This window comes from Streptomyces sp. NPDC050147, assembly GCF_040660195.1.
Classification (GTDB): domain Bacteria; phylum Actinomycetota; class Actinomycetes; order Streptomycetales; family Streptomycetaceae; genus Streptomyces.
Genome location: NZ_JBFALJ010000004.1, coordinates 171175 through 286517, shown reverse-complemented (window position 1 = coordinate 286517; position 115343 = coordinate 171175). Strand labels below are relative to the sequence as shown.

The following is a 115343-nucleotide window of genomic DNA, read 5'->3' as shown; positions in this document are numbered from 1 at the left end:
GCAGTTCGAGAAGCAGATCCTGCGCCATCGTCGACGTCCTCCTGTCGTCTGCTGCCGATTGCCCGCTCTGCGCCTGTCGGCGTCGCGACTCCCGGCTCACAGGGTCAGCACCTCGAACTCCGTGTCGCCGCCCGCCGCGTCGTCGTCGGCCATGACCACCACGCCCCTGGCGGCGAGCTGCACGCAGACCAGGCCGGCGACTTCCCCGGCCGTCGCGCCGCCGAGGATCCGGTCGAGGGGTACGTCGGCGCGCAGCTCCGTCTGCAACCACTCACGCAGCCGTACGGCCATCAGCGAGTCAAGGCCGGATTCGTTCAGCCGCGCCCCGTCGAAGGTCTGACGCAGGTCATCGCGTTCCTCCCCGGCCAGGCCGAGCAGACCGGCCGTGGCGGTGAACAGCTCGGCCAGCAGGGACCGCCGGGCCGCCGGCGGATCGTTCAGGGCAAGCCGGGCGACCTCCTCGGTGAACGCGGGGCCCACCTGCCCGAGCCCGGTCAGCGAACCGCCCCTGGCCCCGGTGGAGTCGCCCCGGCCGGAGCCCGTACGGCCACCGGCGGCCGGGCCCACGGGGTCCAGCCAGTAGCGCACGTGCTGGAACGGGTACGTGGGCAGGTCGACCGGCCGGGCTTCGGTGCCGTCGAACGCGGGCCGCCAGTCGACCGGGCCGTTGTGGACGTGAGCCTCCGCCACCAGACGGAGGAGAGCGAGCGGACGGGCGGCCCCTGCACGCAGGGCGACAGCCCGGTACGGGGCCGCGGCCGGGGGCGAGCCCAGGGCCTCGGCGAGCGCCGCGTCGGACCCCGCCCCCAGGCACAGGCCCACGCCTTGGTCGCGCAGCGCGTCACCGAGGGGCCGGGCGGGGTCCAGCGCCTGGGCCCAGTGGTCGGCGGAGAGAAGCTGCTCGTCGTCCGGCACCGTTCCCGTCCGGCCGGAGACGACCGGGACCGTCGGAGCGGCGAAGGCGGTCTTCCTTGCGGCCTCGGCCGGGTCCCCCTCCCCCAGATGCGCCGCCACCAGGGCGCAGGCGTCAGGGAGCGAAAGCACTCCGGCGGCGTGCGCGGCGGCGACCTCACCGACGCCGGTGCCGGCCACGTGGCCGGGGACCACCCCGAATGACTCAAGCAGGCGGAACAGGGCCACCTGCAGCGCGAATTGAGCGGCGTCGGCCCACTGTCCGCGACCGGCCGGTGCACCCGGGTCGTCGTCGCCGAGGGCCAGCGACCGCAGCGGCTTCCCGGCACGATGGCCTGCGTACGCGTCGAGTTCGGAGCACGCCTCGGTCAGCGCGTCGTCGAACACCCGGTGAGCGTCGGCCAGTTCGCGCCAGCCACCGAGCGGGAGGGAGCCCGAGCCCGCCCCGGACGGGCCGGGGAAGACCACGGCCGTTCCGCCGGTGAGGCGCGCACCGCTGATCAGGTGGTCGGAGCGCTCGCCCGCCATGACGGCGTCGAGCCCGGCCCTGAAGTCGTCGGTGCGCTCGCCGAGGAGGACGGCGCGGTGCCGGAAGACCGAGCGGGTGGTGGCAAGGGAGAGCCCCACGTCGGCCGGGGACAGTCCTGGTTCGGCATCGAGCAGCGCGGCCAGCTTCTGTGCCTGCTCCCGCAACGCCGCCGAGCCGCGGGCCGACAGCACCCATGGCAACGGCGTGCGGGCGTCGCGGGTGCCGTCCGGCGCGGAGGCCGCGGGCGGCTCGGCGAGGGGCGCCTGTTCGAGGATGACGTGCGCGTTGGTGCCGCTGGCACCGATCGCGGTGACTCCCGCCCGGCGGGGGCGGCCGGTGTCCGGCCACGGCATGGACTCGGTCAGCAGGGTGACCGCGCCCCCGGCCCAGTCCACGTGCGGTGTCGGCCGATCGACGTGCAGTGTCTTGGGCAGCCGGCCGTGGTGCATGGCCATCACCATCTTGATGGCGCCACCCACCCCGGCCGCGGCCGCGGCGTGGCCCACGTTGGACTTGTAGGAGCCCAGCAGCAGCGGTTCGGCGCGAGGCCGGTCCTGGCCGTAGGCGGCGATCAGCGCCTCGGCTTCCACCGGGTCCCCGAACAGCGACCCGCTGCCGTGCGCCTCGACGGCGTCCACCTGGTCAGGGGTCACCCGCGCGTCCGCCAACGCCCGTCGTATGACTTCCTGTTGGGCGAGACCGTTGGGCGCGGCCATGCCGTTGGTCGCGCCGTCCTGGCTGACCGCGGAGCCGCGCACGAGCGCCAGCACGCGGTGCCCGTTGCGGCGGGCGTCCGCCAGCCTCTCCACCAGCAGCACGCCCACGCCTTCGGCGAAACCCATGCCGTCGGCCGCCGCCGCGAAGGACTTGCACCGGCCGTCCCGGGCCAGGGCCTGCCGCCGGTGGAACTCGACGAAGACGGACGGGGTGGCCATGAAGGCCACTCCTCCGGCCAGTGCCAGTGTGCACTCGTCCTGTCGCAGCGCCTGGCACGCCAGATGCAGGGCGACGAGCGAGGAGGAGCAGGCGGTGTCGACGGTGAGCGCGGGGCCCTTCAGGTCAAGGACGTAGGACACCCGGCCGGATGCGGCATTGCTGACGCTGCCGGTCGGGAGGTAGTCCTCAAGGCCTTCCGGCGGGTCCTCGTACGCGCCGGGTGCGTACGGGCTGTGGGTGAGACCCAGGTAGACGCCGGTCCGGGTGCCGGCCAGGGTCGTCGGATCGATACGGGCGTGCTCGACGGCCTCCCACGACGACTCCAGGAGGAGCCGTTGCTGCGGGTCCATCGCCAGCGCCTCGCGAGGGCCGACACCGAAGAACGCGGCGTCGAATCCGGTGCCGTCGTGGAGGAATCCCCCTTGGCCCGGGGCGTCGCCCGCGAGCTCAGGACCGAGCGGGCCATCGGTGCGCCAGCCACGGTCGTCAGGAAATGCGGAGACCGCGTCGCGTTCTTCGATGACCAGACGCCACAGGTCGTCCGGCGACCGTATCTCTCCGGGGAATCGGCAGCTCATGCCGACGATCGCGATGGGATCGCGTTCGCGGGACTCCGCCTCCTCCAGCCGACGGCGGACGTCCTGCAATTCCGCCGTCGCCCTTCGCAGGTATCGACGCAGTATCTCCTCATCCGCCATCGGACGATCAACTCCTCATCCCCGCTGCTTGCGTTCCGCCCGGACGCCGTCGAAATCGGCGTCCGACGAAACCTGGTGATGTTCCGTCAGGTGTGCGGCCGTTATGTGAGCGCGCGGGCGACCGCCTCCGCCATCACCTGGTAACCGGCGTCATTGGGGTGCAGATGGTCACCGCTGTCGAGGGCGGGGGCGAGCCGGTCCTCGTCCCGGGGGTCAGCCATGACCTTGTCGAAATCGACCACGACGTCGTACTCGCCCGAGGTGCGGATCCACTTGTTCACCTCGTCCCGGATCAGCTCGCCCTCCTCCCGGAAGTAGGCCGCTCCCTCGTACGGCAGCAGGGTCCCCCCGGCCACGGTCAGCCCGTGGTTGCGTGCCTGCCGGATGATGGCGCGGTATCCCTCGATCAGGTCTTTCGCCGTGACGATCGGCGCCTCACCGATGCACGGGAGCGTGCCCCTGGAACCGATGTCGTTGATGCCTTCCTGCACCACCACGGCACGCAGTCCCGGCTTGGAGAGCACGTCCTGCGCGAACCGGTTCACCCCGCTCCGGCCGAGGCAGGGGCTGTCGCTCAGGAGCCGGTTGCCGCTGATCCCGAGGTTCAGCACACCCAGCCGCCTGCGCTTCTCGGCCAGTTCGTCGGGGTAACGGTTGTTGTGGCCGACCGTGGAGCCGTAACCATCCGTGATCGAGTCGCCGAACGCGGCCACCGCGCCCACATGCCGGGACTTCGGCAGGACGTCCACCCCGGCGAGGTAGTACCAGGAACGTGTGGTCTCACCGAAGGCGGCACCATCGACATCGGCGCGATGGTCACCCGCGGCGCGGTAGCTCGTCGCGCCCGCCCACGAGTGGTAGGTGGCCGGACCCGACTTCTCCGCCAGGTACGCCGTCACGGTCAGTGACTCCAGGGACTTCACGCGCAGCGGGACCGCGTCGCTCACCAGCTCCTCGCCGGGCGGCACGGTGACCGCGGTCGCCCCGTCGAACGTGAGGCGGCGCAGTGTGCCGGGGCGGATCTCCGCTCCCTCACCGCTGCGCGCGACCGTCACGCCGGTCAGCCTCAACGGCACCTTGCCGAAGGCGTTGGACAGCTGCAGCCTGACCGCTTCTCCGCCGGCACTGATGCGGACGACCTGGCGCAGCGTCTGGTCCTCGAATCCCTCTTCCGACCAGTTGGGCCCGAGCCCCGGGCTCGGCTGCGTGAGCGCCGTCGCCCAGGTGCCGACCCACCGCTGCGACGGATCGGCGGCCCCTGCCGGTGCCGCCGACGGCAACGCCAGCGCGACGCCGACCAGCCCTGCCAGCAAGAGGCGGACGCTCCGGCGGAATCCGGCACCGCGCGCCCCGCGACGTCGCGACACCACCGCCGACAACCTTTGAATGAAATCAACGGTAATTGTTCTTCTCCTCCGTCGGCTGTGCTGCCCGCGACCAGGCCATCAGCATTTTCTTGCACGCCATCGTGCGTCATACTCAGACAGCGCCGCAGCATGCTTCAACCCCTACCTGCCCCAACGCCGAACAGGGATTTCTTAGGGGCAGGCGGTTAGGGGTCAACTAGGGGCTGACGTCGACCTTGCGTGTCGTAGCATTCATGCTTCGAAAGGCTGCGCCATATCGGAAAGCGCGCCCGCGGCCCCAATTTTCCCTTGAATTCACGCCCTCGGCTCTTCCCTTTCTTCCGTCATGGAATCGATCGGAGTGGCACAGCAGATGAAGGCTGATTCCGGCCGGGTGGACCATCCCGGGCCCGTGGACTCCCATTCCGTTCCCATCGCCGTCGTGGGGACGGGGTGCCGCTTTCCCGGAGGTGTGCGCGACCTGGAGTCCCTCGGACGCCTGCTCACGTCGGGAAGCGACGCGGTCGGCGAGGTGCCACCGGACCGCTGGGGGCGCGAGTTCCACGACGCGGACTCCGGCGTGGGAACCGTGGTCAATCGCCGCGGGGCCTTCCTGGACGACATCGACCGCTTCGACGCGGCGTACTTCGGGATCTCGCCCCGTGAGGCGCGTTTCGTCGACCCTCAGCACCGCCTCCTGCTGGAGGTGGCCTGCGAGGCCATGTTCGACGTGGGGCTGCCCCGCGCGGAGTGGCGGGGTTCGCGCACCGCGGTCTTCATCGGGATGCTCACCACCGACTACAGCCTGCTGCACACCAAGACGCTGGGCACCAAGGGCATCGGCAACCACTACGCCGTCGGCATCGAACCGAGCTTCGCGGCCGGGCGTCTTGCGTACGCGTTCGATCTGCACGGCCCGACCGCCACGCTGCACGCCGCCTGTTCCTCCTCCCTCCTCGCCGTGCACCAGGCGTGCCAGAGCCTGCGGTCCGGGGACTGCGACGCGGCCGTCGTCGGCGGCGTGAACCTGCTCCTCGCCCCTGACATCAGTGTCTTCATGAGCAACATCGGGGCGATGTCGCAGTCCGGCCGGTGCCGTCCGTTCGACCGGGACGCCGATGGGTTCGTGCGCGGCGAGGGGTGCGGCGTGGTCGTCGTGAAGCGGCTCTCCGACGCCCTGGCCGCGGGTGACCGGGTCTACGGCGTGATCCGTGGTTCGGCGGTCAACAACAACGGCAGCAGCCTGGGCCTCACGTTCCCCAACGCCAGGGCTCAGGAAGATCTGCTGCACACGGCGTTGGACCGGGCGGGCCTTGGCGCGGACGAGGTGGACTACGTCGAGGCCCACGGCACCGCGACACAACTCGGCGACATGATCGAGTTGCAGACGCTGAGCGACGTGTACGGCGCCGGGCGCCGGAACGCTCCCGCGCTGAACGTCGGCTCCCACAAGGCGGTCTTCGGGCACATGGACGCGGCCGCGGGCATCGCGGGGCTGATGAAGACGCTCTGGATCGTCAACTCCGGCCGCGCTCCGGGCCAAGTGAACCTGGAGGTGCTCAACCCCACGGTGGACTGGCAGGACGGTGGCATCACCGTGACCACCACGGGGGCCGAACTGCCCGTGGGCGAAAGGCCGTTGAGGGCGGGCGTAAGCGCCTTCGGTCTGAGCGGGACGAACGTCCATGTGATCGTCGAGGCGCCGCAGCCGTCGCGGACACCGGACGCAGACGCGCCCCCCACCGAACCGTCCGTGCTGCTCGCCTCGGCCTTCCACCAGGAAGGGCTCGCCGAACAGGTGAGCCGCTACCGGGAGCGCGTGGCCGAGGCCGAGGACGGTGGCTACCTGAACGACCTGCTCTCCTCTGCGGCGGTCCGGCGTACCCATGAACGCCACCGCTACGCCGCCGTCGTCGGCAGCCCGCGGGAGCTGCCCGCGTCGCTCGGCGACCCCAGCGACCCGCCGGACGGCGCGTATGTGGGGACGGTGCCCGACCTCAGCAGCGTGCCGTCGCCGGTCTTCGTGTACTCGGGCGTGGGCAGCCAGTGGCCCGGCATGGCGACCGACCTCTACGCGTCCGATCCCGCGGTCAGGGACGCACTCGACGCGTGCGACGCGCTGATCCGGGCCGATGCTTCCTGGTCCCTCCTCGACGAGTTGCGCCGGCCCGCGGACGGCAGTCGGCTGCACCGCATCGAGATCCTGCAACCCGCGGTGTTCGCCGTGCAGGTGGCGCTCAGCCGCTGGCTCGACGCCCACGGCGTCACTCCCGCGGCGGTCGTGGGACACAGCCTCGGGGAGATCGCGGCCGCCCAAGTGGCGGGCTGCCTCTCGCTCCCGGACGCGGTACGGCTCGTGGTGCGGCGGGCGGCGTTCATCGCGGACACCTCGGGCACCGGCGGCATGTACGCCGTGGCCGCGGACCGGGTAACCGTCGAGCACGCGCTGGCCGCGCTGGGATCACCGGTGGGCATCGCCGCGGTGAACGGCCCCGGCTCCGTGGTGATCAGCGGGCTCACCACGGACGTCGAGGAGGCGGCACAGGCGCTGACGGCCGCCGGACACCGCTGCAAGCGGGTACGGGTCGACGTGCCTCTGCACAGCCCGGCGATGGCCCCGGGCGCTGCTCAACTGCGCGCGGCCATGGCTGACCTGGAGCCCGGTGCTCCCTCCGTGCGCCTTCTGTCCACCGTCGACGCCGAGCACGAGACTATGCCCCGGGACGCGGCCTACTGGGAGCGCAACCTCACCGACCCGGTTCTCCTGTGGCCCGCGATCGACCGGCTGCTGGCCGAGGACGACGCCGCCCTGGTGGAGGTCAGCCCGCACCCGTTGCTGCTCCCACCGCTGGGCGAGGCCATGCGTAGCCGCGAGCGGCGCGGCCCGGTGCTCGGCCTGCTGCGGCGCGACACCCCGGGGCCCGTGGCCGCGCACCGGGCGCTGGCCCAACTGCACGTCGCCGGTGTGGAAGTCGACTGGGAGAAGGTGACGGGGCGTCCGCGGCGGTATCGCTCCCTGCCGGTGCCGTCCTGGGGCGGCGGCCGGCACTGGCTCCCCGGGGTGAGCCGGGGGCAGCAGACGGGCGCCGACGGCCATGCCGCGCACCCGGCCGCGGCACCGCCCGCGAGCATCCGGCTCAGTCTGCTCGACTCGGACGGTCAGGTCACGGGCGAGATGGTCGCCCACCCCGCGGACGCGACGGCCCCGGCCGCAGTGGCGGGCGGCTCCACGGCGCCGACGGCCCCGACCGCCGTGACAGGCACGCCCACCATGCCGACGCCACCGCCAGGCGGCCCGGCGCCCTCACCCGCCGGACACGCCGCGGTCCCGGCCGCGCGGCGAGCGCCCACCGGGCTGCCGGGCGACATCGAGGCCCTGGTGCGGGACGTGCTCGGGCTGCCCGCCGACCAGCCGCTGGCCCGACGGCGCGGTCTGTTCGAGCAGGGAATGGACTCGGCGTCCGCGACGGAGTTGCGGGTCCGTCTGGAGTCCGAGTTCGGTGTGGAACTTCCCGCCACGATTGTGTTCGAACACCCGACGGTCGTCGCCCTGGCCGAGTACCTGGCAGCGGCCGTGCCCGCTCCCCCCGTTCCCCCTGCTCCGTCAGCTCCCTGCGCTGAAGTGCCCGCCCCGCGGGCGACCGGCGCCGACCGGGACGGGGAACCCGACGAGGGGCACGCCTTCGCCGACGCCTTCGCGGTCATCGGGATCTCCTGCAGGTTCCCACAGGCCTCGTCCGCCGAGGAGTTCTGGTCCCTGCTCCTGGACGGCCGCGACACGGTGACAAAGCCGCCGGCCGGCCGGCGCAGCGACCCCGTGTGGCACGAGGCTCCCCCGTCGTTCCCGGCCAACGGCTGCTACCTGGACGACATATCCGGCTTCGACGCCCCCTTCTTCCGCATCTCCCCCCGCGAGGCGAAGTCCCTCGACCCCCAGCAGCGGCTCTTCCTGGAGACGTGCTGGGAAGCGCTGGAGGACGCCGGCTGCCCCGCACACCGGTTGAAGGACCGGCCCGTGGGCGTCTACGCGGCCCTGACCGACGCGGACTACCGGCAGCTGCTGGCCCGCGATCTGGACAACGTGGACGTCTACTACGGGACGGGAACGTCCTTCTCGACCATGACAGGGCGCCTGTCGTACTTCCTGGGGCTCACCGGGCCGAGCCTGGTCGTGGACACGGCCTGCTCGTCTTCCCTGACCGCCGTGCACCTGGCCTGTCAGGCTCTCAGGTCCGGCGACTGCGAGATGGCCGTCGTGGGCAGCGCGAGCACCATCGCGGCACCGAATCCGCTGCTCTCCTCGATGGGTGTGGACGGAGGCCTCTCCTCGGACGGCCACAGCAGGGCGTTCGACGAGAACGGCGACGGGTTCGGATTCGGCGAAGGCACGGCGGCCGTGATCCTCAAGCCGCTGGCGGCAGCCATGCGGGACGGGGACCGCGTCTACGCCACCATCCGCGGCACCGCCCTCAACCAGGACGGCGCCAGCGGCGGACTCACGGTGCCCAACGGCGCTTCGCAGACCGCGGTGGTCCGCCAGGCACTCGACCGGGCCGGATGGGCGCCGCACGACGTGGACTACGTCGAGGCGCACGGCACCGGCACTCCGCTGGGCGATCCCATCGAGGCGCGCGCACTCGCACGATCGCTGGGCGACGGCCGTACGGAGCGGCAGCCGCTGCTCATCGGATCGGTGAAGGCCAACATCGGCCATCTCGGGGCCGCGGCGGGCATGGCCGGGCTGCTCAAGGTCATCCTCTCCCTGCGGCACCGCGAGTTGCCCCCGCACGTCGTCGAGCGTCCCTCGTCCCGCATCGACTGGGAGCGGCTGCCCCTCGCCCTGGTGAGGGAACGTCAGGACTGGCCGGACACCGGGCGCCCGGGACGGGCCGGCGTGAGCGCCTTCGGCTTCAGCGGTACCAACGCCCACGTACTCCTGGAGGAGTTCACACCACAGGCCGGCTCTCCCGCGCCGGAGCCGAGCGGACAGTCCTACGTCCTGCCGGTCTCCGCCGGTACGGCGACCGCGCTGCGGACGGTGGCCCGGCGTCTGGCGGGGGTGCTGCGCAGTCGGCCCGAGGAACTGGCCGACGTGGTCTTCACCGCGACCCATCGCCGCTCCTGGCTCGACCACAGGCTGGCCGTGGTGGGGCCCGACGCCGCCGAGTTGGCCGCGGCCCTGGAGGAGGCAGCCGAGGGCGGCACGCCCGCGAGGGCCCGCTTCGGGCGCCCCGCCGCCGACGAACGCCGGGCGTTGGCTTTCTGCTTCGGGGTCGAGCCGCCCTCCGCCGAGGTCAGGGAGCGCCTGGCAGCGGCCGGTCCGGCGTACGAAGAGGCCCTTGAGACCTGCGCCGTCGAGCTGTCCCGTCTCACGGACGTCCCGCTCGACCTGAGCGCTGCTCCACCGGCCGGCCGGGAGGCGGTGTTCACCTTCTGCCACCAGGTGGCGGCCACGAAGACCTGGGCCGCGGCCGGGATCGTGCCGCAGGCCGTCGTCGGCGAGGGCAGCGCCGAGGCCGCCGGATGGGCATCGGGCCGACTGACGCTCGCCGAAGCCCTGCACACCCTGCTGAACGGCACCACGGACACGGCCTGGGCGGACCGGCCCGGGGACATCCCGCTGCACCGCATGACCGGCGACTTGGCGCAGACCACGGCTCAACTCACCGAAGCCGGAGTGGATACGGCACTCGACGTCATGCTCGGCTCACAGCCCCTCGACGGCCGCCTCGCGATCACGGCTGACGCGGGGCAGGAGCCGCGCGACCTCCCCGACACCGTGGCCGCACTCTTCGTCACGGGCCACCAGCCCGTGGCCCCCGAGTCCTCACGACACCGGCCCACCGACCTGCCGGGCTATCCGTGGGAGCACCGGCCCTACTGGTACCGCACTTCCGCCGTGGCGAACGCCCTGCCGACCTGGTTGCTGTCGGGCGAGTCCGCGGGCGGCCTTCGGGACCAGGCCGAGCGCTTGCGGTCATGGATGTCGGACCAGCCGGACGCGGACGTCATGGAGGTGGCCCGGGGCCTGACCGGACGGACCGCGGCGCGCCACCGCCTGGCCGTCGTGGGCGCCGACCGCAAGCAACTGCTCGCCGGCCTGGAGGCGTTCGAAACAGGAAGGCCGGTCGCCGAGGTGGTGCGGGGGTCGGCCGGTGGTGGCGGTGGTGTGGTGTGGGTGTTTCCTGGTCAGGGGTGGCATTGGGTGGGGATGGGGCGGGAGCTGCTGGACGGTTCTGCGGTGTTTGCGCGGGTGGTGGGTGAGGTGTCGGCGTTGGTGGAGGGGGAGGCGGGGTGGTCGGTGCTTGATGTGTTGCGGGGGGTGGAGGGTGCTCCGCGGTGGGATCGGGTGGATGTGGTGCAGCCGGTGTGTTTCGCGGTGATGGTGGGGCTGGCGCGGATGTGGGAGTCGGTGGGGGTGTTGCCCGCTGCGGTGGTGGGTCATTCCCAGGGGGAGATCGCGGCGGCACATGTGGCCGGGGTGCTGTCCCTGCCCGACGCCGTACGCGTCGTGGTGGGACGCTCCACCGCGGTACGGCAGATCGCCGGTCAGGGCACAGCTCTGTCCGTCACCGCCGCCGTCGGTGAAGTGACCGAGTGGCTGAAGGAAGTGGGCGGCGGGCGGCTGACCGTGGCGGCGGTCAACGGACCGAGGGCCACCACGGTCACGGGAGACCCGCAGGCCGTCGACGCGTTGCTGGCCCACTGCCGGGAACAGCGCGTGCGGGCATGGCGACTCGAAGCGCAGTACGCAGGGCACGGCCCGCAGGTCGAACAGCTGCAGGACACGCTCCTGGACGGACTGCGCGGCCTGTCCCCCGCCGCCGGACGGTTCCCGCTGTGGTCCACCGTCACCGGGGCCCGGCTGGAGGACGGCCGGTCGCTCGACGCGGCCTACTGGTACGCCAACCTGCGCCGGCCCGTCCTGTTCGACCAGGCCGTACGCGACCTGCTCGACCAGGGCTTCGGCACCTTCGTCGAGGTCAGCGCCCACCCGGTACTGACCCCAGCCATCGAGGACCGCATCCAGGAGGCCGGGGTCGAGGCCCACACCGTCTCCACCCTCCTGCGCAACCACGGCAGTCCCAGGCGCTTCCACATCGCCTGTGCCCAGGCCTGGGCACACGGCGTGCCCGTCGACTGGTCACGCCTCCATCCCCCGGGCCCCGCGACAGAGCCACCCCTGGACGCCGCCACACCGCAGAGCGTCGAGGACGCGATGACGGGACGGTTCTGGGACGCCGTAGCGGGACAGGACGTCAACGAGGTGGCAGCCGCCCTGGAGATGGCGGGCGACGACCGGGCCAGGGCATCGCTGCGCGACGTGCTGCCGGCTCTCTCCGCCTGGCGTCGTCGGCAGCGGCAGAGTGCCGCCATGGCGAACTGGCGTTACGACGTCTCCTGGAAGCCCGTTGACGCCTCCCCTCCCCCGGCCCTTTCCGGCACCTGGCTGGTACTGACCCCCCGGACGCCCGCCCCTGACTCGCCGGTCCGGCGGGCCGCCGGTCTCGTGCTGCGCGCCCTCGCCGAACACGGCGCCGCCGCGCGGGAGATCGTCTGCGACATGGGCGGCGACCCCCCGGACCTTCCGGTCGACCGCGACCCCGCGGGGATCGTGTCACTGCTGGCCCTCGACGAGGCTCCGCACCCCGAACACCCCGACATACCCACGGGGTTGAGGGCGACCACCCAGCTCTTGCAGGACCTGCACGAGACCCGTCCCGACGTCCCCCTGTGGGTGGTGACCACGGGAGCCGTCACCACGGACACCTCGGCCGATCCCCTCTCCCATCCGCTCCAGGCCCTGACGACCGGACTGCTCCGCACCGCCCTGCTGGAGCAGCCGCACCCTGTCGTCCACCTCGATCTGCCGACCGGCCCGGAGGCCGGGGGCAGCACGGCCCGGCTCGCCACCGCGCTGGCCCACCATGCGGACGAGACACAGATCGCCGTCCGGCCCCACGGTGTCTTCGTGGCACGCCTGTCACGCTGCCCGGTCCCCGCCTCCGCGGGCGCCGTCTCCGCGTCGACATGGAAGCCCACCGGCACCACCCTCATCACCGGCGGCAGCGGCACGGTGGCCGCCCACACCGCTCGTTGGCTGGCCCGGCGGGGCGCACCCCACCTGATGCTGCTCTCCCGCTCCGGTCCCGACGCGCCGAACGCCGACGCCCTCAGCGCCGAACTCGAAGAACTCGGCACGCGTGTCACGGTCGCCAGGTGCGACATCACCGACGACGAGGAGATCGCCGCCGCCCTCACCCTCGTCCCGGCCGACCAGCCCCTCACCGCGGTGTTCCACACCGCCTGCGTCATCGACGACGGTCTGCTGAGCGGTATGCCTCCCGAGCAGATGGCGCGCGTGCTCGGCCCGAAGGTGCGCGGCACCCTGAACCTGCACCACGCCACGCGGAGTCTCGACCTGTCGGCGTTCGTACTCTTCTCCTCCGGGGCGAACCTGCTGCCCAACATCGGCCAGGGCAGCTATGCCGCCTCCAACGCCTACCTGGACGCCTTCGCCCACCATCGCCGCGCCGCCGACCTGCCCGCCACCTCCATCGCCTGGGGTGCCTGGGGCGGCGGCGGTGGGGCGAAGACGGACGACCCCGGCACCTGGCTGAACCGCAACGGCATCCAGCCCATGAGCCCCGAGTCCGCGATCGCGGTGATGGAACAGGCGCTGGTCCAGGACGAGACCTTCGTCATGGTGGCGGACGTCGACTGGGCACAGTTCATCGAGGCGTCCAGCACCGACCGGCTGAACCCGCTGGTCGCCGACATCTCCGAGGTGGCCGCCCACCGCGGCACCGCGAGCACCGCCTCCCCCGGCACCGACGCACCGGAGTCCGCGGTGCTGCGACAGCTGCGGGCCCTGCCCGAAGAGCGCAGGGACGCCGAACTCCTCGACCTGGTGTGCTCCCACGCGGCCAAGGTGCTCGGCCACCCGGACGCCACGGGCATCACCCCCGACAAGCCGTTCCGCGACCTGGGCTTCGACTCCGTCACCGGCCTGGAATTCCGGAACCACCTCGCCACCCTGTTCGGCGTACGCCTACCTCCGACCCTGGTCTTCGACTACCCCACCCCCAGCCAACTTGTGAAGAAGCTCATGACGCGGCTGGGCACACCGGTCACCGCCGGGGCCGGTGAGGAGCAGCGCAGCAGCCTCGACGCCATGGGCGTCGAGGAGTTGCTGCAGATCGCCCGCAGTCAGAGTTCGTGATCCGACTTATCGGAAGTGGGAAGAATACGGTGAGTGCTGCATCGAACGAGGAGATCGTCGAGGCCCTGCGGGCGTCCTTGAAGGAGAACGAACGACTGCAGCGGACCAACAAGGAGCTGACGGCCTCGGCCCGCGAGCCGGTGGCGATCGTCTCCATGGCGTGCCGTTACCCGGGCGGGGTGGGTTCCCCCCAGGATCTGTGGGATCTGGTGGCGTCCGGAGGCGACGCGATCAGTGCGTTCCCCGGGGACCGCGGCTGGGACGAGGACCTGTACGACCCGGATCCGGAGCGTCCGGGCAAGACCCATGTGCGGGGCGGCGGCTTCCTCGATGACATCGCCGGGTTCGACGCCGAGCTGTTCGGCATCTCCCCTCGCGAGGCGCTGGGCATGGACCCTCAGCAGAGGCTGGTGCTCGAGGTCTGCTGGGAGGTCCTGGAGAGGGCGGGGTTCAATCCGCACTCCCTGCGCGGCAGCGCCACCGGGGCGTACATCGGCGCGACCAACTCCGGTTATGTGTCGGACCTTTCGAAGCCCCCGGAGCAGATCGACGGTCACGCGGTGGTGGGCAACCTGACCAGCGTGGTGTCGGGCCGCGCGGCGTACTCCTTCGGCTGGGAGGGGCCGGCGGTGAGCGTCGACACGGCCTGCTCGTCGTCGCTGGTGGCCGTCCATCTGGCGGTGCGGGCCCTGCGACAGCGGGAGTGCTCACTTGCCGTGGCCGGCGGCGTCATGCTGATGTCGAATCCGGCCCTGTTCGTCGAGTTCTCCAAGCAGCGCGCGCTGTCACCGGACGGCCGGTGCAAGGCGTTCTCGGCCGACGCCGACGGCTTCGGTGCCGCCGAGGGTGTGGGGCTGCTGCTCCTGGAACGCCTGTCGGACGCCCGGCGCAACGGCCACCCCGTCCTGGCCGTGATCCGGGGTTCGGCCGTCAACCAGGACGGTGCGAGCAACGGCCTGACGGCACCGAACGGTCCCTCGCAGCAGCGGGTGATCCGGCAGGCGCTGGCCGACGCGGGGCTGCGCCCGGACGACGTGGACGTGGTGGAGGCGCACGGGACGGGGACCCGGCTCGGGGACCCGATCGAGGTGCAGGCGCTGCAGGAGGTCTACGGCCAAGGCCGCCCCCGGCCGCTGTGGCTGGGGACGGTCAAGTCGAACATCGGTCACACCCAGGCGGCCGCGGGTGCCGCGGGCATCATCAAGACGGTCATGGCGATGCGACACGACTCGCTGCCGCGGACGTTGCATGTCCACAAGCCGTCGCCCCTGGTGGACTGGTCGACGGGGAACATGGCGCTGCTGGCCGAGCCGGCACCGTGGCGGCCGGACGTGGAACGGACGCGGCGGGCCGGTGTGTCCTCCTTCGGGATCAGCGGGACCAACGCGCACATCATCCTGGAGGAGGCCCCTGCGGAAGCCGCCGCACCGGAGAAGGAGCCGCCGGACCGAGCCCTCACCGAGGACTCCGTGACGGCTGCCCCCGACGTGCTGCCGTGGGTGGTGTCGGGGGGAAGCGCACAGGGCATGCGGGGCCAGGCGGAGCGCCTGCGCGCGTTCCTGGCGCAGACGCCCGGGGCCGACGCGCCCCGGGTGGCCCGCGGGCTGGCCCGCCAGGCCCTGCTCCCCCACCGCCTCGTGCTCACCGGGTCCGGCCGAGAGGAGTTGTCGGCCGGGCTGGAGAAGTTCCTCGCGGATGAGCGCCCCGACGCGGGGTCTCCCGGCTGGCACGTGGCGCGCGGCAGCGTGCGCTCCCGCTCCAAGGTGGCCTACCTGCTACCGGGCCAGGGGGCTCAACGCCTCGGTATGGGGCGGGAGTTAGCCGACGCCTTCCCGGTCTTCGCGCGGGCGCTCGACGCCGTGTACGAGCACATGGACGGGCATCTGGAACGGCCCTTGCGGGACGTGATGTTCGCGGACGCCGCAACGGACGGTGGGGCCGGGGGCGCGGGCTCCGCACTGCTCGACCAGACGCTGTACGCCCAGCCTTCGCTGTTCGCACTCGAAGTCGCCCTGTACGAACTGCTCGGTTCCTGGGGCGTGACACCGGACTTCCTCATCGGCCACTCGGTCGGTGAGCTGGCCGCCGCGCACATGTCCGGCGTACTGAGCCTGCCCGACGCCTGTGCGCTGGTGACCGCGCGCGGCCGGCTCATGCAGGCGGTCCCGTCGGGCGGTGCCATGGTGTCCGTGCGGGCATCGCGGGACGAGGTGCTGCCGACGCTGCGGCCGTACGGAGGGCTTGCCGACATCGCCGCGGTGAACGGCCCCGCCGCCACGGTGATCTCCGGCGACGAGAAGGTCGTGGGCGAGCTCGCCGAACACTGGGCGGCCCAGGGCCGCTCGGTGAAGCGGCTGCGGGTGTCGCACGCCTTCCACTCGGCACACATGGACGCCGTGCTGGAGGAGTTCCGCGGGGTGGCGGAGGGCATCACGTTCCATGCCCCGCGCATTCCGATCGTCTCCAACGTGACCGGGGAACTCCTCACCGCCGAGCAGGCGGTCTCACCGGCGTACTGGGCCAAGCACATCCGGCAGCCGGTCGAATTCCTGGCGGGCATGGAGCATTTGGCCCGGGCGGGCGTGAACACCTTCGTGGAGCTCGGTCCCACCGGCAGCCTCACCGCGACGGCGGCGGAGTGCCTGGCCCCCGCCGGGGACACGGCAGCGCACCGGACCGGCGAGGACGGTGTGGTCCAGGTGTGCGCACTGCACCCCGAGCGGCCCGAGGCACAGTCCGTCATCGCCGCCGCGGGGCAGATCTGGGCGCGCGGTGTCCCGGTGGACTGGTGCCGGATCACCGGTGAGGGCCCGGGGGCGGAGCTGCCGACGTACGCCTTCGACCACCAGCGGTTCTGGCTGAAGGAGCGTACGCGTGGCGGGGACGCCTCGCGCACGGGCATGAAGTCGGTGGCACACGCGGTTCTGGCAGCGTCCGTGGAGGTGGCGGGAGACGGGCCCGTGGTGCTGTCGGGACGGCTGTCGCTGGCCGCGCAGGAGTGGCTCGCCGATCACCGGATCGCGGGCCAGGTGCTGCTCGCGGGGACGGCGTTCCTGGAGATGGTGCTGCGGGCCGGCGACGAGGTGGGGTGCAGCCGGGTCGAGGAGCTGGTGGTACAGGCGCCCCTGGTCGTGCCGGAGAACGAGACGGTGCAGGTCCAGGTCGTGATCGAGACCCCGGACGAGGACGGCCGCCGCCAGGTCGGTGTCTTCTCCCGCGCGGCGGGCGGTGCGGGGGTGTGGACGCGGCACGCCCACGCCGTGGTGAACGCCGACGACGCTCCCGTCTCCTCGGCACACGGCGACGCTTTCGACGGCTTCGCGGTGTGGCCGCCCGAGGGCGCGGTGGCGCTGCCGATGGAGGGGTGGTACGAGGATCTGGCGGGGAAGGGTTACGTGTTCGGGCCCTCCTTCCGCGGTCTTGGCGCGGTCTGGCGCCGGGAGGGAGAACTCTTCGTCGAGGTCGAGTTGCCGCCGACGTCTCGGGACGACGTGGCGCGGTTCGGCATCCACCCCGGTCTGCTCGACATGCCGCATCACGCGATGTCCCTCGGCGGCTTCTTCACCGGCGAGGGAATCTTCCTGCCGTTCGCCTGGCGCGGTGTCTCGCTCCTGGCCACCGGCGCCATGCGCGCGAGGGTACGCATCACATCGGCGGGTGAGAACGCGGTACGCCTTGCCATCGCCGACGCGGCCGGGCAGCCCATCGCGTTGGTCGACTCGCTGACCGTCCGCCCGGTGGACCCCGCGCAGATCGCCTCCGTGGGAAGCAAACCGGCCACGGGCGAGGAAGCGGGGCTGTACCGCCTGGACTGGGTGCCCGCCGAACCGCCCGCCACCGGCCACGACGCGGCTCCCCTGCCGCAGCTCCTGCTCGCGGGCGAGGACGCGTTGGGCCTGGAGGCCCAACTGGCGGAGTCCGGCGTCACGGTGCGCCCGTGCGCCGACATCGATCGTCTTGCCGCCCTTGTCGCCGACGAGACAGCCGGCCGGCACGGTGGTCCGGAGCGGGCCCCGGTGGTGCTGCTGCCGCTCAGGGGAGCGTCCGGATCGGACGGCCCGGAGGTCGCCGGCGCCGCGCACACGGTGGCCGAGGAACTGCTGCGGGTCCTCCAGGCGTGGGCGGCCGACGAACGTCTGACCGCCGCGCACCTGGTGGTGGTCACCCGAGGAGCGGTCGCCGCCCACGCGGCCGGCCCGGCCCATGATGTGACCGATCTGGCCGCATCGACGGCCTGGGGCATGGTCCGCTCGGCCCAGGCCGAGCATCCCGGACAGTTCACCCTCCTCGACCTCGACCCCGCGCCGGAACCCTCCGGATCCGGCGAAGCCACCATGGACCTGCCGGAGACGCTGACGGCCGTGACCCGGGGCGTCGACCCGCAGTGGGTGGTACGCGGCGGCCAGTTGCTGGTGGCCAGGCTGCACCGCGCGGACGATCAGCCGTTGCGGGTGCGGGGACTGGCGACGGGCAGTACGTGGCGGCTGGCTCCGCTCGGCTCCGGCGAGCTCGACGCGGTGGGCGTGGTGCCCTGCCCGGAGGTGCTCGAGCCGCTGGAGCCGTGGCAGGTGCGGGTGCGGGTGCGGGCGGCCGGTGTCAACTTCCACGACGTGGTGGTGGGCCTCGGCATGCTCCCTGCCGATGACGGCTTCGGCACGGAGGGCGCCGGCGAGGTGCTGGAAGTCGGGGAGGCGGTGGACCAGTTGCGCGCGGGTGACCGCGTGATGGGCATGTTCGAGGGGTCGTTCGGCCCCACCGCGGTCGCCGATCACAGGACCCTGGTCCGGATGCCCGACGAGTGGTCCTTCGAACAGGCCGCGTCGGCACCCACGGTGTTCCTGACCGCGTACTACGCGCTGTCCGACATCGCCGCCGTACGGCCAGGACAGCGCGTGCTGATCCATGCCGCCACCGGCGGCGTGGGGCAAGCCGCACTGCAACTGGCGCGTCACTGGGGGGCCGAGGTCTTCACCACCGCCTCCCCGGCCAAGCAGCAGACCCTGCGTCAACTCGGCGTCCCCGCCGACCACATCGCCGGATCCCGTACCACGGGCTTCGTCGACCAGTTCCTCTCCCACACCGATGGCGCGGGCATGGACATCACGCTGGGCTCTCTGGCCGGGGAGATGGTCGACGCCACCCTGCGCGTGCTGCCCCGCGGCGGCCACTACCTGGAGATGGGCAGGACCGACATCCGCGACCCCGAGCGGGTCGGCGCGGACCACCCCGGGGTGACCTATCGGACCGTCCTCCCCTCGGACGCCGGTCCGGAGCGCATCGGAGAGATCCTCACCGACATCCTGGATCTCTTCCGGCAGGGCCATCTGCACCCGCTCCCGCTGACGGTGTGGGATCTGGCCGACGCACGGCAGGCGTTGCGGCACATGAGCCAGGCCCGTCACCTGGGGAAGAACGTGCTCCGCGTTCCCGCCCCCGTCGACCCCGAGGGCACGGTCCTCATCACGGGCGGGACCGGGACCCTGGGCGGGCTCGTCGCCCGTGACCTGGCAGCCGACGGCCATGCCAAGCACTTCCTCCTGCTCTCCCGGTCGGGCGCGGACGCCCCGGAGGCGGAGCAGTTGCGTGCCGACATCGAACGTCACGGCGCCACCTGCACCATCACCGCGTGCGACGTCAGTGAGCGCGCCGCCCTGGCCGCCGCGATCGACGGCATTCCGGCCGCTCACCCCCTCACCGCCGTCGTGCACGCGGCGGGCATCGTCCGTGACGCGACCCTGGCCGCCCAGACGTCCGAGGACCTGCATCCGGTGCTCGCCACGAAGATCGACGCCGCGCTCCATCTCCAGGACCTCACCGCGGGCCATCAGCTCGGGGCCTTCGTCCTCTTCTCCGCGGGCAGTGGCCTCTTCGGCGGCCCCGGGCAGGCCAACTACGCCGCGGCCAACAGCTTCCTCGATGCTCTGGCCGCTCACCGAAGCGGCCGGCATCTGCCCTCCACGGGCATCGCCTGGGGCATGTGGGCCGAGGCCAGCGGCATGACGGCGCATCTCTCGCAGGCGCAGCTCGCCCGGGTGAACCGCCAGGGCGTCACCGCACTCGCCACACCGGAGGCCCTCCGGCTGCTGCGCGACGCGACGCGCCTCCCCCACCCGCTGCATCACGCCGCCCGGATCAGCCCTCCCGGTACCGCGGCCAGTCCCGTGTGGAGCCACCTCGTCGCGGCACCCCTGCGCCGCACGGCCGCCGACGTCCCCCACGCCGACGACTTCCGGCACCGCCTCGTCGCCCAGTCCCCCGCACAGCAACGCCAGGCGCTGCTCGAACTCGTCCGCGGCCACACCGCCACGGTGCTGTCCGCGTCCCCCGACGCCGTCGACCCGCACCGCGGTTTCACGGACCTCGGTCTGGACTCCCTCACCGCCATCGAGCTGCGCAACCGCCTGGCCGCCGCGACCGGTCTGCGTCTCCCACCGACCGCCACCTTCGACCATCCCAGCCCTCATCACCTGGCCGCGCATCTGCACGGCTCGCTCTTCCCGGACCACACCGAAGGAGCCGAGGACGGCTCGACGCTGCTGGCGGAGCTGGACAGGCTGGACGGTCTGCTGACCTCCGCCGAACTGGACGACGTCACACGCTCGGGCGTACGAGGCCGGCTCTACGCCCTCTTCTCCCGCCTGAGCGGAGCGGATGCCGTGGCGGAGGAGACACCGCTCGAGGCCCGCCTCGAGTCGGCGACCACGGACGAGATGTTCGACCTGATCGACCGCGAACTGGGCTAGCGCGGGGCGGCGCCCCGGAACGTGGGGCGCCACGCCCGCACACCCTGCCCCCGCGGCGACCTACCCACCGGATGGCGCGTGCCACGGCGCGCGGAAGGAGCCAGGCATGACGGAGGAAGCAGGCACGCGGCGCCGCGGCGGGGCGACGGCGGCGGGGCACACCAGACGCCACGCGCTCGCGCTCATGGGCACCACGGCGGCCGCGGGCCTGACCGCGGCCGCGTCGGCGCGGGCCGCCGACGCGCAGGGCGGCCGGCGGTGGGTGACCACGTGGTCGACGGCGATGACGCCGCCCAGCCTGGGCATGGGTACCAACTGGTCCCAGGAGGGCTTCGCCGGCCACAGTGTCCGGCAGCTGGCCCGCGTCAGCCTCGGCGGCCGGACGTTCCGTGCGCGCCTGTCCCACCACTTCGGCACGCGACCGCTGCGGCTGGCCGGGGCCACCGTGGCGCTCAGCGCGGGCGGCGCCGAGCTGCGCCCCGAAACCGTACGCAGGCTGACCTTCGACGGCGCCTCCTCGGTGACGGTGGCGCCCGGTGGCACCCTCGCGAGCGACGCGGTGCACCTGAAGGTCGCGGCGCACGAACGAGTCGCCGTGACGCTGTACTTCGAGCATCCGACCGGGCCCGTCACGTTCCATCCGTGGGCCGGGGGCACCTCCCACCGGGCGTCGGGCGACCACCGCGACGACACGGGCGGCGCCGCGTTCACCGAGACCACCGGGTCCACGTACTGCCTCGCGGCCATCGACGTCGCCGCCCCGGCACGGCAGTACACCGTGATGTGCTTCGGTGACTCACTCACCGACGGATACGGCTCCGCCCCGGACCGCGACGAGCGCTACCCCGACACTCTCTCCGAACTCCTGGCCGCACAGGGCACCCCGCATGCCGTGGCCAACACCGGCATCAGCGGCAACCGCCTCCTCAACGACACCTTCTGCCTCGGTGACAAGGCCACCAGGCGCTTCCGCCGCGACGCGCTGACCCAGCCCGGCGTACGCAAGCTCGTCGTCCAGCTGGGCGGCAACGACATCACGGTCCACAGCAACCACCCCTGCTTCGGCGATACCCCTGAGGTCACCCCCGAGGAGCTGGCAGCGGGGCACCGTGAACTGCTGCGCCAGGCCGAGGAGTTCGGCCTGCCCGTCATCGGCATCACGAAGCCGCCGTACGGCTCGGCCCCGAACTACAAGGAACACCACGACAAGATCCGCATGGGACTCAACGCGTGGATGAGGCAGGAGAGCCGCTACGCCGCGGTGATCGACTCCGACCGCCTCCTCGGCGACCCCACCGACCCCGTCCGCCTGGACCCGCGCTTCGACAGCGGGGACGGTGTACATCCCAACGGCGCCGGTTACGCCGTCATGGCCGCTGCCGTGGCCCGGCATCTGCGGTGACCTAGTCGCTCCCGCTGCTTGTCGGCTGACCTCGTCGGCTCCGGTCGACCGGGGCCGGCGGGGGTGCCGCCTCGTCGGCTGGGCACGGGGCGCGCTCCACGGCCAGACGCAGCAGCGGGGGCGCCATCACCGAGGTCACGATCGCGACGAGAACGATGATGGTGTACGAGTCCTCGCTCAGCACTCCGAGGCGCAGGCCCACCATCGCGACGATCACTTCGATGACACCCCGGGCGTTCATCCCGGCGCCGATGCCGACGGCCTCCCAGCGGTTCAGCCCACCGGTGATGGCACCGATGAACGCGCCGGCGAATTTCCCCACCACGGCGATGAGCAGCACCGCGAGCGCCGCCAGCAGCAGTCGGGGTTCGGCCAGTGCGGTCAGGTCCATGCGCAGCCCGGCGGTGGCGAAGAAGACCGGGGCGAGGACGGACAGGACCACGGTGCGCAGTGGAGCCAGGGACGCCGAGTCCAGCACGCCGCACGAGCGGATGAGGATTCCGCACACGAACGCCCCGAAGACCGCCTCCAGGCCCAGTGCGTGGGTCGCGGCAGAGCCGAAGAACAGGATCGCCACTACCGCGGCGAGGCTCGCGGAGGGCTCCCCGGTCCGTCCCGCGAGCTTGAGCACGCGGCCCACCACCGACCGGCCGAGCACGACCGCGAAGAGGATGACCAGGACCAGCGAGCCGATCGTCAGGGCCATGCCGCCCGTCCGGAGTCCGGTGGTCGCCATGGCGGAGACGACCGACAGCATGATCCAGCCGGCGAGGTCGTCGACGACCCCCGCCGTCAGGACCAGCTGACCGATCTTGCTGCGCAGCAGTCCCATGTCGAACAGGGTCTTGGCGATGACCGGGACGGCACTGACGCTCATCGCCACACCCATGAAGAGTGCGAACGCCGTCGCGTCGGCGCTGTGGGGTTTCAGCTCGCCCGAGAGCGCGTACCCGGCGCCGATGCCGAGGCCAAGAGGTATCAGGAACCCGGCCACGCTGATCTGCACGGCCGCCCGCCCGCTGCGCCGCACCCTGGCGATGTCCAGCTCCATACCGGTGAGCCCGACCAGGAGCAGCAGGCCCAACTGGCCGACGGCGTCCAGCAGATGGGCCTGGGCCGCTTCGGCCGGGAAGAGCCAGCCGGAGAAGCCGGGGAGCAGGTGTTGCAGCACCGAGGGGCCGACCAGCAGCCCGGAGCACAGCTCACCGACGATCGCGGGCATGCCGAGCCGCCGGGCGAGGCGCCCGAGAGCCACGGCGAGGAGGAGCAACAGGCCGACCTGCAGCAGGAATATCAGCAGTGGGTGGGACGACAACGGCGCGACAAGGCCAGGATCGGCCAACGTCATGGGATCTCTCCTAGGGCCCTCACAGCCGCGGAGGGCCGGCCCTCGTCCGAGGGCCGGCCCTGGTCAGATGGTGGGGGCGCCTGCGTGGAGGCTTCCCAGATAGGGATGCCAGAGGTGGTTGGGGTCGTCCTCCACGGTGGCGACGAAGTCCCGCATCTCCTGCAGCACCCGCGGGTCCGCGTCCCACATGTCGCCCTGCAGCAGCTTGAGGACGTCGAGCCGGTAGCGGGGGTCCTGCACGAACGCGGCGAAGAGGATGTTGAGCCGGTAGTAGATGGAGATGAAGTCGTACCAGTTCCTGGCACCGCGGCGCTGCGCCTGCTCGTAGTTGCGGAACCGCTCGTGCGAGAAGTCGTTGGCCTCACAGGCGGCGATGATGTCGTACGACGCCAGGCGTGCCGTGTTGAGCGCGATGCTCACACCGCTGGAGAAGATCGGGTCCACGAACCTCGCGGCATCACCGATCATCACGAAGCGGTCGCCGCAGATCTGCCGCATGGAGTAGCTGTAGTCGCCCTCCGCCTTGTACTCGCGGACGCGTGTGCTTTTCTGCAGTTCCTTGTACAGGTCGGGCCGTGTCTGGACCAGCTGCCAGAAGAACTTCTCGCGGTCGACGTTCGCCTCGCGGAACCGGCTCTTCTGCGTCACCACACCGATGCTGGTGATCGTGTCCGTGATGGGTATCTGCCAGACCCAGGTGTCATTGACCGGCAGGAAGTGGACGAAGATGTGGTCGATCTCATCCGGGTTGCCGGCCAGCGCCTTCCGGTCCAGGTCCTCGAACCAGGTGTGCACCGCGTACTGATCGAAGACGGGGTCCGGGTCCTTGAACTTGAGCTGCCGGCCGAGCAGGGTCTGGCGGCCCGACGCGTCGACCAGCATGCGCCCGGTCACCTGGGTCTCCGTGCCTCCCATCCGGCAGGTCAGGCTCACGCCCTCGGGCCGGTCGAAGTCCGCGTTGGTGACCCGGATGCCCTGGAACACCTTGGCTCCGAGGCTCTCCGCATGCTTCAGCAGGATGAGATCGAACTTCCCCCGGTCGACGTGGTACGTGTACTCACGGTCGACGCCGGGCTGTGCCCGCTCGCCGAACTTGACCTGGGCGGTCCAGTCGTACGACATCCCGGCGAACCCGTTGTGGGGGACCTCCCGCTCCTCGGCGGTCGTCCAGGCCGCACCGTACTTGCGCGGGAAGCCGGCTCGTTCGACCTCTGCCATGGCTCCCGTGTCGAGCAGCACCGGCGTGGTGGCCGGGACGAGCGACTCCCCCACGTGCGGCCGGGGGAAGTTCTCGCCCTCGAAGACAGCTACCGAGAGACCTGCCTTGGCAAGGTAGGCGGCGGCGGTGGAACCCGCGGGTCCACCGCCGACGATCAGGACATCGAAATCCACTTTCATGAACCCTGCTTCCAATCCTCGTCAGGAGGCGCCGGCGTCTGCGGCTCCGCAAACCAGTGCAGTAATGGAGCGAATGTCCTTGAAGTTCTCCGCATTGATCTCCCGGGGTGGTACCGCGAAACCGAGTTCATCGCGTATGAAGCCGATCAGCAATATCGTGTTCAGGGAATCGAGAATGCCCAGCTCGATGACCGGAGTCAACTCGGTCAGGTCTTCACCGTCCTGACCCAAATATTTCTCCTGGATGAAAGCGGTAATACGGGCCGAGACCTCCTGGCTGGTCACTCTGTTCTCCCTCTCCGTCGGCTTTCGCGTCACGAGTGGGCCGCTGCAGCCCGTGAACGATCAATAGCCTATTGAGGAGATCTCATCGCGTCAGCCCCTAAGGCCCGCGCATCCCCCCTAAAGTCTCCGAACGCGACGATAGGGGGACGGCAGGGGGTGTAGAGGACGGGGTCACCGGATACCGCGTGATTACCTGAAGGAGGGCGGATTCGACCTGGGAAAACCGTAAGCGAAATCAGAAATTCCGCCTACGGCATAGCTACCGGACAGGCCTCCGTCGACGCCCCGTGACATCGATGCCAGGGTTCCATTAGTGAGGCTCAAATGCTACTGTCTCCCACTAAGTGCACAGCAGCGCGGCGTCGGAGACTACTCCCGCCACCGCTGACCAGCTGTAGCCAGACACCGACGCCAGGTCATATCGCGTCGGGCAAATCGGGGGAATGGTCGCTGATGATGGGGCAATTCACGCAGCACGATGATCTGCAGCAAGCCCACGACCAGTGCTCCGCATGGCTCACCACGAAGCATGCACCATTCGCCTCAAGGCGCACCAAAAGGTTCTCACTGGCCGCTTGTGGACAAACAGGACCCATGGAGCACATCTATGGAGCAGATCAGGCACACCCCAGGGCGTACTGAACGCGCCGCCGCATTCAAGCAGCTCGACCAAGCGCTAAGAAGAAGCAACGTAGGGCAGTTCTCGGTAGCCGTGGTCAGCGGGCCCTTGGCCAGCGGCAAATCCGGTCTCTTGCACTCCTTCTCCGAGTACGCCACGGCGGCCGGCGCCAAACTGCTGAGCGCCTACGCCTCACACTCCGAGCAAGCCTTTCCCCTCGGAGTCCTTGAACAGGTCTTTCAGAACTGCGACGTGTGTTTGCCACACATCAAGAGCGCCATAAGGTCCTGGGTGGACGGGCAGTTCGCCGGCTCGACAAAGTTTGCTGAATTCGATCACGCGCAACGGCTGGCCGTCACGTTGGGGCGGACCATGATTGAGGCTCTGCACGACCTGGCCGATCAGCAGCCGATCGTCATCGTCATCGACGACGCGCAGGATTCGGATCCGCTTTCCCTGCAATGCCTGCTCCACGTCATGCGACGGCTGAAAACCGCCCGGGTGCTGCTCATTCTGGTCGAGGGCGACCATCTCACCCGGCTTCCCCGGACGTTCCGTGCCGAGATCCTCCGGCATCCCAACTGCCAGCGGATCAACGTCGAGTTGTTGTCACCGGACACCGTCTTCGCCACGCTCGCGGCCGTCTTCTCCCCGGCGACGGCACAGCGGCTCTCGGGCACCTTTCACCAGATCAGCGGCGGAAATCCGCTGCTGCTGCAAGCACTCATCGGCGACGCCCGGACAGACCCGCTCCTCGAGGAAAGTGCTCTCGGCAGCGGGGCCACCTATCAGCGTGCCGTTCTCGATCTCCTCTACCGCGGTTCGTATCCACTTCTCGAGGAGGTCGCGAAGGCGGCGGCGATACTCGGCCGCTCCGCCTCCCTTCCGTTGCTGTGCCAGCTCATCGGCATGGATCGCGGGACCACGTCCCAGGCTGTCGCCGCGCTGTCCTCCGCGGGCATCCTGGAGAACGCCCAGTTCCGTCACCGGGCGGCACGCTCCGCCGTGCTCGACAGCATGAGCACCGAGGAGAGCAGGAAACTGCACTCTCAGGCGGCCCACCTGCTGAACGACTCCGGCGAGGCCGCGGCAGTCGTGGCCCCGCACATCGTCGCCTGCGAGGAGACTCAGCCCTGGGGCATCGCCACTCTCCGGAAGGCGGCCGAGGAGGCGTTGGCCGAGGGCGAGTCGAAGACCGCCATCCGTTACTTACGCCGCGCCCACGAGGCGTGTACCGACGAGCAGCAACGTGCCACACTCACCGCCCTCCTGATCAACATCGAATGGCGCTCGGATCCGGCGGAAGCCGCCAAGCGCCTGCCCCAGCTCGTCTCCGCCGTGCGCGGGGGTCTCCTGTCCGAGACCTCTGCCGTCCAGACCTCCCGGTATCTGCTCTGGAACGGCCAGGTCATCGACGCCGTCGGCGTCCTGCGGTCCATCCAGCAGAGCGGCGAGACCGTGTCCAGCCGGACCGAGGACATGCGCGCGGCCGACGGAGTCCGCCTCTGGCTGCCCTACTTCTTCCCCGGTCTGTCCGCGCAGGCCGCCCTGGGCAGCACCACGCCGCCTTCGACGGGCCGGCCGAGCGCGTCGGTGTGGGCTCCTCAGTACCAGGCCGCCACCGTGCTCGACGGCATGCTGCGCAACGGCTCTTCGGAGGAGCTGCTCAACAAGGCCGAACAGATCCTGCTGGGCACCCGGCTGGACGAGAAGACACTGCTGCCGCTCACCATCGCGCTCAACACCATGGTGTACTGCGACGACCTCGACAAGGCCGAGTCCTGGTGCGGGTCCCTCTTCAAGGCCGCCCCCTCCGACCAGACGCCGATGTGGCACGCCCTGTTCGCCATCACCCAGGCCAACATCCACTTGCGCCGCGGCAAGCTGGCCGAGGCCGAACGTCTCGCCCAGAGTTCGCTGAGCCTGGCCTCCTCGGAGGGGTGGGGCGTCGCCATCGGCCTGCCGGTGTCCGTGCTCCTTCTCACCGCGGTCGCGATGGGGAAGTACGAGAAGGCCGCCACCTACCTCTCCACACCCCTCCCCGAAGCGATCGACCAGACCCTCTTCGGTGCCCAGTACCTGTACGCGCGGGGTCATTACCACGTGGCCACGGGCGAGTTCGAGGCAGCGGTCCGTGACTTCCACGCCGCCGGCGACCTGGTCACCGAGTGGCAGTTCGACAACCCCACCATCCTGCCCTGGCGCAGCAGCGCCGCGCACGCCCACCTGTGCCTCGGTGAACTGGAGCAGGCGAGAGCACTCGTCCGTGCGCAGGCGGCCCTTGTCCTGCCGGAGCAGCACCGGGCCGCCGGGGTCACCCTGCGCGCCCAGGCCGCGACCGAGCCGAAGCAGAGCGCCGTGCCCCTGCTGGAGCGGGCAGCCGGCCTGTTCGACAGCCTCGGCGACCGGCTGGAGTTGGCGCAGACACTGGTCGACCTGAGCCACGCACATCACTCGCTCGATCAGCAGGACATCGCCGAGGCCGTCGCCGGAAGGGCACTCAAGCTGGCCGACGAATGCGGCGCCGATCCGCTGAAGGCGATCCTCATCCCCATGACCGGGGACGAGGAAAGCACCCCGCGGTTCACGTTGCACTCCTCGGACTCACTGGGGGCGCTGAGCCGAGCCGAGAAGAGGGTCGCCGCTCTGGCGGCCCAAGGTCACACCAACCGCCAGATCTCCAACGCCCTGCACATCACCGTCAGCACCGTGGAGCAGCACCTGACACGGATATACCGGAAACTGTCGGTCAAGCAGCGTGCCGACATCGGGTCACGTCTGCAGCTGGTCAGTTCCTGCGCCGACTAGAGCCGACGTCCGTCTGGGACGGGGGAGACCCGGACGGACGTCGACTCACGGTCCCCTCGCGGGTCCGGTGTACAGCCGCGCGGCTGCGAGAAACACCGAACGGAGAACGGATGGCCTTTTGGGCACCGCATCCGATCGGTCGGCCCGGGTCTCGGCTCCACCAGCCTGGCACGCGCAGTCAGCGGCACATACCCCTAACATCCCCTAACACCGCGCTGTGGCGAGCCCTGGCAGCCGGCCGTCATTGCGGCTGGTTGCCATGTTTCCGGCTCGGCAGTGCCACGCTCTTGGGCCGGAGCATGACGAGCGCGCGGATCAGCCTCTCCCGCGTCTCGGCCGGGTCGATGACATCGTCCACCAGCCCGCGTTCCGCGGAGCAGTAGGCGTGCAGCAACTCAGCGCGGTATTCCGCGGTCCTCCTCTTCCGCGTCAGCGCGGGGTCGTCGGAATCAGCTATCTCCTGTCGGAACACGATTTCGGCGGCGCCGAACGCCTTCCGCAGAATCACCAATCCGGGTACGTCCACGAGCGTGACCAGCGGAACATTGAAGGCATCGCAAGCCTGCACAAAACGAGCCGCCTTCTCGGCGGCCGCCATGTCCAGCGCGCCGGCCAGCACGGCAGGCTGGTTGGCGACGAGACCGACAACGTGTCCGCCGAGCCGCGAGAAAGCGCACACCACGTTTCTCGCCCAGCCCTCGTGGACCTCGAAGTACTCACCGTCGTCGACGATTTCCCCGAAGACGCGATACATGTCGTACGGCCGCTTCGGATCGGCCGACACGATGTCAAGGAGCGCATCCGAACGCCGGTCCCGGGGGTCCGAACAGATCTCCTGCGGGGGAAGTTCACCGTTGTTCGAGGGAAGAAGAGAAAGGAGAAAGCGCACGTCCTCCAGGCAGCTCTCCTCGTCGTCGTGGACGAAGTGCACGACTCCGGAGGAACTGGCATGGACGTCAGCCCCGCCCAATCCCTCAGGGCTCACCTGCTCGCCGGTCATCGCTTCCACCACGCCGGGTCCGCTGGCGTACAGCTGCGAAACACCTCGGACCGCGAAGACGAAGTCGGTCAGGGCCGGTGCATACGCGGCGCCACCCGCACAGGGCCCCAGGACCACGCTGATCTGCGGGATGACACCGGAGTTGCGTACGTGGCGCTCGAATATCCCGCCGTATCCGAAGCGCCGTCACACCCTCCTGGATCCTTGCGCCGACGCTGTCACACAGTCCCACGAGGGGAGCGCCCGCTGATTCCGCCAGGTCCATGATCTTGTGAATCTTCGCGGCGTGCGCCTCTCCCAAGGAGCCCTCGAAGAATGTCCCCGCATCGAACAACAAGTCGACGCGCTCACGAACGGTCAGCTTCTCGTGAGCGGATTCCCGTGGACAGTCGCCATCCTGCGCCGTATTCATCCGGAAAAAGCCCCTTCGAATTCCGGGCGTTAGGACACGACGTTCAGGTCGCCCACCGTATGAGGCCGGACCACGACGTCCAACCCCTATCGGGGACAGATAGGGGCTTACCGAAAAACTAGGATGCCGGTGGACCTGCCCCCTACTCGCAGGGAGGCAGGCCAACTCTGTCGCCCCGGGCGCAGCACAAGTCGCAAGCACCACACGCCGCAAGCGGCACAAACGGTGCGCTCCGCGACTCCCGAGGGCGCTTACCCGGCGACGGCCAAGTAGCTTCACGCACTCTACTGCCGCCGTACGAAAGGTAGTTGTCGCTAATGTTTGAAAGTCGGTCAACTGCGCGGTACGTTTGCCGCCGAGGCTCGCCAGTCCGCGACTACACGGTCGAACAACCCTCCGGGCACTACGCGTCAACACACGCCTGCCGGACCGTGCACCGCGACGGCCCGGGGGTGGTGAGTGCATCCCCCACTCCGCCGATGTCGCCCCGAAGCGGTGAAGAGGAAGGATCACAGTCATGGCGTCACAGGAGACTTCACGGCCAAAGCCAGGGCTGCGCGAACGCAAGAAGGCGAAGACCCGGGCCAAGATCAGAGAGCATGCCATTCGCCTGTTCCTGGAACAGGGGTATCACGCCACCACTGTCGATCAGATTTCAGAGACGGCAGAAATCTCGCATACGACCTTCTTCAGGTACTTCCCCAGCAAGGAAGACGTCGTCCTTCATGACGATCTGGCGCCGCTGTTCATCCACTCCCTGCAGAGCCAACCGGTGGAGCGGGACGCGATAAGCGCTCTCCGCGTCGCCATCCGCGCCTTGTACGAAGGCGGCCAGGACAGTGAGGAGCATCAGCAGGATTACTCCGGCACGCTGACGCTGGAACGCGAGCGGCACGCACTCATCCTCTCCGTTCCCGAACTGCGCGCACGGACACTTGACGACTTCGCCGAGGTGTTCGGCGCGATCACCGAGATCCTTGCCGAGCGCGTCGGCCGCGAGAAGGACGACATCGCCGTACGCACTCTGGTGGGTGCGGTCCTGGGTCTGGTGACATGTACGTATCTCACCGTGACCGACGACCCACGCAACGACTTCCCGGTCATGCTGGACTCCTCGCTGGCCGTACTCGAGGCCAACAGCCACTTCGACCTGTAGCGGGGCCAGGGGCGGCGGCCCGGACACCGGCTCGCCACGACGACGCCAGAGGGAGAGCGGTGAGCGGACGCCGGACGGCCGTCATGCCCGGGAGCGAGGAGCGATGACGTACGGCAAAGGCGTGCTCAAGGAGTTGCTGCCCCCGGCCGTGGCCGCCGAAGAGGCCTTCGAGGATCCTCCCGGACCACCGTCCGACCACCTGCTCCCGCCCGAGGCCGACGTGATCAGCCGCGCGATCCCCCGTCGGCAACGCGAGTTCGCCACGGTCCGGCTCTGCGCACGGCGGGCGATGAGCACCCTGGGCGTAGGGCCGGTGCCGTTGCTGCCCGACCGGCATCGCGCCCCGCAGTGGCCGCACGGCCTTGTCGGCTCCATGACTCACTGCGACGGTTACCGCGCCGCCGCTGTGGCCCCGAGCGGCCAGGTCGCGGGTATCGGCATCGACGCCGAGCCCAACCTGCCGCTGCCGGCCGGAGTCCTGAACGCCATAGCCCTGGGGCCCGAACGCGCGCAGGTGGAGGCTCTCCTGCTTCGCGTCCCCGAGGTCCGCTGGGACCGCATGCTGTTCAGCGCCAAGGAAACGGTGTTCAAGGTCTGGCATCCGCTGACCCGCCGTCAGTTGGGTTTCGACCAGGCCCTGATCGAACTGGAGCCGGAGACCGGCACGTTCACGGCACGCCTGCTCATCCCCGTACCGGACGTCGAGGGCGCGCGTCTGCACCGCCTGGCCGGGCGCTGGGGTTGCCGCAAGAACCTCGTCGTCACGGCCATCACGCTGCTCCGGACGCCCACGGAGCGGATGTCGCGCCCGGCAGCCGGCAAAGAAGCCACGGGGATTTGATCGACGCGATGCCCACCCACAGCCGATTGCCCACTGCGCGGGCCGCCACGCAGGGGGCAGCGCACTCATGGAGTGACGACGGGACAGCACCTGTCCGAGCCGGTGACGACCGCGAAGACGCGGGAAAGAGGCCCGGTCGCCGTCCCTCATTACGCCCGTGAGCCCGTGAGCCCGTGCGGCCTGGAAGTGGTCCAGAGCCCTCGACGCAAGCTCTTCCGTCTGATCACATCGACTGTCGGCCGGCCGGATGGCTGCCGGGTTCGTCTGCCAGGACGATCGACGTCCTGATGCGCTTGCCGACCGGCTCGCGGTGCACCTCGAAGCTCTGGCACACCGCCATCACGATCTCCAGCCCGTGCTGGCCGACCCGGCCGGCATCCGGGGGCAGGAGCAGGGGCAGCGTCGTACTGCTGTCCCATACGGTCACCTCGACGGTTCCTCCGTCGGCACCCAACGTCAGCAGGCACGGTCCCGGAGCGTATTTACGGGCGTTGGTCACCAGTTCGCTCACCACCAACTGCCCCATGTCGAGCACCCGCCTCGACACCGGAGGCCCCTGCGCGTTCTGCAACGAGACAAGGAAGTCACGGGTCATGTCGCGGGCATCCGCGATCTCCTCGCTGCCTTCGAAGGCAGCGCAAACCGTTGGCGGAGTCTCCGCGAACAGGCGCTGGCCCTCGTGGCGCCCAACCAGGTCCATGCAGTCCGCCTCACTGCCGAAGCGCAGGTGTCTGCTCACCCGTATGCCCCCGTTGAGCCACCGCACTCCCACTCGACTTTTCCGAGCAGGGGGCAGCGGGGAGGGTTCTCGGCTCCCTCCCGCAGGAGCCGAGAACCGCCACGGAGTGCTTCAGGACCCTTCTCGCCCGGACACCGCGTCGGCCAGCGCCGCCCGCAGAGCCATGAGCGCGGGTAGGTCCGCGTCCACCACGAACCGGTCCAGCAGGAGGCTGACCCGCCAGTGCTCACCCTCACGCACCGCCTGCACGATCTCCGCGATGGTCGCGTCCTGCACAGCAGGGTCCTTCACAGATCACTCTCGGATTCACGCAGGACCTCAACAGGCTCTGCTGGTCTTACTCCCTTTACCTGCCAGAGCCGCGCATGGTGCGGCGGTCACTCTTCGGATCGGACCGTGTCATCACCGGTACTGCGAGCGTGGACAACGGACCTCCGAACGGCGGCATCGAGAACCGGCGCGCGCCCAACGCGGCGCGGTTGTTCCGCTCTTGCGGAGTCGCGGGCTCAAGGGGTCCTCCCCACGGAGGACATCGCCGGCCTGCACCCGCGCATTGCCCCATCACCATAGGGCGATTGTTGCCTTCTGGCAACATTTCCACGGAAACCCAGAGCTCCCCCGTACCCACTCAGACGCGAGAATCGCGGCCGAACCAGTCGAGGCACACGACCAGCGCGTCGTCGACAGCATCGGCGTCGAGGTACAGGGCGAGTTCCCGCAGGATCGCCCGGGGAACCGCAGCGGCAGGCAGAAGGCCCGCCGCCTGGATCGCGAGCGCCAGTTTCCGCTCGCCGTACGCCTCTCCCACCTCGGTGGCGGCGCTGTAGACACCGTCGCTGACAAAGATCAACCGGTCCCCCGGGAGGACACCGAACTCCTGCGCGACGTACTCGGTCTCCTCGAACATCCCCAAGGGAAACTGCGCCTCGAAGTCCACGCGCTCCACACTCTTGTCGCGCTGACGCCACAATTGGGGCGAGCCGGCGTCCACCACCTGCACGCGCCCTGTGGCCAGTTCGAAGCAGAGCAGCAAGGTCGAGACGTACTCATCACCCCGATGCTGCGCGTACAGCGCCTGGTCGGCCAGAGCCGCCTGGTCCTCGATGCCGATGCCGGCCCTTCGGGCGTTACGCAGGGCGTTGACCGTCAAGTTGGTGAGGAGAGACGCCTGGATGCCTTCGCCCATACCGTTGGTGACGCTGAGGGTGAGCGTCTCGGACGTCGCGGCCCAGTCGAAGTTGTCGCCGTGGATGGCGTACGCCGGCTCCAACTGCGCACCGATCGCGTACTCCTGGCGGGTGCACGCGCGTCCCGGCAGCAACTGCCACTGCATCTCGGCGGCCAGTGTGAGGCGGCCGGCCCGGCGGGCCTGGAGGTACAGATCGGTGTCCCGCTCGGCAACGACGATCTCGTGCCCGAGGAGTTCGGCAACCGCCGTCAGCTCCTCCACAGCCTCGGGCGTGCACCGGGCTTCGGGGATGCGCGCGGAGAGGATGCCGAGCCTGTCGCCGCGGACCGTCACGGGCAGGTGCAGGTCCACGACGCCCTCACGGCTCACGAGCCGCCCATAGGGCTCCTGGCTGCCGAACGCGCGGCCCTCGGGGCTGGCGTACACGGACAAGGGCTCGGCGGTGTGGGGCAGCGCCGTGACCTGCTGGAGAACGGTGAGGCTGTAATCGGCCATGAGCAGATCGACCTCGGTGGCCTCATAGTGCTCGACCAGGGCCGCTCGCACCGTGCCGAGGAGGTTGTGCGGTGCCGCCGTCCGTACGGCGCGTTCCACAGCCAGGAAATTCGTCACAGTGAGGCCTTCTTCGTCTTCATCGGTGGGTCGGGGCTACTGAGCGACTGATGGGAACGCAGGCATCGGCCATCAGGTCGCTCACTGCCCGGGAAGAACGCTCCTGGCGGTGTACGCCCTTCACCAATCTGACCTTGACCGCGGTGCCCCGCACAGCGCGGTCTGCTGGGACCGAGCGAGACTTCATGGAGCCGCGAATATTGCTGCGCGGCAACTGTTCATCCTACCGCTCGGTGGAGCCGGAAAAGGCGGCCGTTCCGGCCTGGCTCCGTCAGAAGCCCCTGCCGCTGCCCGCCTGCTCCGGCCCTCCAACTCCCCGGTGCCGCAAGGCCCTCAGGGATACTTTGAGCCGAGCGGGCAGAAGACCAGGACGTGGCACGACGTCCGTGGTCCACGAGGGTGCACATCAGTTCATGGGGAGTGACGGCCGTATGGACCGCGAGAGGTTGGGCGAGCCCCCGTACGAGCTGACCGAGGAGACGTCTGCCGCTGTGGAGACGCTGGTGTCTCTGTGGGCGCGGGCATCCCGGGCCGTCTCCCCGCGGCTTTCGGGCTTACAACTGGAAGCACTGCTCATCACGCGGCGCAGCCCCGGCATCAATCTCACCGGACTGGCCGTAGAGGTCGGGGCCGCGCTGCCCGCCGTCAGCCGACTGTGCGATCGACTGGAGGCCGCTGGACTTCTGTGTCGCGAACCGGCGCCCACGAGCCGGCGAGAGATCGGCCTGACGCTGACGCAGCAAGGAACGGACATCATCGACGCTTTGCTGTCCCGGCGTTCCCAGCTGTTCGGTGACGTGCTGAGCCGTATGCCGACTGCCGCTCGGCGACATCTCCTGGCGAGTTTGCAGGAGTTCTCAGCTGCCGCGAGAGAACGTCACCTCAACAGCAGCGAACAGGCCTGACTCCTGGTCGCGGCGCTCCCTCGGGTACAGGTACAGACGGAGGCTGAGCGCACCGCGAGAGCGGCCTGGGCCACTGTCTAGGCGATAGCCGTAGCGGGCCCGTCGTCCGCATTCGCCTCGCCACGCAAACCGATGTGCTCGCCGGCGGCAGCCTGGAAGAGGGCCAACCCCTCGGCCAGTGTCGCCAAATGATCCGGCGGCATTGCCTCCAGTACGGCTTCGACCTCACGCACCCGCAACGTACGGAACTTCTCGAGGACGGCGGCCCCGCGCCGGCTCAGGCACAGATCGACTTCACGGCGACTGGTGGTGCTGGGAAGCCGCTCGATGAGACCGGCGGCCTCCAAGCGGTCGCACAACCGGCTCACTGCTGACGGCCGCGATCCGAGCGCTTCACCAAGGGTCCGCTGGTTGACCTTCTTCTGCTCCTCTATCACCGTCAACGCCCGGAACTGCGAAGGCGGAAGGGGACCCGCGGGGGAGGCTTCCTGGCCGCGCCCCCACAGCACCTCCAGCAGATCCGACACACTGCACGCGGCGTGTGCCACCCGCTCAGGGCTGTGGGAAGGACGGCTTCGGGGCATCCGAACACTCTCTCACTAGACAGCGGGCTTGTCAGCCGAGGAACTCATCGTCCACGCAAACTGGACGTATGTGAACATGTCGAGGCGAGATCGCGGTCCTACGAGTCGTCTTGGCAACGTCATGCGTGGCGAGCGAGTTTGACCGCGGGAGCGAGCAGGATCAGCGCCAGTGCGGGGATGAGCACCGCGTCCGGGAAGACTCCGAGCAGCACGCCATCAGGATCGACCGGGCGAGGACGTGAGCGGCCCGGGTACCGCAGACCCCGGAACGAAAGGTGGTCCCACGGTTCCCTGCCTTCTGCCCGTGTGGCTCAGCCGGCCAGTACCGCACGCACCGTCTTGCCGTGGCGTGCGCCGACGACCTCGAAGCTCTCGGCCAGGTGCCGAACAATGGCAAGGCCGCGGCCACTCTCAGCACCGGCTTCCGGTGATCCCATGCGTGGCCGAGCGGGATTGTCGTCGTGAACCTCGACGGTCACTCGATGATCAGATATCGCCAGCCGCAGCCGGCAGCCGCTTCCCCCGTGCCGGGTGGCATTGGTGACCAGTTCGGACACGACCAGCGTGGCCTCGTCCACCCGCTCCATGTCCAGCGCTGCCGAGTGGCGATGAGGCCGGGTGAGGAAAGCGGTCGTCAATTTCCGGGCTCGACCGGCTGAAGTGGCCTCGTGCGGCAGCGCGTACTCAACACGTGTGGTGCGCCCATGGGCGCGCCGGGACGCACGCATAACAACTCACTTCCCCTCCTAGGACGACCGGCGTCTCTACGGGCACCCCGTACGCCGGGACCGCGGCATCCATTGCGCGGCCCGTCCTGCTCCCCTGCTCCTCCTCTCTACCCTGCCCATGCGGCGTACAACCTGACGCGGCCCGTTACACGGCGTACGCCCGCGCGGTACTCGGCCCGGCGGGCACGATGTTGCGCCCGTCAACACCGGCGGTAGGCCGACAAGCCGCGAGGTGATACAGGAGCGGACGTTGCCCAGGCTCCTTCACGACTATCCGTGCATCGGGGCCCGCGGCTACTGGGCCGCGGAGGAGAAGGATGCCGGGGCCTTCCTCGGCTGGTTCGAGTTCCGCCCCCTGGACGATCACAGCCCCGCCGTGGTCGAACTCGGCTACCGGCTGAACAAGGCCGCCTGGGGCAGCGGATATGCCACGGAGGGAGCACGGGCCCTGATCCGCAAGGGGTTCACGGATCTCGGGGTGGAGCGGGTGACCGCGAACACCATGACGGTCAACGCGGGCTCCCGGCGTGTGATGGAGAAGGCCGGCTTGTCGTTCATCCGGACCTTCACCGGGGACTGGCCCGAGGCGATCGCGGGCTCCGAGCACGGCGAGGTCGAGTACGAACTCACCCGAACCGAGTGGGAGCAACACCCGTAGGCGCCAGTTGGCGAGGTGGAGGTCCGGCGGCTCCGCTCGCACGGGCAGCGTTGCCCTCACGCGCTCCGAGCGTCCGCACCGAACGCCTTGCACGCTCGCGCACATGGGCGACGAAAGGGGCGTCGGCGACCGGCAAGACGTCCCCCGGGACGACCGGATACAGTGCGCGCGTCGACAATCGGGTTACCGAGAGGGGAAGCGTGAGCGCCACCAGCGAGGCTCGATCCGCGGATGGGGCAGAGGATGGTGCAGCGCATGCCGCCCAGCAGAGCCGACTGCGCCGCCTGATGCGTTACATCCCTTTGATCGCCCCCGTTCTGCTGTGGACCGTGCCCTGCTGGGTGCTGCTGCACGCCGGCCAGCACTGGCCGCTCCCCGTGGCGCTGGGCGGCACCGCCCTGTTCGTCCTCGGTCTGATCGCCATGCCGCTCGCGATGGCGCGCGGCCACGGCCGGCGGCAGCAGGACTGGGCGGCGATCGTCGGGGACACCCTCCTTGGAGCCGGCTGGGTCCTGTTCACCTGGTCCGTCCTGCTGGGCGTCCTGTTGCGCCTCGCCCTGACCGTGGCCGGCGTGGGCGACGGCCAGAGCCGGGCCCGGATCGTCACTTGGGCGGTCCTCGGCGTAGCCGCGGTGCTGCTCGCATGGGGGTACGCCGAGGCCCGCCGGGTACCACGGGTGCGCCGGCTCGACGTACAACTCCCGCGCCTGGGAGCCGGGTTGGACGGCACCCGCGTCGTCCTCATCACCGACACGCACTACGGCCCGCTCGATCGCGCCCGCTGGTCCGCGCGGGTCTGCGCGAAGGTCAACACACTGGAGGCCGACCTGGTCTGCCACACCGGCGACATCGCCGACGGCACGGCCGAGCGTCGCCGCGCCCAGGCCGCACCGCTCGGCACCGTGCGAGCCACCAGGGCCCGGGTCTACGTCACCGGAAACCACGAGTACTACAGCGAGGCCCAGGGCTGGGTCGACCTGATGGACGAGCTGGGCTGGGAGCCGCTGCGCAACCGCCATCTGCTGATCGAACGCGGCGGCGACACCCTTGTGGTCGCCGGCGTGGATGACGTCACCGCCGAATCCTCCGGCCTGACCGGCCACCGCGCCCACCTCGCCGGAGCCCTGAGCGGCGCCGACCCCGGCCTGCCCGTCCTGCTCCTGGCCCACCAGCCCAAGTTCGTCGACCGGGCGGCAGACGCGGGCATCGACCTGCAACTCTCCGGCCACACCCATGGCGGCCAGATCTGGCCCTTCCACCACCTCGTCCGCATCGACCAGCCCGCCCTCGCCGGCCTCAGCCGCCACGGCGCCCGCACCCTCCTCTACACGAGTCGCGGCACCGGCTTCTGGGGCCCGCCGTTCCGCGTCTTCGCCCCCAGCGAGATCACCCTGCTCACGCTCCGCTCCCCACAGCGAGCGCCCTCGCCGTAGCTGTCGAAGGACCGGACGGCCGAGAGCGACGCGGAGGCTCGGCCGAGAGCTGGGCGGGAGCGGACGCGCACAGCTCCCGAGAGCTGGGCGGGACCGGACGCGCCCGTACGGCAGCAGGGCCCGGTCCGCGCGTGCGGTCCGGGCCCTGCCCCATGCGGTGCCGCCCTGCGGCGGCGACGCGTCAGCTCTGCGCGGTGTCGTCGCTCGTCTGCCCGGCGACCTCGGGTGCCCCTACCTTCTCGCGCATCTTGCGCACCAGCTCCGCCTTCTGGTCGGCGGCACCCTGGCGGTCGAGGTTGCGGTGAGGACCGTTGTTCTGCCGCTCGGCGCGGGACAGCTTCTTGCGCTTGCCGCCGCCCATGCCCACGGGGTTGTTGATGTTCTTGCTCACGGGTTCTCCCGGAATGATGTGAAGTGATCTACGGATTCATCGGTGGGGGACGGGCGCGGTGACGCCGGAGGACGTCAGCAGGGGCCCATCACGCTCTCACTCGTAAATCAGCGCCTGGAAGAACATGCCCTAGACGTTACCCGGTTCCGTCGCCCCTGCACACCAAGTTTTCCGCCGTCCCGGCAAGCGGCCGGGACTTCGGCGAGCGCCGGGGGCCGACCGTTCCCCTCCAGTCGGCCGACGGACCATACCCCCTCACCTCAGGAAAGCCCCGCCGGATGAAGGCGAGCCGGCAGGGGGTCCGCGGCGCCGTTGCGCACCGCTCTACGCTGACGGCGGAGCTGAAGCGTGAGCATGAGGGTGTCGAAACTCTCCTCGAGGACAGGTGTTCTCCGCCGCGGGATTGCGCGACCCACATGCGAGCCGACAGTCCTGAACCACCGCCCCGAAAGGACCCAGCAATGAGTGCGACCCTGCCCCACCTCGACGCCGAGGCGCTCACCCGGCTCGTCCCGATGTCCGCGGCGATCGAGGCCGTGGAGGCCGTCCTCAAGGCAGGGCTGGACCCGGAGGCGGAACCTCCGCGGGGGGTGGTGGACGTACCGGGCGGCCAGCTCCTCCTGATGCCGTCGTCGACGAGGTCGTACACGGGGGTGAAGATCGCCACGGTCACTCCCGGGAACGCGGCCCGCGACCTCCCCCGCGTCCAGGGCCTTTACCTCCTCCTGGACGGCACGACCCACACACCCCTGGCCCTCCTAGACGGCATCGCGCTGACCTCGCTGCGTACGCCCGCGGTGTCGGGCGTGGCCATCAAGCACCTGGCCGTCCCGGAGACCCGCCGCCTCCTGGTCTTCGGCACCGGCCCCCAGGCCTGGGGCCATGTGGAGGCGGTACGCGCGGTGCGCCCGACGCTGGCCCACGTGGACGTGGTGGCACGCGACCCCGGGCGGGTGGCGGCCTTCGTCGACCGGTGCCGCGACGCGGGCCTGTCGGCGGCACCCGCGACTCCGGCGGACGTGGCGACCGCCGACGTGGTCTGCTGCTGCACGACGGCCCGCGAACCGCTCTTCGACAGCGCACTGCTCCCGCCCCACGCGACGGTCGCGGCGGTGGGCTCACACGAACCGGACGCACGCGAGGTGGACGAGGGACTGCTGAGCCGCGCCGTGGTGGTGGCGGAGTCCCACGAGGTCGCGCTACGGGAGTGCGGCGACATCATCCTGGCAACGGCCGCGGGCGCCTTCGACCCAGGCCACCTGCGAACGCTGGCCGAGTTGGTCCGGGGCGAAGTGGAGACCCCCGACGAGCAGCCCCGCCTGTTCAAGTCCGCGGGGATGGCGTGGGAGGACCTGGGGGTGGGGGCGGCTGCCTACGAGCGGTGGACGAGCCTCGGCTGACGTCGCCCCCCCGGGTCGGCCCCCGCCCCTCACACCACCCTCACCGCATGCCGCACCACCGCGTCGAACAGGTAGCCCTGCGTGTTGTGTGCCGTTGTCTCCGGCTGGGTGTGGCCTGTGGTGTCTGTCGCTCGGGCCAGGAGCGTGGCCGGGCCGGGGGTCTTGGGGTGCCAGGGTGTGGTCCAGCGGGTCCAGCCGGAGCGGTGGGGGGTGTCCTTGAGGTGCACCGCGCGCCAGGTCCGGCCCTCGTCCGTGCTGATGTCCACGCGGGTGATCGCGCCCGTCGCCGACCAGGAGCGGCCGGTGAGGTGGTGGGTCCTGGACGCCCGGAGGCTTGCGTTCCAGGGGAGTTCGAAGGCGGACTTCAGGGTTTGGTGCGTCAGCGGAGCGCTGCCCTGCGAGGGGTACGCCTCGCCGAACAGGCGGTAGAACTCCGTGTTCCAGGGTGAGTAGAGGGGTGTGGACGAGACCTCGATGTCACCCACCCATTTGATCGACGCGATGCCCACCCACGCCGGGACCAGGACCCGCACCGGGTAGCCGTGGTCGGCGGGGAGCGGGGCGCCGTTCATCTCGTACGCCAGGAGCACGTCGTCCATCGCCTTGGCGAGCGGCAGCGGGCGGCGGACCCTGCCCAGGTTCGTGCCGTCGTCCGTGACGTACTGCGCGTCCAGGCCCCTCGGCAGCACGTCCACCGCGTGGCGGGAGACACCCGCCCGGCGGAGCACTTCGGAGAGGCGTACGCCGCGCCAGTGCGCGTTGCCGATCGCTCCCAGGGTCCAGGCCGTGCCTGGGACCGGTCGGCCCTGCTGGGTGGTGAAGAAGCTTCTGCCGTTGCCCGCGCATTCGACGAAGGCGGTGCGGGACGTCGACGGGAGGCGTTTGAGGTCCGCGAGGGTGAACTCCTGGGCCTCACCGCTCTCCAGACCGTCGCCCCAGATCCTCAGGCTCCAGGTCTTCGCGTCCAGGACTGGCGTCGCCGTGTGGTTGCGTACGAAGAAGTGGGAGGCGGGGGTGTGGAATCCCGTCTCCGCCAGCGCCTCGAACTTCGTTTCCGCGTTCGTGCCGCGGATCGTGAAGCGGTCCGCGGGGAGCGGCTTCACGATGCCGGCGGCGGCATCTGCGGCCGCCGCCCGTGCTCGGGGCGCTCCCAGCGACACCGGCAGCGTCACCGCGGCTCCCGCCGCCGCGAGCAGCCGCAGCATGTCCCTGCGCGCCACCCCGTCCGCGCGCGCCTCCCCCGCGAGCCACTGGGCGCGCCGACGTCTGTCGTACTCCTCTTCGGATGCCGCTTCGGACGTCTCTCTGAAGATCATGGGCGCCATCGTACGAGCCGTGGCTCGGGCAACTCGCCGGTGAAACACGCCAGTTACGGGGTTGTCGTAGACACTACATAGACCATCGGATGCTCCGAGTTGACGCGGTTCACCACCACGTCGAGGGTCGGCACCGGGTCCTTCTGCACATGGGTCAGGCCGAGCCAGGGGCCCGGGTCCGTGAACTCCCAGCCGACCACCTTGCGGTCGCGCTTGCTGATGGTGATGTCGTTCTTCTTCAGCGCCTTCGTGTTCGTGCCGATCTGCTTGAGGAACGTGTCCAGGCCCTTGTTGGACGTCAGGAACTGGGCGTACAGACGGCTGGTGCGCCAGTTGTTCGTCTCGTAGTAGGCGACTTCCCTGGAGTAATGGGGAATCGGCACGTCGTAGAGGCGGCGCTGGACCTTCGACGGCCAGCCCGCGGTGAGGCCGGTCGCGGAGTACTTGGCCTCCTTGTCGCGGCCGCTGTTGCGGCTCTGGTTCGCGGAGATCACCAGATAGCCGGCCGGCACGCCGATCAGGAGCACGATGATCGTGGCCGTCAGCCAGCGGCGGCGGATCATGTGGCGGCGGTCCTCGCGGGGGCGGCCACCCTCGTCGGCGGGGTCCGGGGAGCCCGCGGAGTCCGGGGACGAGGGCTGGCGGGGGACGGTCATCTGTTTACTGGGTTCCCTGAGAGGTGCGGTCGTTGGTGCGGCGCGCTTCCACGTACCGCTCGTAACGTTCATGCCGCTCCACCCGGCGGCGATTCGCCCGGCGGAACCGGCGGGCCACCAGACGGGCCAGGTCGGCCGCGCCCACCATGCCCGCCTCGGGGCCCAGCTGGGCGCGGGCGATGCGGGCCTCGGGGCGGTAGCCGCGGCCCGTCAGCTGGCGGCGGAACGCGTCGCGGGCCGGGCCGATCAGCAGGTCGTCGGCGGCCGATACGCCGCCGCCGATCACGAAGCAGGACGGGTCGAGCGCCGCCGCGAGGTTCGCGATGCCGACGCCGAGCCACTGGCCGATGTCCTGGAGGAGCTCGACGCACATCGCGTCGCCGTCGCGGGCCAGCTCCGTGATCAGGGGGCCCGTGATGTCGGGGATGTTGCCCTTGACCCGCTCGATGATCCCGTACGCGACCGGGGAGTCGGCCGCGGCGAGCTCGCGGGCCTCCCTGACCAGTGCGTTGCCGGAGCTGTACTGCTCCCAGCAGCCGCGGTTGCCGCACGGGCAGCGGTGGCCGCCGGGGACGACCTGCATGTGGCCGAACTCCCCGGCGACGCCGAACTTGCCGCGCTTGACCTGGCCGTCCTCCAGAATCGCGCCGCCGATGCCGGTGCCGAGCGTGATCATGACCAGGTGGTCCTCGCCGCGGGCCGCGCCGAAGCGCCACTCCGCCCACGCGGCGGTGTTCGCGTCGTTGTCGACGAGCACGGGGACCGCGAGGCGGCCCGAGATGCGGTCACGGAGGGGTTCGTTGCGCCACGACAGGTGCGGGGCGAACAGAACGCGGTTGCGGTCGGCGTCGACCCAGCCCGCCGCGCCGATGCCGACCGCGTGCACGTCGTGCCGGTCGGAGAGGTCGAGGACGAGTTCGACGATGGTGTCCTCGACGACCCTGGGGCTCTTGGACTTGTCCGGGGTCTCCGTGCGGAGCGTCTCCAGGATGTTGCCGTCGGCGTCGACGACGCCCGCCATCACCTTCGTGCCGCCGATGTCGATGCCGACGGTGGGCACACGGGGCGCCGTCAGATGTGATCGGCGCTCACGCGTGCCCACGGTCCGCAGGACGGTGGCTCGGGCGGAGCCGCGGTGCGCGAGATCGCGGTAGGTGCTCATTGCGGCGATTCTGCCTCACACTCGCGGGGGCGCGCACAACGGACCCCTGGTGCCCCGTAGCCAGGGGCGGGCCCCGTAGGGGCGCGGGGAACTGCGCGACAAGCCACGAACAAGCCGCAGTCGCGTCTGCTCGGCCACCCGGCAGACGCGACTGCGGCTTTTCACTGGCTGAGCGCGCCCCGCGGCGGAGCCGCAAATGTCACAGCCCCGCGCCCCTACGGGGCGCTGCTCAGCGCTTTTCCAGTTCGTGACGGAGGTCGTCCAGCTCGGAGCCGCCCGCCATCTGGCGGGTCAGTTCGTCCAGGGTGACCTCGTCGCGTCCGTAGCTGCCGAACATCGTGCCGCGCTTCAGGAGGACGAAGCGGTTGCCGACGAGGTACGCGTGGTGCGGGTTGTGGGTGATCAGGACCACTCCGAGGCCCGCGTCCCGCGCGGCGGCGACGTACTTCAGGACGACGCCCGACTGCTTGACGCCGAGCGCCGCCGTCGGCTCGTCGAGGACCAGCACCTTGGCGCCGAAGTAGACGGCGCGCGCGATCGCCACGCACTGGCGCTCACCGCCCGACAGGGTGCCGATGGGCTGGTCGACGTCGCGCAGGTCGATGCCCATGCGGAGCAGCTCCGCGCGGGTCGTCTCGCGCATGAGGTCGACGTCCAGGCGCTTGAAGGGGCCCACCCCCTTCGTCGGCTCCGAGCCGAGGAAGAAGTTGCGCCAGACCGGCATCAGCGGGACCACGGCGAGGTCCTGGTAGACCGTGGCGATACCGCGGTCCAGGGCCTCGCGCGGCGAGCCGAGCTTCGCGTCCTCGCCCTCGATGCGGAAGGTTCCCGCGTCGTGCCGGTGCAGACCCGCGATGATCTTGATGAGGGTCGACTTGCCCGCGCCGTTGTCTCCGAGCACGCAGGAGATCTCGCCCGCGTGGACCTCCAGGGAGACGCCTTCGAGGGCGCGGATGTTGCCGTAGTACTTACTGACGTCGTCGAGCTCGACGAGCGGGCTGCGGTACGGCTCCGGCACCGCGTCGGTGACGTCGGTCGTGTCGGTGGTCACTTCGTCGCCTCCGCGCGCTTGCGGACCCAGTGGTTGAGCAGGGTCGCCAGGAGCAGCATCACTCCGAGGAAGAACTTGAACCAGTCCGGGTTCCACTCGGCGAACACGATGCCCTTGCTGACCATGCCGAAGATGAGGGCGCCGACGGCCGCGCCGACCGCCGAGCCGTATCCGCCGGTGATCAGACAGCCGCCGATGACGGCGGCGATGATGTAGATCAGTTCGTTGCCGACGCCCTCGCCGGACTGGACGACGTCGTACGAGAAGAGCAGGTGCTGGCCGGAGACCCAGGCGCCGAAGGCGACGCCCATGTACAGGCCGATCTTGGTCGCGGCGACCGGGACGCCGACCGCGCGGGCCGCGTCCTCGCCGCCCCCGACCGCGAAGATCCAGTTGCCGACGCGGGTACGGAGCAGGACCCAGGTGGCCACCGCGATCAGACCGAGCCACCAGAGAATCGTGATCTTGAAGTCGACGCCGCCGATGGTGATCGTCGAGGCGAAGACGTCCTTGGCGGAGGCGAAACCCTCCATGTCGGCGATCGACTTCGTGGAGACGGTGCCGCTGATCAGCTTGGTGAAGCCGAGGTTCATGCCGGTCAGCATCAGGAACGTACCGAGCGTGATGATGAAGCTCGGCGGGTCGGTGCGCGTCAGCATCACGCCGTTGAAGACGCCGATGGCGAGGGTGACGACGAGTGAGACGAGCACGCCGACCCAGACGTTCGCCGTCATCTGGTAGCTGAACATCGACGAGATCAGCGCGGAGGTCGTCACCATGACACCCGCCGACAGGTCGAACTCGCCGCCGATCATCAAGAGCGCCACCGGAACCGCCATGATGCCGAGCGTCGACGCCGCGTACAGCACGGTGGCGAGACTGGTGGCCTGCAGGAAGCTGTCCGCGGCGACCGAGAAGAAGACGAAGACGGCGATGGCGCCGACGACGGAGCCGAGCTCGGGGCGGCCCATCAGCTTCTTCAGCGGTGAGGCCTTCAGGAGGCGTTCGTCCGTCTTCGTGTCCGGAGCGCCGGGAGAAGGTGCGGGCGCCGGGGCTGTGGCTGTCATCGGGTCCCTCGCTTCGCGTATTCCTCCAGCTTGGCGGCCTGGTCCTTGGTGACGATCTGCGGGCCGGTGAGGACCGGCTTGCCGCCGCCGAGCACGTCGTCGTTGTACTTGTAGAGCCAGAGCAGGTCCACGGCCTCGTAACCCTGGAGGTAGGGCTGCTGGTCGACGGCGAAGCCGAGCGAGCCGTCCTTCAGGCCCGCGGCGACCTTCTCGTTCAGGTCGAAGGTGTCGACCTCGGCCTTGCTGCCCGCGCTGTCCGCGGCCTTCACCGCGGTGTCGGCGAAGGGCGCGCCGAGCGTGACGACCGCGTCGATGCTCTTGTCGGACTGGAGCCTGGCCTCGATGGAGGACTGTACGTCGGGCATGTTCGTGCCGGTCACGTACAGGTTCTGCATCTTGCCGTCGAAGGTCTTCTCGGCGCCCTCGCAGCGCTGCTCGTGGCCGACGTTGCCCTGCTCGTGCAGGATGCAGAGCGCCTTCTTCTTGCCGCGCTTGTTGAGCTCCTCGCCGACGGCCTCGCCCGCGATCGTCTCGTCCTGGCCGATGTGGGTGAGCGCGCCGAACGCCTTGGACTCCGCGGAGCCGGAGTTCACGGTGATCACCGGGATGCCGGCCTTCTCGGCGCGCGCCAGGGCGCCCTTCATCGCGTCGGGCTTGGCGAGGGTGACGATGATGCCGTCGACCTTCTTGTCGATGTACGAGTCCACGAGCTGGGCCTGCTGCTGGGCCTCGGCATTGTGGGCGTACAGGAACTTGATGTTGTCCTTGACGGCGGCCTGCTTGGCGCCTTCCTGGACGATGTCCCAGAACGTGTCGCCGTCACCCGAGTGGGTCACCATTCCGAACGTCCAGTTCGGCGTGTTCACCGCTGCCTTGCCCTGTGCCGTTGCCGCCTTGCGTGCGTCCTCGGCGCGCTTGCCGCCGGTGCTGCTGCACCCCGCGAGGGATACCCCGAGCACCGCGACCAGCACGGCGCCCACCGCACGTACCCCTGTCTGAACCCTTGCCACGACGCCGTGCCCTTCTAGCTCTGCTCCTCGGTGAGGCCGGTCCGGATCCCCGGCCCCAGCCGCCCAAGTATCGACCACGCGGATCACGCATGTGTTCATCGGGTGCCGCGGGCGGTGTACTTCTCCAGCTTCGGCACGTCCTTCTCGGTGACGATCGCGGGTCCGGTGAGGACGGGCTTGCCACCGCCGAGGACGTTCGCGTTGGTCTTGTAGAGCCACAGCTCGTCGATGGCGAGGTACCCCTGGAGGTAGGGCTGCTGGTCGACGGCGAAACCGACCTCCTTGGCCTTCAGGCGCTTGACCACCTCGGCGTTCAGGTCGAAGGTGTCGACCTCCGCCTCGCTCTTGGAGTCCTCCTTGGCCTTCACCGAAATGGCCGCGATCGGCGCGCCGAGGGTGACGACCGCGTCGATGTCCTTGGTCGCCTGGAGTTTGGCGCTGATGGAGGACTGGGCGCCGGGCGCGTTGGTGCCCTCGACGTTGAGGTTGTCGACCGAGCCCTTGAAGGTCTTCTTCACGCCCGCGCAGCGCTGCTCCAGGGAGACGTTTCCCTGTTCGTGGATGACGCAGAGCGCCCTCTTCTTGCCCCGCTTGGTGAGCTCGTCCCCGACGGCCTCACCCGCCACGGACTCGTCCTGGCCGATGTGACTCAGCGCGCCGAAGCCGGCGGAGAACTCGCCGCCGGAGTTGATCGTGACGACCGGTATCCCGGCGGCTTCGGCCTTGCCGAGGACCGCCTTCATCGCCTCGGGCTTGGCCAGGGTCACGACGATGCCGTCGACCTTCTTGTCGATCGCCGACTGGACGAGCTCCGCCTGCCCCTTGGCCTCCTTGTCGTTGGAGTAGAGGAACTCGACGTTGTCCTTGCGGGCCGCCTGCTTGGCGCCGCTCTGGACGATGTCCCAGAAGGTGTCGCCCTCGCCGGAGTGCGTGACCATCGCGATCTTGAGGCGGGGGGTGTTGACGCCCTTGCCGCCTCCCCCGCCGTCGCCCGACTTGTCCTCGTCGTCCTTGCCGCCGGAGCCGCTGCACCCGGCCGCGAGCGCGATCACCGCTATGAGAGCTGCTGCCGTGCGGGCTGTACGCATGGTGGGACCACCTCTTCTCCCGGCCGCCCTAGTGCGGCTGGGGGAGTTCTAGCGGCGGGCGCGCGGCAGCGTCAATGGATTTGTCAGAACATTCTGACGACTTCTCCGATCCGAAGTCCTTGTGTGTGGGCGGCGGCCAGTCGGGTACACGGGCCGTCGCCGAAGGAAGTTTCGAACTGAACAAGGAGCGAAACGCATGATCACCGCGGCGCAGGAGCAGACGCAGGAGCCGACCATCAAGGCCGGGGAAGACCTCGTTGAACGCGCGTACACGGACCCCTCCTCCATCGCGCCGAGGGACGCGCGGGAGGTCGGCAAGCGTTTCTTCGACCGCCTCGCCCACCTCGAGGAAGGCACGCACGAGTACCAGTACGTGCGCAACGTCCTGATCGAGATGAACCTGTCCCTCGTGCACTACGCGGCCTCCCGGTTCAAGCACCGCGGCCAGCAGGAGATGGAAGACATCATCCAGGTCGGCACCATCGGTCTGATCAAGGCCATCGACCGGTTCGAGCTGACGCGCGAAGTCGAGTTCACCTCCTTCGCCGTCCCTTACATCACCGGCGAGATCAAGCGGTTCTTCCGTGACACCTCCTGGGCCGTGCACGTGCCGCGCCGCCTGCAGGAAGCACGCCTGGAACTGTCGAAGGCCACCGAGGAGTTGCGCACCCGCCTGGGCCGTCTGCCCTCCACGGCCGAGCTGGCGGAGCTCATGCAGCTGGAGCCCTCCGAGGTCGCGGAGGCGCAGAAGGCGTCCAACGGCTACAACGCCGTCTCGCTGAACGCGGCGGTCAACGGTGCCGACGACGAGTCCGACACGATGCTCGCGGACTTCATCGGAGTCGACGAGCATTCCTTCGAACTCGTCGAGAACTTCCACTCCCTCGCCCCGCTGATCGCGGACCTCGACGAGCGGGACCGCACGCTCATCCATCTGCGCTTCGTCGAGGAGCGGACCCAGCAGCAGATCGCCGATGAGCTCGGCTACTCGCAGATGCACGTCTCCCGGCTGATCACCCGTGTCGTGGGCAAGCTCCGCGCCGGCCTGATGGCCAACGACTAGCCCCTCACCGGGTCCGGCCGGGCAGCGGCGCGTGTAGCGGCGACCCACGGGGGCACCAGAACATAACGAACCCGCACAAATGCACCCGCACACAGGCTCGTACACCGACTCGTACACCGACGTGTGCGGACGCATACGAGACAGGAGGCAATCCGTTGACTTCCGAGGCCACCCCCAAGTACACCGTCCCTGGCATCACGGTGCGGGAGGCCGGCACGGTCATCGAGCTGCTGCAGCAGCGTCTGCACGCGCTCAACGATCTCCACCTCACGTTGAAGCATGTGCACTGGAACGTGGTCGGCCCGCACTTCATCGCCGTGCACCAGATGCTCGACCCGCAGGTCGACCGGGTACGCGACATGGCCGACGACGCGGCCGAGCGCCTGGCCGCTCTGGGCGGCGTCGCGCACGGCACCCCTGGCTCCCTGGTCAAGGAGCGCACGTGGGAGGAGTACAGCGTGGGCCGCGCCGATGCCATCGCCCACCTCGGCGCCCTCGACCTCGTCTACACCGGCGTCATCCAGGACGTCCGCGCCGCCATCAAGAAGGTGGGAGACATCGACCCCGCCACCGAGGATCTGCTGATCGAACAGCTGCGGGACCTGGAGCAGTTCCAGTGGTTCGTCCGGGCCCACCTGGAGACGGCGGGCGGCACGCTCACCACGGCCGGTGCCACCACCGAGACCGAGGCGGCCGAGAAGTCCTCGGGCGCGTGATTCCCCTCGCGGCGGGGCCGCGGTGCTCCGGCACCGCGGCCCCGCCGACGTGTCTGCCCGTACGGCTCCAGGGCCCTAGGGGCGTACGAGGAGCTGGAACTCGAAGGAGTAGCGCGAGGCCCGGTAGATGTGCGAGCCGAACTCGACCGCGCGGCCGGTGTCGTCGAAGGTCGTGCGCCGCATCGTGAGCAGCGGGGCCCCCACGGGCTCGCCGAGCCGCGCACCCTCGTCGGCGGTGGCGGCGCGGGCGCCCACGGACTGGCGGGCGCTGTGCAGGGTGATGCCCGCGGCGCGCATCAGGCGGTAGAGGCCGGTGGCTTCGAGGGGTGCGGTGTCGAGGGCCAGCAGCCCGGACGGGATGTGGTTGCGCAGGCACGCCATGGGCTCACCGTGGGCCAGGCGGAGCCGCTCGACCAGGTGCACTTCGTCGCCTTCCGCGACGCCGAGCGAGGCGGCGACCTCGGCGGACGCGGGCTCGACGGTGTTGCGCAGGACGCGGGTCTCGGGGCGCTGGCCGGCCGCCTCCAGGTCGTCGTAGAGGCTGCTGAGTTCAAGGGGTCGCTTGACCTGGCTGTGCACCACCTGGGTGCCCACGCCCCTGCGGCGCACGAGCAGCCCTTTGTCGACGAGGGACTGGATGGCCTGACGGACGGTCGGCCGGGAGAGGCCGATGCGGCCGGCCAGCTCGATCTCGTTGCCGAGCAGGGTGCCCGGCGTCAGGGCCCCGCGCTCGATCGCCGCCTCCAACTGCTGGGACAGCTGAAAGTACAGCGGGACCGGGCTGCTGCGGTCGACGCCGAGCTGGAGCGAGACGGTCGGGTCCACGGCTGGTTTGTCGGCAGATTTGGGCACGTGGCGAGCGTAGTCGCAGGGAATGATGACGGGAAGTTCTGAAGTTCTGTTGTCCGGACATATTCCGAGCGGTCGTAGATCGGGGTTCGCCGTGGGTGACGTCACGGTACCCGTGCCACGCCAACCCAGCCGGCCCGTATGGTCAGCGAGCCCGGCATGGCCGCGTCCGGCTTCCACTTCGGCCAGGGAACGAACCCGGGATCGACGAGATCAAGGCCATCGAAGAGGGAGATCGTCTGCTCCGGGCTGCGCAGGATGTAGGGGATCGCGCCGGAGTTGTTGTACTCCTCCTGCACACTGCGGTGCAGTTCGTCGTCGGCATCGGAGTGCGTCAGTGAGGCATAGCTGCCCGACGGGAGACCCGATACCAGACCACGTACCAAGGTCAGAACGTCTTCCCACGGGGAGATGTGACCCAGTACGTCATTGATCACGAGACCGATGGGCCGGGTCATGTCCAATGTTTTCGCGGCGCTTTGAAGGATCGTCTCGGTGTCGCGCATGTCTGCCAGCACGTAGTCCGTGGCGCCTTCAGGTGTGCTCCTGAGGAGCGTGTCGACGTGCATCAGGACGATCGGGTCGTGATCCACGTAGACCACCCGGCTGTCCGGTGCGATGCGTTGAGCAATCTCGTGGGTGTTGTTGGCTGTGGGTAACCCGGCACCCACATCGAGGAACTGTTTGACGCCTTCCCGCGCCATCCAGGTCACCGAGCGACGCAGTACATCGCGAGACTCCTGGGCCATCGGGACGATCAGGGGGAACTTCTCCTTATAGGCATCGCCTGCCACTTGGTCAGATGCGTAGTGGTCCTTGCCGCCCAGCCAGTAGTTCCAGACGCGTGCGCTGTGCGGCAGGGACGTGTCTATCCGATGGATGTCTGCTGGTTCGCTGCTCATGACAGTGCTTCTCTCGATAGATCAGGGCGCGTGGCGAGGACAGCGGAACGATCCAGCGTTTCCAGTTCGTCGGGAGCAGGGCCCGCCGCCACCGCTTCGGCCGAACAACACAGTGGTACACCGTAGTTCGGCATCGCGATCATGTCGCTGACATCAGAGAAGAAGTAGTCCGGACGCTGTCCTTGATCGCGGAAACGAGCTCCACCATCTCTGAAGTTCTGTTGTCCGGACAAAGGATTGACAGGATCGCGGCGCGTCGCGAGGGTTGGTCCATGCGCATCGGATTGATCGGAACGGGACGTATCGGCACATTCCACTCCACGGCCCTCCAGCGGCATCCCGAGGTGGACGCGCTGGTCGTCGCCGACGCCGACGCCGGGCGCGCGGCCGGGCTCGCGGCACGGATCGGCGCGGCCTCGGCCCCTTCGGTGGACGAAGTCTTCACGGGCAGCAGCCGGACACGTGCCGTCGACGCGGTGGTGATCACGGCGGCGACCTCCGCGCACGCCGAGCTGATCGGCAAGGCGGCGCGTGCGGGGCTGCCGGTCTTCTGCGAGAAGCCCATCGCCCTGGACCTGTCCGGCACGCTCGCCGCACTCCGGGAGGTCGAGGCCGCGGGCACGGTGCTCCAGCTCGGCTTCCAGCGGCGGTTCGACGCGGGGTACACGGCGGCGCGCGAGGCCGTGCGGTCGGGGCGCCTTGGACGGTTGCACACGGTCCGGGCGATCACCTCCGACCCGGCGCCGCCGCCGGCCGCGTACCTCCCGCTCTCCGGCGGGCTCTACCGCGACTGCCTGGTCCATGACTTCGACATGCTGCGGTGGGTCACGGGCCGCGAGGTGACGCAGGTGTACGCGACCGGGTCGGACGCCGGGCCCTCGATGTTCCGCGACGCGGGAGACGTCGACACGGCGGCGGCGGTCCTCACCCTGGACGACGGCACGCTCGCCACGGCGACGGCCACGCGGTGCAACGGCGCGGGCTACGACGTACGGATGGAACTGGCGGGAGAGGACGACCAGATCGCGGTCGGCTTCGACGACCGCACGCCCCTGTCGTCCGTGGAACCGTCGGGTCCGCCACCGCCCGAGAAGCCGTGGCCCGGCTTCCTCGAACGGTTCACCCCCGCGTACGAGGCGGAGCTCGCGGCGTTCGTCGACGTGGTCCGCGGCGAACGGAACAACCCGTGTGACGGCCGGGAGGCGCTGCAGGCACTACGCATCGCCGAGGCGTGCGAACTGTCCCGGAGGGAAGGGCGGTTGGTGCGGCTGACGGAAATCCCCGGAGGCGAAAGCTGACGGCCCGGCTCCAGGGCCTGACCTCACGAAACTCCTGAACGCCAGACCCCCTGACCTCCTGGCCTCCTGACCTCCTGACCCCCTGGCCTCCTGGCCTCCTGACCTCCTCGGCAGGGCTTACTCCGCCCCGTCGAGCAGCCCGGCGTCATGTGCCAACAGCGCGATCTGCACGCGGTTGTTGAGGTCCAGCTTTGTCAGGATGCGGGACACGTGGGCCTTGACGGTGGCCACGCTCAGGAAGAGTTCCGATGCGATGTCCGCGTTCGACGCGCCCCGGCCCACCGCGACCGCCACCTCCCTCTCCCGCTCCCCCAGCAGCGCGAGGCGGCTCAACGCACGCTCGCGGCGGCCCTGTTGGGGGTCCACCTCCGTCACCTGGGTGATCAGCTGCTGCGTCACCGTGGGGGAGAGCACCGGCTCTCCCGCCGCGACCGCCCGTACCGCCGTGACGATCTCGGCGGGCGGGGTGTCCTTGAGGACGAATCCCGCCGCCCCCGCCCGCAGGGCCCGCAGCACCTGTTCGTCGGCGTGGAAGGTGGTGAGGACGATGACCTCAGGGGCGCCGGGGCGCTTGCGCAGGGCCTCCGTCGCCGCGAGGCCGTCCATCGTGGGCATGCGGATGTCCATCAGTACGACGTCGGGGCGGAGCTCGCCGACCAGCGCCGCGACCTGGGAGCCGTCCGCCGCCTCACCGACGATCTCGATGTCGTCCGCGCCGCCCATCATGAAGGACAGACCGGCACGGACCAGCGGGTCGTCGTCGACGAGGAGCACGCGGATCGGGTTCATGGCCCCACAGTAACGAGATCTCCGGGCGGTCGATCACCGCTGCCGTACGGGTGCGCCGGGCTCGCGATAGGGGCCGGAACGAGCACCCCCCGAACACCCCCCTAGAAGTGTCCGTACTCCTGGAGAGCCGCCGGGGCCGACGTCTAGGCTCGCGGCGAACGCGGGTCGGCTCGGCTGAGCAGCCCGAGGCATGGAGGTATGCGCCATGGTCGACAGCAAGCAGCTCTCCGCACGCGCCAGGGCGCGGCAGGCGCCCCCGAAAGACTCCTTCCGGCTGGGCGAGCAGCTGTGCGCACACCCGGACGACGGGGCCGCCGCCGACGAGCGGGCCCCTTGGGACATCGGCAGAGTGCAGCCCGCCGTCATCGAGTGGGACCGCGAGGGCACCATCCGCGGTGACGTACTCGACGCGGGCTGCGGCTTCGGCGAGAACGCCGCGTTCCTCGCCTCGCGAGGGCACCGGGTCACCGGCGTCGACTCCTCACCCGAGGCGATCGACAGGGCGCGGGAACTCATGCGGGAGCGCGGTCTGGACGTCACGTTCACCATCGCCGACCTCACCGAACTCAGCGGCTGTGACGGCCGGTTCGAGACCGTCGTCGACAGCGCCCTGTTCCACTGCCTGGACCAGGAGGAACGCTCCCGCTATCTGCGCGCACTGCACCGGGCCACCGCGCCCGGCGCCCATCTGCACCTGCTGTGCTTCTCGGACGCCCTGCCGCGCGGGAACCCGGAGCTCTTCCGCATCGGTGCCCGGGAGCTGCGCGACTCCCTGAAGGCGGAGGGCTGGGAGAGCTGTGAGCTGCGCCGGGGCACGCTGCTCGGGTGCGTGCCGTCCGACGAACTGCGGGAGATCTACCTCCGCCGCTTCAGCCCCGACGGCGGCGCCGACGCCTACGGAGTGGTGCACAGCCCGGCCTGGTGGGCGCGGGCCCGCCGGGTGTGAGCCTCGCGGACCGGCAGCGGGCGTAGGCGGTGTGTCTGACGCCCCCGGCGCTCAGTCCGCCGCCCCGCAGCCCTTCTCGCGCCCCACGGGCGGCGCCGCGTCAAGGACCCAGCGGTCGTCGCTGCGGACGGCGGACCACGCGGTGCACACGGCGCCCTTGGTCCCGGCGTCCGCGGTGACGGTGACCACCGGGTCGCCGTCGCCCTCGGCCACGGTGGCGCGGACGCGTCGCGGGTCCGCCTCGTCGAGACGGGCCACGTAGTTCTTGGCGTAGTCCTCGCCCGCGCTGTCGGAGTCGACGAGCCGGCCGAACTCGTCGTCGTCCCGGTCGGTCAGGGCCTGTTGCACGGCGGATCGCAGCCCGTCCAACGTGGCCTCGCCGTCCGGCTCCTCACGCACGATCGAGACGATGACCGTCCCCATCCAGGCGGCCAGCAGAGCCGCGCCGATCAGCAGGACCAGGGAGGACGGCCGCTTCAGCCAAGGCTGCCGCTGCTCGGTCATATACGTCCCTTTTCCACACTCAAGAGGGCCATTTGCACCGCGACAGTACCATCGGCGGCTTCACGCCTGAGGGTGCTACGGACGCGATCCGGACGCCGTACGCGGAGCATGGAACGGCGCCTTCCGTCCGGTCGGAGGGAACCGGACGGAAGGCGCCTTCGGCACGCCGGCCGCGGGGGGTGCGGCCGGTCAACTGCCCCGCAATTTCTCGATGATGGGAGCGAACGTCTCGATGTAGGGCTGGTGGACCGTGATGTACGAGAAGCCGTACTTCTCGCGGTTGGCCACCAGCTGTTCGGCGATCTCGTCGACGGTGCCGATGAGCAGGTACGGCGTCTGAAGTGCGTCCTCCACGCTGATGCCCATGCCGAGCTGCGTCAGCAGCTTCTCCGCCGTGGCCCGCCGGTCGTTGGTCACCTCGACGGCGTGCGCCAGCATGTGCCACTCCAGGTCGGGGAGCCGGTCCCCCGCGTGTTCCCGGACGAAGCGCACCCGGTCGGCGGCCTCGGCCGCCGAGCCCAGACGGCACGCTCCGGCGGGCTTGCCCGGCATCTGGTGGACACCGGAGATGCTGACGATGTCGGCGTGTTCGGCGGCGATGCGCAGCACCCGGTCGCCGACCCCGCCGATGAGCAGCGGCGGACCCGTGCGGTGGAACCCGCGCCGCTGCACGGCACGCGACTCGCCCCGCGCCTCGGGCGGGGCGCCGACCTCGGTCGTGAAGTGGCGTTCCAGCTCGGTGACGGTGGTTTCCAGACGCTCGGCGCGGACGCCGATCGGGTCCCAGGGGATGCCGGCCTCCTCGAACTGCCAGCGCATGTGGCTGGCGCCGAGCCCCACTTCCAGGCGGCCTCCGGTGAGGAGGTCGGTGCTGAGGATCTCGCGGGAGAGCAGCGCCGGGTTCCAGAACGAGGTGTTCAGGACCAGCGTGCCGACACGCATCCGTTCGGTGGCGTCCGCCGCGGCGACCAGAGCGGGAAAAGGCGCCAGCATTCCCAGGTGATCGGCCGCCAGAACTACGTCATAGCCGTACTCCTCACTCTCCCGGCACTTCTGGGCGAAGGCTTCTCGGGAATCCGCTTGGCAGATGTTGAAGGAAAACCGGAATCCGCGCATGGCGTTGAGGCTGACAGGGCGGGACCAGCCTGGCTACCCCAGTCGACGCCCCTTCCGGATAGGGGCATCCCCTTGTTCAACATAGGGGTTTCGGCCTTTGAGCGGGGTCTCTAGCGTCACTGATCGTCCTGCCTCAATCGACTTGGAGGCTCAACCGATGACAACCCAGCAATTGATCGATATACCCCTGGACGAATTCGATCTGGATATCCGGGTCGACGTTCCGGAGGCCGGAGCGGAGGACACCGACCCGATGGCCTGGTGGTGCACCCACCGCTACAGCTGCCGCTGGACCAAGTGCTGCTCCGGTGAGCTCATGCAGAACATGCCCACCGAGTACTGGAACTAGCAGCAGCGCCCGCGGCCGCACCACCAGCCGTACCAGCGGCCGCGTCGGGAGTGACCGCTTGCTCCCACCGGTATGACTCCGCTCGACGGAGGCCGGCGGCTGGGACGTGCCGCGGTCCATGAACGGCTCGTCCCAGCTCTGGCACCGACCGCACGTAAGGACGCCCATGCCATCGCCGTCGCGCGCACCCGCCCCTACGGACCAGCAGAGCACCGACGCCACCGGCACGCCGGCCGGCCCCTCGTGGCGGCCCGCACTGTCCGGAGCCCTCCAGGAGCGTGCCGTGGCGTGTGCGAGGGCCGTCGGCCTGCGGCTCGCCGATCCGGAGCGGGTGCTAGCCGCGGCGGCCGAAGCCGCCCGCGGCTCCCACCGGTTCGAGTTCGCGGGGACCTCCCTGGCCTGCGGTTTTCCGAGCATCGCCCTGGCACTCCTGCACCTCACGCGCGCTTGGCCGGGCGAGGGCTGGGAGCAGCGCCTGCACGCCACCCTCGGGCTCTGCGCCCGCTCGACCGCGCGGAGCCCGCTGCACGGCCCGGGGCTGTACGGCGGCACGGGCGGCCTGGCCCTGGTGCTCGCCGGGGCGGCCGAGACGGAGCCGCGGTACGCGCCGACGGCGCTCAAGGTGCGGGCCGCGCTGCTGGGCCAAGTGGCCTCGGGGCCCTGGCAGTCGAAGCCGCCCGCGGATCCGGGTACGTACACGAAGGACCACCTGTACGACGTCGTCACCGGAGCCTCCGGCGTCCTGGGCGCCCTCCTGGCCACCGGCGTCGACGACGCGGCGGGCGAGGAGGCCGCCGGGCTCCTGATCCGCTACCTGAGCGGTGTCGCCGAGGGGGACGGCGCGGGGCGGCTGCTCTCCCCCGCCGACTCCGTGGATCCCGCGCTCCTGGAGGAGTGCCCGCAGGGCTACCTCGACCTCGGGACGGCCCACGGCGCCGGGGGGCCGCTGGCCGCTCTCTCGCTCGCCTGCCGGGCGGGCCACCGGCTCCCCGGCCAGCTCCAGGCCGTGCGCGCGCTGTCGGACTGGGTCGTGGAGCACCGCGTACAGGACCCGTGGGGCGTCAACTGGCCCAACCACGTGGGCCGTCACGACCCGCCGGGGCGGGGCGCCGCCGCCGGCGGACCGCCGTCACGCGCGGGCTGGTGCTACGGCGCCCCGGGCATCGCCATGGCGCTGTGGCACGCGGGACACGCCCTGGACGCGCCGGAGCTGAGGCGGCTCGCCGTCGAGGCCGTTCAGAGCGCGCTGCGCCGCCCGGTGTCCGAGCGGCACATCCCCTCGCCCTCCCTCTGCCACGGGGTGGCGGGCCTCCTGATGGTGTGCCTGCGCCTGGCCCAGGACGATCCCGACTCCCCTCTCCAGGACCACGTTTCCTCCCTGACCGAGCAGATCCTCGGCCTCTTCGACCCCGCCGCGCCCCTGTGTTTCCGCGACGAGGAACAGCCCGGCGTGTTCGTCGACGACCCGGGGTTCCTCACCGGCGCGGCAGGCGTGGCGCTGGCCCTGCTCGCCGCGGCCACCCCGGTCGCACCCTCCTGGGACCGGGCGCTGCTGATGTCGTGACCGGGCGGCGCGGCGGACCCACGTAGACCGAAAGGCAGGAATCACGTACCCATGAGCCGGCACGACAAGGGCACACCTCCTCCCCCGTCCACCTCCGGGTACGACGCCACCTACGAACCCGCGGGCTTCTTCCTGCTGCGCGCGCCCGCCCTGCCCTTGGGCTCCTTCCACCGGCTCACGGCCCCCGCCGACGACGTACCCGAGGGGCCGCACGACGGGGAGCTGGAGACCGCCCTGCACGACGCGGGCCACAGGACCCGGGCGCTGCTGCGCAAGTACGCGGCCGACGCCGAGGTCAGGCAGGCGCTCGCGGTCGCCAGCCCGCCGCTGCTCGCCGCGGTGGACTCCCTCGACACGGGCGGCACCTCGCAGCGGCGGACCGAGCGCACCTACCGCAGCCTGTTGCGCTATCTGACGCGGATGAGCACGCGCGCCACGCCCTTCGGCCTCTTCGCCGGTGTCGCCGCGGGGCGGTTCACGGGCCCCGCCAGGGAGGGGGCCGGCGCGGGCGGTGACACGCTGCTTCTGGGCCTGCCCGCGACCGGGGCGGTGCGCACCAGGCCCGACATGAACTGGCTGATGGCGCTCGTGGAACAGGTCGAGCGCGACGAGGCCGCGCCGGACCACCTCGGCGTCGTCGCCAACCCGACGGCCCACGTCGCCGGTGACCGTCTCGTCCTGCCGGTCGCCGACATCTACGGCACGCGCGACACACGCTCCATCACGCTGCGCGCCACCGCGGTCGTCCTGGAGGTGCTTCGCCGGGCCGGGCGCCCGCTGCCGTACGCCGATCTCCGTGCCGGCCTGGTCCGCGACCTGCCGCAGGCGAGCGAGCAGCAGATCGACGCGCTGCTGCGGAAGTTGTGGGCCAACCGGTTCCTGATGAGCGACCTGCGGCCCGCGCTGAGCGACTCACGGGCCGCCGAGACCTTCGCCGCCCGGCTGCCGGACGGGCCCCGTACAGCGCCGTTGCGTGCCGCGCTCGGCACGGCCCTCGACCTCGCGGGACGCACGCAGGCGGCGGAGCCCGCCGACCGCGAGCACCTCTTCGCCGAGCTGCACCGTCACCAGACGGGCCTTCACGAGTCGAGCGCTCCGCCCTTCCAGGTCGACATGGCCCTGAACACCGTGGGCGACCGTCTGCCGCGCGCCGTCGGGGACGCCGCCGCGGACGCCGCCGACGTACTCCTGCGCCTCGGGCTCTTCCCCTCCGGCTTCCAGCATCTGCGCGGCTACCACGACGACTTCGCGCAACGCTACGGCGAGGACGCGCAGGTCCCGCTGCTCGAACTCCTCAGCGCCGAGTCGGGCCTCGGGCCGCCCGCGACCTACACCGAGCCGCTCCCCGACCCGCCCCGCCAGGCGCCGCCCGCTCCCCTGAACCCGCACCGTGACGTCGCCCTGTGCGGCCTGGTGTCCGAGGCGCTGCGCAGCGGCGCCCAGGAGGTCGAGCTCACCGACGGCCTCCTGGACACGCTCTCCAACTGGCGCCCGGAGACCGGACCACGGGCTCCCGAAGTCCTCGACGTGTACCTGCAGTTGCAGGCCGCCGACGCCGCCGCTCTGGAGGGTGAGGACTGGCGGGCGGTGCTGTGCCCGACGCCGCTCGCGGACGGCGGCCGTACGTTCGGCAGGTTCACCGATGTGCTGCCGGCCGAGGTGACCGGGGCGCTGCGGCACTGCGCGCGCCGCGAGGAGGCCGCGCGGCCGGACGCCGTCTTCGCCGAGCTGAGCTACCTGCCGCTGGTGCGAAGGGCCGCCAACGTCGTCGTCCACCCCGAACTGCGCGACCACGAGATCGTGGTCAACGCCTCCGCCTCGGTCCCCGACGACCGCACCATCACCCTCTCCGACCTGATGGTGGGCGTGCACGACGGCCACTTCTACGTCTGCTCGCGGCGCCTGGGCAAGGAGGTCGTGGTCGGGCAGAGCCATCTCCTGACCGACCTCCAGGCACCCAACGTGTGCCGCTTCCTCCTGGAGATCGGCCAGGACCGCCACCCGTTGCTCGCGGCCTTCCACTGGGGTCCGTACAAGAGCGCGCCGTTCCTGCCGCGCCTGGTGCGGGGCAAGGTCGTCATCAGCCCGGCGCAGTGGATCCTCCAGCACGGCTCGGTCACGCCCACGGGCCGCGGGGACGACAGCACGCGCTGGTACCGGGGCGTCCAGGAGTGGCGTGCGCGCTGGCGGGTGCCGCGCTGGGTCCACCTGGTCGAGTTCGACAACCGGCTGCTGCTCGATCTGCGGCACCCCATGTGCGTGAGCGAGCTGCTCACCGCGCTGCGCAAGACCAAGGCGCCCGGCCGCCTGGCCGTGCAGGAGGTGCTGCCGGGCCACGACCAGCACTGGCTGCGGGACACCGAGGGCAGGTCGTACACGTCGGAGGTCGTGGTACCGGTGACGCGGCGCGCGCGGGCCGAGGCGCCGCCGAAGCCCGGTGCGGACGAGCCGCTGCCGGTGCGGCTCGCGCGCCACCCGGAGCGTCCGCCGGCCGCCGACGAGCTGCGCGTGCTGCCCGGCGACGGCTGGGTGTACCTCAAGCTCTACACGTCGGCCAGACGCCAGGACGAGGCCGTCGCGGGCCCGCTCGCGCCGTTCGTCGCCTCGCTGCGGGCCGAGGGGCTGCTCGCCGACTGGTTCTTCATGCGCTTCGCCGACCCGGAACCGCACCTGCGCATACGGCTGTTGGCCGGCGAGGCACGGCGCGGCGGGGAGCTCCTCGCACGGACCGCGGCATGGGCGGGTGACGTGGTGCGCTCCGGGCTCGCCTGGAAGTTCGGCTTCGACACGTACTTCCCGGAGGTGTGGCGGTACGGCGGTCCCGTGGCCATGACCGCGGTGGAGCGGGCCTTCGGCACCGACAGTGAGGTCACTCAGGCCGTGCTCGCCGCGCGGCAGGCGGGCGCACTGCGCCTGGACCCCGCCGTGACGGCCGCGTTCTGCCTGGACCGTCTCGCCGAGGCCTGGGGGCTCGGCTTCGAGGAACGGCTGGCCTTCATCCGGGCCCGGTCCGACAAGGACGAGTTCAGCGACGCCTTCAAGCAGCACCGCACCGAACTCTGCGAACTGCTTCGCCCCTGGCGGCGGCCCGCCGACGACCCGCGGCGCCACGTCCTGCTCGCCATGACCGAGCCCTATGTCCAACTGAGCGAGACAGCAGCGGACTTGAGGGAGCTGCACCACGAGGGCGCGCTCTGGCAGGACCCGCGGGAGATCCTCGCCAGCCTGGTCCACATGCACGTCAACCGGGTGTGCGGCATCGGCCCCAGCCGCGAGCGGAAGATCTACGCGTTCTGGCGCAAGGCGCTGGACGCGCTGGAACAGCGTCCCGACCGCACGGAGGTGACATCACGATGAGCGACACCGAACTGGCCGACCGCGTACGGGCGTTCCGCGAGGACGGCTATGTGGTCCTGCCCGGCGTCTTCGGCAAGGACGAGGTCGCCGCGTTCCGGCGTCTTTACGACGAGGGTGCGGACGACTGGCAGTTCGTGCACGGCCGCGAGGACCCCCCGCTGATCGTCGGCCACCTCGTCGAGCGGGCCCCGCGGGTGGCGCTCGGCGCGGTCACCCGCCCGGCGCTCCTCGATCTCGCGGAGGCCGTGATGGGCCCGGCCGTCCAACTGGACAGCACCGTCCTGTTCAGCGCCGACGCCGAGGACCCGGAGGCGAAGGGGCGGCCCGTGCACTGGCACCGGGACCGGTTCGGGTACTTCCCGAACGGCTCGTACATGAAGCCGCTGCTCGTCATCTGCTTCGCGTATCTCCAGGAGATGACCATCGAGTACGGCCCGCTGCGGGTCATCCCCGGCTCCCACCGCACTCCCGTGAGCATCCCCGAGGACCGCCTCGAGGAGCCGCACGAGGACGAGGTGCTGCTGCACACCACGCCGGGGGACGTCGTCCTCATCCACCACAACCTGCTGCACTCCGGCACGCACAGCGTGAGCGAGGGGCGGCGGCAGTTCCTCGGCATCGGCTACAACACCTCGGCCATGCGCCACGACGAGTCCTACGCCGGACCCAATGTCCGGGCGATCGTCGCGACGGCGCGCAGGACGCGGGACCGGCGGACGCTGCGCCTCTTCGGCGAGGACGAGATGTTCGACCGGCGGCAGAACGCGGGCTTCACCACGCCCGAGCAAACGGCGTGGGAGACGTGGCGGCGTGCCGACGAGGAGCACGCAGGCGAATCCACCGAAGCACGTGCCCGGGTGACACAGGCGCGCAAGAGGTTCTCGTAATGAAGGAGGTTCCCGACATGACGCACGACCAGCAAGGGCCCGACACCCAGCAGTACCTGACGAAGGAACAGATCGACTTCTTCCACACGTTCGGCTATCTCGTCCTGCCGCAGCTCCTCGACGAGGACGAGATGACCCGGCTCGCCGACGAGGTCGAGCGGTGTCACGCCGACGCCTTCGGCTATCTTGCGGGCGCACGGCCCGAGGGCCAGGGCCTGCCCTCGTACCTGCTGCCGATGATGAGCACGGAACGCACCCCGCTGAGCCTCCAGCTCATGGAGGACAAGCGGTTCTACGGCGTCGCCAACGATCTGGTCGGCGCCCGCGCGCTGCCCACCTTCGCCGAGAGCATCCTGCTGTTCACGCAGACGCCGCTGCACCGCGACTGCATGCCGGGCATGCACGGTGTCACCTTCGCCGTCTACCTGGAGCCGCTCACCGCGGACACCGGCGCCCTGCGCTTTCTGCCCGGATCGCACCACGCCGACTTCTCCGCCGCCTCCGACGCGTGGAAGAAGACGTACGGCATCTGGGCGGACGAGTGGGGCGAGAAGGCCGTGCGCAAGCAGGTGTCGGAGCTGCCGCTCGACGTGGCGGAGACCCGGCGGGGCGATGTCATCGTCTTCGACTGGCAGGTGTGGCACGCCAGCATCAACGGCGTCGACCGCCTCCAGTGGTCGGTGAGTTACGCCGACGAACCGACGACCGAGGAGGAGGAGACGGCGTTCAGCCGCTTCTTCCACAGCGCGGGCTCGGTCGACCCGGACGCGGCCTACGACACGACGGCGTACCCCCGCTACGACGAGCGGTGGGTGGAGAAGGCCGTACGCGACCCGAAGATGGCCCCGGTCATCGCCAGGATGCGGGAGCTGTCCATGATCGGCAGCCCCGACGACGACGTGCACGGGGTCTCCGGCGGCCCGGTGTCCGGGGCGAGCGCCCCGCAGGCACCCGCGTGAGGCTCCTGGTGCTCGGCGGCACGGGGTTCCTCGGCCGCCACATCGTCGAGCGCGCCGTGCTCGGCGGCTGGCACGTCACCACGTTCAACCGGGGGCTGACCGGAGCCGACCACCCGGCGGCCGAGGCGCTGCGCGGCGACCGGGAAGCCGAGGGCGGCCTGACGGCGCTCGCGTCCGGCCGCTGGGACGCCGTGATCGACACCAGCGGCCACGTCCCCGCGTCGGTGGCCCGGTCGGCGCGGCTCCTCGCCGACCGGGCGGGCACCTGTCTGTACGTCTCGTCGCTCGCCGCGCTGCCCTGGCCCGCGAAGCCCGCCTCCGACGAACTGGCGCCCCGCGTATGCCCGTTGGACGCGGGTCTGGAGGACACGGGATACGGAACGCTGAAGGCGGGCTGCGAGCGGGCGGTCCGCGAGGCCTTCGGCGACCGGGCCCTGATCGTGCGCCCCGGCGTCATCACCGGACCGCGCGACGACGCGGGGCCGGTGCGCGGCTGGCTGCTGCGGGCCGCCCGCGGCGGCCGGTTCCTGCCGGGCGGCGCCCCCGGCGATCCGGTCCAGCTCCTCGACTGCCGGGACGTGGCGTCGTGGCTGCTCGCCTGTGCGCGGGAAGGCAGGGCCGGCAGCATCAACGCCGCGGGACCGGTGGGGCGTACGACGCGGGGCGGGCTCGTGGACGCCTGCGTCGCCGTCACCGGGGCGGGCGCCGAGCCGGTCTGGGCCGACGACCGGTTCCTGACCGCCGCCGGGGTGCGCCCCTGGCTCGACCTGCCGCTGTGGACGCCGCACGACACCCCGGGCTACGGCCACCTCTGGACGGTGGACGCCGCCGCCGCGTACGCCACGGGCCTTTCGTGCCGGCCGCTGTACGAGACGGTCGAGGACACCTGGGCCGAGCTGCGCGACGCCCCGGCGGGCGAGGCGGAGACCGGCCCCTTCCCCGCCGAGCGGGAGAGAGCGCTCATCGAGGACTGGCTCGGCCGACGCGCGTCAGCGCCGTAGAGAGGAAGGGAGAAGCATGCGGATCAGGCCGTCACGCCGCTCCGAGGGGAGCGGACGGAACGCCGGACAGCAGGACGCGCCGGACGCCGCCGCGCCCAGCACCCCCGAACTCGCCAAGGAACCCTGGGAGATGAACGAGGCGAACCTCTTCTCCGCGGGCTTCTGGGCCATGGCGAGCGGCCTGCCCACGCTGATCGGCCATGTCCTGCGGCTCGCCTGGCGGACCAGCCGGTTCGACACATCGGCGGCCATCGCTCTCAACGCCGTGTCGGGCGGCTTCCTCTCGCTCGGCCTCCTTGCCACCACCTCGGTGATGCAGTCCCTGTTCACCGGGGGACCCACGCCGGACCGGGTGCGCGACGCGCTTCCCTCGCTGCTGCTCGTGGCGCTCGCCCTCGCGCTGCGGTCCGGGTTCCAGGCGGCGGCCGCGTGGGCTCAGGCGCGCCTCATCCCCCGTATCGAGCGGGCCGTCGAGCTGCGGCTCATCGAACTGACCACGCAGGTGGACCTGGCGTCGTACGACGACGCGCGGTTCCACGACAGCCTGCAGCGGGCCCGCGAGCGCGGGACGGCGAACGCGCCCGTCACCGCCCGCGCCACCCTTGAGGTGTTCAGCAATCTGGTGGGGCTCGCCGCGGTGGCCGTGACGCTGGGCGTGCTGCACCCGGTGCTGCTCCCGCTGCTGCTCGTCACGGCCGCGCCCGACTGGTGGGCGGCGGTGCGCTCGGCCCGGATGCGCTATCGCGCCCTGTGGGACCTGATCGCGAGCCGCCGCCGCAAATGGATCATGTTCGAGCTGATGACGGACCGCAGGTCGGCCGCGGACGTGCGGTCCTTCACGATGCGGGGCTTCCTGCTGCGGCAGTACGACCGGGTGGCCACGGTCGAGCGTGACGTGCAGATCGACCTGGCGCGCAAGGAGACCGGGGTGCGTCTGGCCGGGGACGCCATGAGCGGGGTCGCCACCGCGGCAACGTATGTGGCGCTCGGCCTGCTGCTCGGCGCCGGGGCGATCCCGCTCGAGGTCGCGGGCGCCGCGGTGCTCGCCATCCGCAGCGGCAAGGAGTCCCTGCACCTGCTGGTGCAGGAGATGAACAGGCTTTACACCGAAGGCCTCTACTTCTGCGACTACCTCGACTTCTGCACCGAGGCCGAGCGCGTCCTCACCCTGACGGAGAAGCGCGCCGCGCCCTCGTCGTTCGAGCGGATCACCGTACGGGACGTGACGTTCAGCTATCCCGGGGCCTCGCCCCCCGCCCTCTCGCATACGTCGATCGAGATCGCCAGGGGTGAAGTCATCGCCCTCGTCGGGGAGAACGGCTCCGGCAAGACCACGCTGGCCAAGATGCTCGCGGGCCTGTACACACCGGACAGCGGGGCCGTGCTCTGGGACGACACGTCACTCGCCGACGCCGACCGCTCCCAACTGTGGGAGCACATCGCGGTCGTGGCGCAGAACCCCACCAACTGGCCGCTCACGGCGCGCGAGAACATCTCGATGGGCGACGGCGGCGAGGAGTCGCGGATGCGCGGCGCGGCGGCCGAGTCGGGCGCCGACCAGTTCATCGACCGGCTGCCGCAGGCCTACGACACGCTCCTGGACAAGCGGTTCGAGAACGGCCGTGAGCTCTCCGGCGGGCAGTGGCAGCGGCTGGCCGCCGCGCGCGGCTTCTACCGCGACGCGCGGCTGCTGATCTGTGACGAGCCGAGCGCGGCTCTCGACGCGCGGGCCGAGCACGACCTCTTCCGGGCGATCGGCGGTCACGCCGAGGACCGCACCGTCGTCCTGATCACCCACCGCCTCGCCAACGTGCGGTACGCGGACCGCATCTACGTACTCGCCGACGGCCGGGTCACCGCGAGCGGCACGCACGAGGAACTGATGGCGGCCGAGGGTCTGTACTCGGATCTCTACAACCTCCAGGCCGAGGCCTACCGCACGGACCAGCCCAGCGGCCACCCGCTCGCACTGCCGCGCTCCACCAGCCCCGCCCGTTAGCCACGTCGTCCAGCCACCGTCTAGCCACAGGAGACCGATCCCGTCATGACAAGGCCGACAAGCCCGGCCGCCCTGGTGCCCTGGGTCGCCCTCTGGGAGGGCGAGTCCCGGCTGGAACCGGTGCGCGTCGATCCGGTCAGCGGTGCCGTCCACTACGAGCGTGAGGAGCCGGAGGACCGTGACGAGCACGGCGTCCTGTGGATGCGCCACCTCGGGCCACGCGGCGAGGGCCGCCCGCTCTTCTCCCAGACGCACGCCCGCCGCCAGCGGGAGTGCATGCGCCGCATGCTCTGCCAGGTCTGCGGGGAGCCGATCGCCCCGCGGGACGACTGCCTGCCGTGGCTGCTGCCCGCGGGTGAGTACGGCAGCCGCCGCAAACGCCTGCACACCACCGGGACGCCCCCGACCTGCCGCTCCTGCTGGGCGCTCGCCGCCGAGCACTGCCCGCATCTGCGGGAGGAGGGCGCCACGGCCCTGGAGGTTGGGCACGTCGCACCGTGGGGCGTGGCCGGGCTCCACCATCCGCCCGGCGGCGGCGAGGCGCGGTGGACCGGGTGCGGTTACGAGGGCACGGCACCGGCGGCCCTCGCCGGGATGCTGGCCGAGACACAACTGGTCGTCCTGAGCGACCTGCGGGAAGTCCCGCTGACCGGAGAAGGCGGTGTGCTGTGAGCAAGGGACCGGCAAACGACTGGATACGGCGCTTCAAGCCGGCGGAGCAGGCACCGTGCCGGCTGATCTGCTTCCCGCACGCGGGAGGTTCGGCCAGCTACTTCTACGGCCTCACGCAGCGCCTGGCCCCGGCCGTCGACGTCCTGTCGGTGCAGTACCCCGGCCGCCAGGACCGCAGCGCGGAGCCGTCCCTGGAGAGCGTCACCGACCTCGCCGACCTCGCGTACGGGGCGCTGAAGCCGTGGACCGACAAGCCGTTGGCGCTCTTCGGCCACAGCATGGGCGCGGTCGTGGCCTTCGAGGTGGCGCTGCGGCTCGCGGCCGACGGCACCGTCCCGCTGCGGCTCTTCCCTTCGGGACGCCGGGCCCCCTCGCGCTTCCGGGAGGAGAACGTGCACCTGCGGGACGACGACGCTCTGCTGCGGGAGGTGGCGAGCCTCGCGGGCACCGACAGCGCGCTCCTGGCCGACCCGGACGTGCGCCGGATGATCCTGCCGTCGCTGCGCGCCGACTACCGCGCCATCGAGACCTACCGGCACACCGGCGGCAAGCGCCTCGACTGTCCGGTGCTCGCGCTGGCCGGCGCGGACGACCCCAAGGCGCCGCTCGACGACGTACGGGCCTGGGGCGGGCACACCACCCAGGGGTTCGAGCTGAGGGTCTTCTCCGGGGGCCACTTCTATCTCAACGACGAGACGGCGGCCGTGGCCGCCCTGCTGCGTTCAGAGCTCGCCGCCGCGACCGGAGGGTGAGTCCCACGGCAGCCAGGCGTCGACGCGGAACCCGCCGTCCTTCGCGGGCCCGTGCTCGATGCGGCCGCCCGCCAGCGTGGCCCGTTCCGTGAGGCCGATCAGTCCCTGGCCGGAACCGGGGACGTTCGGCACCTCGCCGGGCGGCGGCGGGTTGCGTACCGACAGGGTGAGGCCTTCGCCCGGGGCGCCGGACACCGAGACGGTCACCTCGGCTCCCGGGGCGTGCTTGCGGGCGTTGGTCAGGCCCTCCTGGGCGATGCGGTAGGCGGTGCGGCCCACGGCGGCGGGCACGGCGGCCGGGGTGGTGACGCGGTGGTCGAGTGCGACCTTCATGCCCGCGTCGCGTACCTCGGCGACCAGGGTCTCCAGGGCGGTGAGGGTGGGCTGCGGCCGGCCGGACGCCTCGCCGTCGCTGCCGCCGCGCAGGACGCCGATCACCTCGCGCAGGTCCTGCAGGGCTTCGTGCGCGCTCTCCCGGATGACACCGGCGGCGCGGACGATCTCCTGGCGGGGGGCGTCCGGGCGGAACTCCAGGGCGCCGGCGTGCACGCTGAGCAGGGTGAGCCGGTGGGCCAGCACGTCGTGCATCTCGCGGGCGATGGACTCGCGGGCCAGGCGCTGGGCCTGTTCGGCGCGGAGGGTGGCCTCGTTCTCGGCGCGGATCGCGCGGTCGCGCAGGCTCAGCAGGAGCTGGCGGCGCGAGCGGACGAACATGCCCCAGCCGATGACGGAGGCGTTGATCAGCATGCCGATGAGGACGGCGGCCAACCAGGGCAGTTCGGCGTCGGGCCGCAGCCAGTAGATGAACGGCATCAGGCAGATGGAGACCCCGCCGATCCAGCCGACGTACCGGAAGGGCCGGTGCACGGCGAGGCTGAACAGCGCCACGGCGCCCGCACCGGCCGCGGTGTCCGAGGCCAGGCTGACCACGACCAGGGCGGCGGCGAGGCCGACCGGCCAGCGTCTGCGCAGCCAGACGGCGGCGCAGGCCAGGGCGCCGATCAACTGGTCGGCCTCGGCCGCACCGTGCGAGACGTTCGGGTTGCTGCTGACCGCGTCCGCGCCCACCATGCCGATGACGACGGCCGCGGCGAAGCAGGCGAAGTCGACCAGCCAGTCCCGCGCGGTCCGCCGGGGCCCGCGCTTGCCCTTGTGCGCCGTCTGGTCCGGGTCGAACTCGGCGGCGACGGCCGAGGGCAGCGCCCATGGACGTCTCGCCATGGAGGCCGAGGGGTCCGACGGAGGCTGTTTGCCGCTCATGGTCGACAAATCTACGCACCGCCGGTGACATGCGGCGCCCCCCGGACGGGATCGTCTACCAAAGTCGCGTACGCGCAGACTTTGGGAGGGTGCCGGGGGAAGAAGCCTCGCCCCGTGGCCGATGTGCGTGGGGGGTCCACGGGGCGAGGCTCTTCGGCATGAAGCGGGTACTTGAGGTCTTCGGCGTCCTTCTCCTGATCCAGGGCATGGTCGCCCTGGTGCACGAGCTGACCGGCCGGCTGCGCGGCTGGGGGCTCGTGCGGCGGATCGGGTTCCTCGACGGATACGAGATCTACGCGGGCGTCACGCTGATCGTGCTGGCGCTCGCGCTGTTCGCGGTCGCGGAGAGCCAAAAGGCCCGTCGGTGAGTACCGCGCCGGGTCAGGGCGTGCTCAGCAGGCGTAGTCGACCAGGTCGAAGGACTCGTAGTGGTCGGCGGTGTAGTAGTCCTCCCGGTTCTCCTCACCGGTCACGACGCGGCGGGCGCCGCGATCCGGTGAGCCCGGGGTGACCACGGTGTACTCGTGGTAGTAGCCGGAGCCCTGGGAGGGCAGGATGCCTTCCCTGTTCTGGAAGACGGTGCCGTCCTGCGGATACGGGTAGGGGCCGCCCGCCTCGATCAGGTCCAGGGTGTCGTGCGCCTGGGCGGGCAGCGCGGAGTAGCAGATGTCGCCGACGGCGGTGAGGGAGTACGCCGTCGACACGGGGGCGTGGTGGTCCCAGGCCGCGCTCGCGGAGGCGGCGACGGGGCCGCCGACGAGCAGGGCGGCGGCGAGGGCTGTGACGCTCACGATTCGTGGGGGGATTCGCATGCGACCAGTGTGACGCGCGTAGAGGTTGGCGTGTCAACGTCAAGTACGGTGAATTTTCCGGGAGTTAACCGAGCGCCTCCGGTTCGCCGCCCTCACTTCTTCCTGGAAGCGTCCTTCGCGGTGGCGACAGCGGAGGCAGCGGAGGCAGCGGCGATGCGGTGCTCCGCCATGTACTCACGCATCCGCAGACTGGTGGACCCGCTGCTGTAAAGCACCGCGCCCACCACGGAGAGCGGCACCGAGAGCCCCAGCCAGCCCAGCATCTCGGGCCACCGGCGCTGGGCGCGGCACTCCTCCCGCGTGGAGTCGTGCCACGTCGGCGCGTCCCCCTCGTAGAAGAGCACCGACTGGCACTCGCGGCTGCTGGAGGAGCCGTCGTCCCCGTCGCTGAACGGCACCGTCAACTGCCACGCGAGGACGGCCCAGATGACACTCGCGGCGAAGAACAGCACCCCGCCCCAGATACGGCGCCTCTGCGCACCCGCGGCGAATTCCTGCTCGACGTACGCGTTCATGGGCTCCCCTGTGTGATCGGCCCCGGAAGGTATCACCGCACCCCGCGGCCCCAACTGGTGCCCACCAGAACCAGCACACCCCCCACCAGACCCACCGCACCCAGCCGCTCCCCGCCCAGCGCGATCCCCACGGCGGCCGCCCACAACGGTTCCGTGCCGAGCAGCAGGCTCACCCGCGACGGAGACGTCCTGCGCACCGCCCACATCTGCACGAAGAAGGCGAAGAACGTGCAGAACACGGAGAGGAAGAGCAGCCCGGCCCACTCACGCGCACCGAAGTCCGCCGCCACGGCCCAGGGCGAGGCACCGGTTCCCGCGGCGGCGAGCACCGCGAACACGCCCACTGCGGTGCCCAGTTGGACGGTGGTGAGGGAGAGTGAGGCCGAGTCGTCGGCGTCCCGGAGGGCCTTGATCCGGGACATCGCCATGACGTGCACCGTGCGCGCGAGCGCCGCGAGGAAGATCAGGCCGTCACCCACCGAGGGCCGCGTGAAGCCGCCGCCCTGGGTCAGCAGGACCACGCCGAGCAGAGAGAGCGAGGCCGCCGCGAGGAAGGCGCGCGGCGGCCTCTTCCGTGTCACCACCGCCTCGGCGAGCGGCGTGAAGATCATGGTGAGGCTGATGATGAGGCCCGCGTTGGTCGCCGAGGTGTGGACGACGCCGTACGTCTCCAGGAGGAAGATCCCGCTCAGGACGAGGCCGAGCGCTGCCGCACCGCGCCACTGCGGCGCCGTCAGGGCGCGCAGACCGCGCCATCCGGCCACCACGAGCGCGGGCAGCACGACGGCGAACCGCAGGACGAGCACGGCGACGACCGTGTGCGTCGTCGTGATGCCCTTCGCCGCCAGATAGCTGGCGCCCCAGACCACGGCCACGAGCAGGACGGGCAGATCGGTGAGCCAGGCACGGCGCGCTGCGGGCGCGGCGGGAGCGGCGAGCGTCGACACGGGGCGCGGTCTCCAACGGATGCGGCGGTGTGGAGACTTCGGCGGCTCTCACGTGGGTCGATCACCGTATCCGGCGGAGATCACGCCGGGAAGGCCGTGTCCATTTCCCGCCAGCCTCGCGGCGCGCCGCCCGCTTTCATTGAACCCGCAAGCACTTCTCACGCATAGCGCAACCACCTTCTCCATCTACGCAAATGAGGCTTCGACATGTCTTCTCTGACCGGCAAGACCGCTCTCGTCACCGGCGGCAGCCGCGGCATGGGCGCGGCGATCGCGCTGCGGTTCGCGCAGGAGGGTGCCGATGTGGCGATCACGTACGTCAACGGCGAGGCCGCCGCTCGTGACGTCGTCACCAAGATCGAGGCGGCGGGGCAGCGCGGCTTCGCCATCCGGGCCGACGCGGCCGACCCCGGGGACGCCGCGGGCGCGGTGGAGCGCGCGGCGGACGATCTGGGCCGCCTGGACATCCTGGTGAACAACGCGGGCATCGGAGTCCTCGGCCCCATCGGGGACCTGACGCTCTCCGACATCGACCGGGTGCTCGCCGTCAACGTACGTTCGGTCTTCCTGGCCTCGCAGGCGGCGGCCGGGCGGCTGGCCGACGGGGGCCGGATCATCTCCACCGGGTCGGGGCTCGCACGGTTCGCGGGCGGTCCGGGCGCGACGCTGTACGCGCTGAGCAAGGCGGCGCTCGTCGGCATGACCAAGCCGCTGGCCCGTGAGCTCGCCGGGCGCCGGATCACCGTGAACGTCGTACACCCGGGCTCGATCGACACGGACATGAACCCGGCGGACGGCCCGTTCGCCGAGCCGCAGAAGGCGGCGACGGCGCTGGCCCGCTTCGGCTCCGCCGACGAGGTGGCGTCGCTCGTCGCCTATCTGGCCGGGGACGACGCCGCGTTCATCACCGGCACGGAGCTGGTCGTGGACGGCGGCTACGGCGCCTGAGACCCGCGCGCGGGCATGGTGAGGGGGCGCACCGGGGCTGTCCACCCGGTGCGCCCCACGTCTCTCAGGGGAGCTTCAGCGGGCGCGGATCAGCCGCCGAGCTCCTGGTGACGCGCCGCCAGGCGGCTCGCGCCCGCCTCGGTGAGCGAACCGAAGAGGTGCAGCCGTGAGATGCCGCCGTCCGGGAAGATGTCGACGCGCACATGGGTGCCGACGACCGGAGCGTCCAGGACGAAGCGGTGGTTGGTGTCGGGCTGCAGGCGGGTGCGGGGCAGCGCCTCGACCCATTCGCCTTCCTCGCCGCCGTCCCGTACGGAGAGCGACGCCCAGCCGGCCGAGTTGCCCTTGAGGTACGCCGTGTCGATCTCGACGGAGCGGATCTCGGACTGGGCCACCAGCTGGTAGCGGATCCAGTCGTTGCCGTTGTCGCGGCGGCGGCGCGTCTCCCAGCCGTCGTCCATCTTGCGGGAGCGGCCCGGCTGGATGGTGTTGGTGGCCGGGGAATAGAAGCGGTCGGACGCGTCCTCGACCTGGCCGCCGTTCTCCAGGGCGACGACGTCGAACGTGCCGAGCGCCGCGAGCCACTTGGGGTCGGCGACGACCTCCCCGTAGACACGGAGACGGGCGATGCCTCCGTCCGGGTGCTGGTTGACGCGCAGGTGCGTGAAGCGCTGCTCGACGTCGACGGCGAAGCCGTTGGCCGCGTGGCCGCCGACCGCCGTGCGGGGTACGAGGGTCGTCCACTTCACGTCGTCCGCGAGGAGCTCCTCGGGGGTCGGCGAACCGTCGACGCTCGTGCCCTCCACGGACACGGCCTGCGGGTAGTTGCCGCGGAAGTGCGCGGTGTCGATGACGAGGCCGCGTACGACGCCGGGGGCGCCGAGGCGCACGAGCGCCCAGTCGTGGTCGTCGGCGGTGGGCCACGGCTGCTCGCCGGAGACACCACGGCGGCGGCGGGTCTCCCAGCCGTCCATGACCTTGCCCTTGTGCCCGAAGTGCTCGGGGTCGAAGACGGCGGGGTGCGCGAGGAGCAGGTTCTCGCGCATGGCGAAGAACTCGTCGTTGGCGGCGATCACACCGGCGCCCAGCTGCCGGTCGGCGAGGTTGGCGTACTGCGTGAAGGGGAAGTCAGCGGTGCGGTAGTCCGCGTAGGGGTCGCCGCCGCCGTAGGGGCTGGCGTCGCCGGTGAAGGTAGGTATCGCCGTCACTGTTTCAGTTGTTCCTTTCCAGAAGTCGGCCTGCGGGTTCGCTGAACTCGCCGCCGTGCAAGATGCGTTCGCCGCGCAGCCAGGTGGACTTCACGACGCCGCTGAGGGTCTTGCCCGCGTACGCCGTGACTCGGTTCCGGTGCTGCAGCTGAGCGGGGTCCACGGTGAAGGTCTCGTCGGGCGCGAGGACCGCGAAGTCGGCGTCGCGGCCGGCCTCGATGGCGCCCTTCTGGTCGAGTCCGACCAGTTCGGAGGTGCGCGTCGACATCCAGCGCACCACGTCCTCGAGGCTGTGGCCGCGCTTGCGTGCCTCGGTCCAGATCGCGGGGAGGCTGAGCTGGAGCCCGGAGATGCCGCCCCAGGCGGTCGCGAAGTCGTCGGTCTTGAGGTCGGCGGTGGACGGCGAGTGGTCCGTCACGATGCAGTCGATGGTGCCGTCGGCGAGCGCGTCCCAGAGCAGGTCCTGGTTGGCGGCCTCGCGGATGGGCGGGCAGCACTTGAACTCGCTCGCGCCGTCCGGGACTTCCTCCGCGGTGAGCGTGAGGTAGTGCGGGCAGGTCTCGACGGTGAGCCTGACGCCCTCGCGCTTGGCGGCGGCGATCAGGGGCAGCGCGTCGGACGACGACAGGTGCAGTACGTGCACGCGGGCGCCGAGCCGCTTGGCGAGCCCGATGAGGCCCTCGATCGCGACGTCCTCGGAGACGCGCGGCCGGGTCTGAAGATAGTCCGTGTACTTGGGGCCGCTCTTGTGCGGGGCCGCGTCCAGCTCGTGCGGGTCCTCGGCGTGCACGATGAGCAGACCGCCGAAGCCGGCGATCTCCGCCATGGAGGTGGCGAGGCGGTCCTGGTCCAGGTGCGGGAACTCGTCCACACCCGACGGCGAGAGGAAGCACTTGAAGCCGTAGACACCGGCGTCGTGCAGGGGCTTGAGGTCGCCGACGTTGTCCGGCAGTGCGCCGCCCCAGAAGCCGACGTCGATGTGCGCCTTGGTGCGGGCGACGTCCTGCTTCGTGCGCAGGTTGTCGACGGTGGTGGTCGGCGGCAGGGAGTTGAGCGGCATGTCGACGAGGGTGGTGATGCCCCCGGCGGCCGCGGCACGGGTGGCGGTCCAGAAGCCCTCCCACTCCGTGCGGCCCGGGTCGTTCACGTGGACGTGCGTGTCGACGATTCCGGGCAGCAGGACGTCGTCACCGAAATCCTCGACCCTGGCCCCCGCCGGTACGTCGGCGTCGTACGCCAGCACGGCCGCGATCTTCCCCCCGGAGACCGTGACCGAGGCGGCGCGGGTTCCCTGCGGGGTGATCACGCGGGTCGAGCGCAGCACCAGTTCTACGTCCACGTCCTCAACGCCCTCTCTTCGGTTCGTTCTTTTCCGCTACACAGACCATTCGTTTCCGCTAAACGGAATTCAACGTTCTGTTGAATGAGTCTTCACGGCCGACCCGGAACCGTCAAGGGGTCACCTGGAGCACTCTGGACGTTTCCACAAAGTGGAATTAGAATTCCGCAGACCAGAACGTAGCTACGCACAACCGGGCCGTCAAACGATCACGAGGCGTGACGACGGAGAAGCGGACAAAGGCTCCCCGACCGGTCCCCGAGCGGCCCTGAGCGGCCTTGACCGGCGCTGACGCCAGGGGCCGCGAAAGGACCCCGAGAGGAACCGCCCGGTAGGCTGCTGCCTTGCCCGTCAGCCCCGAAAGGACTGCGCCGTGCCGACGTCAAGCGCCAGCGACGCCTTTACCGAAGTCGCCGCCTCCAAGCCGCCCGCTGCCAGCGGTGGTGTCCAGTCCCTCGAGCGCGCCTTCGACCTCCTCGAACGGATGGCGGACGCCGGCGGCGAGGTCGGCCTGAGCGAGCTCTCCGCCAGCAGCGGCCTCCCGCTGCCCACGATCCACCGCCTGATGCGCACCCTGGTCGCCTGCGGATACGTACGCCAGCAGCCCAACCGCCGCTATTCGCTGGGCCCGCGCCTGATCCGCCTCGGCGAATCGGCCTCGCGCCTCCTCGGCACCTGGGCGCGCCCCTACCTCGCGCGCCTGGTCGAGGAGACCGGCGAGACGGCGAACATGGCGCTGCTCGACGGCGACGAGATCGTGTACGTCGCCCAGGTGCCGTCCAAGCACTCCATGCGGATGTTCACCGAGGTGGGCCGCCGGGTCCTGCCCCACTCCACGGGCGTGGGCAAGGCCCTCCTGGCCCACACCCCACCGGAGGAGGTGCGCGCGCTCCTCGCCCGCACCGGGATGCCCGCCGCCACGGAGAAGACGATCACCACGCCGGAGGGCTTCCTCGACGCGCTCGAAGTGGTCCGCGGCGCGGGCTACGCGGTCGATGACAACGAACAGGAGATCGGGGTGCGCTGCCTGGCGGTGTCGGTCCCCAACTCCCCCACCGCGGCCGCCATCTCGATCTCCGGTCCGGCGGGCCGCGTGACCGAGGCCGCGGTGGAGAAGATCGTGCCGGTGCTGCAGGAGGTGGCGGTGGAACTGTCCGCCGCGCTGGCCAGTTCGGGGCCCGCGGCCTAGGAGAGACCAAAGCGTCGCCCGCGAGGCCCGGCGCGGGCGGCGCGGCGCAGCTACCGAGACCAGAACCGGACCTTGGCCGCCTCCCGTCCGGCCCGCTCATGAGTGAGCGCGCTCTGTAACGCCTCGACGCCCCGGGTGAGCACTCCCCGAGCGGACGTCCGAGCAGCGCCGTGCGCCCCATCGTGGCCCGGCCCGCAGTAATTTCCGGTAAGCCGAAGCACATTATTTCGAAGATCCCGGTAATCCGGGCAGGTGTGATCTCACCCCGGCGTTCCGCATTATCAGCGGGGTGTCGCAGTTGATGATTTTTTACTTCTTGTTGAATCAATGAAGAATTGTGCTTTACTTTCACACGGGCGCCACCGGACAAGGGTTCGAAGGCTCCGGACGCCCAACTCCCTTATGAGTAAGGGAGGTTGAGCGGGTTCCGCTTGCGGCTCCCGGGTGCTCGGTCAGGGCGGCCGGTGCGGCACGACCACCGCGCGCGGCACCTCGAGAATGCGGCGAAAGTGAATTAAGCACGGGGGAGATATCACGATGTTGAAGATCAAGTTACTCGGACCCCTTCAGGTGCTCGACGGCGAACGGCTGGCCACCCCGTCCGCCCCCAAGGTCCGCCAAGTACTCACGCTGCTCGCGGTGCGGAACAACAGCACAGTGCCGCAACGGCAGCTCATCGAGGAGGTGTGGGGCGAGTCCCCGCCCCCCAGCGCCACCACCACGCTGCAGACGTACATCCACCATCTGCGCAAGCTCCCGGGACTCGGCTCCGGAGGGAGTACGAGCTCCGGCGGCGAGACACCCGCGCTGCTCACCGTCCCGGGCGGCTACCACATGGCGATGCCGCACGGGCGCGTGGACGTCCAGGAGTTCGAGGAGCTGGCCTCCGTCGGGCGGCACGCCATGGAGGAGGGCGAGGTCCCCGAGGCCGCGGACGCCCTGCACCGCGCGCTGGCCCTGACCCGCGGCCCGGTCTTCAGCGACGTCGTCTGCGGTCCGGTGCTCAGCGTCAACGCGGCCCACCTGGAGGAGCGGAGGTACGAGGTCCTGGAGGAGCGGATCGACGCCGACCTGCTGCTCGGCCGGAACCACAAGCTCGTCAGCGAGCTGTCCGGCCTCGCCGCCGACAACCCCACGCGCGAGGGCCTGCACGGCAAGCTGATGATCGCGCTGTGCCGTGCCGGGCGGCGCCCCGAGGCGCTGGACGTCTTCCGCAGGCTGCGTCGTGTCCTCGCCGACGAGCTGGGCGTGGAGCCGGGTCAGGAACTGCAGGCCCTGCACCGCCAACTCCTCGACGGAGACCCGGCCTTGAGCCAGGTGGGCTCGCGCGGCCACCTGGTGCGGCATCTGGCGCCGCGCTCCTCGGCCGCGACGGCCACGCTGCCCGCGCCCGGCGAGCTGATCGGCCGCGACCGGGACAGCGCGCTGATCTCGGGCATGCTGACGGAGGGCAGCCCGCTGGAGGCACCGCGCCGGGTCGCGGTCGCGGGCCCTCCCGGCTCCGGTGTGACCAGCCTCGGTCTGCACGTCGCGCACAGCGTCGCCGGGGCGTATCCGAACGGCTGTTTCTACGCCTCCTTCGGCGACCCCGCTGCCCCCCGCCCGCTCCGCGAGGTCCTCGGCAACCTCTTCGACAGCGCGGGCTTCCGCCCCGCCGCCGTGCCCGACGGCGCCTCGGAGCGCGTCCGGCTGCTCCGGTCCTGGACCAGGGAGCGGCGGGTGCTGCTCGTCCTTGACGACGTGGAGAGCGCCGAGCAGGTGGCCGATCTGCTTCCGACGGACTGTGGTTCGGCGCTGCTCATCCTGGCCCACCGGCGACTGCGCGGCCTGTCGTTCGCGCAGCGGATGGACGTGGAGCCGCTGGACGCCCGGTCCTCGCTGGAACTGGTGCGCTACGCCCTGGGCCAGCGTGGCCTCGCCGACCCGGCCGATCTGCGCGAACTGCTCGTACTCACGGGCGGATTGCCGGGCCCCATGCTGGCCGCCGTCGACCTCCTCACGCTGCGCCCGCACTGGTCCGTGCGGCAGCTCACCGGCTGGACCGAGCAGCGCCTCACGCGTGAGTCGGATCCACCGCGGCACCAGCCGCTGCACAGCGTCCTGCGCCGGGTCGCGGGCCTCGAGGAGGGAGCCCGCACCGCGCTCGTCCGGCTGGCCGCGCTGCCGGAGAAGGTCATCACCGTGGAGATGCTGCGCCCCCTCCTCGGCCTGCACGCGGACGACACGGTGGAGCTGCTCGAAGGCCTGGTCGAGTGCTTCATGCTCGACGCGGAACCCGCGATCAGCGGCACCACCTCCTGGTTCTTTCAGTACTGGATGCCCCGTCCGGTGCGCAGTGCGATGCGCTCGCTGCCCGAAGACCATCTGCTCAAGTTCCCTTCGCGCGACTGGTCTCCACGAACCGGCTGACCCCGTCGAGGACCCGCTGCAGGCCGAACTGGAAGTCGGTGCGCTGCTCCGTGGGGCCCAGCGCCTCCCACATCGCGGTGAGCGCCGGATAGCGCTCGAAGTCGACGAACTCCTCCAGGAGTGGGTCGTACCGCTCCCACCACTGCGCGGCGCTGAGGCCCGTGCGCCGCTCCAGGTGGGCCACGCCGGTCAGTGAGGTGGCCGCGCCGTGCACGTAGTCGTCGACGAGGTTGATGACGGCGAGCTGGTCCTCGAAGGACAAGCCGAGCCCGCCGACGGTGCTGAGCCGGGCTTCGAGGCCGGCCAGCACGTTGGGGCCCAGCGGCGGGCGCCCCAAGCTGACCTCGAGGACCCAGGGGTGACGGTGGTAGATCTGCCAGCTCGTCCTCGCGTGCCGCTCCAGGCCGGCCCGCCAGTCCTCCCCCGGCGGGCCGGGCGCGGCGGACGGCTCGGCGACCCGGTCCACCATGAGGTCGACCAGCTCGTCCTTGCTCGGCACATAGGAGTAGAGGGACATGGCGGTGACGCCGAACGACTCGGCGACCCGCCGCATCGTCAGAGACTCCAGGCCGTGCTCGTCGGCGAGTTCCACCGCCCGGCTCACCACAAGCTGCACGCTCAGCCCGCGTTTCGGGCCCCGCCTGGGCCGCGGCTCGGCCCCCCAGAGCAGTTCGAGCGTCCGCCGGGCGTCCGCGCTGCCCCCTGTGTGCTGTGCGGTCATCCTTCTCCTCCGATGCGGCGGTCCGGCTCCTCGATACGGCGACCCGGTGAAAACACTATACGTGCTAAGGTGTTTAAAACTCGATACAACGTAAGCAGTTTGGAGGCGCAATGATCACCGCCAGCGGACTGAGTCGCACCTTCAAGGTCAAGGACGGCGCGGTACACGCCGTCCGGAGCCTCGATCTCGAGGTGGCGGAAGGGGAGTTCGTCGCGTTCCTCGGCCCCAACGGCGCCGGGAAGAGCACGTCGTTACGGATGCTGACCACGCTCCTGCCGCCCACCTCCGGCCGGGCGAGTGTCGTCGGCCGCGACATCCGCACCGACGCCGTGGAGATCCGCAAGAACATCGGTTACATCGGCCAGGGCAACGGCTCCGGCAACGAGATCCGGGTCGTGGACGAGCTCACCTCGCACGCCCGGTACTACGGCATGAACCGCCGTACCGCCCGCGCCCGCGCGCACGAACTGATCGAGGCCATGGGCCTCAAGGGCATGGAGAAGCGGGTCGCGGAGCGCCTGTCCGGCGGCCAGCGGCGCCGCGTGGACATCGCGCTCGGCCTGATGCACTCGCCCCGGCTGCTGTTCCTGGACGAACCGTCCTCCGGCCTCGACCCTCACAACCGCGCCATGGTGTGGGAGCACATCCGCGGGCTGCACCGCGACGGCATGACGATGTTCCTCACCACTCACTATCTGGACGAGGCCGATCAGCTCGCCGACCGCGTCATCGTCGTCGACCAGGGGCGCGTCATCGCCGACGACACCCCCGAGCGGCTGAAGGCCGACCAGGCGGGCGACCTCATCACCTTCACCACCCACGACGACGCCGACGCCGTGCTCGTCGCGCACCACGCCGAGCGCGTCACGACCCGCGAGCGCGTCACCGTCGACGGCAACCGCGTCCGTGTCCGGGTCGCGCACGGCGACGAGCTGATCCCGGGTTTCCTGCGCCACCTCGACGCGCTGGAGATCAAGGTGCGCGGCGTCACCCTCGACCAGCCCACCCTCGACGACGTGTTCCTGTCCATCACCGGCCGCAGCCTGGAGGAGGCGGACGCCCGATGAAGGTCCTCAACGACTCGCTCGCCACGTTCGAGCGCGAGATCCAGCCGGTGCTGCGCGAGCCCGTCGCGCTCGCCTTCGCCATGCTCCAACCACTGCTGTTCCTCGTGCTGTTCGGGCCGCTCCTCGACACCATGCCGGGGATGGAGGGCTCGGCCTGGGACTGGTTCGTACCCGGTGTCATCGTGATGCTCGCGCTCTTCGGCACCTCGCCCTCCGGCGCCAACCTGCTCTCCGAGATCCACACCGGCAGCTATGAACGCACCCTCGTCTCCCCGGCGGGACGCAGTGCCCTCCTGATCGGGCGGACCGCCAAGGAAGCCGCCATCCTGCTCGGGCAGGCCGTGCTGATCACCCTGGCCGCGCTGCTGTTCATCGACGTCGACTTCGACCTGCTCGGCATCCTCGCCGGACTCGTCCTGCTGATGCTGTTCGGGATCGGCGTGGGCGCGCTGTCCAACGCTCTCGCACTCGCGGTCAACCGCCGCGACTACCTGTTCATCGTCGTCCAGCAGACCCTGTTGTTCCCGCTCCTGCTGCTCTCCGGGATGCTGCTGCCGATGGAGCGCGGCCCCGACTGGCTCAAGCTGCTCGCCGACATCAACCCCGTCACGTACATCGTGGACGCCGAACGCGCTCTGTTCGTAGGGGACTTCGCCAGTTCATCGGTGGGCTGGGGCCTTCTCTCCGGCATCGGCATCGCCGCCGTCGGCCTCGCCCTCGGCATGCGCGGCATGCGGCGCGCCGGCGTCTGACGAGGGGACACACTCATGGCTCGAGCCCGGACCCATCAGACCGGCACGGTCAGTACGCCGACGATGCGGGCACGCCCGCTCGCGGTCGACGGTGCCTTCGAGTTCACGCCCCGCTCGTTCCCCGATGAGCGTGGCCGGTTCCTCTCCCCCTTCCAGGAACCGGCGTTCGCCGAGGCGACCGGACATCGCGGTTTCCCGGTCGCCCAGACCAATCACAGCCACTCCCGCCAAGGGGTGCTGCGCGGCGTCCACTTCACCGCCACGCCGCCCGGCCAGGCCAAGTACGTCTACTGCCCGTACGGCAGGTCGCTCGACATCGTCGTCGACCTGCGCACCGGCTCCCCGACGTTCGGCCGCTGCGACACCGTGCTCCTGGAGCCCCGGTACTTCCGTGCCGTCTACCTCCCGGTCGGTGTGGGGCACGCCTTCGTCGCCCTGGCCGAACACACGCTGATGACGTACCTCGTCACCAGCAGCTACGCCCCCGATCTCGAACTCGCCCTCGACCCCATGGACCCCGAGTTGGCGCTGCCGCTGCCCGAGGGACCCGAGCTGCTCATGTCCGAGCGCGACCGTGCCGCCCCCACCCTCGCCGAGGCCCATGACCAGGGCATCCTGCCGCGCTACGCCGACTGCCTGGCCCTCGCCGAGGAGTTGCACGCATGACCGGCCGCGGCACGGCGGACAGCGGCACGGTGGGCTCCGGACCGCGCACCGTCGTCGTGCTCGGCGCCTCCGGGTTTCTGGGCTCCGCGGTCACCGAGGTGCTCGCCCGGCGGCCGGTACGGCTGCGCGCCGTCGGCCGGCACGCCGAGCCGCGCGGGCCGGGGCGCGGCGCGGCGCGGTTCGAGGCCCGCAGCGCCGACCTGTCCGCGCCCGGGGAGCTGGCCGGTCTTGTCGCGGACGCCGACGTGGTGGTCCACCTCGTCGCGCACACCGACGGCGGCTGGCGCAGCGCCGAGCGGGCCGAGTCGGCGGCCGCGGCGGAGCGCGTCAACGTCGGCCTCGCCGAGGACCTCGTCGCCGTGTTCGGGAGGGAGCGCCGCCCGGGGCCGCCGCCCGTGGTGCTGTTCGCCGGGACGACGAGCCAGAGCGGCCCCACGTACGGAAGACCCGTCGACGGCACGGAGCGGGACCGTCCACTGAGCGCGTACTGCGCCCAGAAGCTGCGCGCCGAGCAGGTGCTCAAGCAAGCCACGAGGGACGGCCTGGTGCGGGCCGTCTCGCTGCGGCTTCCCACCCTCTACGGTCTGGCGCTCAGACCCGGCAGTGAGCGCGGTGTCGTGGCCGCCATGACCCGGCGCGCGCTCGCCCGGCAGCCCCTGACGCTGTGGAACGACGGCACCGTGCACCGGGACCTGCTGCACGTGAAGGACGCCGCGGCCGCGTTCGCCGCCGCCCTCGACCACGCCGACGCGCTCGCGGGCCGGCACTGGCCGGTGGGCACCGGTGAGAGCGTCGCGCTCGCCGAACTGTTCACGCTGATCTCGTGGACCGTCGCCGAGCACACCGGCGAGCACTCGGTGCCCGTACGCACCGAGGCGCCGCCGGACGGGGCGGTGGGCGCCGACCAGGAGAGCGTGCGGGTCGACCCGTCGGCTTTCCACGACATGACCGGCTGGCGGCACGCGATGCGCCCGCGTCCGGGCGTCCGACGCACCGTCGAAGCCCTCGTCGCGCGGGAGGCCCCCACCTCAAGCCTCCCTTGAGCCGCGCTGACCCGCCCTCAAGCCGCCGTGAAGGCCGTGACCCGACGATGGTCGGGACCAACAGGACCGAACGGCGAAAGGTAACCCATGAGGGTGCTCGTCACGGGGGGCGCGGGGTTCATCGGCTCCTGCTTCGTGCGCACCGTCCTGAAGGACGGCGGGCCGGACACCGGCCCCGACGGGGCCGGGGCGACGGGCGACTCCGTCACCGTCCTCGACAAACTCACCTACGCGGGCAGGCGTGCCAACCTGCCCGCGCACCACCCGCGGCTCGACTTCCACCACGGCGACATCCGCGACCGTGCCCTGCTGCGCGAGCTGCTCCCCGGCTGTGACGCCGTCGTGCACTTCGCAGCCGAGTCGCACGTGGACCGCTCGCTGCACAGAGCGGACGCGTTCACCGAGACCAATGTGCTCGGTTCCCAGGTGCTCTTCGACGCCTGCCTGGAGGCGGGGGTGGAACGGATCGTGCACGTCTCCACGGACGAGGTGTACGGCTCCGTCACGGCCGGCGCCTCCAAGGAGGACGACCCGCTGCTGCCCAACTCGCCCTACGCGGCCTCCAAGGCGGCCTCCGACCTGGTGGCCCGCGCCTACCACCGCTCGCACGGACTTCCGGTCATGGTGACCCGCTGCGCCAACAACTACGGCCCCCGGCAGGACCCCGAGAAGGTCATCCCGCACTTCGTGACCAGGCTGCTCGACGGGCAGGACGTCCCGCTCTACGGCGACGGCTCCCACGTACGCCAGTGGCTGCACGTCAGCGACCACTGCCGGGCGCTGCGCCTGGTCCTGGAGAAGGGCGAGCCCGGCGAGATCTACAACATCGGCGGCGGCACCGCGCTCACCAACCGGGAACTGACCCTCCGGCTGCTGCGGCTGTGCGGGGCCGATACCGGCCGGATCCGGCACGTCACGGACCGCAAGGCCCACGACCTGCGCTATGCGGTCGACGACTCCAAGCTCGCCGCCCTGGGCCACCGGCCCCTGGTGCCCTTCGACGAAGGGCTCGCGCGCACCGTCGATTGGTACCGCACCCATCGAGATCATCAAGAAGGGAACGTCGCTTGACTACCAACGTATGGAGCTACCTCCCCGAGTTCGAGCAGGAGCGGGACGACATCCTGGACGCGGTGCAGACCGTCTTCAGCTCCGGCACGCTCATCCTCGGCGAGAGCGTGCGCGGCTTCGAGGAGGAGTTCGCGGCTTACCACGAACTGCCGCACTGCGTCGGCGTGGACAATGGCACCAACGCCGTCAATCTGGGGCTGCAGGCCCTCGGCGTGGGCCGAGGCGACGAGGTGATCACCGTCTCCAACACGGCGGCGCCCACCGTCGTCGCGATCGCCTCCACCGGCGCCACCCCCGTCTTCGTGGACATCCGCGAGGACGACTACCTGATGGACACCGAGCAGGTCGAGGCGGCCGTCACCCCGCGCACCAAGGTGCTGCTGCCCGTCCACCTCTACGGCCAGTGCGTGGACATGGCGCCGCTGGAGCGGCTGGCCGAGCGGCACGGGCTGACGATCCTGGAGGACTGCGCGCAGGCGCACGGCGCCACGCACCACGGCCGCCGTTCGGGCGCGATGGGCCACGCGGCGGCGTTCTCCTTCTACCCGACCAAGGTGCTGGGCGCGTACGGGGACGGCGGGGCCGTCGTCACCTCCGACGCCGAGGTGCACGCCGACCTGCTGCGGCTGCGCTACTACGGCATGCGGGACCGCTACTACGTGGTGCAGACGCCCGGCCACAACGCCCGCCTCGACGAGGTGCAGGCCGAGATCCTGCGCCGCAAGCTGCGCCGCCTGGACGACTACGTGCGCGCTCGCGGCCGGGTCGCCGACCGCTACGCCGAGGCGCTGGCGGGGACGGGCCTCGTACTGCCCGCGACGGCCGACGGCAACACCCACGTCCATTACGTGTACGTGGTGCGGCACCCGCGCAGGGACGCCGTCATCGAGGCGATGCGGGCCCACGACGTCAACCTGAACATCAGCTATCCCTGGCCGGTGCACACGATGAGCGGTTTCGCGTACCTGGGCTACGCACGCGGCTCGCTGCCGGTCACCGAGCGGCTCGCGGGCGAGATCTTCTCGCTGCCGATGTACCCCTCGCTCCCGGAGGCCGAGCAGGACGCCGTGATCGAGGCGCTGCACAAAGTGCTGCGCGACGTGTGAGTGTCAGGTCCGTGCGCCCCGGACGAACTCCTCAAACTCCGTGTAGTCGTAGAGGTAGTCGTCCGGGTCGTACGGCGCCGAGGCGAGCACCAGGCAGATCGCGTCGGCCGAGAAATCGGTGAACTCCGTCCACAGGTGCGGCTCGATGTGCAGGGCCCGCCCCGGCCGGTCCAGGGGCACCCGGGCCCGCGACGTGCCGTCGTCCACGGTCACCACGAAGGAGCCGGAGACGGCGACGATGAACTCGTTCAACTCCCGGTGCGCGTGCAGCCCCCTGGCCACGTGCGACGGCACCCCGTGGACGTAGAAGACCCGCTCGACCCGGAAGCCGAGCTGCCGGCCGCCCTCGATCACCGTGAGGGAGCCGCGCGGATCGGTGTGTTCGGGCAGGTCGACGAGCCGGCAGCCGCGCACCTCGGACAGGGGCGCCAGCGGGGACCGCGCCTGGGGCGTGTCCGGCTTCAGCGGCGTGTCCGGTGTGTGATCAGCGGCCATGGAACCCTCCCGGGTGTACAGACGGTGCGGACAACAGGCTGTGCAGGCACGCGATCAGGCTGCGGGCCTGGACGTTGACGTAGTGGCTGTGCTGGAGCAGGGCGGCGAGCTGGTGCGGCGTCACCCAGCGGAACAGGTCCTGGTGGTCACCTGCCAGGGCCTGAGGGTCCCGGTCGGTGGCGACCACCAGATAGCGGTTCCTGGCGTGGTAGAAGCGTCCGCCCTCCTCGGAGAGCGTGGCGTCGAACAGGATCCGGGCCCGCGGTGCCGCGAGGATCTCCGCGAGCAGCGGCGGCCGGGCGGACGGCGGCAGGTGCGCGTAATTGCCGGGCGTGCACTGGACGGTGGGGCCCAGCTCGGCCACGTCGGCGTATCCGGGCTCGCGGTGCACCCGCGTCAGCACGTGCGGGGTGCCGTCGAACCAGCGCAGCAGGAAGGCGATCACACCGCCCTCGCGCGGACGTAGCATGGGCTGCTGCCAGCTCGTGACCTCGCGGTGTGCCGACTCCGCGTGCACACCGATCACATCGAAGTAGCGCTCGTGCTCGTGCGCGACGCGCTCCGGTGTCCGGACCCAGCCGGTGACCGCCCGCAGCGGCACGCGCCGGACCCGCAGCGGTTCCTCGCAGCGGTGCGCGGTGAGCCAGCTCAGCAGTTCGCCCTCGCTGTGCCGGGGCGTGCCGGGTGCGCCGGGCGGCGGCAGATGGGACAGGACGCTCCGCGCGTCCATGTTGACGTAGTCCCCGGCGGCCAGCAGCCGGTGCAGTTCGGTGCGGGTCGTCCAACGGAACCCGTCGGCGAGTGCGACGTCCTCCGTCACCTCGACGATCATGTTCCGGTTGCGTTTGCGCAGGAACCAGGCGCCCTGTTCCGACTGCCGCACATCGGCGAGGACGCGGTGCCGCCGGGGGTCCTGGAAGTAGCTGAGGTACGGCACCGACCGGCCGCGGTGCACCCGGGTGTAGTTGCTGCGGGTGGCCTGCACCGTGGGGGAGAGCTGATGCTCGTTGTGGTTGCCCGGCTCGGCCTTGGCCTGCACCAGGAAGTGCCGTACGCCGCCGATCTCTTTGGCGAGCAGGCCGAGTACGCCCACCTCGGGCTGGTCGATGATCGGCTGACTCCAGCCCGTGCCGGGGCCGGTGCCGCGCGCGTCGGCGTCCTGCCGCTGGACCCTCAGCCCGGCGACGGTGAAGAAGCGGCCGCTGCGGTGCCGGATGTCACCGGTCTCCGGGTCCGTCTCCCAGCCTTCGAGCTCGTCCAGCGGCATACGGCGCACCCGCATCGCGGAACGGCGGCCGACGTCGCGCAGCCAGGCGACGGACGGTTCGGCCGCACCCGCGTCGGTCTCGCCCGCCGCCGCCTCGCTCACCTCGGTCTCGTTCACCGGGCGCCCGCCCCGGCAAGCGCGGACAGTGGCATCTCCACCCTGCGGTCGATCTTGTCCTCGGCCCAGGTCCGCAGGTCGATCAGCCACCACCGGTCGACGGTGACGCGGTAGAGCCGGTGCACGCCGGGCGGCCCGAACGCGTCCAGGGGCAGCGCCCACTCGGCGCGCACCTCAGGGTCGGGGAAGACCGCCTCGAAGAAGCGGCGGTGCGCCTCCTGGAGTCCGTCGTCCGGCACCTCGGCGCAGACGCCGGTGAATTGGGCGCCCTCGACGGGTGCGATGGCGACGTCGGTGGTCGTACCGGTGACGAACAGGGAGCCTGCCACCTGGGCGTTCGAGGCGATGTCGGCGCCGTGCCGGGTCTGGTGGGACGAGCAGAACAGGAGCCGCAGCGGGTCCGGCTGCCACTCGTAGTGCAGCGCGGCGGACCACGGTTCGCCCTGGGGCGAGGACGTGGCCAGCGTCAGATAGCGGGTGGCGCCCAGCAGGCGCAGGGTGCGCGCGGCCAGCTCCTCGGATGCTGCTCCGGGTTCGACGGAGGTCAAGAGGACTCCTCACAGGGCCAGACTGAGCAGGTACTTGCCGTAGGCGGAGCCGGACCGCGCGGCGCCGAGGCGATGGCACTGTTCGATGTCGATGAACCCCATCCGCAGCGCCACCTCCTCCAGGCACGCGATGCGCACGCCCTGTCGGTCCTCCAGCGCCCGGATGTACAGGTCTGCCTGGAGGAAGCTCTCCGGGGTGCCGGTGTCCATCCACGCGAAGCCCCGCCCGAGGTCGATCAGGCGGGCCCGGCCCCGGTCCGCGTAGTGGCGGTTGACGTCGGTGATCTCCAGCTCGTCGCGGGCGGAGGGCCGCAGGTTCTTCGCGATGTCCACGGCTTCGTGGTCGTAGACGTACAGGCCCGTCACCGCCCGGTTGGAGCGTGGGTGCCGGGGCTTCTCCTCCAGGGAGACGACGCGTCCGTCGGCGTCCGTCTCGCAGACTCCGTAGCGCTCCGGGTCCGGCACGGGATAGCCGAAGAGGACGCAGCCGCGCGGATCGCGCGTCGCCTCCTGGAGGGTGCCGGAGAAGCGATGGCCGTGGAAGATGTTGTCGCCGAGAATGAGCGCCACCGGGTCGCCCGCCACATGGTCGGCGCCGATGAGCAGCGCGTCGGCGATGCCACGGGGCTCGGCCTGCTCGGCGTACGAGACACTGATTCCCAGCTGCGTCCCGTCGCCGAAAAGCTCCTGAAAGCGCGGGATTTCGGTGGGGCGGCCAATGACGAGGATGTCCCGTATTCCGGCGAGGAGCAGCACCGACATCGGGTAATAGATCATCGGTTTGTTGCCCACCGGCAGCAGCTGTTTCGATACGGCCACCGTCGTGGGATAAAGCCGACTGCCGGTTCCGCCGGCGAGGATGATTCCCTTCATTTCCGCGAATGCCTCCTGGACGTCAGGACCCGCGCCACGGAATCCGGGCCCGGACTCGTCAGCGCTGATCGGGAGAGACGGGCGGCCGCGGCCGGGACCGAGGGGTCCTCGAGCAGCCGGAGCAGTTCCCGGCGCAGCCGTTCGGGGGTGAGCCGGTCCGGTGTGACGAGCGCCCCGGCGCCAAGGTCGGCCAACCGCTCGCCGAGCAGCCGGGGGTCCCACACGGCGTCCGGCACGATCAGTTGCGGCACGCCGTGCGCCACGGCGCTGTGCAGCGTGCCCGCCCCGCCGTGGTGCACGATGGCGGCGCAGCTCGGCAGCAGCGCGGTGAGCGGCACGAAATCCACCGCGCGGACGTTGGACGGCAGTGCATGGCGCGCCTCGTCGTCGGGCGGCAGGGTGGTCACGACGTCCACGTCGAGGTCGGCCACCGCCGCCAGCAGGTCGCCGACGGAAAGCCCGGCGGCATCCCACATCTCCCGCAGCGACAGGCCGAGGGTCAGACAGATCCGGGGCCGCCCCGAGGGCGGCTCGCGCAGCCAGCGGGGCACCTGGGACGGGCCGTTGTACGGCGTCTGCCGCATGGCGATCCGGGGCAGGCCCGCGGGCAGGCCGGAGTCCAGGGCGAGCGGCGGCGGCATCGGGTCGACCGTCCAGTCGCCCGTCGCGTCGGCCTCCGTGAACGCGCTGCCGTGCCGCCGCAGATGCACGTCGAGCCACTCCGCGAGCACGTCGTCCCGCGCCTCGGGCGGCAGGCCCCGGCGCTGCTCCTGGAAGCGGTGGCGCATCCGGGCCAGCAGATCGAGGCCGAACAACAGCCGGGCGTGGTCGGCACCGCAGGCGCGGGCCGCGACCGGGCCCGCGTAGCTGAGCGCGTCCCACACCACGAGCCCCGGCCGCCAGGCGCGGGCCGCGTCGACGAGGTCGTCCACGAACGTCTCGTCGTTCACGTTCTGCAGGAACACGGTGGTGTACCAGGTGAGGATCCCGAGGGTGCGCTCGGCGTCCAGCGTCGCCGGATCCTCGGAGATGTCGAACCCGAGCCCGGCGATCACCGACTCGCGCTCCATGAACGCCCCCATGTCCAGGGGGCGGCCCACCGCCAGGGGCTGGAGGCCGGTGCCGGCCACGGTGGCCGTCGCCTCGGGGCGCACGGCGAATCGCACGTCGTGTCCGGCCGACTGCATCGCCCAGGCCAGCGGCACCATATTCAGAATGTGCGAGGTAACGGGTATGGAGGTGAAGAGGACACGCACGTCGTTCCGCCGCTCTGTCGCTCTGCCGTTCATGGATTTCCGGATCGCCCGAGCGACGCTATCAACGCCTTCCTTGGGTGGCCGTCGAGGCTTCTTGAGGGGATCTTGAGCAGTCCTTGAGAAGGGAATTCGAAGGCTCTAAGGAGAATGTGGTCGCGGCTGCTGAAATTAACCTTTCCCGCACTCATTTCGAGCGCTGCCGAAAGGAAATGCCATGGCCCCGACCGCACTGTCCGCGAGCCCCGCCCTCGACCCCCGGCGGTACGGGGACGCCGAACTCGCCCGGCATCTGCTCACCCTGCGCGGCGAGCAGTGGATCGGCGGGGAGGCGACCGGTGACCCCTACGCCCTGCTGCTGCGCGGCCGTGAACCCGCCTCGGTGTTCCCACGGTTGTGGGAACTGCCCGACGTGCACCGCAGCACCACGGGCGCGTGGGTGACGGCCCGGCACGCGACCGCGTCGGCCGCGCTCGCGGACCCCCGCCTTGCTCCGGGGCCGGCCGGGCAGGCCCTCGTGGTCGTACCCGGCCTGCTCGACCAGGACGCGCCACCGCCCGTGCCCGAGCCTGATGCGGCGTGGGTCGGCCGCCGCTGCCAGGACCTGGTGGAGGCCGTGGGCGACGGCGAGACCGACGTGGTCTCCGAGCTGGCGCGCCCCCTGGCACGGGACTGCGTACGCGAACTGCTCGGCCTCACACCGCGGGAGGCGGAGTCCGCCCCCGAGGGTCTTGTCGACGCACAGCTCTGCCCGCCCCCGCTGCGTACGGCCCGCGCACTGGTGCACGCGGCCGACGCGCTGCGCCACCGGCTGACCGGCCCCGGAGAACTGGCGCTGTGGGCGCTCGGCACCGACACGGCGGTACGGGTGATGGCGCACGCCGTGGCGCTCCGACTGGAGGCGGGCGGGACCCGGTCCGGCTCCGCCACCGCGAGTGAGCTGCCGTCGGCCCACGCCGCCGCCGTCGACGAGGCCCTGCGTCTCGAACCCCCCGTCCGCTTCGAGCCCCGCGTCGCCCGGGCGTCGCTGACCCTGGGCGGCGTCGGCATCGAGTCGGGCGAACAGGTCGTGATCGCCGTGCAGGCGGCGGGGCGTGATCCCCGCGTACACGTCGAGGCCGACGCCTTCCGGCCCGGGCGGCAGACACGGGGAAACGCGCCGCGGCCGCCCTGGGGGCCGGCCGTCGACGCGTATGTCCCGATGGCCCGGCTGCTCGCCGCCACGTTGCTCGCCGAGCTGGACCACCGCTTCCCGCGGGCCCGCCTCGTGGAGCCGCTCGTGCGCCGCTGCCGGGCCCCGGTGACCGGCGGACCGGTCAGGCTGCGCGCGGTGCTGTCCCGATGAACAGACCGCGCGGCGCGTGCTCGTCACCGCGTACGTACTCGACGGCACAGCCCGCCCGCCGGATGGCGTTCTCGTAGTCCTCGCGGCCGAACAGCCGCGCGCGGTGCACGTCGGAGAAGTGCGTGATGCCCTCCCCGGCGGAGGCCACCAGGTAGTGCACTTCCATGTGGCTGCTGTCGCCGTCGCGCACGGTGTGCGACATCCGCGCGTAGCTGCGGCCCTTCCACTGGAAGGAGTCGGTGGCCACATAGCCGTCCAGGAAGTCCTCGGGCAGCCACCACGGCTCGATCACGATGACGCCGCCGGGAGTCAGATGGCGGGCGAAAGAGGCCAGCGTGGCGTCGAGTTCGTCGGTCGAGGCGGAGTAGGCGACGACGTTGAACATGCTCACCACCGCGTCGAAGCTCCGGCCGAGCGCGAAGTCCCGCATGTCCCCCTGGGTGACCCGGACGCCGGTGCCGCGCTCCTCGTTCTTGCGGACCATGTCCGCGCTGAGGTCGAGGCCCTCGGCGTGCCCGAAGTGCTCGGCGAAGCACTGGAGGTGGCTGCCGGCGCCGCAGCCGACGTCCAGCAGCGAGTCGGCCTTCGGCAGCCGCTCGCGCACCAGGGACGTCACGAGCGCCGACTCGGCGGCATAGTCCTTGCCGCGGCTCATGTAGATGGCCTCGTAGATGTCGCCGTGGTCGTAGATGCTGGTGCCGCTGTCCGTCGTCGTCATGCGTGGGGGCTCCTCAGTTCGGCCGTCAGTCGTTCCAGGACCGGCACCGCCTCGCTGGGTGCCGGGTGCGCGAGGGTCGCGCGGCGCATCGCCGCAGCGCCGCTCGCCCAGGCGGGCTCGGTCAGCAGCCTGGTCAGCGCCGCCCGCAGCGCGTCCGGTGTCAGGCCGGCGCGCGGTCCGGGACCGCCCCGCGCGCCGGGCTCGGCCGCGCCCACGGTCAGCCCGGCACCGAACCCCTCGACGGCCGCGGCGAGTTCACGTTCGTCCCAGGTCTCCGAGGGCACGATGAGCTGTGGCACCCGCGCCCACACCGCGGCCATCAGCGTGCTCGCGCCGCCGTGGTGAAGGACCGCGGCGCAGGTGGGCAGCAGCGCGTTCATCGGTACGAAGTCGACCAGGCGGACGTTGTCCGGGACGGGCGTGCCCGGCGGGAGCTGCTCCTGAGTGAGCGTCGCGATCACCTCGGCGTCCAGGCCGTCGACGGCGGTGAGCAGGTCAAGGACGCTGAGCCCGTAGTTGTCGTTGCCCCGCACGTCCCGGACCGACCGGCCCAGGGTGAGGCACACACGGGGCGGGTCGGTAGCCGCCCGCTTGCCGGTCAGCCAGTCGGGCAGCGCCTCCAGGTGCGTGAAGGGCAATTGGCGTACGGACAGGCAGGCGAGGCCCGACGGAGCGGGGACGGCCTCGGGCAGCGGGTTGACGGTCCAGTCGCCGACCAGGACCGCCTCGTCGAACGTGGCGCCGTAGCGGTCGAGCCGGTCGGCGAGCAGCCCGGCGACCGCGTCCTCCTCGGCCGCCGCGCCCTCCCGGGAGAGGAACACCCGGCGCATCCGGGTCACATGGTCGACGCCGACGAGGGAGCGGGCGCTCGCGGCCCCGGCGGCGCGGGCCGCGACGGAGCCGTGGAAGGCGACGTTGTCCCACACCACCAGGTCCGGCTCCCACGCCCTGGCCAGCGCGACCAGCTCGTCCATCGTGGGCTCAAGGAGGTCCACCGCGCAGTACGCGGCGATCGCGCCGAGCACCTGGTCGCGGATCTGCCCGTCGCGGTACGAGCCGTCGGTGTCGAGCCCCGCGAGCCGTTCCCACTCCGGGGCCTCGTCCTCGGGCATCGCCTCCTCCGAGTCGCCCAGGTCGACGTCCACACCGAAGGGCACCGCCATCAGTCCCGTACGCAGCACGGTGTCCACATGGTTGGGCGGCACCGCGAACCGCACCTCGTGCCCGGCGGTCTGGAGCGCCCACGCCAGCGGCACCATCAGGGTGATGTGCGAGGGGGCGGCGAGCGGGACGAACAGGACGCGCATCGTCATCGGGGGCTCCCGGGCGTCTCGGTGGGCCGTGCGGCATGGGCGCGGGCGGTGGCGTCGGGCGCCGGGTGGCGGATGTAGCCCGAGGCGAAGAAGTACGCCAAGTACCGGTCGAGGAGCGCGTCGTCCACCGGCGGGCAGTCCAGGCCGCTGCCCGCGAGGGCGCGCTCCACATTGGTCCGCGCGAGCCGGGGGAAGGTGCCGTCGAAGTACATCTCCTTCACGGACATGTCCGCGCCCCGGCTGCGGTCCACGCACAGGGCGACGAACGGCGCCGTGGCGCTCGCCGGGTGCTCCGCGACGTACCGCACCAGTTCCCGCACCCACTGCCGGTACGGCAGGGTCCGTATCTCGCAGCCCGCCGCCCGCATCCGGCGCAGCACGTCGTCGAAGGCCGCGGGGCGGGGGTTGGTGAGGTGGTAGACCCGCCGCCCCGGCTCGTCCGTGGTGGCGATGTGGGCGATGGCGGCGGCCGCGTGGTCGACGGGCACGAAGTCCAGCGGCAGCGGGATGTCCGGCGCGACGCCCGTCTCCGCGACGGTCTTGAACAGCGAACAGATCGCCGTCTCGACGTTGCAGACGCCCCCGGCCCGCTCGCCGGTGATCTCGTACGGCCGGAACACGGAGACCGGCAGGCCGCGCGCGCCTGCGTCGAGCACCAGCTTCTCGGCCGCCCACTTGCTCTCCGCGTAGCCGAGGGTGAGGTGGTCGCCGTGGTCGAGCGGTGTGTCCTCGCTGACGTGGCGCACGCCCGCGGTGCCGAACCCGGCGAGGGTCGCGACGGTGGAGATGAAGTGCACGGGCACTCGGCGGGGCGCCGCGAGCCGCAGCACCTCCCGGGTGCCGCTCACGTTCACGGCCCGCAACTCGGAGTACGGATAGAGGAAGTTGACCTGCGCCCCGGAGTGCAACACCAGGTCGAGGCAGCCGCTCAGCTCCGCGGCCGCACGGTCGGTCAGGCCGAGGCGGGGCCGCGCGAGGTCGGCGGGCAGGGACACCACGCGCCCCGGATCCACGATCTGGTCGAGCGGCGGAAGGCCGTACTTGGCGCGGGCCGCCGCAACCCTGCGCCCGGCGTGCTCCGCGTCCCGCGCGCGCACCGGGAGATGGACGCGGGCCCGTGTCGTACGCAGCAGCCGGTCGAGCAGGAAGGTGCCGAGGAAGCCGGTCGCACCGGTCAGCAGCACATGCTCCGGGTCCTGCCAGCGCGGCTCCGGCCCGCGGCGCGGGGGGAGCGTGAAGCCCAGCCGGGCGTCCTTGAGCAGCGTGGCCATGGAGGGCGACCGGTGACCGCCGTCCCCGTCGCGGGCCACGGCGACGGTGCGCGTCCAGCCCTCCAGCGTCGGGTCCCGCAGCAGCCCTGCGACCAGCGCGCTGCCGAGGGACGCGTCCAGGCCGAGCACGGTGAGCGTGCGGCTGACCGTCTCCGAGGCGAGCAGCGAGTCGCCGCCCAGGGCGAAGAAGTCGTCGCGGGGGCCCGGGTCGACGGCGAGCGTGGTGTGCCACACCTCGGCCAGCGTGTCCCGCAGCCCGGCCACCTCGGGCGCCTGCCCGGCGGGCGCGGCACCGTCGCCGTGCCGGTCGGCGAGCGCGGCGAGCCGCCGCTGGTCGACCTTGCCGTTGAGCTGCACCGGGAGCTGGTCGAGGCGCAGCAGCCGGGCCGGGACCGCCTGGTCGGGCAGCCACTGGCGCAGGGCGGCCAGGATGTCGCCCGCGTCGCGCTCGGCGCCGGGCGCGGGCGTGTAGAAGCCGGTGAGGAACGCCTCGCCCGAGTCCCGTTCCGCGACGAGCACGGCGGCCTCCGCCACGCCGTCCTGCGCGCGCAGCCGCGCCTCCACCTCGTCGATCTCGATGCGGTGGCCGCGCAGCTTGATCTGCCGGTCCTGGCGGCCCACGAACTCCAGCTCCCCGTCCGGCCGCAGCCGTACCCGGTCACCGGTGCGGTACAGCGGCCGCTCCGGCTCCGACGGGTCGGGCACGAAACGCTCCGCGGTGAGACCGGGGTCGCCCAGGTAGCCGAGCGCGAGACCGTCCCCGCCGACCAGCAGCTCACCCTCGTCGCCGGGCGCGGCAGCGCCCCCGTCCGGACGGCGCACCAGGCAGGTGGAGTTGGCGATCGGGCGGCCTATCGGGACCCGGTCTGTGTCTTCGAGGGCCTCGGGGACCTCACTCACCACGTACGCGGTGGAGACGACCGAGTTCTCCGTGGGGCCGTAGAAGTTGACGAGCGTGGTGGCCGGGCAGGCGGCGAGCACCGCGCGGGCCAGGGCCGGGGACATCGCCTCGCCCCCGGCCGAGACGTGCCGGAGACCGGACAGGGCCTCGGGGCGGCTGCGCGCGATGAGGTGGAGGACGCTGGTGGTCAGATAGGCCACGGTCACCGACTCCGCGCGCAGCAGCTTCTCGAGGGCGGGCGGCGAGAGCAGGTCCGGCTGGTCGACGAGGACCAGGCAGGCGCCATTGACCAGCGCCGCCCAGATCTCGATGGTCGAGGCGTCGGACGAGAGGCCGCAGGAGTGCAGAACGCGGTCCCGCGGCCCGGGGTCCGACAGCGCGGGCTCGGACGTCACGAGCCGGACCACCCCCCGGTGCGGTATGACCACGGGTTTGGGCCGCCCGGTCGAGCCGGAGGTGAACATGACGTAGGCGGGTCCGGCGGCGGCGTCCGGCTGCGCCGGTTCAGCGCCCGCGAGCATGAACTTCGCGCCCGCGAGTGCGGGCTCCGTTCCCGGGAGCGTCGGCTCCGCGTCCGGCAGCGCCGGACCGTCACCGTCCCGCGCCGCCGACACCCCGAGCAGCGTCCAGCTTCCGCGCGGCAGCCTTCGTACGGTGTCGAGTGCCACGATCACGCGCAGTCCCGTGTCCTCGGCCATCGCGCGCAGCCGCTCGGGCGGCAGCCCGTCGTCCAACGGGACGTACGCGGCGCCGGACTTGAGCACGCCGAGCAGCGCCACGAGGGCGTCCAGCGAGCGGCTGCCGCACACGCCCACGAAGTGGCCGGGTCCCGCCCCGGACTCCCGCAGCCGGGCGGCCAACAGGTCGGACCGGGAACGGAGTTCGCCGTAGGTGAGCAGCTCCTGGCCGTGCACGGCCGCGGGGGCGTCCGGACGTAAGGCGGCCTGTTCGTCGAAAAGCTGGTCCAGGGTGCTGCCGCTGGGATAGGGGCGCGCGGCGCCGGACCACAGCACGGGTCGGGTGGTGTTCATGGGCGGATCACCTTCCGGAAGGGACGCGGGCGTCGCCGGGACGGGGCACGCAGAAGGCGCGCGGAGCGCGGGGAGGGGCGACGGGTCAGGAGACCTTCACGTCGGGCACATAGGTGATCCACCGTCCGCCCGACGCGCGGAACCCGGTCTCCTTGGCCATGATTTCCTCGGCGTGGTTCCAGGCGAACAGCAGCGCGTAATCGGGGTACGCGGGCGACGCGAACGCCTCGTGCGGACGCACCGGGATGTGCGAGCCGGGCGTCAGCCGGCCCTGTTTCTCCGGCGTGGTGTCGCAGACGAACTCCACGAGGTCAGGCCCGATCCCGCAGTAGTTGGCGACCGTCGCGCTCTTCGCCGTGGCGCCGTAGGCGACGATCCGCCTGCCCTCGTCGCGCAGCCGCGTCAGCAGTTCCCGCAGGTCGGTGCGGACCGCGCGGACCTGCTCGGCGAACGCGCGGAGCCGGTCGGGCTCACCGACCCGCTCCCGTTGCTCCTCGTCCAGGAGTTCGGCCACGGACGCGTCCGGCGCCCGCTCGCCGGCGCGGGCGAGGAAGTAGCGCACCTCGCCGCCGTGCACCGGCAGCCGCTCCACCCGCACCAGCTCGAAGCCGAACCGGCGGGCCATGGCCCGCACCGAGGTGGCCGTGAAGAAGTAGAAGTGCTCGTCGTAGATCTGGTCGAAGGAGACGCGGCGGAGGATGTCGCCGAGGTACGGGTCCTCGAAGACGAACACCCCGCCGGGCGCCAGCAGGGTGTCGACGCCCCGCAGCACGGAATCGATGTACGGAATGTGGCAGATGGTGTTCGCGGAGTACATGAGCTGGGCCGCGCCCTCCGCCTTCCGGATCCGTACGGCGCTCTCCTCCTCGAAGAACTCGCCCAGGATCCGGACGCCTTCGGCGCGTGCCTCCTCGGCGACCCCGAACGACGGGTCGACGCCCAGGCACCGCACGCCGGCCTCGTGCACGGTGCGCAGCAGCACCCCGTCGTTGCAGCCGATCTCCACGACGAAGGGGTCCTCGCCCCGGCACTCCTCGGCCATCAGGCGGCGCGCCGTCGCAGCGAAGTGCTCGCGCATGCCCCGGGAGCCGGAGGAACGGTAGGGGTAGTTCTCGTGGAACATCCGCTCACGCGGGACCTCTTCGACGAGCTGGGCCATGGAGCAGCCCTCGCACACGCCGACGGCGAGCCGGAAGAAGAACTCGGGCCGGCTCTCGCCGGGCGTGCGGAAGGCGTCGGAGAGGGGTTGCTGCCCGAAGTCCAGGAACTCGGTGACGTTGTCGCTGCAGATACGGCAAGTGACCATGCGGAGGAACGTAATAGCCGGGTTCACAGGATGGCTCGAAGGCTCATGAGGAACCCTTGAGTCCGCCTGGAGAGGGATGCGCGCACCTGCCGACCGTGCGCGGGGCCACCCCGGTTCAGCCCCGGATCAGTCCCCGCCCCGTCGCCACAGCCACCGCCGCCGTACGCGAGTCGACGCCCAACTTCGCGTAAATGTGCACCAGATGTGACTTCACGGTGGCCTGGCTCAAGAAGAGGCGCTTGCTGACCTCCTGGTTGGAGAGCCCGTCACGCACGAGCCGCAGCACCTCCAACTCCCGCCCGGTCAGGGCCTCTCCGGGTGCCCGCATCCGGTCCATCAGGCGATGGGCGATCGCGGGCGCGAGCGCGGACTGCCCCGCTGCCGCGGTCCGCACCGCCGCGGCGAGCTCCTCGGGTGGTGCGTCCTTCAGGAGGTATCCCGCCGCCCCGGCCTCGACCGCGGCGAGGATGTCGGCGTCCGTGTCGTACGTGGTCAGGATGAGCACCCGTGGCGCTCCCGGCTCGGCGGCGATCGCGGCCGTGGCCTGCGCCCCGTGCATCCCCGCCCCGAACTGCAGATCCATCAGGACGACGTCGAAGCCGCCGCTCGCGGCGAGCGACACCGCCGCCTCGGCCGTCGCCGCCTCCGCCACGACGGCGAAGTCCGGCTCGGTGTCGAGCACGGCACGCAGCCCGGCGCGTACGACGGGGTGATCGTCGGCGAGGAGCAGCCGGATGGGCTCCGGCACGGCGGCGCTCACAGCCCGGCCCCCGTTCGCGCCCCCGTCGGAAGCGGCAGCGTGACCGCGACGGCCGTCCCCTGCCCCGGCGCCGACTCGACGCTCAGCGTGCCGCCGAGCGACCGGGCCCGCGCGCGCATCGCGGGCAGTCCGAATCCCCCGTCTCCCCCGTCTCCCCCGTCGTCCCCGCGGGGCGTCGAGGCCGGGTCGAAGCCGCGCCCGTCGTCGACGACATCCAGGGACACGGACGTGTCCATGAAACTCAGGGTGATCTCGGCGCGCCCGGCACCGGCGTGCCGGACGGTGTTCGCGAGGGCGGACTGCGCGGTGCGGAGCAGCGCGACTTCGTACGGGGTGGGCAGCTCGGTGGGGGTACCGCTCACCGAGAACTTGACGTGGACCTCGGCCCCGGGGGACGCGGAGAGCCGCTCGAGCGCTCCGGCCAGCGAGCCGCGCTCCAGGTCGGGCGGGCTGAGGGCCCGCACGAAGCGCCGCGCCTCCGCGAGGTTGTCCTGGGCGGCGGCACGGGCCTGCTCGATGTGCGGCGCGGCAGGCGATCCCGCGGGCAGGGCGCGTTGCGCGGCGCGCAGCAGGAGCTGGATGGAGGAGAGGCCTTGCGCGAGTGTGTCGTGGATCTCGCGGGCGAGGCGTTCGCGTTCGGCGAGGGTGCCCGCTGTGCGCTCGGCGGCGGCGAGTTCGGCCCGGGTGGCCATGAGCTCGTCGATCAGCTGCCGGCGCCGCTCGCTCTCCCGGTACAGCGCCTCGTACCCGAGGACGGTGGCGACCGCCACGGCCGCGCCGAGCAGCGGCCCGATGAAGCTACCCGGTGACATCGGCGAACCGTGCAGCAGGAAACTGGCGATGGCGGCAGCGGCGGTCAGCGCGACGGCGGGCAGGGCCCAGCGCAACGGCAGCAGGTGCAGTTGCAGGAAGTACAGGGGGAAGGCCGTCCACAGCCCGTCCGGCGACAGAACGATCAGCGCCACCCAGCACACACCGAGCGCCGCGAGCCACGCGGCCGCCGCACGCTGCGACCGCGCCACGGCCGGGCTGAGCGTGCCCGTCGCGTAGACGCCGCCCATGGCGATCACGGCCGCCACGACGGCACCCGCACGCGGCCCGCCGTCGGCCAGGGCGCGCACAGCGGCGAGCGCGAGCAGCCCCGCGAGCAGCGCGTGCAGGCAGAGCCGCAGGACGAAGGCGACGGGGGTGGTCCGGGAGGGAGGCAGGGAGGGGGGCATCGAGTCGGCGCGGAGTATCGGGGCCTCGGTCGGGTACGGGAGCGGGTGCGGGGCAAGGTCGGGGCCAGGGTCCCGACGCGCCTTGCGGGGCGGGGTGAGGCAGGGGCCGCGGGGCCTCGTCATGCGGGGAGAGGCGGGGCGTGGCCGGGGACGGTGTCGGCGTTCATCGGACCCTCCAGGGTAGGCGCGGCGGTCCCTGCCTCCCTCAACCGAAAGGTTGATCGCGGGCTCCCTCCTTCGATTCGGGTGAAGCGTGCTGTGGCGCGATGCGGCGGAGGCGGGCGCGGACGGAGGGTGGGGGCATGTTCGTCGCATGGAGAGACCTTCGGTTCGCCAAGGGGCGGTTCGCCCTGATGGGAGCCGTCGTCGTACTCATCACTCTGCTCGTGGGGCTGCTTTCCGGGCTCACCGCCGGGCTCGCCAGGGAGAACACCTCCGCGATCACCGGCCTTCCGGCCGACCACCTCGCGTTCGCCGCGCCGCCGCCGGGCCAGTCCGTCTCCTTCACCGGCTCCCGGCTGGATCAGCGCGCCTGGGAGAGCTGGGCGACGCGGCCAGGCGTACGGTCCGCCGAGCCCATCGGCATCAGCACCCTCAACGCCACCGCGGGTGACCGTTCGGCTGCCGTGTCCGCCTTCGGCGTCGAACCGGACTCCGGGATCGCGCCGGCCGGGGTCGCGCCGGGCGAGGCCGTGCTCTCGGAGAAGGCCGCGGCGGACCTCGGTGTCGGCCTCGGGGACACGGTGCGGCTCGGCGGGAGCGGGGTCGAGGAGCGGGTCGCGCGGGTCGCGTCGGATGCCTCGTACAGCCACACCCCCGTCGTATGGACGGCGCTGGACGACTGGCAGCGGCTTGGCCACCGGGGTACGTCGATGGACGAGCAGGCCACGGTCGTCGCGCTGCGGACCGGCGGCGGGATCGATCTCGCCGCCGGGGACAAGGCGGCGGGCACGGAGACGAAGTCTCTCGACGGCGCGCTCACGGCCATCGGCTCCTACCAGGCGGAGAACGGTTCGCTGCAGCTCATGCGCGGCTTCCTCTTCGTCATCTCCGCGCTGGTCATAGGAGCGTTCTTCACGGTGTGGACGATCCAACGCGCGGGCGACATCGCGGTGTTGAAGGCGCTCGGCGCGTCCACGCCGTATCTCCTCAGGGACGCTCTGGGACAGGCCGTGCTGATGCTGGCCGCCGGGACGGCCCTGGGGACGGGGATCGCGGCGGTGGTCGGTTCCGCGATCAGTGGCGGCGACGTCCCCTTCGTGCTCGATCCGCCGACCGTGCTGTGGCCCGCCGCCGTGATGATCGCCCTCGGGGCGTTGGGCGCGGGCCTGTCCGTCCGGCGGATCACCGCCGTCGATCCGCTGACCGCGCTGGGGAGTGCCCGATGAGTCTGTCGCTCGAAGACATCACGCTGACGTATCCGGACGGTGAGGGACGCCTCACGGCGCTCGACGGCGTCGGCCTCGACGTACCGGCCGGGACGCTGACGGCGGTCGTCGGCCCTTCCGGCTCCGGGAAGTCCAGCATGCTCGCGGTGGCGGCGACGCTGGTGCGCCCCGACCGGGGCCGGGTGGTGGTCGGGGGCACGGAGACGGGTGCGCTGTCCGCGGCCGAACGTGCGCGGTTGCGGCGGCGGCGGATGGGGATCGTCTTCCAGCAGCCGAACCTGCTGGCGTCCCTGACGGCACGGGAGCAGGTGGAGCTGATGGCGCGCCTGGACGGGCGCGGACGTTCGGGCGAGGTCCGGGAGCGGGCACGAGACCTGCTGGACACGGTCGGCCTCGCGGACCTCGCGCATCGACGCCCCCACCAGCTGTCGGGCGGACAACGCCAACGGGTCGGCATCGCGCGGGCGTTGATGAACGAGCCCGCGGTGCTTCTGGTGGACGAGCCGACCAGTGCGCTGGACCACGAGCGGGGAGCGGCGGTCCTGGACCTCCTCGCGCGCCTCACGCGAGAGTGGCGGACGGCAACAGTCCTGGTCACCCACGACCGAGCACGCTTGGCTGTCGCCGACCGGGTGGTGGAGCTGGTGGACGGCAGGGTGCGGATTCCCGGCCCGTCAGGCACCTGAGAAGAACGCGGCTCGCCACAGCCTGCCGACCGGAGCAAGGCTTTCCACCCCGCCCGACATCTGAGAACGAGCTCAGCACAACCGGCAAGGGCTGCTCCACCCGCGGGACCACATCTGGTCCGCGCGCAGGGCCAGAGCCGGTCCGCGCGCCACGCCACAACTGGCCGCGCGCGGAGCCACTACCGGTCTGCACACCGCTCCACATCTGACCGCCCGACCGGATCACACCTGGTTCGCGCACCGCACCACGACCGGCCCACACGCCACGCCACAACTGGCCGCGCGCGGAGTCACCACCTCTGCACACCGCTCCACATCTGACCGCCCGACCGGATCACACCTGGTTCGCGCACCGCACCACGCCCGGCCCACACGCCGCGCCGCAACTGGCCGCACGCGGAGCCACCACCGGTCTGCACACCGCTCCACATCTGGCCGCCGACCGGATCACACCTGGTTCGCGCACCGCGCCACGACCGGCCTACGCGCCGCACCACAACCCGTCCCGCGCCACGCCACGACTCGTCCGCGCGCCGCGCCACAACCGCCCCGCCCGCCCCGCCGCACCCAGTTCGCAGGCCGGAGCGCAGCGGCAGCGTTTACCTCGGGCCCGGGTCGCCGAAGAGTTCTACCGCTCCTCTGACCGCCGCGAGGCCCGAGGACAGGGCGCTGACCGAGCCGATCGCTCCGGCGACCAGGAGCAGGGAGCGTCGCAGCCGCGGCACCTCCGGGGCGCCGCTTCGAGCCATCGCGGCCAGCGCCGCGAGCTCGTCCTCGGCGATGCCCCGGTCGGGGAACTCGGCCGGATGAGCGGCGAGCTCACGGCGCAGTCGTGACACCGCCGTGCTCAACTCCGCGACGCGCGGATCCTCATCGCTGCCGGTCACTCGCCTCTGCCCCACGCTCCGCAACACAGCTCTCCCCCTCGCGCGACCTCGCGCGCACGTACTCGTTCCGATCTTGCCGACCCCGCACGGCGTTGGTCAGACACCAGGGGGACGCGGGCCAGTAAACGCCACGGGAAGCGGGACGCGCCACTTTATGGCCGGAACACACCGCCTCCGGCCCCGGGAGAATGCCGGGAGAGCCCCCGGCCACCGGGACCGCGCGGACGGGGTGCGGTATGCAGGAGCCATGACGAATCCGATGATCGCCGGACTTCTCCTCGCCGCGGGCGGCGGGCGACGCCTCGGCGGCCGGCCGAAAGCGCTCCTCGGCCACCAGGGGCGACCCCTCGTGGAGCACGCGGTCCGCGTTCTGCGCGAGGGCGGATGCACGCGCGTGCACGTGGTACTCGGCGCGGACGCCGATGCCGTACGCGAGAAGGCCTCGCTCCCGGGCTGCGTACTGATCGACAACCCGGACTGGCAGGAGGGTATGGGCTCATCGCTGCGGGCCGGGCTTGCTTCGCTCCGCGACGCCGGGGACGGCACGGACGCCGCCCTCGTCTCCCTCGTCGATCAGCCGGGCATCGGCCCCGCCGCGGTGGCCCGGGTGCACGCCGCCTTCTCCTCGCCCGCCACGCTCGCGGCGGCCGCGTACGACGGCGAGCGCGGCCATCCCGTGCTCTTCGGCGCGGACCACTGGGCGGGCATCGCGGCGAGCGCTGTGGGTGACCGCGGGGCGCGTGCCTATCTGAAGGAACACGCCGGGGAGATCGCGCTCGTGGAGTGCGGGGACGTGGCCCAGGCGTACGACATCGACACCCCCGCCGACCTGATCCACCTTGAGTGACCGGCATGGCACTCAGCGACACGTTCTGTCGATGAAGAGAATCTCGACATCAACAGACGATTGAACTTCCACTATGAGGAAACTAGTATCCACTGTTCAGAAGCACCCGTTCCCGCAAGTGGGGTCCACGACCGTATCTCGGCTCCTGTGGCACTGAGTGTCACCGCGAATGCCCGGCGGCCGCCGCGGCACCACCTGTGAAGCTCGCTGAAGGAAGTGACAGCTCATGTCCGCACCAGCGCAGTCCCCGCTGGCCATCGTCGACGCGGAGCCTCTGCCGCGGCAGGAGGAGGTCCTCACCGACGCGGCCCTCGCCTTTGTGGCCGAGCTGCACCGGCTCTTCACGCCGCGCCGTGACGAACTCCTCACCCGCCGCGCCGAGCGCCGCGCCGAGATCGCCCGCACCTCCACGCTCGACTTCCTCCCGGAGACCGCCGCCATCCGCGCGGACGACTCCTGGAAGGTGGCACCGGCACCGGCCGCCCTGAACGACCGCCGCGTCGAGATCACCGGGCCGACCGACCGCAAGATGACCATCAACGCCCTGAACTCGGGCGCCAAGGTCTGGCTCGCGGACTTCGAGGACGCCTCGGCGCCCACCTGGGAGAACGTGATCCTCGGGCAGCTCAACCTCACCGACGCCTACGAGCGCCGCATCGACTTCACGGACGACCGCAGCGGCAAGTCGTACTCCCTCAAGGACGCCGACGAGCTCGCCACCGTCGTCATGCGCCCGCGCGGCTGGCACCTGGACGAGCGCCACCTGCAGTTCGAGGGGCAGCCGATCCCCGGCGCGCTCGTCGACTTCGGCCTCTACTTCTTCCACAACGCCAAGCGCCTCATCGAGCTCGGCAAGGGCCCGTACTTCTACCTCCCGAAGACGGAGTCGTACCTGGAGGCCCGCCTCTGGAACGACATCTTCGTCTTCGCGCAGGACTACGTCGGCGTCCCGCAGGGCACCGTCCGCGCCACGGTCCTCATCGAGACGATCACGGCCGCGTACGAGATGGAGGAGATCCTCTACGAGCTGCGCGACCACGCGTCGGGCCTGAACGCGGGCCGCTGGGACTACCTCTTCTCCATCGTCAAGAACTTCCGTGACGGCGGCTCGAAGTTCGTCCTGCCGGACCGCAACCTCGTGACGATGACCGCCCCCTTCATGCGGGCGTACACCGAACTCCTCGTCCGCACCTGCCACAAGCGCGGCGCGCACGCGATCGGCGGCATGGCGGCGTTCATCCCGTCCCGCAAGGACGCGGAGGTCAACAAGGTCGCCTTCGAGAAGGTCAAGAACGACAAGGACCGCGAGGCGGGCGACGGCTTCGACGGCTCCTGGGTCGCGCACCCGGACCTGGTCCCGATCGCGATGAAGTCGTTCGACGCGGTCCTCGGCGAGAAGCCCAACCAGAAGGACCGGCTGCGCGAGGACGTGAAGGTCGCTCCCGAGGACCTGATCGCCATCGACTCCCTCGACGCGAAGCCCACGTACGACGGCCTGGTCAACGCCGTCCAGGTCGGCATCCGCTACATCGAGGCCTGGCTGCGCGGCCTCGGCGCCGTCGCCATCTTCAACCTCATGGAGGACGCGGCCACCGCCGAGATCTCGCGCTCGCAGATCTGGCAGTGGATCAACGCGGGCGTCGTCTTCGAGAACGGTCAGACCGCCACCGCCGACCTGGCGCGCGAGGTGGCCGCCGGTGAACTGGCCGCCATCCGCGCCGAGATCGGCGAGGAGGCCTTCGCGGCAGGCAAGTGGCAGCAGGCCCACGACCTCCTGCTCCAGGTCTCCCTGGACGCGGACTACGCGGACTTCCTGACGCTCCCGGCCTACGAGCAGCTGCGCTGATTCCCCAGCGGAGTTCATGACGAGGCCCCCGGCACCGCACAGCGCCGGGGGCCTTGGCATGAGCTAGCCGAGGTGCGAGGACCAGTCCTGTTCGGCAGCCGGCTTCCCGTGCAGGTCAGGGACCCGCTTCAGCCAGGCCGGACGCCCCTTCTCCGTAGCGGCAGCGCGCCTGGCGTCGGCGGCGGCAAGCTCTCCCCGGCTGGGGAACTCCCGCGGCAGCCAGGCCGCCGACGTCCGCGCACGGGCGAGCAGGAAGCCGACGTACGCCTCCCGCACCTCGGCGGGTGAGGAGAACCCCGGCTCGTCCGCCAGCCACGCGTCCGGCACGAGACCGGCGATCTCGCGCAGCGCCGCCTCCGTGACGAGGGGGGCGAGTTCCGCGTCGGCGGCGGCCGTATCGGGGGCGTATCCCCCGAGGGCGTGGTGCCGGAAGTCGTACGCCTTGTCGGGCGCGGACGCGCCCCAGCGGTGGTGGAAGACCAGGGCCGCGCCGTGGTCGATCAGCCACAGGCGAGGCTCATGGACGCCGAAGAACGTGGGCCAGATCATCAGGTTCGAGCTGTGCACCGTGCGGTCGACGTTCGCGGTGAGGGCGTCCAGCCACACCACCTTGCCCGCCTCCAGCGGGCCCACGTCCAGCGCCTCGGGGGTGAAGTCCACCGCGCCCGGCAGGAGGTCCATGCCCAGGTTGAGCCCGGCGCTGGCGTCAAGGAGGTCCCGGACCTCCTGGTGCGGCTCGTCCGCCGCGACCGCCGGGTCGAAGTGGACCAGGACGAGTTCGGGGAAGCGCAGGCCGAGGTGGCGGGCCAACTCACCGACGATGATCTCGGCGACCAGCGCCTTGCGGCCCTGCGCCGACCCGGTGAACTTCACGACGTACGTCCCCAGGTCGTCGGCCTCGACGACACCGGGCACGGAGCCGCCGGCCCGCAAGGGCTCGATGTAGCGGGTTGCGGTGACCTCCCTCAGCGTGCCCAAAGGTCCCACCGCTCCATTCCCTTGCTTTCCACGACCAATTCCAGCGCTCAGCATAGTAAGGAGCACTCATCTCGGGAGGCAGGCCCGCCTTGTCAGCGCTTACGCGCCACCGCCCCGTACATGGCGATGGCCCGGTCGTCGATGCCGTCCTGCTCGGGGCCCGGCCGCCACTTGTGAACCTGGGTGATCCCGGGGTCGACCAGGTCCATCCCGTCGAAGAGGGAGGTGGCGGTCGGCAGGTCGCGCAGGGCCATGGGCATGCCCTGCTGGGCGTACTCCTCGGCGACCCGGCCGACCTCCTCGGGCGCGAAGTCGGCGGTGCCGATGGTCATCGCCAGGAAGCTGCCCGGCGGGAGCGGTTCGAGCAGTCGCCGCACCAAGCGCCGGTCGTCCGGCGGCAGGATGAAGTGCAGAATCCCGATGATCATCAGGCCGACCGGCTCGTTCACATCGATCAGCGCACGGAATTCGGGACTGTCCAAAATGGTGTCCGGGTCGTGCATGTCGGCGTCGACGTAGGCGGTCGCTCCCTCGGCCGAGCTCTGCAGGAGGGCGCGGGCGTGGGCCAGGACGATGGGGTCGTTGTCGACGTAGACCAGGCGGGACTCCGGTGCCACCTCCTGCACCACCTCGTGCAGGTTGGGGGCGGTGGGAAGACCGGTGCCGATATCGAGGAACTGCCGGACGCCTTGCTCTCGGGCGAGGAAGCGCCCGGCACGGTGCATGAACCGTCGGTTCTCCAGCATGTGCACGGGCAGCGCCGGCCAGTGCGCGCACATGGCGTCGCCCGCCTCAGCGTCGACAGGGTAGTGGTCCTTGCCTCCCAGGATGTAGTCGTACACCCGCGCCGAATGTGCCGTCGACGTGTCTATCCGATCGCCTGCGCTGTGCATGGGCCCGCTCCGCTCTTCACCGCTGACAAGAGACTTCAGACGCTACAGCGGGCCGGCCCCTTCCTCGAACAGCTTGACACCGTCAGGGCTCCACCAGGGGGCGGGCCACCCGAAGTTGAGCGAGCGTCAGAGGAGAGATCCCGGCGGTCCGTTCCAACGGCGCATCAACCCTCCGAGCCGCCGGTGACCGGGCACTTCTGCGCGGCCGGAACCGGCGCCGTGGACGCGGGTGCGGACGCGGGCGCGGTGACGCGCCCGGCCGCCGGGCGGTCGCGTGCCGTCAGGCGCACCATGACGTCCTGCAGGGGGCGCAGCGAGATGACCGGCGAGCCGTACTGCAGGGCGTGGCCCGGGATCATGCTCAGCTTGAACCGCTGGTTGATCATCGTGACGATGGTCCGCAGTTCGAGCAGCGCCATGGTGTTGCCGATGCATTGCCGCGGCCCCGCGCCGAACGGGAAGTAGGCCATGCGCGGGCGTTCCTTCACGGCCTGCGCGGTGAAGCGGTACGGGTCGAAGGCGAGCGGGTTGTCCCAGTGGAGCGGGTTGTGGTGGGACACGAGGGGTGAGAGAAGGATCGACGAGTCGGCTTCGATGTCGTAGCCGCCCAGGTTGTCCGGGCCGACGGCGGCCCGGGGAAAGATCCAGATCGGCGGATACATCCGCAGGCTCTCGTCCACCACCATTTTGGTGTACGTCAGCCCGTCGGTGTTCTGCTTGTCCGGAAGGCCACCGCCGAGGACCTGGTCGATCTCCGCGTCCAACTCCTCCTGCACGGGCGGGTGGTTGGCGATCGAGAGCAGGGTCCAGCACAGCGACACCGCGGTCGTCTCGTGCCCCGCCAGGTAGATGGTCAGGAGCTCGTCGCGCAACTCCTGATCGGTCCAGGGCTCGCCGGTGACGGGGTCCTCGGCCTGTTCCATCAGGGATATCAGCGAACCCTCGCCGGTGCGCGCGTAGTTCTCGCGGACATCGGCGACGATCTTGTCGAAGACCCGGTGGATGCGGGCGATCTTGTGCTTGCGGTCGGTGGGCAGCCAGGACGGCAGCATCTCGGACGGCGTGCCGCGCCGGAACATCACTTCGACCACGTCGTCGACAATGTGCTTGAGCACCCGGGACGAGGGCTTGATGTCGTAGGCGAAGAGGGAGCGGCTGAGCGTGATCAGGGTGAGCCTGAGCATCTCGGTCATCAGGTCGACGGGCTCGTCGCGCGCGGCCTTGGCGTCCCAGTCGTCGAGCATCTCGTTCGTGGCCGTGACGATGTTCGGGACGATGTCGAGGATGGTGTTCTTCTGGAACGCCGGCTGGACCGCCCGGCGGTGCCCGCGCCAGAAGTCTCCGTCCGAGGTGAGAAGACCCTTGCCCATGACGACGCTGAACTGCTCGTAGAGCGGGCCGCGTACGTAGTTCGCGTGGTTCTTCACCAGGACCTGCTGCACCGCTTCGGGACCGGTGATCTGATGGACCGTCATCGGTCCGAGCCGCATGCGCACGGTCTCGCCGTGGTCACGCTGCAGGCCGAGGAGGAACTCGGCGGTGTTGCGGCGCCAGGGGCCGAGGCTGCCGAGCAGCGGCACTCCCTTGGGGCCGGGAGCGCGGGCGGCACCGCGGGGTGTGGTCGCGGGGGCTGTGGTGGCGGTCATCGGCGGTCTCCTTCGTGGCGGGGCTGGGGGCGCGGCGTCGTCGTGCGGCGCGCTTCGTCGATCGGAGTGGCGCCGCGGACGGCGCGGCGGGCCTCGTCGCGGGGCACCGGGAACACGCGCCGCACGAAGAGGTTGTCGAAGACGACGTCAGGGGCCAGCCTGCGCAGGACGAGGGTGCTGCGGGCGAGGAACCCGACGGGGTAGCGGGCGCTCGGGCGGGCGCTGCGTACTGCCCGCTCCACCACCCGGGCGACATCGTCGGCCTGGATGGCGAAGGTGCCGGCGAGGGAGCGCCGGCTGCCCGTGTAGATGGCGTCGAAGTACTCGGCCGTGCGTCGGCGGAACTCGTCGTAGTCCTTGCTCACGGGCTTGAGGTTGGCCACGTAGGTGGCGCCGAAGTCGGTGGTGCGCACCGGGCCCGGCTCGATGAGGACGACGCGGACGCCGAAGTCCGCCACCTCGAGTCGAAGGGCGTCGCTCAGTGCCTCGACCGCGTGCTTGGACGCCTGGTAGAAGCCACCGCCGGGGACCGCGTAACGGCCGAAGATGGACGAGACGTTGACGATGGTTCCGCGCCGCGCGGCCCGCATCGCGGGCAGCACCAGCTGGCTGAGCCGGGCGAGGCCGAACACATTGGTCTCGAACTGCCGCCGCATGTCGTCCAGGCCTGCCTCCTCCACGACGCCCGACATCGCGTATCCGGCGCTGTTGACCAGGGCGCCGACCGAGCCGTGCTCGGCCTCGATGAGGTCGACGACCTCGCGCATGCTCGCTTCGTCGGTGACGTCCAGGCGCAGCGTCCGGATTCCTTCGGCAGCCAGCGGAGCAAGGGTTTCCGGCCTGCGTGCCGTGGCGTACACGGTCAGGCCGTCCCTGTGCATCCGCAGGGCGCAGGCGCGGCCGATCCCGGAGGAACAGCCGGTGATCAGCACGGGCAGGGCTGTCGTCATCCCACTCTCCTATTCTCCGCCCCGATCCTGGGGGTATATCCCTGTGCGGGGCGCCGTGGTATCAATTGAAGCGTCAGCGGAAAACAATTCAGGGGGCTGTGGCAAAAAAGCGGCCCGCGCGCTCGGAAGGCAGTTTATGTACCACCGAATCGTTGCCGCCAAGCTCCGTAAGGCTTTTGCCGACATCAACGCCGGGAACTGGCAGTCCATGGTGGACACGCTGGCACCGGAGTTCACCTACGTCTTCTACGGCGAGCACGCGCTCTCCGGTGAGCGGCACACCGTCGAGGCGATGAGCCTGTGGTGGCAGCGGGTCTTCAGGCTCATTCCCGACGCCGGTTTCGAGCCGCTGGAAATCATCATCTCCGGCGGCCCCTGGATGACCAAGGTCGCGACCCGGGTGCGCATCGGCGGGCCGCTGCCCGACGGCACCCGCTACGACAACATCATGACCCAGTTCATGTATCTGAAGTGGGGCAAGATCACCGAGATCCACACCCTGGAGGACACCGTCGTCCTCCAGCGGGCACTGGACTCCATCGCCGCGTCCGGCAACGCGGAGGCACGCGCCGAACCCATCACCGACGCGTACGCCCGCTCCGTCCGGCAGGGCTGACGTCGCGCACCGGCCCCGGCACCACCAGGTGCCGGGGCCGGTGGTTTCACCCCAGGGCGCCCAACTGCTTGGCGAGGTCGAGCCCGTCGAGCGAGAACCAGCTCTCCACGATCTTCCCGCCGTCGAAGGCGTCGATCACGATGCCGCTGACGGCGAACTCCCGGCCGATGGCCGGCACGCCCTCGTAGGGCTCCCCGGTGTGGGTGCCGCGCGCGGTGAACCGGCTGACGACCTTCTCGTCCTCCAGGATCCAGTCGTCGACCGTCACATGGAGGTCGGGGAAGGACGCGCGCTGGAGCCGCACCCACTCCTTGAGGTGCTCGACGCCCTCCTTGCCGTTCGGGGCCGTTCCGTGGCTGATGTGGTCATCGCCGGCACCCTCGTAGATCACATCGAGGTTGCCCTTGTTGAGGCACTCCTCGTAGTAGCGCTCCAGTACGGCCTTGTTCTCCAGCAGCTTCGACATGTGTACCTTCCCTGATTTACGTGCAGTGCTTCTACGTGCAGCGAATTTCCGTGCAGTTCATTTTCCGTGCAGTGTATTTTCTGCCGAATTCAACCGTGTCATTCCCGAGGGCAGCGGTCAACCATTTCCGACCGGGCCGCGCAATCCCGAAACGGTCATGACGGGAGCGCCCGATTCTGAGTTCTTCACTCTCCACACCCCGAGGGCCGGATCCCCTTCGATGAGGGAATCTCCGGACTCCTGTGAATGGAGTGCGATACGGCCGATGACCAACGGGTCCTTCGCGACCGAAACACCTTCGCCCTGGCTGGCGCAGGCCCGGATCACGTTCTCCAGTGCGGAGACCGGCAGCGCGGTGCGCGGCGCGTGGAGCGTCGCCCACAGGTCGTTGGGGACGCACGGCCGCACCACGGCGGTCAGGCGGCTGTCCGGCCCTTCGGACCAGACGGCGGCGGGCACCACCGACGCACGCCAGCTCAGCAGTGGCGGGCCGGAGCGCCAGACGGTCGTCGGTTTCACATCGGGCCGCGGCAGGGCGGCGGAGCGGGTGCCGCCCGGCTCGTGGACGACGCGCAGGCTCGCCTCGGGTCCGTCCCCGGCGTCCGACACTCGCCTGAACCGCACGTCGACCACCCAGGTGTCACCCTCGTGGGCGCCGCTCACCTCGCGCTCCCACACGGTGGGTTCCGCGTCGAGCCGCAGCAGGTCGAGCGGTACGACGACCTCTTCCAGTGAGCCGGCCCGCAGCTGAGGGAAGTCCTCGGGGACGATCCACTCCGCACCGCGCACCGCGCTCTCCAGGAGGACGCTCACGGGGACCGCCGCCGCGCCGTCCACCAGGAAGTCGCCGAGGACCGGCGCCCGGTCACGGTCGAACGTCACCCGCGACACCATGCGGACGTGCGGCTTGTACGTGGTCACTTCGCCGAGGTGGAAGATCCGCGGATAGGTGCCGGTGAAGCCCGGCAGGTCGGGCACGACGGGATAGTCGGTGGCCTGGCCGGGGCTCATCGCCCTGCCCAGCGGTCCCACGAAAGTGACCTCGCCCTCGGATCCCGCCCGCAGCTCCGCCTGCCACTTGGCGAGGCCGTCGGTGATGTCGATGGCCGCCATGTAGCGCAGCGTCGCCGAGAAGTTGGAGATGAGACCGATGCGGTCCCAGGTCGGCCAGGCGAGCGTCATCACGGGGAAGTCCGCGCGGCGTCCTGCCCACCGGCCGAGCCGGGCCAGACCTTCGTTGGCCGCCGCGTACTCGAGCTGGCCGACCATCCCGCCGAGCCGGCCGGTGAGGGAGCCGACGCTGCAGAAGAACTTGAGCCGGTGCTCCCGCAGTTCACCGAAGAGGTTGAGGAAACCCCCGATCTTGGTGCGGACGGTCCGCAGGATCTCCTCGTCGGTCTTCTTGGGCAGCCTCGCCGCGGTGTCCACCCCGGCGTTGTGCACGACCCCGGTCAGCGCGGCGCCCTCACGCGCCAGGAGGGCGCGCACCTGCTCCAGGTCGGTGAAGTCGCACCGGGCGTAGTCGACGCGCAGCCCGCTGGACCTGGCTTCGGTGATGTTGGTCGCGAGTTCCCACAGGCGGCGGGTACGGGCGATGTCCCGCCGTATCTCGACCGGCGTCACCCCCTGCCGCAGCCGGGCCCACACCTCCTGCTCGTACGCCTTGAGTTCGCTCTCCCCCGCACCGAACCACGGTTCGTCGCCGGTGGGGAGTTCCTCCCGGCCCGTCACCACGACCCGCAGGCCGTAGGTGGCGGCCAGCGAGCGGGCCAGTTCCCAGCCGATGCCCCGGCCGCCGCCGGAGATCAGCACACAGTCGTCGGGGCCCAGCGGGACGGCGGGCTCCCCGGCCGGCCGGGCGACGGGTGTGAGAGTCAGCCGCTGCCCCTCGCGGTGACCGACCTCCAGCTCGCCGGGCCTGCCCAGTTCGGCGGCGACGATGCCGGGCAGGCCTGCCACGGCGGACAGGCTCGTGTCGACGACGCGCGCGTTGCAGTTCGGCAGTTCGCGGTGCAGCGTCTTCGCAAGACCCGCCCAGATGCCACCGAGCGGCTGCACCATATCGTCCTGGGGGTGATGGCCCATGCCGCCGCCCAGATAGGTCACGGCCAGGTAGTACAGGCGCCGCGCCGATGTCTCGGCGGACCAGTCGTCGTAGTGCTCGCGCAGCGCGGCCACCGTCTCGAGGAGCGGCTCGCGCCAGGCCTCGCCCGGGTCGCCGGAGTCGCCCGGGTCGCCGGGACCGGTGCCCACGGTCAGGTCGACGATCGCGTCCACAGCGTCGCCGCCTGCCCCGGGGGCCCCGGGGGGCTCATGAGCCGCCTTGTGGCGTCGTACCAGGGCTCCGTGCCCGGTCAGTTCACGCTCCACGGCCGCGGCGGTCTCCCGGTCGCCGCCGAGGAGCAGGACCCGCATCCCCACCAGGCGCGCGGGGTCTGCGGCGGGCGTCGGCAGGGCGGTGAGCTGCCATTCCATCCGGCTCACCGCCTGTACCGAGGCGTTGGCCGCGGCGTCGGCGGAGACCGGCGGGGGCGGCCGTTCGCGTACGGGTGTCATGGTGCGGTTTCCTTCCTCCTCAGGCAGGTCGGTCACGGGTGGCCGCGCCTCGTCAGTCACGGGTGGCCGCGACGGCTTCGCCGGTCCGGGCGTCGACATAGCCGATCAACGTCGCCTGCATGTCCTTCATCTGCAGGAGCATCCGGCCGTCGGCCCGGGTCGCGACGAACCGGTTGTCGATCAGGTCGGCGGCCAGGTCGAAGCCGGGCGGTGTGGCGTACAGCTCGATGTCACCGCCGGCCTCGGACCTGGACCCGGACAGGGACAGGTCGTTCGTGTCCTCGTACAGGTCGATGCGGCGGATGGAAAGCGGCGCCGCGACGGGGATCAGATGGCCGTCGACGAGGTCGAGGACCCCGACCCGGGCGAGGCCGTCCAGCAGGATGCTCGGGACGGTGAACCGCTGCCACGTCGGGTCGTCGGCGGGCAGCGACAGGGCGTAGCGGCCCCGCTTGCCGTTGGGGTGGATACGGGTGTCGGTGGTCGACACGAACGGTCCGGTGAGCCGCACCGGTGAGCCGGGCTGATGGTAGGGATCGGGTACGGGGGTGTCGTCCGCGGTGTCCCACGCCTCCCAGTGCGGAGCGGCGGAGTAGGCGTCGGCGAGCAGGACCCGGGCCGTGAAGTGCACCCGGTCCTTGACGAGTACGACACCGGCCGGTGACACCACGTCCTCGGTGATCCGCACCTCGACGGCGGTCGTGGAGCCGTCGGTCGCGGAGTCGCCGGTCGCGGAGTCGCCGGTCGCGGCGATCCGTGCGTACAGCCGCTTGGGGGCGGTCGGCAGGTCGCGGTAGACGCGCAGGAAGTGCTCGAACCTCAGGTCCTCGAAGGCGACGACGTGCTGGTGCGGTACCAGATGCCGGGCGGCCTCCGCGGCCATCTCCGTGACGAACGTACCCGGCAGGGTCGGCTCACCGCGCACGGTGTGGTGCTCCAGATAGCCGTCGGTGTCCAGGTCGAAGCGGCACTCGAACTCGGCGGACGTCGGCGTCGACCCGACGACCCGGCGCAGGAAGAAGCCGGGCGCCGCGGCCGAGGGGTCTTCCGTGAGGTACCCGGGGTAGAACTCCTCGACGGTGGCGCGTTCGGCCTCCCCCAGGTGCACGAGGGAGGGCCGCCGATCGGGCGCGTGCAGTTCCTGTACGAAGTGGTGCACCCCCTCGGGGACGGCCATGCTGCTGTAGGAGCCGGCCCGTTCGTAGTACGCCTTGGTCAGCTCATTGGCGCCCATGCCGACACCGGCCCACAGGGTCCACCCGATGGTGAACTCGTGGAGCTCCGAGGTGGCCGCCGCGTACGTGGCCGCACTGCCCAGGAAGTCGTTGGCCGATGCGTAGTCGGACTCGCCGAGCTGCCCGAAGTACCCGAGCAGCGACCCGAAGTTGCACCACATGCGGGGCGGGGTGTCGCGCAGCGCGTACTTGAGGTGCAGATACGACTCGACCTTCAGGTCACGAATGGAGGCGAACTCCGCGAAGTCCTTGTCCTTGATGAGCGCCGAGCGCTGCAGCCCGGCGGCGTTGACCAACAGGTCGATCCGCCCGTGCTCCTGGAGCACCGCGCCGATGGCCTTCTCCACCTGGGCGCCGTCGCGCATGTCGCACTGCACGTAGCTGACCCGGCCCGCGCCGCTGTGCTCGGCCATCGCGTCGAGGTTGTGGCGGGCGTCCCTGGCGTTGAGCATCCGGTCGAAGGATTTGTTGAGGTCCGCCACCGACGGGCGCCGACCCTTGCCCTTCGTCTTTCCCTTGCCCTTCGACTTGCCCTCGCCCTTGGCCTTGGCGAGTTCCGCGGTGATGTACGCCGCCCGGCCCGCCGCGAACTCCTCGTCGCTGCCGGCGAAGACCGAGGGCGGGTAGCTGTCCAGGTCATTGCTGCCGAACACGTGGATGCGGGGACCGAACTCGGCGGCGACCGCCTTGAGCACCTCGGCGGTGATGCCCCGGGCGCCGCCTGCGACGACGACCACGGAGTCACGGTCGAGCGCCGCCGGGGCGGAGGCGTCCAGGACGGCCGGCTCGTCGTGCAGCCGGGGGGTGCGGCGCACCCCCTCGGCGTCGACGACGACGGGGAAGTCCCGGTGTGCCCGGCTCTCCTCCTCCACGCGGCGTACCCCGTCGGCCACTTCGGTGGCCGAGGTGAGGAGCGCGAAGCTGGTGCTGTCGCTGAATTCGCGTCCCGCGCTCTTGAGCAGACCGGTGAAGAGCCCGGAGAAGGGGTGCGGGGTGCCGCCGGGCACCGCGTCGAGGAACAGCATGACGAGGGTGGACTCGGCGGTGGAGAGCCCGGCGTGGGCGTGCTGGAGCGCCAGGTAGGTCGCGTCGTGCAGGGCGAGCACGGGCCCCGAGCCCTCGGTGAGCGGCTGCCCGGCGGGCGCGGAGCGCCCCAGTGCCGCCAGTACCCGCAGATGCGTGACCGGTCGCTCAAGGTCGGCCAGTGCGGCGCGGACGGCGTCGGGGGTGACCTCGGGGAGGTGGTGCCAGCCGGGCCGCGGGGCCACCAGCTCGGTGGTGGACAGCACGGTCAGCGCGGTGTCGGGACCCACTGCCTCGGCCAGCGGGCCGGGTGCGTCGGTGACGACGAGTGCGCCGTCCGGCAGGAACGGGATCGGCTCCCGCACCGGCCGGGCCGGTGTCGCTTCGAGCACCGGGATCTGGCGGCGCACCCGCAGGGGGACGCCCTCCCCGGTGTGCGTGGTCGACACGAAGCTCGCCGGCACGGTGCCGGTGACGGCGCCGCGTG

At 71.0% G+C, this 115343-nt stretch carries 88 protein-coding genes and 3 pseudogenes (2 of these 91 only partly in view); 40 read left to right on the top strand and 51 right to left on the bottom strand.

From position 1 onward, the window contains the following. The 3 genes from AB0I94_RS09880 to AB0I94_RS09870 form a co-directional block, all read right to left on the bottom strand. Positions 1-28 carry the 5' portion of an amino acid adenylation domain-containing protein gene (locus AB0I94_RS09880; protein ID WP_363308954.1) on the bottom strand. The gene continues 3362 nt to the left of window position 1, outside the view, so 28 of the gene's 3390 nt are visible here — the first part of the coding sequence; its start codon is at positions 26-28; the stop codon falls past the left edge of the window. Between the two features lie 68 nt (positions 29-96). After that, positions 97-3075, bottom strand: a complete 2979-nt coding sequence (locus AB0I94_RS09875; RefSeq protein WP_363308953.1) for a beta-ketoacyl synthase N-terminal-like domain-containing protein — start codon at positions 3073-3075, stop codon at positions 97-99. A 101-nt stretch (positions 3076-3176) separates the two neighbouring features. Then, positions 3177-4388: an SGNH/GDSL hydrolase family protein gene (locus AB0I94_RS09870; RefSeq protein WP_363308951.1), complete on the bottom strand. Its 1212-nt coding sequence runs from the start codon at positions 4386-4388 to the stop codon at positions 3177-3179. A gap of 379 nt (positions 4389-4767) precedes the next feature. Here AB0I94_RS09870 and AB0I94_RS09865 point away from each other — a divergent pair, with 379 nt between their 5' ends. The 3 genes from AB0I94_RS09865 to AB0I94_RS09855 all read left to right on the top strand — a co-directional run bounded on the left by AB0I94_RS09865 (position 4768) and on the right by AB0I94_RS09855 (position 21789). After that, a complete protein-coding gene (locus tag AB0I94_RS09865) occupies positions 4768-13644 on the top strand; it encodes an SDR family NAD(P)-dependent oxidoreductase (protein WP_363308950.1) in 8877 nt (2958 codons plus the stop codon). 29 nt (positions 13645-13673) lie between these two features. After that, entirely contained in the window at positions 13674-20387 is a 6714-nt protein-coding gene (locus AB0I94_RS09860) for a type I polyketide synthase (RefSeq protein WP_363308949.1), read from the top strand. Between the two features lie 106 nt (positions 20388-20493). Continuing rightward, a complete protein-coding gene (locus tag AB0I94_RS09855) occupies positions 20494-21789 on the top strand; it encodes a GDSL-type esterase/lipase family protein (RefSeq protein ID WP_363308948.1) in 1296 nt (431 codons plus the stop codon). A 1-nt stretch (position 21790) separates the two neighbouring features. Here AB0I94_RS09855 and AB0I94_RS09850 read toward each other — a convergent pair whose 3' ends face one another. The 3 genes from AB0I94_RS09850 to AB0I94_RS09840 form a co-directional block, all read right to left on the bottom strand. Further along, entirely contained in the window at positions 21791-23137 is a 1347-nt protein-coding gene (locus tag AB0I94_RS09850; protein ID WP_363308947.1) for a cation:proton antiporter, read from the bottom strand. 63 nt (positions 23138-23200) lie between these two features. Next, complete coding sequence (locus AB0I94_RS09845; protein WP_363308946.1) at positions 23201-24535, bottom strand: NAD(P)/FAD-dependent oxidoreductase; 1335 nt, start codon at positions 24533-24535, stop codon at positions 23201-23203. Positions 24536-24556: 21 nt separating this feature from the next. Next, positions 24557-24820, bottom strand: coding sequence for an acyl carrier protein (locus AB0I94_RS09840; RefSeq protein WP_363308945.1), 264 nt, complete (start codon positions 24818-24820; stop codon positions 24557-24559). Positions 24821-25298: 478 nt separating this feature from the next. Here AB0I94_RS09840 and AB0I94_RS09835 point away from each other — a divergent pair. Both AB0I94_RS09835 and AB0I94_RS09830 read left to right on the top strand, forming a co-directional pair. Continuing rightward, positions 25299-25892, top strand: a pseudogene (locus AB0I94_RS09835) (ATP-binding protein); the annotation flags it as partial. 48 nt (positions 25893-25940) lie between these two features. Further along, the gene (locus AB0I94_RS09830) at positions 25941-28247 is read left to right on the top strand and encodes a LuxR C-terminal-related transcriptional regulator (protein WP_363309034.1); all 2307 of its coding nucleotides are present in this window, start codon (positions 25941-25943) and stop codon (positions 28245-28247) included. A gap of 241 nt (positions 28248-28488) precedes the next feature. On the opposite strand, the pseudogene AB0I94_RS09825 reads toward AB0I94_RS09830, so the two are convergent. Beyond that, positions 28489-29659: pseudogene (locus tag AB0I94_RS09825) on the bottom strand (carboxyl transferase domain-containing protein). Between the two features lie 517 nt (positions 29660-30176). Here AB0I94_RS09825 and AB0I94_RS09820 point away from each other — a divergent pair. Beyond that, positions 30177-30815 carry a TetR family transcriptional regulator gene (locus tag AB0I94_RS09820; RefSeq protein ID WP_363308944.1) on the top strand — a complete coding sequence of 213 codons (639 nt, stop codon included), beginning with the start codon at positions 30177-30179 and terminating at the stop codon, positions 30813-30815. 103 nt (positions 30816-30918) lie between these two features. Then, positions 30919-31656 (top strand): 4'-phosphopantetheinyl transferase superfamily protein, encoded by a 738-nt coding sequence (locus AB0I94_RS09815; protein WP_363308943.1) that lies wholly within the window; start codon positions 30919-30921, stop codon positions 31654-31656. Between the two features lie 223 nt (positions 31657-31879). On the opposite strand, the gene AB0I94_RS09810 is transcribed toward AB0I94_RS09815, so the two are convergent. The 3 genes from AB0I94_RS09810 to AB0I94_RS09800 all read right to left on the bottom strand — a co-directional run bounded on the left by AB0I94_RS09810 (position 31880) and on the right by AB0I94_RS09800 (position 34196). Further along, the gene (locus AB0I94_RS09810) at positions 31880-32356 is read right to left on the bottom strand and encodes an ATP-binding protein (RefSeq protein WP_363309033.1); all 477 of its coding nucleotides are present in this window, start codon (positions 32354-32356) and stop codon (positions 31880-31882) included. Positions 32357-32506: 150 nt separating this feature from the next. Further along, positions 32507-32671, bottom strand: a complete 165-nt coding sequence (locus AB0I94_RS09805; protein WP_363308942.1) for a hypothetical protein — start codon at positions 32669-32671, stop codon at positions 32507-32509. Between the two features lie 352 nt (positions 32672-33023). Further along, complete coding sequence (locus tag AB0I94_RS09800; RefSeq protein WP_363308941.1) at positions 33024-34196, bottom strand: PP2C family protein-serine/threonine phosphatase; 1173 nt, start codon at positions 34194-34196, stop codon at positions 33024-33026. Positions 34197-34687: 491 nt separating this feature from the next. On the opposite strand from AB0I94_RS09800, the gene AB0I94_RS09795 reads away from it, so the two are divergent. Further along, entirely contained in the window at positions 34688-35101 is a 414-nt protein-coding gene (locus tag AB0I94_RS09795; protein WP_363308940.1) for a MarR family transcriptional regulator, read from the top strand. Positions 35102-35178: 77 nt separating this feature from the next. On the opposite strand, the gene AB0I94_RS09790 is transcribed toward AB0I94_RS09795, so the two are convergent. Both AB0I94_RS09790 and AB0I94_RS09785 read right to left on the bottom strand, forming a co-directional pair. Beyond that, positions 35179-35685 (bottom strand): MarR family transcriptional regulator, encoded by a 507-nt coding sequence (locus tag AB0I94_RS09790; RefSeq protein WP_363308939.1) that lies wholly within the window; start codon positions 35683-35685, stop codon positions 35179-35181. 311 nt (positions 35686-35996) lie between these two features. After that, positions 35997-36413: an ATP-binding protein gene (locus AB0I94_RS09785; protein WP_363308938.1), complete on the bottom strand. Its 417-nt coding sequence runs from the start codon at positions 36411-36413 to the stop codon at positions 35997-35999. A gap of 208 nt (positions 36414-36621) precedes the next feature. Here AB0I94_RS09785 and AB0I94_RS09780 point away from each other — a divergent pair. After that, a pseudogene (locus AB0I94_RS09780) lies at positions 36622-37071 on the top strand (GNAT family N-acetyltransferase); the annotation flags it as partial. Between the two features lie 287 nt (positions 37072-37358). Continuing rightward, a complete protein-coding gene (locus AB0I94_RS09775) occupies positions 37359-38504 on the top strand; it encodes a metallophosphoesterase (RefSeq protein WP_363308937.1) in 1146 nt (381 codons plus the stop codon). 181 nt (positions 38505-38685) lie between these two features. Here the strand turns inward: AB0I94_RS09775 and AB0I94_RS09770 are convergent, their stop codons facing one another. Beyond that, positions 38686-38895 carry a DUF6243 family protein gene (locus AB0I94_RS09770; protein WP_363308936.1) on the bottom strand — a complete coding sequence of 70 codons (210 nt, stop codon included), beginning with the start codon at positions 38893-38895 and terminating at the stop codon, positions 38686-38688. Between the two features lie 461 nt (positions 38896-39356). On the opposite strand from AB0I94_RS09770, the gene AB0I94_RS09765 reads away from it, so the two are divergent. Beyond that, positions 39357-40295, top strand: coding sequence for an ornithine cyclodeaminase family protein (locus AB0I94_RS09765; RefSeq protein WP_363308935.1), 939 nt, complete (start codon positions 39357-39359; stop codon positions 40293-40295). Positions 40296-40324: 29 nt separating this feature from the next. Here AB0I94_RS09765 and AB0I94_RS09760 read toward each other — a convergent pair whose 3' ends face one another. From AB0I94_RS09760 to AB0I94_RS09730, 7 genes are all read right to left on the bottom strand, one after another. Next, positions 40325-41611 carry a sulfite oxidase gene (locus AB0I94_RS09760; RefSeq protein ID WP_363308934.1) on the bottom strand — a complete coding sequence of 429 codons (1287 nt, stop codon included), beginning with the start codon at positions 41609-41611 and terminating at the stop codon, positions 40325-40327. Between the two features lie 53 nt (positions 41612-41664). After that, positions 41665-42267 (bottom strand): sugar kinase, encoded by a 603-nt coding sequence (locus AB0I94_RS09755; RefSeq protein ID WP_363308933.1) that lies wholly within the window; start codon positions 42265-42267, stop codon positions 41665-41667. Between the two features lie 4 nt (positions 42268-42271). Further along, on the bottom strand, positions 42272-43429 hold the full coding sequence (locus AB0I94_RS09750) for an ROK family glucokinase (RefSeq protein ID WP_363308932.1): 1158 nt from the start codon (positions 43427-43429) through the stop codon (positions 42272-42274). 229 nt (positions 43430-43658) lie between these two features. Then, entirely contained in the window at positions 43659-44480 is an 822-nt protein-coding gene (locus AB0I94_RS09745) for an ATP-binding cassette domain-containing protein (RefSeq protein ID WP_363308931.1), read from the bottom strand. Further along, positions 44477-45547 carry an ABC transporter permease gene (locus AB0I94_RS09740; protein WP_363308930.1) on the bottom strand — a complete coding sequence of 357 codons (1071 nt, stop codon included), beginning with the start codon at positions 45545-45547 and terminating at the stop codon, positions 44477-44479. The genes AB0I94_RS09745 and AB0I94_RS09740 overlap by 4 nt, the downstream gene beginning before the upstream one ends. Beyond that, the gene (locus tag AB0I94_RS09735; RefSeq protein WP_363308929.1) at positions 45544-46527 is read right to left on the bottom strand and encodes a sugar ABC transporter substrate-binding protein; all 984 of its coding nucleotides are present in this window, start codon (positions 46525-46527) and stop codon (positions 45544-45546) included. Before AB0I94_RS09735 ends, AB0I94_RS09740 begins: the two co-directional genes overlap by 4 nt. A gap of 125 nt (positions 46528-46652) precedes the next feature. Continuing rightward, positions 46653-47645 (bottom strand): sugar ABC transporter substrate-binding protein, encoded by a 993-nt coding sequence (locus AB0I94_RS09730; RefSeq protein ID WP_363308928.1) that lies wholly within the window; start codon positions 47643-47645, stop codon positions 46653-46655. Positions 47646-47841: 196 nt separating this feature from the next. Here AB0I94_RS09730 and AB0I94_RS09725 point away from each other — a divergent pair, with 196 nt between their 5' ends. Next, positions 47842-48708 (top strand): SigB/SigF/SigG family RNA polymerase sigma factor, encoded by an 867-nt coding sequence (locus AB0I94_RS09725; RefSeq protein ID WP_363308927.1) that lies wholly within the window; start codon positions 47842-47844, stop codon positions 48706-48708. A 155-nt stretch (positions 48709-48863) separates the two neighbouring features. Next, entirely contained in the window at positions 48864-49424 is a 561-nt protein-coding gene (gene dps, locus AB0I94_RS09720) for a DNA starvation/stationary phase protection protein Dps (RefSeq protein ID WP_363308926.1), read from the top strand. A gap of 75 nt (positions 49425-49499) precedes the next feature. On the opposite strand, the gene AB0I94_RS09715 is transcribed toward dps, so the two are convergent. Together AB0I94_RS09715 and AB0I94_RS09710 are read right to left on the bottom strand one after the other, a co-directional pair. Further along, positions 49500-50249, bottom strand: coding sequence for a GntR family transcriptional regulator (locus AB0I94_RS09715; protein ID WP_363309032.1), 750 nt, complete (start codon positions 50247-50249; stop codon positions 49500-49502). A gap of 128 nt (positions 50250-50377) precedes the next feature. Continuing rightward, positions 50378-51175, bottom strand: a complete 798-nt coding sequence (locus AB0I94_RS09710) for an SAM-dependent methyltransferase (RefSeq protein ID WP_363308925.1) — start codon at positions 51173-51175, stop codon at positions 50378-50380. Between the two features lie 272 nt (positions 51176-51447). Here AB0I94_RS09710 and AB0I94_RS09705 point away from each other — a divergent pair, with 272 nt between their 5' ends. Next, entirely contained in the window at positions 51448-52473 is a 1026-nt protein-coding gene (locus AB0I94_RS09705; RefSeq protein WP_363308924.1) for a Gfo/Idh/MocA family oxidoreductase, read from the top strand. Positions 52474-52590: 117 nt separating this feature from the next. Here the strand turns inward: AB0I94_RS09705 and AB0I94_RS09700 are convergent, their stop codons facing one another. Next, positions 52591-53262, bottom strand: a complete 672-nt coding sequence (locus AB0I94_RS09700) for a response regulator transcription factor (RefSeq protein ID WP_363308923.1) — start codon at positions 53260-53262, stop codon at positions 52591-52593. Between the two features lie 205 nt (positions 53263-53467). Here AB0I94_RS09700 and AB0I94_RS09695 point away from each other — a divergent pair, with 205 nt between their 5' ends. Then, positions 53468-54208, top strand: a complete 741-nt coding sequence (locus AB0I94_RS09695; RefSeq protein ID WP_363308922.1) for a class I SAM-dependent methyltransferase — start codon at positions 53468-53470, stop codon at positions 54206-54208. A gap of 51 nt (positions 54209-54259) precedes the next feature. On the opposite strand, the gene AB0I94_RS09690 is transcribed toward AB0I94_RS09695, so the two are convergent. Together AB0I94_RS09690 and AB0I94_RS09685 are read right to left on the bottom strand one after the other, a co-directional pair. Next, positions 54260-54712, bottom strand: coding sequence for a hypothetical protein (locus AB0I94_RS09690; protein ID WP_363308921.1), 453 nt, complete (start codon positions 54710-54712; stop codon positions 54260-54262). Between the two features lie 189 nt (positions 54713-54901). After that, positions 54902-55828 carry an LLM class F420-dependent oxidoreductase gene (locus AB0I94_RS09685; protein WP_363308920.1) on the bottom strand — a complete coding sequence of 309 codons (927 nt, stop codon included), beginning with the start codon at positions 55826-55828 and terminating at the stop codon, positions 54902-54904. Positions 55829-55985: 157 nt separating this feature from the next. Between AB0I94_RS09685 and AB0I94_RS09680 the strand changes: the two genes are divergently transcribed. The 9 genes from AB0I94_RS09680 (at position 55986) to AB0I94_RS09640 (ending at position 67368) form a co-directional block, all read left to right on the top strand. Then, positions 55986-56177: an FDLD family class I lanthipeptide gene (locus tag AB0I94_RS09680; protein ID WP_361044490.1), complete on the top strand. Its 192-nt coding sequence runs from the start codon at positions 55986-55988 to the stop codon at positions 56175-56177. 166 nt (positions 56178-56343) lie between these two features. After that, positions 56344-57741 (top strand): lanthionine synthetase C family protein, encoded by a 1398-nt coding sequence (locus AB0I94_RS09675; RefSeq protein ID WP_363308919.1) that lies wholly within the window; start codon positions 56344-56346, stop codon positions 57739-57741. A 51-nt stretch (positions 57742-57792) separates the two neighbouring features. Further along, a complete protein-coding gene (locus AB0I94_RS09670; protein WP_363308918.1) occupies positions 57793-61098 on the top strand; it encodes a lantibiotic dehydratase in 3306 nt (1101 codons plus the stop codon). Continuing rightward, the gene (locus AB0I94_RS09665; protein WP_363308917.1) at positions 61095-61985 is read left to right on the top strand and encodes a phytanoyl-CoA dioxygenase family protein; all 891 of its coding nucleotides are present in this window, start codon (positions 61095-61097) and stop codon (positions 61983-61985) included. The genes AB0I94_RS09670 and AB0I94_RS09665 overlap by 4 nt, the downstream gene beginning before the upstream one ends. 17 nt (positions 61986-62002) lie before the next feature. Then, positions 62003-62944, top strand: a complete 942-nt coding sequence (locus AB0I94_RS09660; protein ID WP_363308916.1) for a phytanoyl-CoA dioxygenase family protein — start codon at positions 62003-62005, stop codon at positions 62942-62944. Next, on the top strand, positions 62941-63945 hold the full coding sequence (locus AB0I94_RS09655; RefSeq protein WP_363308915.1) for an NAD-dependent epimerase/dehydratase family protein: 1005 nt from the start codon (positions 62941-62943) through the stop codon (positions 63943-63945). Before AB0I94_RS09660 ends, AB0I94_RS09655 begins: the two co-directional genes overlap by 4 nt. A gap of 16 nt (positions 63946-63961) precedes the next feature. Continuing rightward, entirely contained in the window at positions 63962-65944 is a 1983-nt protein-coding gene (locus AB0I94_RS09650) for an ATP-binding cassette domain-containing protein (protein ID WP_363308914.1), read from the top strand. Between the two features lie 45 nt (positions 65945-65989). Continuing rightward, positions 65990-66616 (top strand): hypothetical protein, encoded by a 627-nt coding sequence (locus AB0I94_RS09645; RefSeq protein ID WP_363308913.1) that lies wholly within the window; start codon positions 65990-65992, stop codon positions 66614-66616. Further along, positions 66613-67368 carry an alpha/beta fold hydrolase gene (locus AB0I94_RS09640; RefSeq protein ID WP_363308912.1) on the top strand — a complete coding sequence of 252 codons (756 nt, stop codon included), beginning with the start codon at positions 66613-66615 and terminating at the stop codon, positions 67366-67368. Before AB0I94_RS09645 ends, AB0I94_RS09640 begins: the two co-directional genes overlap by 4 nt. On the opposite strand, the gene AB0I94_RS09635 is transcribed toward AB0I94_RS09640, so the two are convergent. Next, positions 67339-68628, bottom strand: a complete 1290-nt coding sequence (locus AB0I94_RS09635) for a histidine kinase (RefSeq protein WP_363308911.1) — start codon at positions 68626-68628, stop codon at positions 67339-67341. The genes AB0I94_RS09640 and AB0I94_RS09635 overlap by 30 nt on opposite strands. Before the next feature lie 158 nt (positions 68629-68786). Between AB0I94_RS09635 and AB0I94_RS09630 the strand changes: the two genes are divergently transcribed. Further along, a complete protein-coding gene (locus AB0I94_RS09630) occupies positions 68787-68996 on the top strand; it encodes a hypothetical protein (protein WP_363308910.1) in 210 nt (69 codons plus the stop codon). A 24-nt stretch (positions 68997-69020) separates the two neighbouring features. On the opposite strand, the gene AB0I94_RS09625 is transcribed toward AB0I94_RS09630, so the two are convergent. From AB0I94_RS09625 to AB0I94_RS09615, 3 genes are all read right to left on the bottom strand, one after another. After that, entirely contained in the window at positions 69021-69440 is a 420-nt protein-coding gene (locus tag AB0I94_RS09625) for a ribonuclease (RefSeq protein WP_363308909.1), read from the bottom strand. A 92-nt stretch (positions 69441-69532) separates the two neighbouring features. Continuing rightward, positions 69533-69955 carry a hypothetical protein gene (locus AB0I94_RS09620; protein ID WP_363308908.1) on the bottom strand — a complete coding sequence of 141 codons (423 nt, stop codon included), beginning with the start codon at positions 69953-69955 and terminating at the stop codon, positions 69533-69535. 32 nt (positions 69956-69987) lie between these two features. Continuing rightward, on the bottom strand, positions 69988-70902 hold the full coding sequence (locus AB0I94_RS09615; RefSeq protein WP_363308907.1) for a DMT family transporter: 915 nt from the start codon (positions 70900-70902) through the stop codon (positions 69988-69990). Between the two features lie 207 nt (positions 70903-71109). Between AB0I94_RS09615 and AB0I94_RS09610 the strand changes: the two genes are divergently transcribed. Continuing rightward, complete coding sequence (locus AB0I94_RS09610; RefSeq protein ID WP_363308906.1) at positions 71110-71850, top strand: SDR family oxidoreductase; 741 nt, start codon at positions 71110-71112, stop codon at positions 71848-71850. An 89-nt stretch (positions 71851-71939) separates the two neighbouring features. Here AB0I94_RS09610 and alc read toward each other — a convergent pair whose 3' ends face one another. Both alc and allB read right to left on the bottom strand, forming a co-directional pair. Continuing rightward, positions 71940-73058, bottom strand: a complete 1119-nt coding sequence (alc, locus tag AB0I94_RS09605) for an allantoicase (RefSeq protein ID WP_363308905.1) — start codon at positions 73056-73058, stop codon at positions 71940-71942. 4 nt (positions 73059-73062) lie between these two features. Continuing rightward, positions 73063-74397 carry an allantoinase AllB gene (gene allB, locus AB0I94_RS09600; RefSeq protein WP_363308904.1) on the bottom strand — a complete coding sequence of 445 codons (1335 nt, stop codon included), beginning with the start codon at positions 74395-74397 and terminating at the stop codon, positions 73063-73065. 373 nt (positions 74398-74770) lie between these two features. Between allB and AB0I94_RS09595 the strand changes: the two genes are divergently transcribed. Both AB0I94_RS09595 and AB0I94_RS09590 read left to right on the top strand, forming a co-directional pair. Next, positions 74771-75586, top strand: a complete 816-nt coding sequence (locus AB0I94_RS09595; RefSeq protein WP_363308903.1) for an IclR family transcriptional regulator — start codon at positions 74771-74773, stop codon at positions 75584-75586. Between the two features lie 537 nt (positions 75587-76123). Beyond that, positions 76124-77995 (top strand): BTAD domain-containing putative transcriptional regulator, encoded by a 1872-nt coding sequence (locus AB0I94_RS09590; protein WP_363308902.1) that lies wholly within the window; start codon positions 76124-76126, stop codon positions 77993-77995. On the opposite strand, the gene AB0I94_RS09585 is transcribed toward AB0I94_RS09590, so the two are convergent. Continuing rightward, positions 77955-78716: a TetR/AcrR family transcriptional regulator gene (locus AB0I94_RS09585; protein ID WP_363308901.1), complete on the bottom strand. Its 762-nt coding sequence runs from the start codon at positions 78714-78716 to the stop codon at positions 77955-77957. The two genes, AB0I94_RS09590 and AB0I94_RS09585, sit on opposite strands and share 41 nt — an antisense overlap. A 110-nt stretch (positions 78717-78826) precedes the next feature. Here AB0I94_RS09585 and AB0I94_RS09580 point away from each other — a divergent pair, with 110 nt between their 5' ends. The 6 genes from AB0I94_RS09580 (at position 78827) to AB0I94_RS09555 (ending at position 84421) form a co-directional block, all read left to right on the top strand. After that, positions 78827-79783 (top strand): ATP-binding cassette domain-containing protein, encoded by a 957-nt coding sequence (locus AB0I94_RS09580; protein ID WP_363308900.1) that lies wholly within the window; start codon positions 78827-78829, stop codon positions 79781-79783. Continuing rightward, positions 79780-80535, top strand: a complete 756-nt coding sequence (locus AB0I94_RS09575; protein WP_363308899.1) for an ABC transporter permease — start codon at positions 79780-79782, stop codon at positions 80533-80535. Before AB0I94_RS09580 ends, AB0I94_RS09575 begins: the two co-directional genes overlap by 4 nt. Positions 80536-80598: 63 nt before the next feature. After that, positions 80599-81201 (top strand): dTDP-4-dehydrorhamnose 3,5-epimerase family protein, encoded by a 603-nt coding sequence (locus AB0I94_RS09570; protein ID WP_363309031.1) that lies wholly within the window; start codon positions 80599-80601, stop codon positions 81199-81201. After that, complete coding sequence (locus tag AB0I94_RS09565; RefSeq protein ID WP_363308898.1) at positions 81198-82244, top strand: NAD-dependent epimerase/dehydratase family protein; 1047 nt, start codon at positions 81198-81200, stop codon at positions 82242-82244. Before AB0I94_RS09570 ends, AB0I94_RS09565 begins: the two co-directional genes overlap by 4 nt. An 87-nt stretch (positions 82245-82331) precedes the next feature. After that, positions 82332-83315 carry a dTDP-glucose 4,6-dehydratase gene (rfbB, locus tag AB0I94_RS09560; RefSeq protein ID WP_363308897.1) on the top strand — a complete coding sequence of 328 codons (984 nt, stop codon included), beginning with the start codon at positions 82332-82334 and terminating at the stop codon, positions 83313-83315. Beyond that, entirely contained in the window at positions 83312-84421 is a 1110-nt protein-coding gene (locus tag AB0I94_RS09555) for a DegT/DnrJ/EryC1/StrS family aminotransferase (RefSeq protein ID WP_363308896.1), read from the top strand. The genes rfbB and AB0I94_RS09555 overlap by 4 nt, the downstream gene beginning before the upstream one ends. 3 nt (positions 84422-84424) lie before the next feature. Here the strand turns inward: AB0I94_RS09555 and AB0I94_RS09550 are convergent, their stop codons facing one another. From AB0I94_RS09550 to AB0I94_RS09530, 5 genes are read right to left on the bottom strand one after another with little or no spacing between them, the layout of a single operon-like run. Next, positions 84425-84916: an FdtA/QdtA family cupin domain-containing protein gene (locus AB0I94_RS09550; protein WP_363308895.1), complete on the bottom strand. Its 492-nt coding sequence runs from the start codon at positions 84914-84916 to the stop codon at positions 84425-84427. Continuing rightward, on the bottom strand, positions 84906-86300 hold the full coding sequence (locus tag AB0I94_RS09545; protein WP_363308894.1) for an NDP-hexose 2,3-dehydratase family protein: 1395 nt from the start codon (positions 86298-86300) through the stop codon (positions 84906-84908). The genes AB0I94_RS09550 and AB0I94_RS09545 overlap by 11 nt, the downstream gene beginning before the upstream one ends. Further along, a complete protein-coding gene (locus AB0I94_RS09540; protein WP_363308893.1) occupies positions 86297-86848 on the bottom strand; it encodes a pyridoxamine 5'-phosphate oxidase family protein in 552 nt (183 codons plus the stop codon). Before AB0I94_RS09540 ends, AB0I94_RS09545 begins: the two co-directional genes overlap by 4 nt. 9 nt (positions 86849-86857) lie before the next feature. Next, a complete protein-coding gene (gene rfbA / locus AB0I94_RS09535; RefSeq protein WP_363308892.1) occupies positions 86858-87721 on the bottom strand; it encodes a glucose-1-phosphate thymidylyltransferase RfbA in 864 nt (287 codons plus the stop codon). Continuing rightward, entirely contained in the window at positions 87718-89010 is a 1293-nt protein-coding gene (locus AB0I94_RS09530; RefSeq protein ID WP_363308891.1) for an activator-dependent family glycosyltransferase, read from the bottom strand. Before AB0I94_RS09530 ends, rfbA begins: the two co-directional genes overlap by 4 nt. A 181-nt stretch (positions 89011-89191) precedes the next feature. On the opposite strand from AB0I94_RS09530, the gene AB0I94_RS09525 reads away from it, so the two are divergent. Further along, a complete protein-coding gene (locus tag AB0I94_RS09525; RefSeq protein WP_363308890.1) occupies positions 89192-90319 on the top strand; it encodes a cytochrome P450 in 1128 nt (375 codons plus the stop codon). On the opposite strand, the gene AB0I94_RS09520 is transcribed toward AB0I94_RS09525, so the two are convergent. The 6 genes from AB0I94_RS09520 to AB0I94_RS09495 all read right to left on the bottom strand — a co-directional run bounded on the left by AB0I94_RS09520 (position 90291) and on the right by AB0I94_RS09495 (position 98839). After that, on the bottom strand, positions 90291-91037 hold the full coding sequence (locus AB0I94_RS09520) for a class I SAM-dependent methyltransferase (RefSeq protein ID WP_363308889.1): 747 nt from the start codon (positions 91035-91037) through the stop codon (positions 90291-90293). The two genes, AB0I94_RS09525 and AB0I94_RS09520, sit on opposite strands and share 29 nt — an antisense overlap. Continuing rightward, positions 91034-92350, bottom strand: coding sequence for a nucleotide disphospho-sugar-binding domain-containing protein (locus tag AB0I94_RS09515; protein WP_363308888.1), 1317 nt, complete (start codon positions 92348-92350; stop codon positions 91034-91036). The genes AB0I94_RS09520 and AB0I94_RS09515 overlap by 4 nt, the downstream gene beginning before the upstream one ends. Beyond that, positions 92347-95553 (bottom strand): amino acid adenylation domain-containing protein, encoded by a 3207-nt coding sequence (locus tag AB0I94_RS09510; RefSeq protein WP_363308887.1) that lies wholly within the window; start codon positions 95551-95553, stop codon positions 92347-92349. Before AB0I94_RS09510 ends, AB0I94_RS09515 begins: the two co-directional genes overlap by 4 nt. Before the next feature lie 85 nt (positions 95554-95638). Beyond that, positions 95639-96859 (bottom strand): class I SAM-dependent methyltransferase, encoded by a 1221-nt coding sequence (locus AB0I94_RS09505; protein ID WP_363308886.1) that lies wholly within the window; start codon positions 96857-96859, stop codon positions 95639-95641. Between the two features lie 115 nt (positions 96860-96974). Then, positions 96975-97607: a response regulator transcription factor gene (locus AB0I94_RS09500; RefSeq protein ID WP_363308885.1), complete on the bottom strand. Its 633-nt coding sequence runs from the start codon at positions 97605-97607 to the stop codon at positions 96975-96977. 8 nt (positions 97608-97615) lie between these two features. Continuing rightward, positions 97616-98839, bottom strand: coding sequence for a sensor histidine kinase (locus tag AB0I94_RS09495; protein WP_363308884.1), 1224 nt, complete (start codon positions 98837-98839; stop codon positions 97616-97618). 302 nt (positions 98840-99141) lie between these two features. On the opposite strand from AB0I94_RS09495, the gene AB0I94_RS09490 reads away from it, so the two are divergent. Both AB0I94_RS09490 and AB0I94_RS09485 read left to right on the top strand, forming a co-directional pair. Continuing rightward, positions 99142-100227 (top strand): ABC transporter permease, encoded by a 1086-nt coding sequence (locus tag AB0I94_RS09490; protein ID WP_363308883.1) that lies wholly within the window; start codon positions 99142-99144, stop codon positions 100225-100227. Further along, positions 100224-100913, top strand: coding sequence for an ABC transporter ATP-binding protein (locus AB0I94_RS09485; RefSeq protein WP_363308881.1), 690 nt, complete (start codon positions 100224-100226; stop codon positions 100911-100913). The genes AB0I94_RS09490 and AB0I94_RS09485 overlap by 4 nt, the downstream gene beginning before the upstream one ends. Positions 100914-101512: 599 nt before the next feature. Here AB0I94_RS09485 and AB0I94_RS09480 read toward each other — a convergent pair. Further along, on the bottom strand, positions 101513-101827 hold the full coding sequence (locus AB0I94_RS09480; RefSeq protein ID WP_363308880.1) for a DUF5955 family protein: 315 nt from the start codon (positions 101825-101827) through the stop codon (positions 101513-101515). Between the two features lie 220 nt (positions 101828-102047). Here AB0I94_RS09480 and AB0I94_RS09475 point away from each other — a divergent pair, with 220 nt between their 5' ends. Further along, on the top strand, positions 102048-102647 hold the full coding sequence (locus tag AB0I94_RS09475) for a nucleotidyltransferase family protein (RefSeq protein WP_363308879.1): 600 nt from the start codon (positions 102048-102050) through the stop codon (positions 102645-102647). Between the two features lie 226 nt (positions 102648-102873). Continuing rightward, entirely contained in the window at positions 102874-104493 is a 1620-nt protein-coding gene (gene aceB / locus AB0I94_RS09470; protein WP_363308878.1) for a malate synthase A, read from the top strand. Between the two features lie 63 nt (positions 104494-104556). Here aceB and AB0I94_RS09465 read toward each other — a convergent pair whose 3' ends face one another. The 4 genes from AB0I94_RS09465 to AB0I94_RS09450 form a co-directional block, all read right to left on the bottom strand. Further along, positions 104557-105462 (bottom strand): HipA family kinase, encoded by a 906-nt coding sequence (locus AB0I94_RS09465; protein WP_363309030.1) that lies wholly within the window; start codon positions 105460-105462, stop codon positions 104557-104559. A gap of 101 nt (positions 105463-105563) precedes the next feature. Continuing rightward, positions 105564-106364: an SAM-dependent methyltransferase gene (locus AB0I94_RS09460; RefSeq protein ID WP_363308877.1), complete on the bottom strand. Its 801-nt coding sequence runs from the start codon at positions 106362-106364 to the stop codon at positions 105564-105566. A 164-nt stretch (positions 106365-106528) separates the two neighbouring features. Further along, positions 106529-108010: a cytochrome P450 gene (locus tag AB0I94_RS09455; protein WP_363308876.1), complete on the bottom strand. Its 1482-nt coding sequence runs from the start codon at positions 108008-108010 to the stop codon at positions 106529-106531. After that, entirely contained in the window at positions 108007-108960 is a 954-nt protein-coding gene (locus tag AB0I94_RS09450; RefSeq protein WP_363308875.1) for an SDR family NAD(P)-dependent oxidoreductase, read from the bottom strand. Before AB0I94_RS09450 ends, AB0I94_RS09455 begins: the two co-directional genes overlap by 4 nt. A 136-nt stretch (positions 108961-109096) precedes the next feature. Here AB0I94_RS09450 and AB0I94_RS09445 point away from each other — a divergent pair, with 136 nt between their 5' ends. Continuing rightward, positions 109097-109576: a nuclear transport factor 2 family protein gene (locus tag AB0I94_RS09445; protein WP_363308874.1), complete on the top strand. Its 480-nt coding sequence runs from the start codon at positions 109097-109099 to the stop codon at positions 109574-109576. A 46-nt stretch (positions 109577-109622) separates the two neighbouring features. On the opposite strand, the gene AB0I94_RS09440 is transcribed toward AB0I94_RS09445, so the two are convergent. From AB0I94_RS09440 to AB0I94_RS09430, 3 genes are all read right to left on the bottom strand, one after another. Then, positions 109623-110042, bottom strand: a complete 420-nt coding sequence (locus tag AB0I94_RS09440; RefSeq protein ID WP_363308873.1) for an ester cyclase — start codon at positions 110040-110042, stop codon at positions 109623-109625. Positions 110043-110159: 117 nt separating this feature from the next. Next, positions 110160-112634, bottom strand: coding sequence for a KR domain-containing protein (locus AB0I94_RS09435; protein WP_363308872.1), 2475 nt, complete (start codon positions 112632-112634; stop codon positions 110160-110162). 16 nt (positions 112635-112650) lie between these two features. After that, positions 112651-115343: the end of an SDR family oxidoreductase gene (locus AB0I94_RS09430; RefSeq protein WP_363308871.1), read on the bottom strand. The gene runs 3454 nt beyond the window's last position; only the last 2693 of its 6147 coding nucleotides appear in the window; the start codon falls outside the window, past its right edge; its stop codon occupies positions 112651-112653.

Coding starts and splice junctions, on each gene's coding strand:
- AB0I94_RS09875 (WP_363308953.1), bottom strand. CDS start 3,075: ATGGCGGATGAGGAGATACTGCGTCGATACCTGCGAAGGGCGACGGCG.
- AB0I94_RS09865 (WP_363308950.1), top strand. CDS start 4,768: ATGGAATCGATCGGAGTGGCACAGCAGATGAAGGCTGATTCCGGCCGG.
- AB0I94_RS09855 (WP_363308948.1), top strand. CDS start 20,494: ATGACGGAGGAAGCAGGCACGCGGCGCCGCGGCGGGGCGACGGCGGCG.
- AB0I94_RS09850 (WP_363308947.1), bottom strand. CDS start 23,137: ATGACGTTGGCCGATCCTGGCCTTGTCGCGCCGTTGTCGTCCCACCCA.
- AB0I94_RS09845 (WP_363308946.1), bottom strand. CDS start 24,535: ATGAAAGTGGATTTCGATGTCCTGATCGTCGGCGGTGGACCCGCGGGT.
- AB0I94_RS09820 (WP_363308944.1), top strand. CDS start 30,177: ATGGCGTCACAGGAGACTTCACGGCCAAAGCCAGGGCTGCGCGAACGC.
- AB0I94_RS09815 (WP_363308943.1), top strand. CDS start 30,919: ATGACGTACGGCAAAGGCGTGCTCAAGGAGTTGCTGCCCCCGGCCGTG.
- AB0I94_RS09810 (WP_363309033.1), bottom strand. CDS start 32,356: ATGGACCTGGTTGGGCGCCACGAGGGCCAGCGCCTGTTCGCGGAGACT.
- AB0I94_RS09790 (WP_363308939.1), bottom strand. CDS start 35,685: ATGCCCCGAAGCCGTCCTTCCCACAGCCCTGAGCGGGTGGCACACGCC.
- AB0I94_RS09785 (WP_363308938.1), bottom strand. CDS start 36,413: ATGCGTGCGTCCCGGCGCGCCCATGGGCGCACCACACGTGTTGAGTAC.
- AB0I94_RS09775 (WP_363308937.1), top strand. CDS start 37,359: ATGCGTTACATCCCTTTGATCGCCCCCGTTCTGCTGTGGACCGTGCCC.
- AB0I94_RS09765 (WP_363308935.1), top strand. CDS start 39,357: ATGAGTGCGACCCTGCCCCACCTCGACGCCGAGGCGCTCACCCGGCTC.
- AB0I94_RS09760 (WP_363308934.1), bottom strand. CDS start 41,611: ATGATCTTCAGAGAGACGTCCGAAGCGGCATCCGAAGAGGAGTACGAC.
- AB0I94_RS09755 (WP_363308933.1), bottom strand. CDS start 42,267: ATGACCGTCCCCCGCCAGCCCTCGTCCCCGGACTCCGCGGGCTCCCCG.
- AB0I94_RS09750 (WP_363308932.1), bottom strand. CDS start 43,429: ATGAGCACCTACCGCGATCTCGCGCACCGCGGCTCCGCCCGAGCCACC.
- AB0I94_RS09740 (WP_363308930.1), bottom strand. CDS start 45,547: ATGACAGCCACAGCCCCGGCGCCCGCACCTTCTCCCGGCGCTCCGGAC.
- AB0I94_RS09730 (WP_363308928.1), bottom strand. CDS start 47,645: ATGCGTACAGCCCGCACGGCAGCAGCTCTCATAGCGGTGATCGCGCTC.
- AB0I94_RS09725 (WP_363308927.1), top strand. CDS start 47,842: ATGATCACCGCGGCGCAGGAGCAGACGCAGGAGCCGACCATCAAGGCC.
- AB0I94_RS09710 (WP_363308925.1), bottom strand. CDS start 51,175: ATGAGCAGCGAACCAGCAGACATCCATCGGATAGACACGTCCCTGCCG.
- AB0I94_RS09705 (WP_363308924.1), top strand. CDS start 51,448: ATGCGCATCGGATTGATCGGAACGGGACGTATCGGCACATTCCACTCC.
- AB0I94_RS09700 (WP_363308923.1), bottom strand. CDS start 53,262: ATGAACCCGATCCGCGTGCTCCTCGTCGACGACGACCCGCTGGTCCGT.
- AB0I94_RS09695 (WP_363308922.1), top strand. CDS start 53,468: ATGGTCGACAGCAAGCAGCTCTCCGCACGCGCCAGGGCGCGGCAGGCG.
- AB0I94_RS09690 (WP_363308921.1), bottom strand. CDS start 54,712: ATGACCGAGCAGCGGCAGCCTTGGCTGAAGCGGCCGTCCTCCCTGGTC.
- AB0I94_RS09685 (WP_363308920.1), bottom strand. CDS start 55,828: ATGCGCGGATTCCGGTTTTCCTTCAACATCTGCCAAGCGGATTCCCGA.
- AB0I94_RS09680 (WP_361044490.1), top strand. CDS start 55,986: ATGACAACCCAGCAATTGATCGATATACCCCTGGACGAATTCGATCTG.
- AB0I94_RS09675 (WP_363308919.1), top strand. CDS start 56,344: ATGCCATCGCCGTCGCGCGCACCCGCCCCTACGGACCAGCAGAGCACC.
- AB0I94_RS09670 (WP_363308918.1), top strand. CDS start 57,793: ATGAGCCGGCACGACAAGGGCACACCTCCTCCCCCGTCCACCTCCGGG.
- AB0I94_RS09665 (WP_363308917.1), top strand. CDS start 61,095: ATGAGCGACACCGAACTGGCCGACCGCGTACGGGCGTTCCGCGAGGAC.
- AB0I94_RS09660 (WP_363308916.1), top strand. CDS start 62,003: ATGACGCACGACCAGCAAGGGCCCGACACCCAGCAGTACCTGACGAAG.
- AB0I94_RS09650 (WP_363308914.1), top strand. CDS start 63,962: ATGCGGATCAGGCCGTCACGCCGCTCCGAGGGGAGCGGACGGAACGCC.
- AB0I94_RS09645 (WP_363308913.1), top strand. CDS start 65,990: ATGACAAGGCCGACAAGCCCGGCCGCCCTGGTGCCCTGGGTCGCCCTC.
- AB0I94_RS09635 (WP_363308911.1), bottom strand. CDS start 68,628: ATGAGCGGCAAACAGCCTCCGTCGGACCCCTCGGCCTCCATGGCGAGA.
- AB0I94_RS09630 (WP_363308910.1), top strand. CDS start 68,787: ATGAAGCGGGTACTTGAGGTCTTCGGCGTCCTTCTCCTGATCCAGGGC.
- AB0I94_RS09625 (WP_363308909.1), bottom strand. CDS start 69,440: ATGCGAATCCCCCCACGAATCGTGAGCGTCACAGCCCTCGCCGCCGCC.
- AB0I94_RS09620 (WP_363308908.1), bottom strand. CDS start 69,955: ATGAACGCGTACGTCGAGCAGGAATTCGCCGCGGGTGCGCAGAGGCGC.
- AB0I94_RS09610 (WP_363308906.1), top strand. CDS start 71,110: ATGTCTTCTCTGACCGGCAAGACCGCTCTCGTCACCGGCGGCAGCCGC.
- AB0I94_RS09590 (WP_363308902.1), top strand. CDS start 76,124: ATGTTGAAGATCAAGTTACTCGGACCCCTTCAGGTGCTCGACGGCGAA.
- AB0I94_RS09585 (WP_363308901.1), bottom strand. CDS start 78,716: ATGACCGCACAGCACACAGGGGGCAGCGCGGACGCCCGGCGGACGCTC.
- AB0I94_RS09580 (WP_363308900.1), top strand. CDS start 78,827: ATGATCACCGCCAGCGGACTGAGTCGCACCTTCAAGGTCAAGGACGGC.
- AB0I94_RS09575 (WP_363308899.1), top strand. CDS start 79,780: ATGAAGGTCCTCAACGACTCGCTCGCCACGTTCGAGCGCGAGATCCAG.
- AB0I94_RS09570 (WP_363309031.1), top strand. CDS start 80,599: ATGCGGGCACGCCCGCTCGCGGTCGACGGTGCCTTCGAGTTCACGCCC.
- AB0I94_RS09565 (WP_363308898.1), top strand. CDS start 81,198: ATGACCGGCCGCGGCACGGCGGACAGCGGCACGGTGGGCTCCGGACCG.
- rfbB (WP_363308897.1), top strand. CDS start 82,332: ATGAGGGTGCTCGTCACGGGGGGCGCGGGGTTCATCGGCTCCTGCTTC.
- AB0I94_RS09550 (WP_363308895.1), bottom strand. CDS start 84,916: ATGGCCGCTGATCACACACCGGACACGCCGCTGAAGCCGGACACGCCC.
- rfbA (WP_363308892.1), bottom strand. CDS start 87,721: ATGAAGGGAATCATCCTCGCCGGCGGAACCGGCAGTCGGCTTTATCCC.
- AB0I94_RS09530 (WP_363308891.1), bottom strand. CDS start 89,010: ATGAACGGCAGAGCGACAGAGCGGCGGAACGACGTGCGTGTCCTCTTC.
- AB0I94_RS09525 (WP_363308890.1), top strand. CDS start 89,192: ATGGCCCCGACCGCACTGTCCGCGAGCCCCGCCCTCGACCCCCGGCGG.
- AB0I94_RS09520 (WP_363308889.1), bottom strand. CDS start 91,037: ATGACGACGACGGACAGCGGCACCAGCATCTACGACCACGGCGACATC.
- AB0I94_RS09515 (WP_363308888.1), bottom strand. CDS start 92,350: ATGACGATGCGCGTCCTGTTCGTCCCGCTCGCCGCCCCCTCGCACATC.
- AB0I94_RS09510 (WP_363308887.1), bottom strand. CDS start 95,553: ATGAACACCACCCGACCCGTGCTGTGGTCCGGCGCCGCGCGCCCCTAT.
- AB0I94_RS09505 (WP_363308886.1), bottom strand. CDS start 96,859: ATGGTCACTTGCCGTATCTGCAGCGACAACGTCACCGAGTTCCTGGAC.
- AB0I94_RS09495 (WP_363308884.1), bottom strand. CDS start 98,839: ATGCCCCCCTCCCTGCCTCCCTCCCGGACCACCCCCGTCGCCTTCGTC.
- AB0I94_RS09490 (WP_363308883.1), top strand. CDS start 99,142: ATGTTCGTCGCATGGAGAGACCTTCGGTTCGCCAAGGGGCGGTTCGCC.
- AB0I94_RS09485 (WP_363308881.1), top strand. CDS start 100,224: ATGAGTCTGTCGCTCGAAGACATCACGCTGACGTATCCGGACGGTGAG.
- AB0I94_RS09475 (WP_363308879.1), top strand. CDS start 102,048: ATGACGAATCCGATGATCGCCGGACTTCTCCTCGCCGCGGGCGGCGGG.
- aceB (WP_363308878.1), top strand. CDS start 102,874: ATGTCCGCACCAGCGCAGTCCCCGCTGGCCATCGTCGACGCGGAGCCT.
- AB0I94_RS09460 (WP_363308877.1), bottom strand. CDS start 106,364: ATGCACAGCGCAGGCGATCGGATAGACACGTCGACGGCACATTCGGCG.
- AB0I94_RS09455 (WP_363308876.1), bottom strand. CDS start 108,010: ATGACCGCCACCACAGCCCCCGCGACCACACCCCGCGGTGCCGCCCGC.
- AB0I94_RS09450 (WP_363308875.1), bottom strand. CDS start 108,960: ATGACGACAGCCCTGCCCGTGCTGATCACCGGCTGTTCCTCCGGGATC.
- AB0I94_RS09445 (WP_363308874.1), top strand. CDS start 109,097: ATGTACCACCGAATCGTTGCCGCCAAGCTCCGTAAGGCTTTTGCCGAC.
- AB0I94_RS09440 (WP_363308873.1), bottom strand. CDS start 110,042: ATGTCGAAGCTGCTGGAGAACAAGGCCGTACTGGAGCGCTACTACGAG.